This is a genomic window from Corynebacterium testudinoris (genome assembly GCF_001021045.1).
Classification (GTDB): Bacteria; Actinomycetota; Actinomycetes; order Mycobacteriales; family Mycobacteriaceae; genus Corynebacterium; species Corynebacterium testudinoris.
Genome location: NZ_CP011545.1, coordinates 400187 through 513054, shown reverse-complemented (window position 1 = coordinate 513054; position 112868 = coordinate 400187). Strand labels below are relative to the sequence as shown.

Genomic DNA, 112868 nt, shown 5'->3' with positions numbered 1-112868 from the left:
GCACGATTTTGTTCCCCGAGGGGATCGCGCCTGATGTCCTCGCCGCCTTGCAGGAGTGGCAGGCCGCCGGGCATCTCGCGGTGGCCGCCACCGGCAAGTCCCGTTCCGCGCTCGATCATGCGTTGCGCCCCTACGGCTTCCGCTTCGATTACGACATCATCTACACCGGCGCCGTCGTCACCGGCACCCCCTTCCGCGCCACGTTGCCGGCTGAGCTGGTGCGTCGGCTGATCGCCATGCTTATCGACGTCCCCGGGATCACCGTCTTTGCCACCATGCTCGGCGAGCGCGATGCGCTCTTCACGCAGCTGCCCGCCGGGACGGCGGACAGCACCATCCTCCGCGATTACACGCGAATGACCCTCGCCGATATCGCCGATGCCCACGAGTTCGTCGGCCTCCCGCTGTGGGTCACCGACGGCGACCTCCACGAGCTTGCCCAGCGCCTGGCGGAGCAATTCCCCGAGGTGGACGTGGTTACCAACCAGATGTTCGTGGACATCGTGCCCAAGGGCGCGTCCAAGGGCTCCGGGCTGATCAACCTCATGACCCATCTCGGGCTTGATCGCTCAGCAGTCACCCTCTATACCTTCGGCGATTCATGGAACGACCTCTCGATGCACGCCATCGCCGACCGTTCCTTCGCCTTCCCCTGGTCCCCCGCCGAAGTCATCGACACCGCCGATGAGGTCATTGAATCGGTAGCGGGGGCATTGCCTCAATTGCGCTAGCCACCCACACCGCAGAGGTCTTCGGGGCATCGCCGCAGGAGGAGATGACGCCAGCTACCTCTTTCTTCTCCAACTCCACCGCCCAGCGGCGACCATCGACGTGGGTGACCACCACGGGGTCCCCCTCCACGACGGTGAGGTCGCCGTAGCTGAGGTGATCCAGCATCCCCGCCACCGCAACTTCAGCGACCTGACCACGCGGACTATAGAGCCCACAGCCGCGGTTGCCGGGCTGGAACCACTCCCCCTTGATCGCGGCCGCCACCATCGCCGACGCCGCCTCCACGTTGAGCCGCCCGAAACTATATCCCCAGGGCATGAGCAGGATGGAGGGCGCGAAGCGGTGGCCTTTGGTGTGCGAGGTCTCCCACACCCCCGGGAACCGGTCAGCCAACTCCGCAGCGAGGGGCCGACCCTTGACCGCACAACACACATCGCGCTTGCCGTGCGTACACACCAAAATCAGCGGGTCTTCCACAAGCTGACCGCCATTGCGGCCAGGGCCGGACAGGTCGAGGTCCAGGATCGCTTCCGGCCCATCGACGGCCAGGAGCTCGGTACGGGCCTGCTCCACGAACACCAAGTAGAGGCGGTGCTTGTCTATCTGCCGCCCGTCCCGCCCGGGCTGGCGGATCAGTTGCAGGCTAGCGACCTTGCTCAGCTTCTTCTTCAGCTGCGCCGTCAGCTCATCGCCGAATACCCCGCCGTCAAGGACGTCGCGGCTCCACCCCTGCGGCCACTCCAAAATGACATACACCCGCTCCTTTTTGGCAGAACCAGGCAGGGGCTCGCCCCTCACATCGGAGCAACGCTGCACCTCGGCTGCTGATTCAGTCTCATCCATGCCACCACAATAACGTTGTCCGGAGGGGGTGCCCTTTTACAACGATTCGTTCACGATCACTCATCTATCCCGAATCTGACTTCACCCTTGTACCTTCCTGAGTCTACGGTGAATATATGACCGTGCTTGACCGCATTTACCGCCTTCCGTTGGCTGCCCTCGTGTGCGTGGGCTGCGTTGGCCTTGCCTCCTGCTCGACGGGTCAGCCCGCTGACCCCTCGGGTTCCTCCGCCACGCCGACGGACACCTTGGCGGCAGCCACCATGGGCACTGGCTCCGCCCCCTCCGCCGACGCCGGAATCACCCCGCTCGGCAACGCTGACACCACCATGAAAACCCTCCGCCCTGAGGCTCCGTCTCAGCTGATGGTCTCCGGGGTCCGCGTGGGCAGCCACGAAGGCTTCGATCGCGTTGTGTTTGACCTCGTCGGTGACGGCGAGCCCGGGTGGTTCATCGACTACACCACCACCCCCACCCAGCAGGGCTCCGGCAAGCCGATCACCTTCGATGGCCCCATCGCCCTCAACGTTAATATTGATGGCACGACGTACCCCTTTGAACTGGGCAAAGAAGACCCGAACATCGGCACGGTCTCAGGTTCTGGCAACGTCACCCAGGTCATCTCCGAGGGCACCTTCGAGGGCCGCTCCCAGTTCGTCGTCGGGCTGAACAAGAAGCAGCCCTACTCCGTCCAGGTTCTGCAGGATCCGCACCGCCTGGTCATTGACATTCAGCCGTAGGCTGCCTCGATCCGCCACTCCCCGCCCGCCCAGACGAGCAACCACGCACGCGGGTAATCCTCCTCGTCCGCCTGCCCCACCACCTGCAGGCGGGCGACTTTGTGTGGGTCACTTCCCCACCAGCCGGTATCCACCGGCCATGGTCCCGCCCAGGCGGCCACCCAATACCGGTGCCGCCCCCACCCCAGCGCGTGGGGTGGGGAGCTGAGCAACGCCTCGACGGTGACGCGGATGTCACGCGCCTCGGCGTCGATAAGCCGGACCCGGGACGCCGGGTGCGCCAGACGTGCTGGCAGGGGCCCGGGGATACGGCCCGGCCAGCTACCCTCCGGCACCGGGTCCCGGGTCTCCCCATAAGGGACCAGGTCGATGCGCTCCGCAACACCCCGGCCACCGACCAGCCGGGGCTGCAGAACAGCATCAATGCCCAAACTCGATTGCACCCGGTTAATCACCCGCTGGGCGTTCTTCTTCTCCTCCGGCGCATAGGAATCGGGGTAGGCCGTCTCCAGAGGTTCGAGGATGAGCGAGGCAATCGCCCCCGCCCCGCCCGCCGTCAGCCACCCATCCAGCTGCCAACGCACCCGGTCCGCAGTCGCCGATTCGTCGAGCGCCTCGCGGGTCCGCCAGACGCGTTCAAGGCGGGTGCCATCGCTGAGCTCGGCGATGACGCGCAGGCGCACACAGCTCAAGCCCGCATCCCGGAGCCGTTCGTGGAGAGTGGCGGCGAGCTGGCGCGCGGCGAAGGCAGCCGCGTCGACCCGTTCGATGGGATCCTCCGGGGTCACTGCCACCGAAAGATCCGCCGCCGGTAACTCCGGCGCCACCCGCCGGTCCGGGCGCGCCTGAGAGATCCGGTGGCAGCGCACACCGGCCGCGCCGAAGCGGGTGGATACCGCCGTCACGGGCAAAGCCGCCAGCTCGCCTACAGTACGCACACCGAGGTCCTGCAGCGCGGTAACAACCTGCTCCTCGGGCAGGACGTTGACGGGCAGCCCCGCAAGGAAATCCCGCGATCCCCCGACCGGCACTATCGCGCCAATGCGCGCGGCGATGAGCGCGGTGGCGATCTCGTCCGCGACACCGACGAAGGAGTCAATGCCGCGGCGCGCCGCGGCATCAATAAGCTTCTCTACAGCCGCCCCTTCCGAACCATGGAAACGCCCCGCCGCACCCACATCGACGATCACCAGCCCGGGGCGGAGCACCTCAACGGAGGAGGCAACATCATCCAGGCCAGCAGCAATGGACTCAAACATGCGCCCATCCCGGTCTGGGTCCGCCTCAAGGACCATGATTCCGGGGCACACTGCCTGCGCCTGACGCACCCGCATGCCCCGGCGCACCCCAGCCACCGAGCACACCTGCACACGGTGCTGAGCGGCGATGAGGATCTCCGCTGGCAGGCCCTCATCCTCGATCCGCGCCGCCTGCACCGGCCAATCCGGAAACCACAGGGCGGCAACCCGCATGCTCACACCGCCCGCAGCTCAGCGCGACGGCCCACCGTCATGGTCCCCTGCATCGGGCGGTGGCCTTTGGCCGCCACGTGGACGTGAATATCTAACCCCTGAATCCGGCCCCGACCGGGCCCAATGCCGCGAAAGGTGCTCACAGTGGCCCCGATCCGCGCCGCCGGGGACGCAATCTGGACGCCAACGAACACGAGCGCGGCGCTCCCCCCGCGAAGTTTGGCCAGCAGCGGCCGCGCCCGAACCGGGGAGAGCTGCCCCGTGGAACGCACGATGACCAGGTCCAGCCCCTCGACCAACACCGCAGCCACGCCCAGCGGGTCCACCCCTGGGTCCGGCACGACGATGACGCGATCCAGATTGCCCTGTTCGCTCACACCGGCGAGCGAGAGTTCTGGCCACCCCACCACCCCGACGTGTCCGCCCGCGGCGGTAGTATGCGAGATGAGCTCGACGATGAGCGCCGGGCAGTCCGCGATTTCGGTGACGGCCTGACGGGCAAGTCCCCCCTGCGGCAGGAGTTGTCCCAGCTCAGGCGGGGCTTGGAGAATGCTGGTCGTGCTGAGCTTGGGGGCGCCCATGCGGGAGCGCAGGAGCTCGATGCGTTCGCCGCGGCTCAGCCCGGCTAACTCCTCATCTCCCACCATCTTCCGAACAGGCGTTCCATTCATGGGAACAAGTATGCGCCCGATTCCCCCACGGCGTCAACTGGTAGCGTTGGCCAGCATGAACGCCTACTCCAACCTGCGCTCACACGTCACCCCCATCCCCACCCCGGCCATCGTTCGGCTGGGCACCTCGTTCCTCATCGGGCTGGGTGTGGCCGTCCTCTCCACGCAGCTGCCCCGCGGAATCCAGGTCGCGGTCATGATAGTGGCCATCGCCGCCGGCCTGCTCCTCATGTTCGGCCACCCCTACCGCCGGGAGATGAAAGAGTTCCTGGAACAACACAACGCCGTGGTCAAGCCGCGTCTCACGCAGGTCATGCCACTGTTTTTCGTCTGGCTCGCCCTCATGATCGTGCCGGTGTTCGCGCCGGTGCCCGTGTGGGGCACCGCGCTGATCTGGCTCGCCATCTTCGGGTGGATGTACTGGGTGTTCCCGCACGTCGACGGCTCACGTGCGCTGGCGTATGCCTAGGGATCTAGCCTAAAACTCCTGCCCGGCCTCGCGGGCGCGACGCCCCATGGCGTTGAGCTTGATGTTCGCCCAGTTGTAGAAGGCGTGCATGCCGGAGAAGATCACCACGATGAACAAGAAGGACGGCAACCACCAGGTCCAGGCGAGGTGCGCCTGCCAGATGACCAAGCCGGTGAAGATGAGCGCCGCGATGAGCACGCGGCCGGGTTGGAAGGTGTAGCGGCGGTCGTCGTCGCGGGCTAGTTTTTCGGTCATGTTAATCAAGGTCCCGGGAGTGAGCCCAGCGAGTCAGGGCGTGGCGGTTGGATTGCTGCGTCTTGCGCAGAATGTTCGAGGCGTGGGTTTCCACGGTTTTGACGGAGATGAACAGCTCCTTGCCAATCTCCCGGTAGGTGTAGCCGCGCGCTAGCAGCCGAAGAACTTCCAGCTCCCGGCGGGTGAGCGCGTCCACGACCGGGTCATCGATGCGTTCCGGCTCGTCCGCGGGGTCCTCCACGACCTCGCCACCGGCGAAGGCATCGAGCACGAATCCGGCGAGGCGAGGCGAGAAGTAGGCGTCGCCGCCATGGACCCGCTTGATGGCTTCGGCCAGCTCCGTGCCGGAAATGTTTTTGGTCACGTACCCGCGCGCCCCGGCGCGGATGAGGGAGATGACGTCCTCGGCGGCGTCGGACACGCTCAACGCCAAGAAGGTGGTGTCGGCGGTGACCCCGCGCACGACGGCGATGCCGCCGCCGTCTGGCATATGGACATCAAGAAGCACGACATCGGGGACAGTCGCATCGATTCCTTCGATGGCCTCCCCTACTGTGCCGGCATCGCCCACGATGTCGACCTTGCCGTTAAGCTCAGCGCGGACGCCGGAGCGGAACACGGAATGGTCATCGACCAGGAACACCTTCACCATGCCGTTCAGGATACCGGCAGGGCCAGGCTGAGGGAGACTTCCGTCCCCTCCCCGGCCGCGGAACGGATCGCGGCCGTCCCGCCGACCCGCTCCATGCGGGCATAAATGGACTCCCGGATACCGTGGCGATCCTCCGGGAAATCCTCCGGATCAAAGCCCGCCCCGCGGTCGCGCACGAAGATGGACAACTCGCCGCCGAGCAGCTCAGCGTAGACATCAAGCGTATCCACGCCCGCATGTTTCGCCGCATTAACCATCGCCTCCCGGGCGGCGAGGATCACCGTCTGCGACTCATCCGTGATCGCCTGGTCCGTGCCCACCGTCACGGGGGCGATGCGGATACCGAACAAATCCTCCACCTCACCGCACGCGGTTTCCACCGCCGCGAAGATGGATTGGGAGTTCTTTTCCTCCGCCTCGAACAGCCACTGGCGCAGCTCCCGCTCCTGCCCTCGTGCCAAGCGCAGGACCTCTTCCGAATCCTCGCTGCGCTTCTGGATGAGCGCCAAGGTCTGCAGCACCGAATCATGCAAACGGGAGGCGATCTCCGCCCGTTCCTCGCTCGCCGCCTTCAACGCGCGCTCCTCCGCCAGGTTGTTCCACAACCGCAGCAGGAGGGGCCCACCCAGGGCGAGGACGCCACCCAAAGTCAGCAGCACGGCCATGATCGCCGGGACAAAGCCCCCACCCTGCTCATCCAGGAACGACAAGATGAGCACGATGCCCGCGATCATCAACCCCACGCCCAGGATGATGCTGATGTAACTGCGCCCCGAATTAATCCCCCGGTCATAGGCCTGCCAGGCCAGGAAGGCACCCAACCCGGCGATGGCGAGGGGGATCAATGCCTGGCCGGGAATGCCCGAGGCAACCCTCGCGGTGAAGAAGAACCCCACGACGGCGACGATGACGAACGAGAAGTTGACCCAGCGGGGCACATTCATCCGGTGGGCCGGGGCGGGGACATCGGGAGAGGATTTACTCAGTAGCCAGATACCGGCGTAGGCGAACAGCCCCACCCCGGAGAGGAAGGCACCCACGAAAAACGCCAGCCGCACATAAAAGACGTCCACCTTGAGGTGAGCGGAGAGGCCCGCTGCCACTCCCGCAATGACCCGCCCCTCCTGAGAGCGGGCGTACACCGGGTACGCACCTGCCGAGGGGCGGTCCTGCGCATAAGGAACCGTGGCGGAAGAAGTCATGGTGTCGATCTTGGCATGAGGGCCACCCCGATACATCGGGGCAGACCCTGAAATCCACAAATCAGGGTGGCCCCCGATGTTTTTAGGCCAACACAACGCCCACAATGAAGTCATGAGCACCTCAACCGATACCCTCCGCCAGATGTGGGACACCCGCCCACCCCGTATCCCTTCGAGCCAAGGCGGCAACGCCAAGGTGGCCGGCGTCTGTGAGGGCATCGGCGTTCGTTACCAAATCGACCCGACTCTGGTGCGTATCGCTTTCGTCGCCGCCAGCCTGACCTTCGGTGGCGGCCTCGCCGCTTATGCCCTCGCGTGGCTGTGCATGCCCCGTTATGGCATGCACAACTCGCCCCTGGAGGCGGTTATCCGCTCCTCCGACCAGGTTCCGGAGGCGGAGAAGGGGGAAAAGACCACCGGTTTCGTCCTCCTCGCCGTGCTGCTGCTCATCCCCGGTCTCATCTGGGGGTCCAGCGGAGTCGGCTCCTCTGCCCTCTTCGCCATCGCGGTCATGCTCCTCGCCTGGTGGGCCTTGCATAACCGCACCCCGGTTCCCCCGGCTGGTCTGCTCGCGGACCCACCGGTGGAGACCATGCCCGTTAATCTCTCCTCCTATGAGCCCGCCGACGGCACCCCGTATCCTCCCGGGCGCACCACCCCTCCTGCTTGGGATCCGCTCGGGACTGCCCCCTTTGCCTGGGACCTGCCAGAGCCGGGCCCTGCTCCCCAGCGGAAGAAGGCACGCATCTGGCCGTGGGTCCTCGTTGGAATCGGCAGCGCCCTGGCTATCTCCGCGGCGGTCGTGATCGGCATCTTCGGCGCGGTCTTCTACGTCAACAACTCCGCCGATACCGTCGGGGACACCACTCATGTCCCGGCCAGCGAGACGGAGTTGGCCAGCCAGTACGAGGGCCACGTCGGGCGGACCACAGTCGACCTGCGCGAGCTCGCTCCGCTGCAGGAAGCCCGCGACCTCTCCATTGAGGCCGGCATCGGCCAGCTCAATGTCTACCTCCCCACGAACGTCCCGGTGGACCTCACGTGCGACGCCGGACTTGGCGAGATGGACTGCACGGACGGCGTGTACAACAAGGACGCAGAGGGTGAAACCTTGACGCTGACCGTCGAGGGTGCCATCGGCGAGGTGCTGGTGCACACCAGAAGCTAGTTAACGTGATGGGCTTCACATTCCCCCGCCTTCCCGCTAGGATTGAGAAAATTGTTCAACAATCCGCGCGGTGACAGTGCGGGGGAATGGAGCGCGTCATGGTGTTCATCGACCTTAATGCCGACCTGGGAGAAACAACCGCCGGCAACCCCGTCGCCGACGACGCCGCCATGCTGGAGCTCGTCTCCAGCGCCAACGTCGCCTGCGGCTTCCACGCCGGAGACCCCCACGACATCTCCACCACCCTCTCCTCCGCCGCCGCCCGAGGTGTCACCATCGGCGCCCACGTCGCCTACCGCGACATCCCCGGCTTCGGGCGCCGCTTCATCGACTACGCCCCCGCCGAGCTCAGCGCCGAAATCCTCTATCAGATCGGCGCACTCGACGCCCTCGCCCGGGCCCACGGCACCCGCGTCAGCTACGTCAAACCCCACGGCGCCCTCTACAACGCCATCGTCCACCACGATGCGCAGGCCAAGGCCGTCGTGGAGGGCATCAAGGCCTTCGGCGGCGACCTCCCCGTCATGCTACTCCCCGGCGGCGTCGCCATTGACCACGCCGAGCGCGCCGGGCTGCGGGTGATCCGGGAGGCCTTCGCTGACCGCAATTATCTCCCCGACGGCACGTTGGTCTCCCGCACGGAATCCCACGCGGTGCTCAGCGACCCCAAACAGGTAGCCAACCGCGTCATCGAGATCGCCCACACCGGGTCCCTCACCGCAGTTGATGGTTCCACCCTGCGCGTCGACGCGGAATCCGTGTGCATCCACGGTGATTCCCCCGGCTCAGTGCAGCTGGCCCGCGGCATCGTCTCCGCGCTCTCGGCAGCCGAGATCGATATCCGGAGCTTCCTGTGAGCGCGGTCGTGCACCGCGTGGGCACCCGCGCCGTCCTCGTCGAGCTACCAGAGCTTATCGACGTCATGGCCTGGCACGCCTCCCTCAGCGCGCAGCCGTTGCCCGGGCAAACGGAAGTCATCGCAGCCGCCACCACCGTCCTCGTCAAAACCTCCTCCCCCCGCTCCGCCCACCAGGCCGCTAAGGCCCTGCGGGACTACACCCCCACGGTCAGCGCGGAACAGGATGGAAAGACTGTGAGCATCGATGTGGTCTACGACGGCGAGGACCTCGCCGAGGTGGCCGCCATGCTGTCCATCTCCCCCGACGAGCTCATCGCCCGCCATACCTCTCAGACGTGGCTCGCCGCTTTCGGTGGTTTCGCCCCCGGCTTCACCTACTGCGTCCCCACCTCCGGGGAGTGGGAGATCGCCCGGCGCGACTCGCCCCGCACGCAGGTCCCCGCTGGGGCCGTTGGCCTGGCGGGCAATTTCTCCGCCGTCTACCCGCGCACCTCCCCCGGGGGGTGGCAGCTCATCGGGCACACCGATGCCCCCATGTGGGATGCCTCCGCCGATTCGCCTGCGTTGCTTTCGCCGGGCGATACCGTCACGTACCGGGCGGTGCGGGAACGAGTATCCGTGACCCCCACTCCCCAGCACGGGGAGGCGCCGTCCCCCGCCCAGCCCGCGCTCACCGTCCTCTCCTCTGGGATGCAGACCCTCTTCCAAGATCTCGGGCGGCCTGGCCACGGCGACATTGGCGTCAATTCCTCCGGTGCGGTTGATCGCGGAAGCGCGTGGACCGCCAATAGCCTCTTGGGCAATGATCGTCACGCAACGCTCCTGGAAAACATCGGCGGCCTGCGCCTTGAAGCACTGGTAGACACCGTCCTGGCCGTCACCGGCGCCCACGCCGAGGTCACCATCACCGATGCCAAGGACGTGTCGTCCTCCCGCCCTTTGGCCGCCCCGCTCCACCTCACCGCCGGTTCCACCCTCACGGTGTCCCCGCCGGACGAGGGCATGCGCAGCTACCTCGCCGTCCGGGGCGGGTTCGTTGCCCCGCAGACCCTGGGCTCCTCCTCCACCGACATTCTCTCCGGCCTTGGGCCGGCACCGGTGAGCGAGGGCGAGACGTTGAGTGTGGGTGAGGCGGCGAGATCTGCGGCCGTCGGCAAGCAATGCCCCAACCCTCTTCTCACCGGTGACATTCGCTGTGTCCGCGGGCCACGGGCGGACTGGTTTAGCCGGGAGGAGCAGCGCCGATTCACCACCATGGAATGGTCGGTGACCAGCCAATCCAATCGAGTAGGCGTGCGACTCGATGCCCCCGAACCACTCACCCGCACCCGCGACGGCGAGCTGGCCAGCGAGGGCATGATCTCCGGCTCGATCCAGGTCCCACCCAGCGGGCTGCCCGTCATCTTCCTCGCCGACCATCCCGTCACCGGCGGCTATCCGGTCATCGGCACCGTTGTCGCCGAGGACCTCGACATCGTCGCCCAGCTCTCTCCCGGCGCGACCGTCCGCTTCGTTTTCGTTGACCCCGACACCTTTGCTGAGGACCCCTCATGACCCAGCTTGCCTCCGTCCTCATTGCCAATCGCGGCGAGATCGCCGTGCGCATCGCCCGCACCGCCCGCGACCTCGGCATCCGCTCCATCGCCGTGTACACCCACGCCGATGCCGCATCCATGCACGCCGCCATCGCCGATGAGGCCTACGCCGTCCCCTCCTACCTCGACATACCCGCGCTTATCGACGTCGCCCTGCGCACCGGTGCCAGCTGCGTCCATCCCGGCTATGGGTTCCTGTCCGAGGACGCGGACTTCGCCCGCGCCGTCCAGGATGCCGGACTGGTGTGGGTGGGCCCCTCACCAGAGGCGATCGAGGCCCTGGGCAACAAGATCTCCGCCCGGGCGCTCGCCCGCGAGGTCAACGCCCCGCTCGCCCCCGGCACCGAGGAACCGATCAGCGACTGGCAGGACGCCCTCGCCTTCGCCGAAGAACACGGCCTGCCCATCGCCATCAAAGCAGCCTTCGGGCGCAGCCTCACCGTCGTCCGTGACACCGGCGACATCGAGCACGCCTTCGCCTCCGCCAGCCGCGAAGCCCACGCCGCATTCGGGCGCAGCGAATGCTACGTGGAGAAGTTCCTCCCCCGCCCCCGCCACGTCGAGGCACAAGTGCTTGCCGACGCCCTCGGCAACATCATCGTCCTCAGCACCCGCGACTGCTCGGTGCAGCGTCGCTTCCACAAACTCATCGAGGAAGCCCCCGCCCCTTTCCTCAGCGAACTGCACAACTCCGAGATCATCGAAGGCGCCCGAGCCATCTGCCGCGCCGCCGACTACACCGGTGCCGGCACCGTAGAATTCATCGTCGCCGCCGACGGCACGATCTCCTTCCTCGACTTCAACACCCGCATCCAGGTAGAACACCCCGTCACGGAGGCCATCACCGGCATCGACATCGTTGCCGAGCAATTCCGCATCGCCGCCGGACAACCCCTCTCCATTACCGAGGACCCCATCTCCACCGGCCACGCCTTCGAATTCCGCATCAACGCCGAAGACATTGCCCACGGCTTCGTCCCCAGCCCCGGCACCATCACCACCTTCGAGCCACCCACCGGCCCCGGCCTGCGCATCGACTCCGGCGTGCGCTCCGGTTCCCCCGTCACCGGGCATGAGGATTCCCTCCTGGCCAAGCTCATCGTCACCGGCCCCACCCGCGACATCGCGTTGCTCCGCGCCCGCGACGCCCTGAAAGAATTCACCATCCGCGGCGTCAGAACCACCCTTCCCTTCCACCGGGACATGGTGGAACACCCCGACTTTATTGGTTCAGACCTGGCCGTCTACACCGACTGGGTCGACCACAACTACCACCCAGGATTGTCCACCGGTGTGGACGATATTGCGTCAGTTCACGAGGAACGCGTGAGCTTCGCCGTCGAAGTCGACGGCCGCCTCCACCAGGTAACCATCCCCGCTAGCTCCCTGGTTCCTGAGGAGAATTAAACTCAAGGTCATGCGACCCCTCGTGGCCACAGAGCAGCTGCGGCACTCCATTTCCTCCGGGCAGTTCCCTCCCGGACAAAAGCTCAACGAAACGGATCTTGCCGCCACCCTGGGGATCTCACGCAACACCCTCCGCGAGAGCTTTGCCACGCTCACCTCCCAAGGCATCCTCACCTACATCCCCAACCGAGGCGTATTCATCAGCTCCCCCACCCTCAGCCAAATGCGCGATATCTACATCAGCCGCGCCCACCTCGAACCCGCCGCCCTCCTGTGGGGCGACCACCTCGACGCAGCCGCCTTAGACACCATCGTTTCCACTGCTGAGGCCGCCCTCGCCGCGGGCGACTTCCACGCCGTCGCCGACGCCAACCAGCTCTTCCACCGCCAAGTCGTCGATGCCTCCGGCTCCGACATCAGCAACGAATTCATGAGCCGCATCTTGGCCCTCATGCGACTCGCCTTCCTCGGAATCTCCGAGCACATGCCCGACTTCCACGCCGAGTTCGTCGCCCAGAACCGACACGTCGCCGACCTTGTAGCTGCCAACGACCGCCCCCGTGCCGCCGACACTCTGCGCTCCTACCTGCTGCAGACCCGCGAACGCCTCGCCTCATTCCTCACAGAGGACCCGGTGTACGGCGCCTAATGTCGGGGAACCCAAAACCCGCACTTCCTAACAACTCCGGGGTTAATCCCCCCTCCAAATCGGCCAAGTTGTTAGGAAGTGCGGGTTTCGTCAACTCAACGGGTTGGCTTCACTACGCCCAGAGGGCGCTGATTCCGCTGAGGGAATTCCAACCCAAGAACAGGGTAAGGAGCCATGCGACGACACCGATGATGAGGAGCCACGCCGGGTACTTGTAGCCGTTGAGGAGATCGCGGCGCATCCACGCAGCCCACAGGACGGCACCGAACCCGAAGGGCAGGATCAGCCCGTTGAAAGCACCAGCGAAAATGAGCAGGGTCTGGGGAGCCTGATTGAGGACCAAGTAGGCGACGGCGCACACCGCGATGAAGGCAACGGTAAGCCAAGAGCGCACGCGGGGTGCAGTCTTCTGCGAGGTGACGAAGGTGATCGAGGTGTAGGACGCGCCGATGACTGAGGTCAGGCCGGCAGCCCAGAGGACGACGCCGAAGACGCGGAGGCCGATTTCACCGGCGGCGGCCTGGAAGGCATCGGCCGCGATGTTGTTCCCCGACAGGGCCACTCCCCCGGCGACGACGCCGAGGATCGCCAGGAAGAGCAGGGTACGCATGATGCCGGTGACGATGATGCCCAGGACAGATACCTGGGTGATTGCCTTGATGTTCTCTGGGCCGGTGGTGCCGGAATCGATGAGGCGGTGGGCTCCAGCGAAGGTGATGTAACCACCGACGGTGCCGCCGATGAGGGTGGTGATGACGAGGAAGTCCACCTGCTCCGGAAGCACAGTGTTACGCAGTGCTTCTCCGACGGGCGGGGAAGAGACGACGGCGACATAGAGCATGAGCAAGATCATGATGGCGCCGAGGCCGATGACAATGCGGTCGAGCGCGAGGCCGGCCTTCTTGGACAGGAAGATGAAGATGGCGATGGCGGCGGAGATGGCGCCGCCGATCTTGGCGTCGAGGCCGAGCATGGCATTCATACCTAGGGCGGAGCCACCGATGTTGCCAATGTTGAAGACAAGGCCGCCGATGAACACGAGTCCGCCAATGAACCAACCCAGGCCCGGGAGGATGGAGTTGCCGAGCTCGTTGGCGCGGAGGCCGGAGACGCCGAGGACGCGCCACACATTGAGCTGGATGGCGATGTCAACGAGGATCGACGCGAGGATGGCGAAGGCAAAGGCGGCGCCCATCCTGACGGTGAAGACGCTGGTCTGGGTGATAAAACCGGGGCCGATGGCGCTGGTGGCCATGAGGAACATCGCGCCAATGGTGGCGCTGCGGGCAGCTCTCTTGCCTGCAGTGGGTGTGAGTGACATCCAGACACCTTTCCTTAAGTGATGCGAGTCACTTTAGGAGATTGTTCAACGATTTGCAATGCTTCAACGCCACGGGCCCCACACCAAGAGTTGGTGCGGGGCCCGTAACGGTAATGACGTGGGGTTTTACTCCCACTCAATGGTTCCCGGCGGCTTGGAGGTGACGTCGAGAACGACGCGGTTGACCTCAGCAACCTCGTTGGTAATGCGGGTGGAAATGCGCTCCAGGACGTCATAGGGAATGCGCGACCAATCGGCCGTCATCGCATCCTCGGAGGACACGGGGCGCAGGACGATCGGGTGGCCGTAGGTCCGGCCATCGCCCTGGACACCGACCGAACGAACATCAGCCAGCAGGACAACGGGGCACTGCCAGATCGAATCATCCAGACCAGCGGCGGTCAGCTCGGTGCGGGCGATGAGGTCCGCGGCCCGGAGGGTCTCCAAACGATCCTCGGTGACCTCACCGATGATGCGGATACCCAGGCCCGGCCCCGGGAACGGCTGGCGACCGACGATCGCTTCGGGCAAGCCGAGCTCGCGGCCCACGGCGCGGACCTCGTCCTTGAACAGCAGGCGCAGCGGCTCGACGAGCTCGAACTCAACATCATCGGGCAGGCCGCCGACGTTGTGGTGGCTCTTGATGTTCGCGGTGCCAGCGCCGCCGCCAGATTCGACAACATCCGGGTACAACGTGCCCTGCACCAGGAAGTCGACCTGCTCGCCTTCGAGGACACCGGCAACGGCCCGCTCGAAGGAACGAATGAACTCCGCACCAATAGCTTTACGCTTGGCCTCCGGCTCGGTCACCCCGGCGAGCTTGTCCAGGAAAGCGGCACGCTCATCGACAGTGACCAAGCGGGCACCTGTGGCGGCCACGAAATCGTTCTCCACCTGCTCGCGCTCGCCCGCGCGCAGCAGGCCGTGATCCACGAAGACACAGGTGAGGCGATCGCCGATCGCCCGCTGCACGAGTGCAGCGGCGACGGCGGAGTCCACTCCGCCGGAGAGACCACAGATAGCGTGGCCGTTGGGGCCAATCTGCTCCCGCACGCCGTCGATAAGCTGTTCTGCAATGTTGGCAGCGGTCCAATCAGCCTCCAAGCCAGCGACCTGGGTGAGGAAGCGGGTGAGCACCTGCTGGCCGTGCGGCGAATGCAGCACCTCCGGGTGGTACTGGACGCCAGCCATGCGCTTGTCCAGGGACTCGAAGGCCGCCACGGGAGCGCCCTCGGAGGTGGCCGTGACCTGGAACCCCGCCGGGGCCTCCGTCACGGAATCGCCGTGGCTCATCCACACCTTGTGGGTATCCGCCAGGCCGGCGTGCAGGACGCCCTCAGTTTCAACGGTGAGGTCGGTGCGGCCATACTCACGGGTACCGGTCTCAGCGACCGTGCCGCCCAAAGCAGCGGTCATCGCCTGGAAGCCGTAGCAGATACCGAAAACGGGAAGACCAAGATCGAGGATCTCCGGATCCAAGCTCGGAGCCCCCTCCGCGTACACGGAGGACGGGCCGCCGGAGAGGATGAGCGCGGCCGGGTTCTTGGCCTTGATCTCCTCAGCGGTAGCGGTGTGCGGAACAACCTCGGAATAGATGCGGGCCTCGCGGACGCGCCGAGCGATGAGCTGGGCGTACTGGGCGCCAAAGTCCACAACAAGGACGGGGCGGGGGGTAGCTGAAGTCACGAAACTGATCCTACTCGACCGACAGGTTGACCTTTTGGAAGGACTTCAAATCGGTGTATCCACACTTGGCCATAGACCGGCGCAACCCACCAATGATGTTCTGCACACCGAACGGCTCCGTCGTGGGGCCATGGAGGATGACCTCCAAGCTCGGCGGCTCTTTGTCCTCCACCTCGTAGGACTGCGGGGTCTGCACAATGCCACGCGGGAAACGCGGGTGGGCAGCCACCGCCGGCCAGAAGGTGCCACGCCCGGGAGCTTCCGCGGCCGGGGCCAGCGGAGTGCCCAGGACCACGGCGTCAGCACCGCAGGCAATAGCCTTGGCGACGTCGCCGGAGTTCTCGATCTCCCCATCGGCAATGATGTGCACGTAGCGCCCACCCGTCTCGTCCAAGTACTCCCGGCGGGCGGCGGCCACATCAGCAATAGCGGTGGCCATGGGGACCTCGATGCCCAAAGCGAACTCATTGGTGTTCGTGCCGCCGCCAACGATGACACCGGCGGCACCGGTGCGCATGAGGTGCATGGCGGTGGTGTAATCCGCCACGCCACCAGCGATGACGGGCACATCAAGGGAGCCAATGAACTCTTTGAGGTTGAGCGGCTCGCCGCCTGTGGCCACGTGCTCGGCGGAAATCATGGTGCCCTGGATAACCAGCAGTTCAGCGCCAGCCTTGATGACCATGGGTGCGAGCTCACGGGCGCGCTGCGGGCTGACGCGCACGGCTACGGTGGCCCCGGAGGCGCGGACCTCGCCGATGCGCTCGGCGAGCAAATCCTCATCGATCGGGGCGGCATGCAGCTTCTGGAGCAAAGCGATGGCCCGCGCACCGGTGAAATCAAGCTCATCGCCGGACATGACCGATTCGACGACCTGGGAAATCGCGCCCTCCAGGTCAGCCTGGCGGCCCCACAGCCCCTCGGCGTTGATCACACCGAGGCCGCCCTGGCGATCCATCTCAATGACGAACTCGGGGCTGGCTAAGGAGTCAGTCGGGTGGGACATAACCGGGATGCCGAAGGTGTAGGCGTCAATATGCCACGTGGTATCCACGTCCTGGGAGGAGCGGGTTCGGCGCGAGGGCACGATGGCAACATTGTGCAGGTGGTAGGTGCGGCGGGCCTCACGGCCAACCCCGATCTCAACATAGTCGCGCACGAGGCGCTCCCTTCTACGGGCGGGTATGACGGTTCCTTACCTTACTGCCCTCAGCGCGCGACGAAAATCCCTAGTGGTAGTTCGGAGCCTCCACCGTCTGGGTGATGTGGTGCGGGTGCGACTCCTTGAGGCCGGCTGAGGTGATCTGGACGAACTGCTTCGTCTGCAGCTCAGCGATTGTGCCGGACCCGGTGTAGCCCATAGCCGACCGCAGGCCGCCGATGAGCTGGTGGGTGATGGCGTCGATGGAGCCACGGAAGGGCACGCGCCCCTCAATGCCCTCGGGGACGAGCTTGTCCTCGCTGCGCACATCAGCCTGGAAGTAGCGGTCCTTGGAGTAGGAACGCTTCTCACCCGACAGGCCGCGGCCTTGCATGGCTCCCATCGAGCCCATGCCGCGGTAGCGCTTGTACTGCTTGCCGCCGGAGACAACGATGTCGCCGGGAGACTCAGTCGTGCCGGCGAGCATGGAGCCGAGCATGACAGTGCTGGCACCGGCGGCCAGAGCCTTAGCGATGTCGCCGGAGAACTGCATGCCACCGTCGGCGATAACCGGGACGCCTGCCTGGTGGGCGGGCACGCTGGCCTCCATGATGGCGGTGATCTGCGGGGCGCCGACACCGGCGACAACGCGGGTCGTGCAAATGGAGCCCGGGCCGATGCCGACCTTGATGGCGTCGGCTCCGGCGTCGATCATGGCCTGCGCTGCGGCGCGGGTGGCGAGGTTGCCGCCCACGACATCAATACGATCACCGAACTCGCGCTTGACGCGGGAGACCATCTCGAGCACGCGGTTGTTGTGGGCGTGGGCGGAGTCGACGACGAGGACGTCCACCCCGGCATCCACGAGCAAGCCCGCGCGCTCCCACGACTCATCGCCCGTACCGATACCGGCGGCGACAAGGAGGCGCCCAGCCGAATCCTTGGACGCATTGGGGTACTGCTCCGTCTTGACGAAGTCCTTGACGGTGATGAGGCCAACAAGCCGACTGTTGTCATCAACGATGGGGAGTTTTTCCACCTTGTTGGCGCTGAGCAGTTCCAGCGCTTCGTCCTTGGTCACGCCTTCCTTGGCGACGACCAGCGGCATCGGGGTCATGACCTCCGCCACGCGGCGGTCAAGGTCAGCCTCAAAGCGCATATCGCGGTTGGTGCAGATGCCCACGAGGGTGCCGTTGCTATCAACAACCGGCAGGCCGGAGATACGGAACCGAGCGCACAGCGCATCGACGTCCGCGATGGTCATGTCGGGGGAACACGTCACCGGATCGGTGACCATCCCGGACTCGGATCGCTTAACAATCTCAACCTGCTCGGCCTGCTCCTCGGCGGAGAGGTTGCGGTGGAGCACACCAAGGCCACCCTGGCGCGCCATGGCCACTGCCATCCGCGCTTCGGTCACCGTATCCATGGCCGCCGAGATGACCGGCACGCCCAGGCGGATGTTGCGGGTGAACTGAGTCGAGGTGTCTACTTCACTCGGGATGATGTTGGACTCTGCCGGGAGAAGCAGGACATCATCGAAGGTCAGACCCAACAGGGCCACCTTATTCGGATCGTCTCCCCCGGTGTGGACACGCTGATCAGTCATGTATGAATGCTCCTTTACGCACTGTCTGGCTTCCGCAATGCCTTCACTGTAGTGCTTTTTTCTTTTCCGGCGGTAGCCATGGGGAATTGCTCCGTGAAGCCCTCCGCAATAGTGTGGCCAGTGTGAACTACGACTCGCAAATGCCCCTGGACCCGTTCGCCGATGACCCCAACGACCCGGCGTCCTTCCTCGAGTCCGAAGAGCCGGTGATCCCACTCACCGACGAGGAACGCGCCCACATGCAGTCTGACCTAGAGATGCTTCGACGCGCCAAGGTCGTGCTCGCGCCGCGAGGAATCCTGGGAGTCTTTTACTTCTGCGAGGACTGCGAGGACCCGCACTATTACGACTGGAACATCATGGAGCAAAATCTCCTGGCCACGCTGGCTGGAGAGCTCCCGCCCGTTCATGAGCCGTCCGCCCGCCCCGACATCAATGCGTATGTGTCCTGGGACTACGCGGCCGGCTACCTCGACGGGATCAACGACCGCACGATTTAAGGCTGCTGCGTCTGCGGCGGGGAGAGCGTCCCGGCCGGAGCGGTCGTGGTGGGTGTGACCGTCGGCTCCGGGGTCGGGAGGGGATTCTCCGTGATCGGCGGGGGACCCTGCGTCACAGTGACCGTAGCCACGCTCGTCTCCGTCTCCACCTTGGTTTCCGTCACCGTCGTCGGTGCCGGGGCAGAAGCGTCAGACGACTTGGTGACGGTCTCCGTCACGGTAGCTTCACCCTTGGGCTGCTGCTCCGTCTCGCTCATCTCCCGGACCTGCTTGCGCGCCTCCGAGATCAGTTCACGCGCCCCATCCATGTCGCCCTGAGCGGCCCGGGAATCCACCTGCTCCAAGGTGCCAGCGAGTTCAATCACCGCGGCGCGGTCGCTGAACAAAGCACTGGAGATCCCCCACAGCGGGGAGCCAGGGGTGGCGTTAAAGATCGCCGTGCCGGAACCAGCAATAACCAAGGTGGCGGCGGCAGCGCCGATGAGTCCGGACAGCAGCGGCCGGGATCGACGGGCGGCCCGGCGCTCAGCCAGGGAGATGACCACGGGCTCTTCGTCTGCCCCCTCGATGAGGGGTGCCGGTGGCATCTGGCGTTCCACGTCTTCGCGCAACGCCAGGAACAGGGCGGCAAGTTCATCGTCGCCGCCCGAGGGGTCAATGCCGTGGGAGAGATCAGTGAGGAAGGCGTCATCATTGATCACCGGCTGTAGGTGGTCATTGATGTCGCCTGAGCTGGCGTCACGGTTGCGACGACTCATCACTCTTCTCCTCCATGGTCAAGATTCTTACGCAACGTGGCTAGCGCCCGGTGCTGTGCAACTCGCACGGCTCCCGGTGTGCTTCCTACAATCTCCGCGGTTTCTTCCGCAGAAAGCCCCACGAAGACTCGCAGGATCACAATGTCGCGAGCCTTATCACTTAATGAATCGAGAAGAAGGCGAACTCTGTTACTTCCATCCGCTACCAGTGCATACTCTTCGGGGGTGTCCCGCTCCGTAATGGAGTCTGGCACGTCATCGGTGGGGTGAGAATGGTCACGCGCCATGGCCCGGTGAGCGTCTGCGACCTTGTTAAATGCGATTCCGTAGACGAATGCCATGAAAGGTCGGCCCTTGTCTACAAAATTGCCAATGGAGGTGGCGACGGCGAGGCAAATTTCTTGGGCAATGTCCTCTGGGGTCGGGGTGCGGCCGCCGCCCACCCGGGCGCGCGCATAGCGCAGGACCATCGGGTGGATAATTTTCATGATTCGCTGGAGCGCCCGGCGATCACCATCGATAGCCAACGGGACTAAGCCCGCTAGTTCCTCTTCGGTGTCGCTCACTTAAGTAGCCCTCCACAACACGTCACTCATTGCTTTTGCATTCGGAAGTAGCCGAATGCACTCGGTAGTACTCGGATCCAACTTACCCCGTATCGGACGGACAAGAATTCACGAATCATTAACCTACACCATAATTGCTGGTTGTGGGCGTTTTCTTAACTTCGCCCCAGAAATAGCACTCGCTCGTCACATGTTGGCTACCGGTTGTTCATCAAGTGACTGAACACTGCCAAAGGGCCACTGATCCACAGTCGGCGCACGTGCACGTTCACTTTCATGAGGAGATACCACACCATGGCTCAGCCGCATCTGCTTCCCGGACCGAACGCAGACTTCTGGGACTGGCAGCTTCAAGGCGCCTGCCGGGGCGAAGATTCAGAGGTGTTTTACCACCCCGACGGCGAGCGGGGGCGCGCCCGCTCCCAGCGCGAGAGCCGAGCAAAACTCATTTGCCATTCCTGCCCCGTCATTGCTGCCTGCCGCGAGCACGCCCTCGAGATGGCTGAGCCCTATGGCATTTGGGGTGGATTGTCCGAGGTGGAGCGCCTCAACGTCCTACGCAACCGCAGTAAGCGCCTGCGCATCGAAGTGAAGGTCTAGCAACCCAAAGACACAAGCCCGGCAACACACGAGGTGCTGCCGGGCTTGAGCGTGTTGCCTTAGTGGTGGTGGTGACCCGCGTGGGCCTCCGCCTCCTCCGCAGGCTTGTTCACCACGGAGGCCTCAGTCGTGAGGACCATCCGGGCCACGGAAGCCGCGTTCACAACAGCCGAGTGGGTGACCTTCACCGGGTCGATGATGCCCTGCTCGATGAGGTTGCCGTATTCCAGGGTGGCGGCGTTGAAGCCTTCCCCGTTCGGCAGCTCTGCAATCTTGGACACGACTACTGCGCCGTCGACGCCAGCGTTGGCGGCGATCCAGTAGGCGGGGCGGGTCAGTGCTCGGGCGACCGACAGGATGCCGGTGCGGGCCTCACCCTCGAACTCCTCGGCGTAGGACTTGAGCTCCTGGGCAATCTGCACGAGCGCCGAGCCACCGCCGGCGATGACGCCTTCCTGCACGGCTGCGCGGGCAGCGTTGATGGCGTCCTCGACGCGGAGCTTACGCTCGTTGACCTCGGTCTCGGTGGGGGCGCCGACGCGGATGACGGCGATACCGCCGGACATCTTGGCCAGGCGTTCCTCCGACTTCTCGCGGTCCCAGGTGGAGTCGGTGGAGGCGATTTCGCGGCGGATCTGCTCGCGGCGGGCTTCCACCTCCTCGGCGGTGCCAGCGCCGTCGACGATGACGGTCTCGTCCTTGGTCACGGTCACGCGGCGGGCGCTACCGAAGACCTCGGCCCCAGCTTCGCTGAGGGTGACACCGACCTCGGGGTCGATGACGGTGGCGTTGGTCACCACTGCGAGGTCGTCCATGAATGCTTTACGACGCTCGCCGAAGTACGGGGACTTCACCGCCACAGCCTTGATGGTCTTCCGGATGGAGTTGACCACCAGGGCCTGCAGGGGCTCGCCTTCGATGTCCTCGGCCACGATGAGGACCGACTTGTTCGACTCGACGACCTTCTCCAGCAGGGGAAGGAAGTCGGGCAGGGAGGAAATCTTGTTGCGCACGAGCAGCACCAGGGGATCATCCAGCACGGCCTGCTGGGTGTCCATGTCGGTGATGAAGTACGGGGACAGGAATCCCTTGTCGAAGGTGATGCCCTCGGTCACATCGAGAGAAGACTCGATGGACTGGGACTCCTCCACGGTGAGGACGCCGTCTTTGCCGACCTTGTCCATCGCGCCAGCGACCATCTCGCCGACGAGGGGGTCGCGGGACGAGACGGTAGCAACGTTGGCGATCTCCGTGGAGGAGACGACCTCGGTGGCGCGGTCCTTGAGCAGTTCGACGGTCTTCTCCGCTGCGGCAGCGATACCGCGGTTGAGTTCGACGGGGTTGGCACCGGCGGCGATGTTGCGCAGGCCTTCAGCGATGAGGGCCTGAGCGAGCAGCGTTGCGGTGGTGGTGCCGTCGCCGGCGGAGTCGTTGGTCTGGATGGCGACGGACTTGACCAGCTGAGCGCCGAGGTTCTCGAAGGGATCCTCAACGTCGATCTCGCGGGCAATGGTGACGCCGTCGTTGGTGACCAACGGGCCGCCGAAGGCCTTGTCGAGGACAACGTTGCGTCCGCGCGGGCCGAGGGTGACCTTCACGGCGTCCGCGAGCGTATCCACGCCGCGCTGGATGCCCTGGCGGGCCTCCTGATTGAAAGCAATGAGCTTTGCCATATCGCGGTCTACTTCTCGACGATCGCGAGCAGGTCACGAGCGGACAGCAGCAGGAACTCTTCGCCGCCGTACTTCAGCTCGGTTCCGCCGTACTTGGAGAAGATGACGGTGTCACCCTCCTTGACGTCGACGGCGATGCGAGCACCCTTCTCATCCGTGCGACCCGGGCCGACGGCGATGACGGTGGCCTCTTGCGGCTTCTCCTTGGCGGAGTCCGGAAGGACGAGGCCGGAAGCGGTGGTGGTCTCGGCTTCGACGATCTGGACCAGGACCTTGTCTTCGAGCGGCTTGATGTTGACGTTTGCCACGATGATTCCTCCGTGTAGTGAAGTGAGTTGTATGTGCCGGTTGTGGTACGCAGCACAGCCGTCGTCGCGGGTGAACAACTGTGGGTCAAGACAACCTGACTGGCACTCTACCCTCGCGAGTGCCAGCCTTCAACAATCAGTCGTTGATATTGAGCTCACCGAGGTTGAGCACGGCTGCCCGCCACAGGGCGTACTCCTCGGGATTGTCATCGCGATAGTTCTTTACCGCCCGGATACCGTCTTTGACGCGGCGGATCTCCTCCAACCCAATATCGTCCCCTTCGGCGGCGACAAAGATGACGGTCCCGGAAATAGCGCGGGTGGGATCGGCGAGGAAGGAACCTGCACCGGTGGCGGCGGCCTGCCGCCCGAGGGAGGCCACCGGGTTCGGCTCTGCCCCGTTGGCCTTGGCGTCCGGGTTAAACAATGCGGCGTAGTCGGAGCCGTCCTCCTGGAAGGACACGGCGACACGGTCCTCATTGACCCCGCCGAGGAACTGGGCGGCCTGGTCGAGGTCGAATGTCACGGAGTTGTGGGTGAGGTCGGGGCGGACGAGAAAGCCGGTGATCATGGTGGGAAGGCTCCTAAGTTATGGGGCAGGGTCTCCTCCAGAAGTAGTCTCAGCACTGGCCCAACGCCCGCCGAAATCCAAGTGTTCACCTGCTGGTTAGGCGGCTGTCACTTCGTCGGGGACCTGGGAGAGCGTCAGGGTCGAAGTCGTCTCGCCGGTGAGCAGGTCAACGACGAAGAGTTCCTTGGTAGACGGGTCCGTGACGTAGGCGGTCTCCCCGTCGATGAGGAGGGTGGGGCGCGGGTCTTGCCACTCGAGGGATTCTTCCCATTCACCCAGTACCGGGATGGTGCGGGTAACGGTGCCGGCGGCGGCATCGAGGACGTGGAGGGAGCCGTCCGTGCCCAGCACGACGGGGGTGCCCGATTCGCTCATGCCGAGGGAGCGGAAGGTGTAGCTGGTGCCCAGGTCGACGAGCTTGAGGTCGCCGGTGGCGGTGTCAATGAGCGTGACGCGCGTGGGGCGCTCCAGGTCGGCGTCCTTGTCCACCTTGTAATCGCCCAGCACGATCGGGGAGCTGGGCACGCTGGCCTGGTTGCCAATCCGCCCGTAGGCATCCGGGGCGGCCACCTTGGTCGTCGCGCCGTTGTTCCAGATCAACGCGCCGTCGGTGCAGCCGAAGAGGACCGCATTGTGTGCTTCGGCGGCGCCGTGGGTGCCCGGACACTCGGGGAATGCCTGCAGTTGAGTGCCGTCCACGTCGACCACGGCAATGCCGGTGCGGGTCTTGCCGTCATCGCCGACGGTGGTGACCAGGTAGTCGTGGCCGGAGGGCACGGCGATGCCGTGGTGGGGCGTGAGGGTGAAGGTGCTGGTGGTGGGAAGCTCCGCTGCGGCGGTGTCGAGGGTGGTGACCTCGCCGGTGCCGTCGTCGAAAAGCACAACATGTCCTTCGCCGGCAACGACGTGACCGGGCTTGGAGGCCGTGATGAGGCGGTCGGTGAGGACGGGGTCTCCGGCGTAGTGGTGGGCGTGGTCATCGTGGGGCTCGGTCCAGGCTCCCAGGTCGAGGGCCCGGAAGCCTTCGCTGGTGGAGACGAACACGTGGCGGTCATCGCCGGCGGGGTTGAGGCGCAGGTAGCCGTCGGCCTCGATGGTGGCAAGCTCGCGGGGCTGCGTCCCCGGGGTGACGTCGACGACGGTGACGCCGCCATCGTGGGAGATGGCCAGGCGCTGCTGGGCAACGCGGACCTCGACGGGTTCTTTGGCAGCTGTTGCTACGGAGGGAGCCTCGGAGGTCGTCGGAGTTGATTGGCCCGAGGTGCATCCCACGAGGAGGGCGGACAGCGTCAGGGTGGCGGCCGGGAACAGGAGGCGGCGTCGCGCGCGCACGTTAGTCATGCACTGAGACTAAACCCTATTGCAACTAGTTTTCATAACCAACACCCCCAACGAGGGGAATGCTCACCTCCAGGGAAGGGTCGGTGCCCACCGTCCACTCGCTGGCATCCGCGCCCTCGTGGATCAGCTGCGCAGCCAACGCGGCGATCATGACCCCGTTGTCGGTGCACAGGGACAAGCGCGGCACGCGTAACTCGATCCCGGCGTCCGCGCACCGCTGCGCCGCCAGCTCCCGCAGCCGAGAGTTCGCCGCCACTCCCCCGCCCAGCAACAACACCCGAGCGCCAACATCCTGGCAGGCGCGCACCGCCTTGACGGTGAGTACGTCCACCACGGCCTCCTGGAAGGATGCGCAGACATCCTCGACGGAAATGACCCGGCCCTCCCGCTCAGCGGCCTCCACGTAGCGGGCCACGGCAGTTTTCAGCCCGGAGAAGGAGAAATCATAACGAGAATCCGACTTCTTCATCAGCCCGCGCGGGAAAGCAATGGCGTCGCCTTTGCCCTGGGCCGCCAGGCGATCGATGACGGGGCCACCGGGATAGCCCAGCCCGAGGAGGCGGGCGACCTTGTCGTAGGCCTCCCCCGCGGCATCGTCAAGCGTCGACCCCAGTTCGCGCATCGGCTTGCCCACCGCATCCACCTCCAGCAGCTGCGTGTGCCCCCCGGAGACGAGCAACGCCACCGAATGCGGCAGCACCTCGCCCTCCAGGTTGGCCACGGCGACGTGCCCGCCGAGGTGGTTGACGGCATAGAAGGGAACTCCCCAGGCAGCGGCGTAGGCCTTCGCCGCGGAGGCCCCCACGAGCAGAGCACCGGCGAGACCCGGACCCACCGTCGCGGCCACAGCATCGGGCTTACTCACGCCCGCCTCCGCCAGGGCCGCCCGCATGACCGGGCCCATTTCTTCCAAGTGCGCACGGGAGGCTATCTCGGGGACCACGCCACCGAACCGGGCATGCTGCTGCATCGACGAGGCCACCGAATCGGCGAGAATGCGCAGCGTGCCATCCTCAGCCAGGTCGACGATGCCCACTCCGGTCTCGTCACAACTGCTTTCCACTCCGAGGACGATCATCGGCGGCGGCTCCTTGAGTTTCTTAACATCGTGTAGGCATCGGCGCCCGAGGGTTGGTAGTAGTGGTGGCGGATGCCCTGCCGGGTGAAGTCATAGGCTTCATACAGGGCGATGGCGGGTTCGTTGTCCACCCTGACCTCGAGGAAGACGCGGCCATCGTGGTAGTCGGCGACGGACATCAACTCATCCATGAGCATCCGTGCTAGGCCCTGGCGCTGCCGGGCCGGGTCGACGCCGATGGTGTGAATCTCGAACTCAGGGTCATCGGCCGGTCCCAGCCGGGCCATTCCGGCGTAAGCCCACAGGCCAGCCTCGTCGCCGGCCCCCAGGTACAGGGTGTGGGGCGCGGCGATTTCACTGACAAAGGCGTGTGCTGGCCAGGGGTTATCTTCCGGGAAGAGGATTTCTTCGAGCTCGGCGCAGCGGGGTGCGTCGGCTGCGTCCAGCAGTCGCAGTTTCACAACTCGACCTGGGGAATTGCCGGGGATTGCGGACGCGGCTTCGGTTCTTTCGCGTCCGGTCGCCGCAGGTACAGCGGCACCAATGGTGCCGGGGCAGCAGTCAGATCGGCCACTGCGACCAGCGAGGTCGCGTCGGGCACGAGGTCATGCTTATCGACGTCCACGTCAACCGCCGCGGACAGCGCAGCTGGCACCGACATCACGTCCACCTCATGCGGCAAGACGAGCTGGGCAGGAGCCACCACATCGGGGCCGTGAGTGCGCCGGCCCTGGTCATAGGTGGCCCAGTAGATCTCCCGGCGCCGGGCATCAGTGACCACCAAGGAACGACCCGAGGGCAGACGCTGGGCAATGGCATCGAGAGAGCACACACCATGAACGGGGATGCCCAAAGCATCGCCGAAGGCCTGCGCGGAGGCCATGCCGACGCGCAGGCCGGTGAACGGGCCCGGACCACAGCCAACGACGATGGCATCGATGTCGGCGAAGGCCACGCCGGCGTCGATAAGCAATTCTTGAACAGTCGGCGTCAATTGCTCATTGTGGGCCCGGGTGCCCGGAAGGGTGCGGTCGACGGTGTCACCGGTTGTGGTGTTGACCAGACCCGTGACCAGGTCCGGTGTGGAGGTATCGATCGCAAGTACAAGCACAGGGTCTAACCTAGCAGCGTCCACACGCCCTCTTGGCTCGTCATCAGCGGCAGAAGGGACTCAGCGGCGAAGGTCGGCTGGGTGCGGATGGCGCACAGGTCCACCTCGTTGCGGCTCATCTGATCAAAAACGACCTCGCCCTCCCGGGTGCCCAGCATGAGGTAGTTGGTGTCCTCGGCCACGCCGTTGGGGCCGAGATTGAGCTCGGAAGCATCGACGCCGTACATCTGCATGAGGCCGTCCTCGGTGGAATACGGGCACACGACGGCGGCGACGACGTACTCCTCGCCGTAGAGGTCAGCCGGGGACAAACCCACCACGCTCAGGCCTTCCGCATCAGCGTTGGCCACCGCCTTCTCCAGGGCACCGGAAGTAGAAAACTGCGACTCCGCCTTGGCCGGGGCCGAGGCGATAGCGAAGGCGAGGAAACCGATCCACGCGACGAGGATGACGGTGATCAGATACAGACCAGTTTTGGGCAGGCGCATGATAGCTACTCTCCTAGGTGGGGCATGTGAGACGTTTCCTAGGCTACCCGCCACCTACAGCAACAGAAGCAGCAGCACCTGGCTGGCAATGATCTTTCCCACCATCGCCGTGGGATACACAGTGGCGTACCCGCGGGTTGCCAGCTCCGTTCCAGTCTGCCCGTTGAGGTAGGAGATGATCGCCGGGTTCGTCGTCGCACCGGCGGCCACGCCCATCGACTCATCCCACGTCAGGCGCAGCACGAGCATGCAGATGACGGCGCACAGCAGGGCGGAGATGAGCGTGATGGCAAAGCCAGCCGCCATGTAGTTGAGGGAGGCCGGGTCAGTGAGAGCCTTTTTAAAGCCCGCGCCCGCCGTCGTGCCCACACCCGCGAGGAAGAGCGCCAAGCCGAGGGTGCTCACCGTGTTGCTGGCGTGGTACGGCATGGTCCAGGTAATCGGGCCCGTGCGATGCAACGCACCAAGGATGAGACCGGCGACGATGGGGCCGCCACCGAAACCGAGGGTGAGCACGGAATCACCCGGCAACGGAATGGGGATCGACCCGATCAACAACCCCAGCAGCAACCCAAGGGCGAAGGGCAACAGGTCCGGGGCGGCGAGAGAGCGCTCCGAATCGCCGAGGTAGTTGCGGACCTCATTCATCCGGTTGGGCGGGGCCACGACGCGGACGCGGTCGGAATAGTTGAGCACATCATCTGCGCCAGGCACAACATCGGAGTCACCACGGCGGATGCGCGCGATGTGGAAACCGGCGTCGACGGTATTGAGCTCGGAGAGCTTACGGCCGACGATCCGCGGGTTCGACACCGTCAAACGACGGTAGACCAAGTCGGTGTCCTCGATGCGGACATCGACGGCCTCTCCGAGGGCGCTTTGAGCCTGGGCGATGGCTTCCTCGGTGCCGTTGATGACCAGCACCATGCCCTCGAACAGCTCATCCGTGGGCGAGGCGAGCGAATGATCATGCTCCCCGTGCACGATGCGCGTGGCAATGATGTCCGCACCGGCGAGGACCGGCAGCTGCGCGACGGTACCGCTGACACCCGGGCCGATGCGCACGCCCTGCCAATCCAGCGGCGCGATGATGAGACCCTCCTTGCGGGCCTCCTCGATGTGATCGACCTTGAGCACCTTCGCCCCGATCGCCGCCACCAAAATGGTGCCCAGCACCGCACCCGGGTACGCCAGCGAATAGCCAATGACCGGCTCGCCCGCGGCAGAAGGATCAATGTCCTCGAGCATGCCGACGATCGCAGCCATACCCGGCGTCGAGGTCAACGCTCCGGTGAACATACCCGCACCCGTGGTCGCCTTGAGGCCCAAAATCTTGATGAGGCCATAGGCGACAGCGACGAGCGACGTCAGCAGCACGATCATGAACACCGTCAGCCGCCAGCCGCGCGTGCGGAACTCGGCGAAGAATTGTACACCGGCGGTCAGGCCGATGGCGTAGACGAACATGGCCAGGCCCAGCTGGAAGACCAGGGGCGGGATCTGGATATTGGGGTCGATCGTCGAGAGGGCCAACGCGACGAACAGCACGGCAGCTGCTCCCAGCGAGAGGCCAAAAACGCGGACCTTTCCCAAGGCCAATCCCAACGCCAAGATGGCGACGAGGGCTATGAGGGGGTTAGCTGCAAGAAAACTGAGCACAATGCTGTCCCATTCTGTGTATGCAGTGTGACTTCTTCCTTGCCATTGAACTCCGATCCGGGCGAGTTCAGCAAGTACCTGAGACCTACACCCACCTCCAGCTGATGAGGCGCGCCTCTGATTCCGGGTCGCGCCGGACAGCAGTCTCGCGGTCGATGGTGATGTGGAGGTAAGAATCAGCGATCTGCTCCACCAGCCCCCCGCCCCACTCGGCGACGACGACCGCGTCCTCCAGATCGGTGTCCAGGTCCAGCGAGTCCAGCTCCCCGGTGCCGTCCTCGCCGAGGAGCCGGTACGCATCGACGTGGATGAGGGTGGGGCCGCCCACGGTCGAACGGTGCTCGCGGGCGATGACAAACGTCGGGGAGGTCACCCGGCCCTTCACCTGCAGGCCGCGCGCCAGGCCCTGAGTGAAAGTCGTCTTTCCGGCCCCCAGGGGTCCGTCGAGGATGACCACGTCGCCGGCGTGGAGGGTCCGGCCCAGGTCTTCGGCGAACGCCTGGGTGTCAGCGGCCGTGGCCAATTCGATGGTGCCTTCGCGGGGGAAGCTCACAGCTCAATACCGCCTTCGTAGACCCGGGTGGTGCGCCCGGTGGGCCGGCACACGATCTCGTAGTTGATGGTGTCGGTCGCGGCGGCCAGCTCGGTGGCGCTCATCCCGCCCTCGCCGAAAATCACTGCTTCGTCCCCGGCCTGAACCCCGAACTCGTTGGGGCCCAGGTGGACGACGATCTGGTCCATGCACACTCGACCCACCTGCGGGTAGAGCTTGCCGCCGATACCCACCTGCAGGGTCCCCTGCCAGGCGCGGGGCAGCCCGTCGGCGTAGCCCGCGGGAACCAGCGCCAGCCACCCTGCGTCCTCCGCGGTCCAGGTGTGGCCGTAGCTTACGGATTCCCCCGGTCGGATGGGCTTGACCGTGATTACCTCCGCCGACCACGTCATCGCCGGCTGGAGGTCATGGCTGAGCCCGTCGATGGGCTCCAGCCCGTAAAGCGCGACACCCACCCGCACCTGCTCATGGTGAAAATCCGGACGCGTCAGCGTCCCCGGCGAGTTGCACAAGTGATTGATCGGCAGGTCCAGCCCGAGGGAGCGTCCCAGCTCGATGGCGCGTACCAAGGCCGCCCCCTGGGCATCGTTGGCCGGGTTGAAGGGCTCGTCCCCGCACGCCAGGTGGGAAAACACTCCCGTGACGTCGAGGTGCTCGGCCTCGCGCAGCAGGGTGAACACCTCCTCCCAGTCCGCCTCATCCACCCCGGAACGATGGAGCCCGGTATCCACCTTGATGGCCACCCGCGCGGGAATCGCGGCCTCGACCAGGGCGCGGGCGTGCCGCAGGGAAGGCACCCCCAGCTCAATGGAGAGGGCGAGTGCCTCGGTGATGTCCTCGTCCGGGGACCAGATCCACGCCAAAATCGGCGTATCGATGCCCCCCTCCCGCAGCGCCACCGCTTCCGCCAGGGTGGCCACGCCGAAGGCTTCCGCCCCGTTCGCGCCCATCACCTTCGCTGCTTCCAGCGCGCCATGCCCGTAGCCATCGGCCTTCACCACGGCCATGAGGCGCACCTGTTCCCCAATGAGGGTCTTGATGGTGCGCGTGTTGTGGGCGATGGCGTCCAGATCAATGCGGGTGCTCAAAAGATCCATGGGTGACATTGTGCCACTGCTATCCGGCGGGCTCCGCCCCGACTAACGCCCTCGTGAGCAACTCGGTGAGGTTGTCGGCCGTCACCGGGCGCGGATTGGACGCCGGGACGGCGTCCAATGCCTGGCGGACGACCTCGGGGATACCGGCGGCGGTGAAGCCGACGTCGCGCAGGGCCCGCGGGGCGTCGATACGCTTTCTTAACTCTTGCAGGCCCGCGAGGCCACCGAAGGCCACCCCGAGGCGTTCTGCGGCGGCCGGTTCGTTGAAGGCCACGACGTAGGGCAAGACGATCGCGTGCGTGGGGGCGTGCGGCAGGTTGAAGGTACCGCCGAGGATGTGGCAGATCTTGTGATGCATTCCCGCCCCCGCCGAGGCAAACGCCACTGCGGCGAGGTAGGCGCCGTAGAGCAACTGATCACGCCCACCCAGGTCAACCGGGTTGTCATGGACTCGGGGCAGTCCGGTGGTTAAGGCCCGCGCCCCCTCCGTAGCGAGGGCCGCGTTGATCGGATCAGCACGAGGAGCCCACAGCGAGTCGACACAATGGGCCAGCGCATTAAGCCCCGAGGCCACCGACAGATCCACGGGCAGGGAAACCGTCAGCGTGGAATCGTAGATCACGGCCGTGGGCAGCACCCGCGGGTCCTGGCCCGTGGTTTTGCGGCCCTGCTCCGTCATCCCCCACACATCCGTCGCCTCAGAACCAGCGTAGGTGGTGGGCACGGCGATGAGCTCGATCCCCGTGCTCAGCGCTACGGCCTTCGCCGTTCCCACCGCCGAGCCGCCCCCGACCGCCACCAGCAGGTCAATGTCGTGCTGCTTTGCGACGCCCCGGGCACGGTCCGCCACCTCCACCGGCACGTGCATGGCCACATCCTCGTGCCACACCGCGATCTTCAGATCGGCAAAGAGCTCGCGCGCCCGCCGCATCTCGCGGGGGCTGGCCACCACCATCACCTTCCGGCCGTTGATCTCGGCGGCCACGTGCTCGGCCGCCTGATTCGCACCAAACAGCACCCGCTGCCCGAGGGTGTCGTGCCGGAAGGTGAGTGGCGTGGCAGTCATGGCGGGTTACTCCACCGTCACCGACTTGGCCAGGTTGCGCGGTTTATCAATGTCATCGTTACCGCAGGCCCGGGCGATATCCGCCGCCAGGTACTGCAACGGGATCGTGGCCAGCAGCGGCTGCATGATCGACGCGGACTCCGGGATGGTGATGAGCCAGTTGGCATAGGGCTCGACCGAGGTATCGCCCTCTTCGGCGATGACGATCGTCTTGGCGCCACGCGCCCGGATCTCCTGGATATTGGAGACGATCTTCGAATGCAGCAGCTTGACGCCCCGCGGGGACGGCACAACGACAACGACCGGCAGGTCATCCTCGATGAGCGCAATGGGGCCGTGCTTGAGCTCGCCCGCCGGGAAGCCCTCGGCGTGAATGTAGGCCAGCTCCTTGAGCTTGAGCGCACCCTCCAAGGCCACGGGGTAGCCGACGTTTCGGCCCAGGAAGAGCATGGTGCGGACCTGGCCAAGCGCATCCGAGATCTCCCGGATCGTGTCGCGGCAACCCAGCACCTCCTCCACCTTGCCCGGGATCTCCTCCAGCGCCTCCCAGATCTCCACGATCTCATCCGGGTACTTAGTGCCCTTGGCCTGCGCCAATGCCAGACCAACAATGTAGTTGGCGGCGACCTGCGCCAGGAACGCCTTCGTGGACGCCACACCGATTTCCGGCCCGGCATGGGTGTACAGCACCGCGTCAGACTCGCGCGGGATCTGCGAACCGTTGGTGTTGCACACCGCCAGGACCTTCGCGCCTTGGGTCTTCGCATGCCGCACGGCTTCCAAGGTGTCGGCGGTCTCGCCGGACTGGGAAATAGCGAGGACCAAGGTCCGCTCATCGAGGACCGGGTCCCGGTAACGGAACTCAGAAGCCACCTCGATCTGCACGGGCACGCGCACCCAGTGCTCAATGGCGTACTTGGCCAGCAATCCGGAGTGATACGCCGAACCACAGGCGACGACGAAGACCTGGTTGATGGACTTCAAATCGTTCTCGGAGATATTGGACTCATCCAACACGACCCGGCCATCCTGGAAGTGGCCCGCGAGGGTATCGCGGACGGCGGCGGGCTGCTCGTGGATCTCCTTCATCATGAAGGAATCAAAGCCACCCTTCTCAGCCGCAGCCAGGTCCCAGTCGATGGTGAAGGGCTTACCCTCGGCGGCGGAACCATCGAAGTTGAGCACCTCGTAGCCATCGGCGGTGATGATGACCACGTTGTCCTGATCCAATTCCACGGCATTCTTGGTGAACTCGATGAACGCCGCGACGTCCGAGCCGAGGAACATTTCATTCTCGCCCACGCCCACAATGAGCGGGGTGGAACGGCGAGCAGCGATAATCTCGTCCGGGTGATCGGCATGCATGAACAGCAAGGTAAAGGCACCCTCGAGGCGAGCCAGCACGGCCAGGGCCGACGCCCGGAAATCTCCCGCGGTCTCCCCCTCGTTGTAGGCGCGCGCCAGAAGATGCGCCGCTACCTCGGAGTCCGTCTCCGACTTCAGTTCAATGCCCGCGGCCTCCAGCTCTGCGCGCAGCGGCGCAAAGTTCTCGATGATGCCGTTGTGAACAATCGCGACCCGACCGTCATAGGACATATGGGGATGAGCATTGGCATCGGTGGGCCGGCCGTGCGTGGCCCAGCGAGTATGGCCAATAGCGGTGGTGCCCTCGAGGTTGTCCGCCCCGACTTCCGAGATCTTGTCTTCCAAATTGGCGAGCTTCCCCGCCCGCTTGACCATATTGATGACCTGGTCGCCGTCAGCGTCAACTCCCGCGACAGCAATGCCCGAGGAGTCGTACCCGCGGTATTCCATACGGCGCAGTGCTTCCAGCGCCAGGTTTAGTCCTTGTCGGTGACCGACATATCCAACAATTCCACACATGACGATGACTGTAGCGGAGATGGTCAAACCGGCGGAGTTTTGCGGTCCCACCGGTGATCTTCCACTATCGTGGTGGTCGTGTCTGCGAATCTGAAAAAGCACCTGGCCCAACTATCCAAGCGGGGCCCGCATCGCGTGCTCGTCGGTGACCTCAACTACGCCGGCCTGCCGGGTAAGGTCTATACCCCGGCGGAAGGTAAAGGTGTTCCGGCGATCGCTTTTGGCCACGACTGGACCAAGTCGGTGAAGAACTACCACGCCACCCTGCGCCACCTAGCCAGCTGGGGAATCGTCGTCACCGCCCCCGATACCGAGCGGGGGATCGCCCCTGATCATCGCGGCTTCTCCGCAGACTTGGAAACCTGCCTCCAGATCGCGGCTGGCGTGAAGCTCGGCCACGGCAAGGTCACCGTCTCCCCCGGCAAGCTCGGCGTCGCCGGGCACGGCATGGGAGCAGGCGCTGCGGTCCTCATGGCCGCCAATAATCCGACCGTCAAGGCCGTCGGTGCGCTCTACCCGGCCGTGACCACGCCCTCCTCGACGGAGGCCGCCCGCTACGTTCAGGCCCCCGGCCTGGTCATCGGCTCGGGCCGCAATGAGCTTTTCGACGCCGGTAATCCCCCCAAGGTCGCCCTCAACTGGGGCGGACCCGTCGCCTACCGCGAGATCACCAACGGCAATCAGGCCGGCTTCACCGAAGACGCCCTCTTCCAATTCAGCTTCGGCTTGGGCCTGCCGCAGTACTCCGCGCAGGACACGGCCCGCGGTCTGCTCACCGGCTTCCTCTTGCACGAGCTCGGCGGCGAGAAGAAGTACTCCGACTTTGCCGCCCCTCTTGCGGAGGCCAAGCACGTGCAGTCCTTCGATGGCGAGGAGCTCGCCGACAAGGCTGCGCTGTAGCGCACCGTTGTCAGCGCGCTAGTTCTTTCGCAGCACCCCCTGGACCCGGCCCCGAGCGGCTGGCTTTCGGGGGGTGTTGTGGTAGTTGGTGGCCGCTGGCTTTGGCGCCTCCACCGACTTTTCCACCCGTTTTTGTGCCTGCGCGAGAGCTTTTTCGAACTCCACCATCCGCTGTGCGGTGCGCTCCCGGAACTGACGCGAAAACTCTTCAAAGTCCATTACCACTGCCCTGCCTTTCTAGCCCCGCCCGCGACTGGTTCCTCTACCTGGATATTTTGCTTCGGCGGCGGTGGTGGTTCGGGGACTGCTGCGAGATCCGTCGGCAGGTTCTGTTTCGGCGGCGGCGGTGGTTCGGGCGCAGGTTCGGGTTCGGGCTCGGGTTCCGGCTCAGGGACAGCGGGCGGCTCGGGAAGAACGGGCTCCTGGAGGCAGTCGATGATCGCTTCCAGGCACAGCGCCAGAATGCCGATCCCGATCAGGCCAAGGATGCCCGTGAAATCGTCGCCGTTGTCCTCCTCTTCCGGCGGCTCGCACTCCTGGGTTTCGGCCGGAGGGCATTCCTCAACCGACTGAGGTGCCGTCGGTGGCGGCTCGATCGGGGGCACGGTGGGCGGTGCTGGTGGTGGTGTCTCCGGGGGAAGGTTAGGTGGAGTGGGCGGTGGCGGCGGGGTGGATTCCGTTGGCGGTGCCACCGACTGCGGTTGCGTTGGTGTCTCCGGTGCAGGCGGCGGTGCAGTTGGCGGAGCAGCGGCAGGCGGAGCGCTACTCGTCCCTCCCCCTCCTCCCCCACCGGACGACGGCGCTGGTGCAGTGGATACGTCGTCGCAGGTGGCCACATCCCTGTGGGCTGGCCCGCTGGCGGGCTTGTCGCAGACAGGCTCGCAGCGGGCTAGGAACTCATCGAAACACTGACATACCGCCTTGTCACGGTCGCGGCATTGCTCGAGGACGGTGGCCCCCGCGGCGTCGATAAGCTCTGAACCAGCGGAGACGCATTCGGAGAACTCCCGCGGGTAGGTGGAAGGGTCGATGCGGGAGAGAAACGAGCTCAACTGGGTGATCACGGCGGTCAGGGCACTGAGGATCTCCGAGACGCTCAAGTCCGACGTCGTCTGAATATCGGTGAGGGCATCGCTGGCCTGCTCCGCCGAGTCGCTCAACTCTGATGATTGTTGGCGGTTGCTCCACCATTCCTCGATCTTGTCGCCGAGCTTGTTGGCAATCGCACCCGCCGCGACCTGGAATAGCAGCTTTGCAATCTCGGGGAGGATCCCCAGCCGCATCGTCGAAGCATCACTACTTCCCACCGCCTGGCGCGTATGCCCCAGCAAGGCTGAGGGATCCAACCCCTCCGTGGCGGCGAGGGCCTCATTGAGCACCTCCTCCCCGATCCGTGGGCCCGCGTAGAGCCCGCGCGAGGACTGCTGCAGCTGCCGCACTGCGGCACCGTAGCCGCTCGCCCTCATTCCGTCGCCTCCAGCTGCGCGCCACCGAGCTTGTCCACGCCGCCGTACACCTGCACCTGCGCCACGCCCGCGTCGGCGGTAGCCCGAACAGCATCGATCCGCAGTGTTCCCGCGTTGTGCACCCGCTGCAACATGTGGGCAATTGCCTGCCCCCGGTCGGCGAAATCGCGACCAGCGGCAGCGATGGGGAAGGACGGCGATGTGGCGACGTGCCTGCGGTGCTGATCCTCCCCGTCTGCCTGCAGCCGGGCTAACACGGCCAACGCCTCGTGCAGGTCGAGATGTATCCCCGACATGATGAAACCCCCTCGTAGCATTCCTCAACTGATCCTCATCAGTATTGGACTGCCCGAGGGGGCCAAAGGTTCCCGCCCGCTTTAAACTGATGCCACCACGGCAGCCAAACGGCCTGCGACCCGGCGGGCCTGCTCGCTGCCGCCTGCCTCCACCATGACGCGGAACAGCGCCTCGGTGCCCGAGGGCCGCAGGAGAACTCGGCCGGACTCGCCCAGCTCTTCCTCGGCAACAGCAATGGCCGCGAGGACATCGGGGTGATCGGCGACAACGGACTTATCCGCGACAGGTACGTTGATGAGCACCTGCGGCAGGACCTTCATCACCGACGCCAACTCGCCAAGAGTGCTGCCCGTCTCCGCCATGCGGGCCATGAGCTTGAGACCGGTGAGGGTGCCATCGCCAGTGGTGCAATGATCCGGCAACACGATGTGGCCGGACTGCTCGCCGCCGAGGCTGTAGCCGCCGCGATTGAGCTCCTCCAGCACGTAGCGGTCACCGACCTGGGTCTCCAGCATCGGGATGCCCTGCTCCTTCATCGCGATCTTGAGCCCCAGGTTGCTCATGACGGTGGCCACGAGGGTGTTCTTGCGCAGTTCCGACTTTTCCTTCATACCGACCGCGAGAATCGCCATGATTTGATCGCCATCAACCACGTTGCCCTCCGCGTCAACCGCGAGACAACGATCAGCGTCACCGTCGTGGGCCAAGCCCAGGTGGGCTCCGTGCTCCAGGACAGCCTTCTGGGTCTGGTCGATGTGCGTCGAACCGGCATTGTCATTGATGTTGTACGCATTGGGCCGATTGTGGATGGCAATGACCTCAGCGCCCGCCGCCGCATACGCCAGCGGAGCAACCTCGGATGCAGCACCGTTGGCGCAGTCCACGACGACCTTGATGCCCGTCAGATCAGTCTCGGCCGAATCCCGCAGGTGCGCCAGGTAGCGATCTTGCGCATCCGGCGACTCCTCGATGACGCGGCCCACGCCCGTCCCGGTGGGCCCGGTCTCGGGGAGGTTCTCCATCATCGCCTCAATCTCGTCCTCGACGGAATCGGGCAACTTCTTGCCACCAGCGGAGAAGAACTTGATGCCGTTATCGGGCATCGGATTATGGGACGCCGAGATCATGACGCCGAGATCCGCACCGTAATCATCCGTGAGGAAAGCGACACCCGGGGTCGGGATCACACCAACGCGCAGCACATCCACGCCACACGATGCCAAGCCAGCCGAAAGAGCCGCGGCCAACATTTCGCCAGAGACGCGCGGGTCACGGCCCACAACAGCGATGGGCCGCAAGTCGCTGGACTTGCGGTCCGAGGTCAGGACGCGGGCAGCTGCCGCCCCCAACTTCAATGCCATCGTGACCGTGAGTTCCTTGTTCGCGAGACCGCGAACGCCATCAGTGCCGAAAAGTCTTGTCATGTCGTCCATTATGCACGCCCACCCTAACGGCGAACGCCGTCCCTTCCGCAAGAAGCGGTAGGGACGGCGTTGGCAGGCAACCAGCGAAATTAACGCTTGGAGTACTGCGGGGCACGACGTGCCTTGTGCAGACCAGCCTTCTTGCGCTCGACTGCACGAGCATCACGGGTGAGGTAACCGGCCTTCTTCAGGGCGGCACGATCAGCCGGGCTGTACAGGTTGAGGGCGCGGGCGATGGCCAGGCGCAGAGCGCCGGACTGGCCGGTCGGGCCGCCACCGGAGATGTTGGCCTTGATGTCGAACTGGCCCTCGCGCTCGAGGAGGGTCAGCGGACCAAGGATGTCCTGCTGGTGCAGCTTGTTCGGGAAGTACTCGTCCAGAGCACGGCCGTTGCAGGTGATCTCGCCGGTGCCGGCGACAACGCGGACGCGGGCAATGGCGCGCTTACGGCGACCAACGGTCTGGATCGGGCCTTCGAGAACGACCTCGGTGACAACCTCGGTCTCGTCGACGTCAGCCTCGGGGGCGACGGCGTCGGCGATGGTGTAGTTGAATTCCTCGGTGGCAGCGGTGGCGGCGTCGATGTCGCCGGCCTCAACCACGTTCAGGTCCTCGTTCTGATTCTGGTCGGTCACTGTGCCACCTGCTTGATTTCGTAGGACTCGGGCTTCTGGCCGGCGTAGGGGTGCTCGGAGCCGGTGAAAACGTGGAGCTTCTTAGCGGAGGAGCGGGAAAGCTTGTTGTGCGGCATCATGCCGACGATTGCTTCCTCAACCACGCGGTCCGGACGGGTGTCCAGAGCCTTACCCAGGGTCATGGACTTCAGTCCACCCGGGTAGCCGGAGTGGCGGTAACGCATCTCGCGCTCACGCTTGTTGGAGGAGATGTGAACCTTGTCGGCGTTGATGATGATGACGTGGTCACCGCAGTCAACGTTCGGTGCGAACTGGGGCTTACCCTTGCCGCGCAGCAGGTCTGCCACGTGGGAAGCAAGTCGACCCAGCACCACGTCGGTGGCGTCGATGACGTACCACTTACGGGTAATGTCACCGCTCTTCGGGTGGAAAGTAGACAAAATGACTCCTTGAAAGTCTGTCTGGGGCTGCCGGCCAGGTGCTGTGCGCGGGGATGAAGCCGCGGCGGCCGGTGGAGACCCGCGGAATGATCTGCTGCCCTGACTAGCTAGTCGAGGCAGCGCACACAGGGAATTAACTCTAGGCCACCGAGGGGTGGAACGCCAAAACGCCCACCGTGGGTGAACCCCAGGTGGGCGGCTGGACGATGGTGAGACAGAGAAAGTGCGGAGCAGTCAGCCCAACTGCTCCGGGCGCTGGATCCTTGATGCGTCTGCCGGGATGGGTAGATCCAGCGTTTCTTGGTTATCCCCAGCTAGCGGCGGCCCGGCGGTTGACGTCACTCATCCGCTCATTGCCCTGGGAAACGGTGCGGGAAATGGTGGCGAGGATGGTGTTGAGCTCCGCAGCTGACCGGTCCCAGCGGGCCTGAGCTTCCGCGTAAGCGGCAGCCGACTCGCCCTCCCAGGTCGCAGCCATCGGCTGGATCTGAGACTTGAGGTCATCGAGCAGCCCATTGATTCGGCCGGAGGTGGCATTAATGTCGCCGGCAGCGGCATCGATGGCACCGAACTGATACTTAATTGCGTCCATGATCTGTGTGCTCCTTCTAACCTAGAGAGCCAAGCCCTGACCGCCAACGTTGCTGAACGCCTGCGCGTTATCAGCTTCGGTGGAGTCAAAGGACTGGGCGTTGTGGCGGATGTTGTCTGAAATGCTGGTCAGTGCCTCACGCAGCTCACGGGCGGAGTTGTTCCACCGCTGCATCAACGAGTCAAAGCTGACCTGTGCGGAGCCGGCCCAGCTGCCGCGGATGCCATCCACGACACCCTGCAGGCGGCCTAGTTCTCCCTGTACCTCATTGTTGGTGCTGTCGACCCGGCCGGCGGTTGCCAGCATTACGTCGGATTCTGTCCTGAACATGCTGCTCATAGTGTGGTTCGCCCCTCCTCGAACGTGGGTTAATTCTTGAGTTATGGCGCCAGGCTGATCCCGGCGCTCCCCCGAAAGGCCCTCATGCGTTCCTTTCACTTTTGTTGGACTCCGAATTGCCCCCAGCGGTTCCCCGGAGCGAGGAAGTTTTTAGCCACCGGTGAGTTCGAGGCTGTCCAGCGCCATGCGACAGGCCGCTTCCTGGGGAATTGTTGCCTCGGCTCGGGAGTGGCAGCCCACGCTGAATTGGTGCCCGGAATCGACCCAGGTGTGCCACACCACGCCTGAGCCATCGCCGGGGTCCTCCCGATAGCGGGTCATCTCCTGCCCGTGTGCTCCTCGCTGCGGGTCGAGGGGATGCAGGCTGTCGTCGTGAGTGATGATCTCGTCCACTCGTGCCAGCACCGCCGCGGCGGGTACCGAATACACCGGGTCCGCGGCGAGGTGGATGCGCAGCGCGGGGTCCTCCCCCAGCGCCATCAACCCGCCATCCCGGTCTTCCAGGCGAAACCCTCCCGGCGCGCTCACGCGCAGGCCCGCATGTTCCAGGATGACCTGGGGAGGCGGTGGCATGCTTATCGACGTTGCCTGCTCCCCATCATGCGGCAAGGCTGGTGGCACAGCCTCCGCCACGGGCTCTGCCACGACCGGCACCGGCCCGCTGTCCAGGGCCCACCAACTTAAACACCCGATCGCGATGACCACGGCTGCCACGACACCATGGAAGGGGCTGATCACCGCCCCGCCGGGCAGGCGATGCCGTCCGCTATCACTCGTGGGGCGGATGACGGTGAGTTCTTCTTCCTCTTTGACCATCGGGAGTGGGGTTTCCCGCAGTGCCTCTGAGGGATAGGCCGCTACTCCTTTATTGAGGAAGCTGTGGGTGAGTACTTCCGTGGCGGATTCGTCGGCGTCGATGACGATTTCTACCTCGGGCCATTGCAGGTGGCATAGTTCCCGGGCCTGGTCGAGGACGGCGGGGAGCGCCCACCCGTCGACGATGCCGGTGCCGGGCAGGTCATAGCGGTAGACCGTATCGGGGCCTTCGAAGATGGTGGCGCTGTCAAGGACGGTGATGGTCAAGGTGACGGGGACAGCCGGGGCGCTCATGAATCTTCCTCCTCTACCGTCTCCTCCACTGTGGCGACGTGGGCAACGCCCACGGTGTCGCCCCTGACTTGCCACGTGCCCCGGCCGGGTGGCTGGGCGAGCGGCTTGATTCCGAAGATCGCACCTTCATCCCGGTCGGCGTCGAGAAGCATGACCGCCGGGGTTTGGTCGCGCACCGCGGAGAGGAAGGGCCCGAAGAGGGCCCGCCCGACGCCGCCGGATTTTCTCGCGATGACCAGGTGCAGACCGATGTCGCGGGAGTGCGGCAGCAACTCCACCAACGGGTGGAGGAGGTGATCGGCGACGAGATCGAGGTCGTCGATAAGCACGAAGATGTCGGGACCGGTCCACCAGGAACGGGCCGCCAGCGCCTGCGGGGTGATGTCTGGGCCGGGCAGGCGGGAACGCAACGTGGCCACGGTGTCGTCCAACGCGGATTTCGTCGCGGGCGAGGTCGCTGAATAGACAGCCACCATGTCTTCGTCGAGTGCGCCCAGGTGGGCGCGGCGATGATCGATGACCACGAGGCGAGCCTTCCCAGGCCCCCACTCGCTGATCCCCGCCGCCACCGTGCGCAGCAGTGTTGACTTCCCGGAACCCTGCCCACCGATGCACACCAGGTGGGGGCTGGATCCGGGGACCCAGGCCAACGTTTCCAGGCGGGGACCACCCACGGCCAGGGGAATCCCTCCACCCTCCGCGGGCTCTAGGTCCACCAGGCCGATGCGCTCGGGCAGGACTTTCAACGCCGGGACAGCCGCGCCGGAAATACTCGCGATGTGCGCGAGATCCTGCGAGGAGCTCAAGGCGATGAGCATATTCCGCGCATCATCGGTTAGCCCCCGGCCCGGCTTGGCCGGTAGCTTCTGTTGGGCCTTGCGATCAATGAGCGAATCCATCGATTCGCCCAGTTTCAGCTCGAGCCGGGTGGTGATGAGGTCGCGGATAGCCGGGCGCAGGATCGTCCAGCGCGGGGTAGAAATAATGAGGTGCACCCGGGCTGACGCCCCATCGGCGGCAATGCGGGTGATGGGCTCGACCAGGTCATCGACATCGCTGACCACGCTGTGCCAGCCATCCACCACGAGGAAGGTGTGCCGTTGTTCAGGGGCGTCGACGAAGCCGGTGACTTCGTCGACGATGCGCCGCACCCGTTCCGGATCGTGCCGGTCGGCCACGCCCGCCACATGCGGCAGCATCGAGAGGCTCCCCAGCGTCCCGCCGCCCAAGTCGAGGACATAGAAACGGATCTGGTCGGTTGCGTGCGTCGCCGCCAAGGAAGCCACGACCGAGCGCAGCGCCGTCGACTTCCCCGTTTGCGGCCCACCACACACCGCGAGATGCCCGCCCCCGGTGGAGAAATCCACCACCAAGGGATCCTGGCGTTGGTGGTAGGGCAGGTCAATGATGCCCATCGCGGCGGAAAGGAACCCCACGTCGTCGGCGACCCCGGCCAGTTCAATGGCCGGGGGCAGCGGCTCCAGCCAGATCCGCCGACCGCGCTGGCCGCGGGCGGCGGCGGTGGTGCGGGCCTTGTCCACGACGGCGTCGAGAAGCGTTGTTGATTCGTCGAGCACCGTCGGCGTCTCATCCTCCTCCGCGAATTGTTCCCACCCGGTGAACAGCGCGACGCGACGCTCGCGATTGCCCGGCAGGGCGGAGACATCGCGGCGCAGCAACGGCCCCGACACGTAGGCCGCCTGGAAGCGGGTGATGTCCTCGGCGTCATGTTTGAGAAAGCCCGCGCCGGGTGTGCCGGGCAGATGATGGGCATCCGTTATGCCGAGGACCTGGCGCGACTCCGCTGCCGAGAAGGTTTTCAGGCCGATGCGATAGGACAAGTGTGAATCCAGGCCGCGGAGGCGTCCCTCTTCGAGGCGCTGGCTGGCCAGCAGCAGGTGCACGTGCAGCGAACGCCCAAGGCGACCGACCGCGACGAAGAGATCAGCAAAATCGGGGTGCGCGGCCAGGAGTTCCGAAAACTCATCCACCACGATGAACAGGGCCGGGAGCGGGTCGAGATCATCGCGCCCGCCCAGCCGCGCCGCGGTGTAATCACTGACGTTGGCAAAGTTGCCCGCCGTGCGCAGGACCTCCTGGCGCCGATTGAGCTCACCGGAGATCGCGTCGTACATCCGCTCAACGAGAATCGCCTCGTCAGCAAGGTTGGTGATCACCGCCGAAGTATGCGGCAACGACTCGCACCCGAGAAAGGTCGCGCCGCCCTTGAAGTCAACGAGCACAAGGTTGAGCTCCTCCGGGCTGTGCGTCGCCGCCAGAGAAACGACGAGGGTCCTCAACAGCTCAGACTTTCCACTGCCCGTCGCCCCGATGCACAACCCATGCGGCCCCATCCCGCCCTGCGCGGATTCCTTGAGGTCCAAGCGCACCGGCACGCCTTGCTCCGTCGTCCCGATCGGCACGACCAGGCGCTGCCGCGACTGCAGCCGCCCCGGCCACATCGTCTCCGGGGTGAGCTGATCAATGTCGGCCAGCCCGATGAGAGAGGTCAAATCGCGCCCACTGCTCATCTGCGCCCCGTCCGGCCGCCGGTAGCGCGTCAACGCCCGCGCCACAATCGTGGCTTCCTCCACCCGCAGGCGATCAGGTACCCCGAGCACCTCCACGCCAGCGGCGGTATGCGCGCTGAGTTCGGTGGCCGAGGCCGCCAGGGAAAAGCCCTCCGCCTCCGCCCGCATCCCCAGCGCCGTCGTTGCCCGTGAACCCACGTCGATGATCGTGGTCCAGGTGGGATCATCCAAATAAGGCTCAGTGCCGGTGGTGGTGACGGCACTGACGATGAGAATTCGATGGGCGGCACTATCCGGCTCGCGGGTGTGCGGCAGCCACTTCACCCAATCCCAGCCCTCACCGATAACTTCAATGCCCACCCGTTCCGGCCCGTGCGCCGTCACCAGCTGCACGACGATGGCGCGCGCCAGCTCCTGCGCCGCCGGACCAGAAATCCCCAAGAATCGGAAGGCCTGCAGCTGCACCGCCACCGGCATGTCCGGGCACACGCTCACCGCCCGAACCGTCGAACGGAGGCTGACCGCACACACGGGATCGAGGTCCTCCGCCGCCCCGGAATCCGCCACCTGGATGGGAGTGCACAGGCTCGTATCCCCTGTGCCGATCCGCACTTCCAACTCATCGGCATCTCCGGCTCCCTTTTCCCACAGGCGGCGCGTGTCCACCCGCGCCCACAATTCGCTCGGCGCCGGATGCCGGTGGTACTCGTGGGCACGCTGCTGCTCCGCGTTGGCCAGTGCTTTATCCCGCAACGCCCCCAGATGGCGCAGATACGTGCGCCTGGTCTCATCCACGTCCTCGCCTTGGGGCGGGGCGAACATCATCACCATCGACATGCCCATCATCAGCGGAAAGAGCAACATCATGGGATTTGCTCCGGCCCCTCCCATGACCATGAGACCCACCATGAGCGCCATACCGGCGATCATCACGATGGGCATAAGAATCCGCACCAGCGGCAGCGGCCCCGGGCGATGCGCTGGCGGCACCGCCTCCGCCGACAACGTGCCCTGTGGCAAGGGCGGCGTCGGCTCCCGCTCCGCGAGCGTGAGCGGTTCCACGATGCGTTCCACATCAGTTCCCAGCATGGCTGTCCCCCTTTTTCCCGATGCCCTGGTCACCCCAACCAGGAACATTCACCGCCTCGCTCGACATGGGCGCGGCATGGCCGCGACATGGCCGCGACACAGCAAGGCTGATCCTAAAACACTTTTCCCCCACCCGCAGGATGAGGTGCTAGCGGTGGACAGCCCCGGCGCCGTGGGCGAAGATGGTGCCCATGCCGCGGGGCGCACGGGGGTGTGCGCACCAGCCGCGGCTTCCACCGATGTCCAGGGGGACCATTGTGAGCGTCGACCATATTCTGCGCCTGACCGTTCGTTTCCACGTCGGGGCCTATCGTCGGGAGGCGGATCTGGCTTTGCCGGCGGGTTCGGCCTTGGCCGATCTCATTCCCGAGATCGTCGCTTTGTGTGGCGCCCCGCGGATCTCTCGGCCGTGGCAGGCCACCACTGCCGCTGGCCTACCCATCGATCCGGCGCTGCCGCTGCATCAGACCTCGTTGGATCATGGTTCGGTGGTGGTGCTCAGTCCGCGCCATGAGACCCCGGCGCCGGTTATTCGCGACGCCGCTGAGTCGCTTGCCGCAGCACCTTCCGGATCCCGCCCAGAGGGCATGGCGGTGGCCGGAACCTTGGCCGGGTGCGCCGGCGCGGCCGTGCTGGTCGCGCAGTGGGAGCCGTTGTCCCACGCCCTGGCCACGGCAGCTCTCATCGCGCTGGTGATGTTGTTGTGGCGTCGAGGTTCCGTGGCCTTGTCCCTGGCGGCGATCGGTTGTGCCACCGCCGCAGCCGCCGTCTTCGTCGGCGAGGCCTCTGCTGATCCCTTCGATTACTCCACCCTCAGTTGGCAAGCGCTCTCCGCTGGGACCGCCCTCGTGCTCACGTTGCTGCTCACCGCCGTCATTGGTGGCCCCGGTCCGCGCATCGGCTCCGCTCTCATCGCGGTGACCGGCCTGGTGGCCATCGCGGCGCTCGCCGCACACTTGCCGTCCCCCGACGCCCCCGCCGCACTGGTCGTGGCAGCGGGAATGCTCGGGATGGCGATCATCCCCGGCAGTGCTGTCCGCGCGGCTGGCCTGAAGATCCCTCGCCTACCCACGGCTGGCCAAGACCTCCAGGTCGCCGATGCTGTGCAACCGGATGTCAACCGCCGGGCCCGGCGCGCACTGCGGATCCACGAGGGCCTCGCGGTGGGTACCGCACTCGGCGTCATTCCGGCGTTGCTCTACCTGGGTTACCAGGGTGGAGGTTTCATCCTCGGGCTTTGCGTTGCGGTTGCTGGGGCGACGATTGTGCACGCCGGACGGCATCACCAGGCTGCGACGGTGTGGGCCTGGCTCAGCGTCGGGCTCACCGCGTTGGTGGGTGTCTGCTTGGCGATGGGCGATCATCCTTTTCAGATCGTCGTCGCGCTCGGGGTCGTGTCAGCGGCCATCAGCGCCCCCATGTGGGCCGCCAAGGTCCCCGACCTCGAGCCCACTACCGTCGTGTGGTGGGAACGCGCGGAGTCGCTCGCCATCGCCGCGTCTCTTCCCTTGGCCGCCCACGTCGCGGGTTTGTTCTTGCTCATCAGGGGGCTGGGATGAGGTTCGTGCTCGTTGTTATTTTGCTTGCGCTTTCCACCCCGGCTCTCAGCGTTGCTCAAGCACCGACCACTCCCTGCGCTGTTCCCCTGTCGGCGGCCGATGCCGATCTGACGCCGCGGCCGGCCACTCATCGCATTGCCAGCGGCGAGGGTGTGGCCGTGGCCGTCATCGACACGGGCGTTGCCGCTCATCCGCAGCTCGGGGAGGTCGAAGCGGTCGCGGATCTCGTGGCTCGTGCCACTCCGGACCCGCTTTTCGATTGCGATGGGCACGGCACCATCGTCGCCGGGGTCATCCGCGACATCGCTCCCGGCGCGCGCTTACTCAGCATCCGCCAATCCAGCGCCCACTATCGCACTGATCGGGCGGACACGTCCGGCACGCTCGCCAATCTCGCCGAAGCGATCCATCTCGCCATTGATGCCCGCGCCCGCGTGATCAATGTTTCGGTCGTCTCCTGCGTGCCCGCCCATCAGGCCCCGCTTATCGACGCCCGCGTCCTCGACGATGCCCTCCATCGCGCCGAGTCCGAAGGGGTCATCGTCGTCGCCGCGGCGGGCAATAACGGTGGCAATTGCCACCCCGGCTCGGTGGTCTACCCCGCGCACTCCCCGACCGTGGTGGCCGTCAGCGCCACCCATTCCCGTGATCCTCATTCGTCTGCCGAGTATTCTCTCCCCGGCGAGTTCAGCGCCCCCGGCATCGTCGCCGCTGGTTTATCGCCCAGCGGGGAAGGACGTGCCTCTGGGATGACCACTGGGAACGGCGACGCGTCCGCTTTCGAGGGCACCAGCTTCGCTGCACCCGTGGTCAGCGGCACCGCCGCGTTGCTGCGGGAACGATACTCCGACGAGACCGCCGCCGAGATCCGGGAGCGACTGTGGCAGGCAGCCGAACCCGGACTCGGAGTGGTGGACCCCCACCGGGTGCTCACCTACGTGGCGGGCCCGCCGCTGTTGACTCCCTCGCGTGATCTCATGCTCGAGGTTCCTGCCCCACTCGCGGACCCCGCGCGTGAGCGTGCTCTGCTGCTGTTTGGGTTGTTCGCCGTGGTGCTCGTCATCGGCGTTCTCATCCGCCGCCTCACGGGCGGCCAGCCCGACAGTCCCGCCAGCTCGATGTGAGGAGACCGTTATGGGCAAAAGTGGGGTGCCGCGCTACCTATCGCCCGAAACCGATCTCCGCCATGAAGGAGTCGGCGACGTTGATCATGCCGTTGGACCAGGCGATCATGAACACGGTGATGAATACGACCCAGATGACGATGATGAGCGCGATAACCATGGTCACCCGCGACGTCGCCGATTGACGGTGGAACCACGCGAAGAAACGGTCGTAGAGATGGACGCCTTTACTGAGCAGGTTGTGCGCCCACTTCTGTTCGAGGGAGAGGATGCCCACGCCGACGAAAGTGGTCAACCAGCCCTGCCCGGGCAGCGGAATGGTGATGAGGCCGATGATGAGGATCGTCCAACCCAACACCAGCGTCAGGGGGCGAACGAGGTAGCCGTATTTTCCCTCTTTGGTGCGGGCGTGAGTGGCGGAGAGCTTCTCCACCCGCTCGGATACCATCTCTCGCATTGTTGCCATACTAAATAAACGGACAATCTGCGCTGAGAGTTCCCCGCTCAGTAGGTCGCGGTGAGAGCGTTCGCTTGGTCGAGGTCAGGGCCCTGGGGCAGCAGTCGCAGGATGGACCAGGGGGCGGGGCTGGGTTCCTCCCACCCGAGGGCGTGCAGCGTCGCTGCATCGGGGACCGCGTGCCGCAGGCCAGTGGCGTCGATGACGTGGAACCCGTGGCCGGAGTCGACGGCAATGGCGGCGCCGACCGTGCCGAAGAACCGATCCGCGATGCCTTCCCCAGAGAGCGCGACACCGCCCTCCTCGCCGGCAAGGCGGGTGTGGACGTGCCCATCGCCCGCGGCACACACGTCAACGTCGATGGGATCGACCCACACCGGGGCAATGCTCGGCAGGCCTTCGATCGCCGGGGCGTCCGCGTAGCCACCGAGGCTGCTGCGGGCGATAGCGGACGTGCGGATGCCCATGTCCCGCAGGATTCGGGCTTGGACATCCGTCAGCGGCGTGATTGCTTCCCCGAATCGCGCCCATGATTGATGCTCTGCGGTGAGGATGTCATCGGGCAGCGGCGAGGGCAGGCGCAGCGGCGTGAGCTCGGAAATTGCCCCCAACACCAGTGCTTCCGGTTCCCACCGCGGGGTATCAGAGGTGATGTCGAGGGCCCGCCGCATCACCCGCCCGTCGGGGCTATCAGGATGGGGCAACTCGGCTCGGCCGTCATTGGTCAGCAGCCAGTCTTTGCCCACCCCGGTGGCCAGGACGGCGCGGTGCCCACCCAGTGGGGCGGTGTCCACTCCGGCGAGGACGTCGACTCCCGACGAGCTGGTGCAGGCGGCCCAGGTGGGGGACACGGGGGCGTCGGCAAGCAGAAGGGGCGCGGGGTGGATGCCCAGGGGCGCGCCGCGGTCGTAGGAGGCGAGGATCTGCGCACCAACGCGGGCCGGCTGTGCCGGGGTGCCCGCGATGAGCCGCGCGGAGACGAGGTTGGCTACGGGGTGGACCGTGTCATCGACGCGGACGAAGAGCGCGCCGTCCGCAGTTTGGAGGATGGGTTCTTCCCCCGGATCGGCGGCGGGCCGCAGCCAGGCGAGCAGGCCCGCCCCGACGCTGATGAGGACCACCGCGACGAACCCAAACATGAGAGCCCGGCGGCGGGACCCCAGCGGGTCGTGGATCATCCGGATATCGCCCAGGACCAGCCCGTGTTCGACGCGGCGTTGCAGGAACTTATGCCCCGATACTTGTGCCCGAGTTGTGGGCACCACATGCGTTTTCACGCCACTTTCCCCCTTGGCGGATCCCCCCGGATCCTTCACAGGCGAAGCTTAAGGGCGGGTGGCCGGAATCTCAACCGGAGCGGCCCCATCGGGGACCTCCAGCGGGTTATCGCCGCCCAGGTCGGGTTTGGTCGGCCGGTGGAAAATGGGGTTGCCCAACTCATCAGTTTTCAGCGGGGGCAGCTGCCACGGGGAGTTGCCGGGCTGACGCATCTGCGTCAGTTGTTCATCGGTGAACTCCTGGTTGACGGCGAAGATGAACACGTTCTCGTCGTGGTAGACGGGTGTGACGCCGGGGGCGTGCCACAGGCCCTCAATGAGGTCGATGTTGGGCACTTGGAAGCCCCAGAAGCTGCCCGGGGAGATGAAGTAGTAGGTGAGCTTGAGGTTCTTGGCGGCGGTATCAACGTCGTTGGTTTGATCGGGATCATCGTGGTTGCCCACCCCGAGCAGGTTGCCGTGCCAAAACGCCATGGAGGTATCAGAGTCCGGGGCGGCATCGGGCCACTGGTAGTGGCGGTTGAGCGACGGCAAGGAGTTGTAGGCGTACATCCACCCGTGTCCGTCGGCGGGTTCACCCATGATGAGCCCGTCGTAGGCATGGGGTTGCTGTGCCAGCCAGTCGAAGGCACGGAGGTCGACGTCGGAGACCATGCGCTGGTCGGTGCGGGGGGCTTGCACGGCCCAGGCGGCGCCATCCATCACGCGGTCGGTGGTGGCCCAGGCGACGGTGCCGGCGCCCGCGCCGATACCCAGCACGATGGAGGCGATCGTCGAGCCGAGGGCGAACTTTCGGATGGGGCCCAAGGTGATGAGGCGGATCACCGCGGCGATGCCAATGCCAGCTGCCGCGAAGGTGAACATGGCCACCGGCATGACGAGGCGGTGCGGCGTGGCGTAGTGCAGGTTGCCGATGGAGCCGAGCAGGTCACCCCAGGGCTCATCGAAAGGCATGAGGGCGTTGGCGGTCATCCACACCGAGATGAGGTAGAAGGCCGGGGCCCAGAAGTTGCGGCGCCAGACCAGAAGAACCACCGCGCCGATGGCAGCTGCGATGAGCAACGTTCGGACGTCGAAGTCGGGGAACATGTCCGTGTGGCGGGTCTGCATGAGGAAGGAACGAGTCCATGATTCGCCGCGGGTGACGTCCTCGGTCGCGCTGAACGCTGCGACCTCTTCCGTGGAGTCCGAGCCGGACAGCAGCTGGGGCAGCAAGACGGCGCTGCCGACGCCTCCGGCCAGCGCGAGCCAGCCGATGTCACGCAGGCGGATGAGGATGCGACCGCGCAGCGTATCCCGGCGGTGGGAGGGAACCCAGACGAGGTAGAGCAGCCACCACAGCACGAGCGCCAGGATGACGATGGTGACGGCCGCGGGGTGCATCTGTACCATGCCGCCGAGCGCCAGCGCCGCGGCGAAAGCTGCCTGCGGCCGGTAGGGCACGTGCATGAACAAGGCGAGGACGATGCCGGAAGCGACGACGGCAGCCAGGTAGGGCCACGCGCCGACGTAGGTGCCAATCCAGTACAGCACCGGCGAGGCGAATACTCCCACGGCGGCGATACCGGCGCCGAGCTGCGCGGTGAGGCCGCGGTTGCCCACCATCTTCCACGCGATCATCGCCACCGACAGCGGCAGGAGGATGCCGGGGATGATGACGTTGGCGACGTTGAGCGCCGCGATCGGCGTGAGGTGTGCCAGCTCCCCGGCCAGCGCAGCACCCGCGTGCCAGCCCGAGGGGTAGTAGAGGTCAGCTCCGGTTTCCAGGTTGCGGAGCTCGCCCATCCGGGTGGGGTCTGCGATCCCATCGTTCATGATCCAGCGAATCATCGCCCCGTGCCAGTGGACGTCCCAGCCCTGCGGGATGTTTTCTAGTTGGTGGGGAACATCGTCGAAGAAATCGAATCCGCGCCGGAAGAACAGATACATCGCCGTGAGGGAGCCGGTCGCGGGCAGGATCCACCGAGGGTCCAGGATTCCGCCCTGCCGGCTGGATGCCAGCAGGCGATCCTTCATTGACTCGTCTGGCTCACGGGAACGCCGCTGCACGAGGAGGAAGCCCACGCGCCATACGGCGGCGAGGGCGAGGAAGCCGAAGAAGATGAGGAGGTACGAGCCGACCTCAAAGCGTTGGTCCCATTGGCCCAGCAGCCAGGCGGCCAGCCCGACGGTGCCGAAGGTGACGGGCACGGAGGAGGCCAGAGCCCACGGCAGCTTGAGGCCGGAAACCCAGCCCAGCAGGGCACCCGGCGCCGTGTAAAACACGAACGCGATGAGTACCACCTGGTACAGCTCCACCCTTGACCGCCTTTGCTCCCTGTTCTAGGCATGGCTTTGGCCATATGACACAACAGAGTGTAACGAACGGACCGGACATCACCTATCTGGCTCGCCTGTCAAAGGGCGTGGCGACGGTCGCGGGTCACCGCCGCCCGTGCCGCTAACTCCGCGTCATCGGGGTAGTCCACGCCCACCAGGCTCAGTCCCTTCGCCGCCGCTACCGGCACCCGGGAGGAGCGGGCCGTCTCGGCCAGCAGTTCGCTGGCAAAAGATGCTTCTCGACGCCCCTCCCCCACCGCCAGGCACGTCCCCACCAGGGAACGGACCATGGACCAGCAAAAGGCATCGGCCGTGACTTCGGCTTCGTAGAGTTGTGGTTCCAGACGGGTGGAGACGTCTCGCCAGCTGAACTCCTGCAGATCGCGAACCGTCGTCGCATTCGGCTTCGCCTTACAAAACGCCGCGAAGTCATGGAGCCCCACGAGGAAGTCCGCGGTGTCTTGCATAGTGTCCAGGCTCACGGGCTTGGGCCACGTGGCGGTGTCGCGCGAACGCGTGGGCAAGGCACCACGGGGATGAGTGGTAATCCGGTAGACGTAGTGGCGGCGCAGGGCGGAAAAACGTGCGTCGAAGCCGTCAGGGGCGATCTGACAATCATGGACGCGAACATCCTCGGGCAGAAGCCTGCCCAAGCGCCGCACTAACCGCCGCGGGTCGCCATCGATGGAGCGCTGGTCGAGGCTCGTTAACGGCACATCGAGGTGGGCCACCTGCCCGGCGGCGTGGACCCCGGCGTCGGTGCGGCCGGCGACGGTCAGAGCGACGTCGATACGCAAAATGCGCGATAGCGCATCCTCCAGCACCCCCTGCACCGTCCGCAGCTGCGCGCCACCCTGGGGCTGTTGCCGCGCCCAGCCGTGGAAATCGGTGCCGTCGTAGGCGAGGTCAAGGCGCAGGCGGGTGGTGGCGGTATCCATGGTGACCACGAGGATACCGCCCCGGTTTCTGGCCGCTAGTCTTGCAGGTGCTCAAGCCGAGGACTCAATACAGCGGGCAGAAACCGACGGCGGCGGTCACACCAAAGATAGCCGCCACTACCAGCACGATAATGCCAACTACTGAGCTGGGCTTGGTCATGGTAAAAGCGAGGATAACGGCGACGAGGGCGAGCGCGGCACGAATGCCACGATCGACGCCGGACTCGTTGCTCTTCATGGCGGCCTTCCTAGGGACTCGCGCCCACGATGGCCTGAGATGTGAGAAGCGCCCCTCCCGCCTGGTGGCGGAAAGGGCGCTGCACTGGGTTAAGAGAATTACTTCTCTTCGACCTCAGCCTCTTCGGTAGCTTCCTCGGCGACCTCTTCGGTGGTGGCCTCCTCGACGGGAGCCTCCTCCTCGGAAGCCTGCTTGGAAGCAGCCGCGCGGGTGGCGCGGGAAGCCTCGCTGCTCACGGTCTCCTCGAGAACGAGGGAGATCTGAGACATCGGGGCGTTGTCGCCGGTGCGGTTCTCCAGCTTGATGATGCGGGTGTAGCCACCCTCACGGTTCTCAAACTTCGGGGCCAGCTCATTGAAGAGGTAAGCCACGACGTCCTTCTGCGGGACATCAGCGAGCACCTGGCGGCGGGCGGCAACAGAGCCGTCCTTGGCCTTGGTGATCAGCTTCTCCACGTAGGGACGCAGGACCTTGGCCTTGGCGTCGGTGGTCTTGATTGCGCCGTGCTCGAACAGCTGAGCAGCGAGGTTAGACAGAATCTTCTTCTGGTGCTGCGCGGAGCCGCCGAGACGGGCGCCCTTCTTAGGGGTAGGCATGTGAGTACTCCTCGATTACGTATGTGGTGAGCGCGAACGGGCGCTTTACTCGGAATCTTCCGCGTCGTTGTCGACGAAATCGCCGGTCTCAGCGTCGTAGCCCTCCAGGGTGGAGGGATCGAAATCCTCAGGGGCATCCTTCAACGTCAGACCCAGGCCAGCGAGCTTGATCTTCACTTCGTTGATGGACTTCTGGCCAAAGTTGCGGATATCCAGCAGGTCCGACTCGGTGCACTCTGCGAGCTCACCGACGGTGTGGATCTCCTGACGCTTCAGGCAGTTGTACGAACGAACGGAGAAGTTCAAGTCCTCGATCGGCATGCCGTAAGCAGCGATGTACTCGGTCTCCTGCGGGGAGGGGCCGATCTCGATGCCTTCAGCGGCGGTGTTGAGCTCACGGGCAAGGCCGAAGAGCTCGACGAGGGTCTTACCTGCCGAAGCGACAGCGTCGCGGGCAGTGATGGAGTTCTTCGTCTCGACATCAATGACAAGCTTGTCAAAGTCGGTGCGCTGCTCAACACGAGTCGCCTCGACCTTGTAGCTGACCTTGAGCACCGGGGAGTAGATCTGGTCGACCGGGATGCGGCCGATGTCTCCTCCACCAGCGGTGGTGGCAGCCGGAACGTAGCCGCGGCCACGCTCCACGATGAGCTCGATGTCGAGCTTGGCATGCTCATTGAGAGTCGCGATGTGCAGATCCGGGTTGTGGATCTCCACACCAGCCGGCGGCTGAATGTCGCCAGCGGTGACGGCTCCCGGGCCTTCCTTGCTCAGGTACATGACCACCGGCTCGTCGGAGTCGGAGGACAGGACCAGACCCTTGATGTTGAGGATGATCTCAGAGACATCCTCCTTCACACCGTTGATCGTGGTGAACTCGTGGAGAACACCTTCGAACTTGACGGAGGTGACAGCTGCGCCCGGAATGGACGACAGCAGGGTACGACGCAGTGAGTTACCGAGGGTGTAACCGAAACCCGGCTCCAGCGGCTCGATGACGAACCGGGAACGTGCGGAGTCGATGAACTCCTCGGTGAGCGTAGGACGCTGGGAAATAAGCATGGAACTCTCCTTTGTCGACGTCCGCTATTTGACGCCGTTGGAAAAAGGGATGGTGATGAGGATGAAGACTCCCGCTGACCGGCCAGAAGCCGGTCGTGGGAAGTATTACTTCGAGTAAAGCTCGACGATGAGCTGCTCCTGCAGCGGAACGTCGATCTGAGCGCGCTCGGGCAACTGGTGCACGAGGATGCGCAGGGTGGTCGGAACGACCTGCAGCCAGGCCGGGACGATGGCGTCGATGAGGTTGTCCTGAGCCTCTTCGAACCAAATCATCTTGCGGGACTTCTCGCGAACGTCAATGATGTCGTACTGCGACACCTGGAAGGACGGGACGTTGACCTTCTTGCCGTTGACGGTGAAGTGACCGTGAGAAACCAGCTGGCGAGCCTGGCGGCGGGTGCGTGCCAGACCAGCGCGGTAGACCACGTTGTCAAGGCGGGACTCGAGGAGAACCAGCAGGTTCTCGCCGGTCTTGCCCGGACGACGGTTAGCCTCTGCGTAGTAACGGCGGAACTGCTTCTCCAGGACGCCGTAGGTGAAACGAGCCTTCTGCTTCTCCTGCAGCTGCAGGAGGTACTCAGACTCCTTGATGCGAGCGCGGCCAGCCTGCCCGGGCGGGTAGGGGCGACGCTCAAAGGCCATATCTCCGCCGACGAGGTCGACGCGGAGACGGCGGGACTTACGGGTTACGGGGCCGGTATAACGAGCCATAGTAAGTTACTGTTCCTTTCCCTGTTTAGACGCGGCGACGCTTCGGCGGACGGCAGCCGTTGTGCGGCTGGGGGGTCACGTCGGAGATCGAGGACACCTCGAGGCCGGCGGCCTGGAGGGAACGGATAGCGGTCTCGCGGCCCGAGCCCGGACCCTTGACGAAAACGTCAACCTTCTTCATGCCGTGATCCATTGCCTTGCGGGCGGCGGACTCAGCAGCCATCTGCGCAGCGAACGGGGTGGACTTACGGGAGCCCTTGAACCCGACGTGGCCGGAAGAGGCCCAGGAGATGACAGCACCGTGCGGGTCCGTGATGGACACGATGGTGTTGTTGAAGGTGGACTTGATGTACGCGTGGCCCTGGGCCACGTTCTTCTTTACGACGCGACGGCCAGTGCGGCGTGCGCCAGAGCGTGTCTTCGGAGGCATGTGTTACTTCTTCTTTCCGGCGATCGTCTTCTTCGGACCCTTACGCGTACGAGCGTTGGTCTTGGTGCGCTGGCCACGAACAGGCAGGCCACGACGGTGGCGCAGACCCTGGTAGGAGCCAATTTCAATCTTGCGACGGATGTCAGCCTGGACCTCGCGGCGGAGGTCACCCTCGACCTTCCAGGTGGCTTCGATGACGTCACGGAGAGCGGCAACCTGATCATCGGCCAGGTTGTCGGTGCGCAGATCGGGAGAGATTCCAGTCTCTTCGAGCAGCTTGGCGGCACGGGCGGGGCCGATGCCGTAAATGTAGGTGAGTGCGACTTCCATGCGCTTGTTGCGCGGGAGGTCAACACCAGCAAGACGTGCCATGTGGCAGTACCTTTCGGGTTGTTACGGTGGTTTTCTCCCCACCCGTCCCCGCCAAGCGATGCTTTGTCCGGACCGATGACCGGGCGATGGATCGTGATTCGCGAGGCTTCAGCCACCGTGGCCGAAGGTAAGTGAGCGCGCACGACCGCAGTGAAGCGGTCATTCGGGCACGCCGTGGGGTGAGAAGGCGATTAGTTCTTACTTGTAGCGGTAAACGATGCGACCGCGGGTCAAGTCGTACGGAGACAGCTCCACAACGACGCGATCCTCGGGGAGGATACGGATGTAGTGCTGGCGCATCTTCCCACTGATGTGAGCAAGAACCTTGTGTCCGTTGTCGAGCTCGACTCGGAACATTGCATTCGGCAGGGGCTCGACAATGCGACCCTCAACCTCGATGGCGCCTTCCTTAGCCATATCCTCCACATTCCTGGTGTCAATTCAGTGCGACACCTGCATATTTACATAACTACGAACGATGCATCGACGAGTGCCCATACACCAACTGGACACTGTACCTGTTTCCACGCGAAATACCAAACCCCGCCGGGCTAGTCAAAAAAGACTGTCGGCGGGGGATTTTCGGCGGGTGCGGCCGATGTTGACGACGATTAGTAGACGAAGACCTTGTCTCCGATGTTGAGATCGGCGAAGAACTTCGCGGCGTCACGCTCGTTGAGGCGAATGCAGCCGTGGGAGAGGATGTTGGGATCGCCCTGGTGGAATGCGATGCCGTTGTTGGTGAAGTACACGGCGTAGGGCATGGGAGCGTTGTTGAACTCCCAGGAAATCTCGTGGCGCACCTTGCGGTTGACGTAGAAGGTGCCACGCGGGGTTTCGTAGCCGACGCGGCCCGGGCCGTGGAAGACGTCACCGTAGTAGACCTGACCATCGCGCTGCAGCCAGGTGCGGCGACCGTTGAGGTCGATGCAGGCCTTGGCATCCTTCGGGCAGGGGCCGTAGTCGAAGGAGGGCACCGGTGCCGGGGCGGGGGTCGGAGCTGCGACTGGTGCCGGCGCCGTGCGCTCACTGACCAGGCCGGGGAAGACGCCGTTGACGGCATTGTCCACGCCGCCGCGGATGGCGTTGGCTGCCTCGGGCGGGAGGCCGTTCACCCCATCATGGATGGTGTTGCGCGTGTTCCACGCGGCATCTCGTGCGGCGTCGGTCGCTTGGGAGGAGCCGTCGCTCAGCGGTTGCTGAGCGGAGGCGATTCCCGGAGCGGCGACGAGCAGGACTGCGGCGGTGGCCAGGGAGGCGAAGGCGCCGACAATCCGGCGGTTGAGAGATGAACGCATGGGTGGAGTATATGACACGGGTATGTCGTTTCTCGACTCGCAGCGAACGTTGTTTCCCAATGTTTACCCAGCTAGTGCCCCATACGCACCCTTAGTCACACCAGTCACTTGCGTGGCGTGAGGATGCGCGGACCGCCCTCCGTTGCTGCCACCGTGTGTTCCCAATGGGAGGCATAGGATCCATCGAGAGTGACCACCGTCCAGTCATCCTCAAGCACCGCCGACTCGATGGTGCCAAGCGTCAACATCGGCTCGATCGCCAGGACCGAACCGGCCTGAATAAGCGGACCCCGGTTACCTCGGCCCTCATTGGCCAAGTATGGCTCCTCATGCAACTGCCGCCCGATGCCGTGACCACCGTAGCCATCGACGATGCCCAGCAAGACACCGAACTTCTTCTCCGCCTGCCGGGTCGCTACCTCAAGAGCATGGGAGACATCGGTGAGCCGATTGCCCGGCACCATTGCTTTCAGGCCCTCCATGAGGACCCACTCCGTGGCGCGATTGAGCTTGTCGACGTCCCCGTCTACCTCACCCACGGCGAAAGACCAGGCCGAGTCCCCGATCCAACCGTCGAGGGTGGCTCCGCAGTCGATGGAGACGAGGTCACCTTCTGCGAGGAGCTCGTCACTATTGGGGATTCCGTGAACGATGACCTCATTCCGGGAGGTGCAGATCGAACCAGTGAACCCGTTGTAGCCCAAGAAGGTGGGCACGGCACCGGCATCACGGATCGTTGCTTCCGCGACCTCATCCAATTCCAAGGTGCTAACGCCGGGCTTGGCCGCTGCCCGCACGGCCTGCAGCGTGGCGGCGACGATCTCACCGGCCGCCTGCATGGCATCAAGCTCACCGGCAGTGCGGGCCACAATGGCCTTTTTCTTCTTCCGAAATCCCATTGCCTGTCTCCTTCACAAAATTAACCCAATGGCTAAGGGGCCACTTTCCCTCCGGCGACGATGCACCGGGCGGAAAGCGGCCCCCACCTTGGGCTGCGAGTCTTAAGCTTACTTACCTAGGGCTTCCAGGGCGCGAGCGTTGATCTCCTCGACCTCCCCCTCAGCTTCGATGTTGATGATGTGCTCACCGTAGTGATCAATGAGCGGAGCCGTCTCGTCGCGGTAGACACCCAGGCGGGTACGAATCGTCTCCTCATTGTCATCGGCGCGGCCGCGGGAGAGCATGCGCTCGACGACAACGTCCTCCGCAATGTTGAAGTTCAGGACTCCGTCGAGCTGCTGGCCGTGACGCTCGAGCAGCTCCGCGAGGATGTCGGCCTGCTCGACCGTGCGGGGGAAACCGTCGAGGAGGAAACCGTTAGCGGCGTCAGCCTCCTCGAGACGGGACTCGACCATGCGGGCGGTGACGTCGGTCGGCACGAGCTTTCCGGCGTCCATGTAACCCTTGGCCTCAACCCCCAGGGGGGTACCTTCGCCGATGTTCGCGCGAAACAGATCACCGGTGGAGATGTGGGGCACGCCCAACTTCTCGGAGAGGAGGGCGGCCTGGGTGCCCTTGCCGGCACCGGGGGGACCGAGGAGTACGAGTCTCATTTGAGCAGTCCTTCGTAGTTGCTTTGGAGAAGCTGGGATTCAATCTGCTTCACTGTGGTCAGGGCGACCGACACCATAATCAAGATGGCCGTGCCGCCGAACGCCGTCATTCCTGCGCTGGCATTACCGACGCCGAGGTCGAGCGCAATGTTCGGCAACACGGCAATGATGCCCAGGTAGGCGGCACCGACGAAGAGCAGGCGGTTCATGACATAGCCAAGGTATTCAGCGGTGGGTCGGCCCGGACGGATGCCCGGGATAAATCCACCGTACTTCTTCATGTTCTCGGCCTGATCGTAGGGGTCATACTGCACGGAGACGTAGAAGTACGAGAAGAAGATGATGAGGATGAAGTACAAGAGGATGTACTGCCAGGACGACGGCGTCATCAGGTGGGCAATGACGTTGCGCTGCCACCAGTTATCCGCCGGGACAGCCGACCCGGAGTTGACGATCTCGGTGATGAGGACCGGCATGTAGATGAGCGACGAAGCGAAGATCACGGGGATAACGCCAGCCTGGTTCACCTTCAACGGAAGGTAGGTCGACGTGCCGCCGTATTGGCGGCGCCCCACCATGCGCTTGGCGTACTGCACCGGAATGCGGCGCTGGCCCTGCTCGACGAACACGACGCCGACGACTAGGAGGATGACTGCGGCGAGCACGAGGGCAAAGACCACGCCACCTGAGGTCTGCAGAATGTTGAGGCCATCGGTGGGCAGGCGGGTCGCAATACCGGCGAAGATGAGCAGGGACATGCCGTTGCCCACGCCCTTTTCGGTGATGAGCTCACCGATCCACATGACGAGCATGGCACCCGAGGTCATCACCGTCACGAGGATGATGAGGTCCCAGAGGCTGCGATCAGACACGAGCACCTGGATGCCCTGGCCGAGCAGCTGCTCACGATCAGCGAGGGCGACGATGCCCGCGGACTGCAGCAGCGCCAGCGCCAGCGTGAGGTAGCGGGTGTACTGCGTCATCTTCGTCTGGCCGGATTGGCCTTCCTTCTTCAATTCTTCGAAGTGAGGAATGACGACCGTGAGCAGCTGCACGATAATCGACGCGGTGATGTAGGGCATGATGCCGATGGCGAAGATCGACAGCTGCAGCAGCGCACCGCCCGAGAAGAGGTTGATCAGCGAGTAGACGCTGCCCTGCTCCTGGGTCAGTTCACGCAACCGCCCGCTAATGGATGCGTAATCCACTCCCGGGGAAGGGATCTGCGCACCGATGCGGTACAGGATGACCATCAGCACAGTGAAGATAATCTTCTTGCGCAGATCGATATCCTTGAATGCCTGGATAATGGCGGACACTAAGCCTCCTGGCCCCACATCCCTGACCACGAACGATCAGGGTACGCGAGGGTTTGACACAATTGACTTGATTAGCCTACCAGTGTGCTGGAGGCCAGTCGCGGACGTGTGGCGATTATAGGACCATTAGATCCGGAACAACCAACCGAACAGCCAACGCCACAGCGACGACAGCCAGCCGCCGATCGTTTCAAAGAAGCCCTTGCTGCCATTCGAGGCAGGCTTGTCGTTTCCTTCCGGCTGCTCGGGGTTCGCGGTGACCGAAGGAGTGGTCGAAGGAGTGGTCGACGGAGCGGTGGTGTCCTCACCCGTGGCACCGAGGCGCACAGTGACATCGGCCAGGCTATCGCCGGCGTTGTAGGCGAAGTAGACGTCTTCGGCGGCCGCCGGGACGGTGGCCTTCGCGGTGCCCCCGAAGCTGCCATCGGCCCCAACCTTGATGGGCTCGGCGAAGGTGAGCAGGGCGACGTCGATACGCTCGGTGAGCACGTTGGTGCGGTCGAGCTCCTTCTTGCCCTCGAGGATCGCGGTGAGGTCGGCGAAGGGGTAGTTGTAGCGTGACACCAGCATGGACAGGGTGGCGGTGTTGTCGCCGGTGACCTCGATTTCGGGGGCGGCGAACACGTGGTTCATGGCGCCCTCGTAGGAGGTGATGCGGACGGAGGCGTTGGGGTCATTGGCCACGAACTTGGTGGGGCTCTCGGCGCGCAGGTTCCATTCGAATTCCTCCGCGTCGGTGTAGCCGACGTTGTTGAGCTTCCAGCCGCCGAGGCCAAAGCCGTTCTTCTGCATGTGGTGGCGGAAGCTGTCGCGGATACCCCACGTCAGGGAGCCGGTGGTCGTCTCCACGGGAGTGGTTTCCGGGGCGGGCCAGGCCACAAAGACCTCGCGGTTGAGGATCTGCTCACCGACCTGGATCTGGAGGGTGGACAGGCCACTGTCATCCCCCTGGAGGGCCGGGGTGATCCCGGTGAGGGTGGCCACGCCATCGGCGTTGGCCGCGGCCGTTGCGACCTCGATGCCGCCAATGCTGGCGGTGACTGATTCGTTGGCCTTCAGGCCGTCGATAAGCATGGTTGTGTTGGCCCCCTGCCGGAACCCGTTGTCGTTGTCGTAGCCCAGGACGTGGAAAGTGACTTCGCGGTCGATGATCTGGTCTTCGGTGCGATCAGCGCTCGGGCGGGTGATCAGGAGCTTGTGGGCGCCGGTGCCCACGGACTGCGGGAGCGCCCCGGAGATGGTGACGGTGCCGGAGGCGTTGGCCCGCAGGCGCTGGTTTCCTGCGACGCGGTTGGCCTCGTCGACCGTGTCAACGTAGACGCGCACTTCCTGGTTGGGGCCCAGGTTGGAGGCCGTCATCGAGAGGTCGCCGCCGCGCCACACGTGGCCGAACACGGAGATGTCGGGCTTGGCGATCCCGGAGGTGCTCAGGCGCGGCAACTGGTGGTGCATGGTGTACTCGGTGCCGTCTTCTTCGTAGACAACTTCGAGGAGGTATCCACCGTAGACGAAGGGGGTATGCGCCGGGACTGAGAGGGTGGCGGTCAATTCACCGTTGGAATCGACCACGCCCTCCCCCACCGGGATGCGGTTCGTCGACAGCGCGCTGGCCAACAGGTTGAAGGAAACGGGCGTGCCTTCAGCAACCTTGGTATAGGTCAGGCCCCACTTCTGCTTATCTTCCGGGAATACCTCGTCGTTGAGGCGGACCTTGGCCACGAAGTCGCTGCCCACGCGCATGTCCCGCAGCGCGGTGGTGCCATCCGCCGCGAACACCCGCACCGGCTCCTTGATTTGGTAGAAGCGCATCGAGTTGACGGATTCGTTGGACTTCTCCGTGAACTTTGCCTGGATCGAGGTGCCCGGCATCGGCAGCTCGGTATCGCCCAAGTCAACGGCGTAGATCTTCTTCGTCTGCGGCCCCGGCTTATCCCAGTTGACCGTGTCGAAGCAGGTAGCGCGGTTGCCGGTGTTCGCGATGCAGCCGGTGCGGAACTCGGTGGCACTGGCAGCGGTCTTCACACCGACGGTGCGACCGATGGCGTAGTTATCCATGGTGAAGGCGTAGGGCGTATTCGCGATCGCCGGCACCATCGACGGAACGGCGCGCACGCTCGCCGGAGGCAGGCCGGTGGAGGCAGTGACGTTGATGAAGGCCTCGGCGTTGACGTCCTCGCTCCCGACCTTCTTCCCCCGCACAGACTGCAGGCCCAGCGGCATGGACTCCGGGATGGTGAGCACGGCGCGGCCCCGGCCGCTGGAATTTGCCGTGGCCCGGCCCAGTTCCACGTTGGGCAGATTCTCAGCGGTGAACGCGATGATGTCATCTCGCTCCACCCCGGAGAAGTTGACGATGGCGGTGCTGCCCTGCGCGACGTTCTGATTCTCGAAGGCGAACGTGGCGCCGATGTTGCCCTTCTCGCGGATACCACCCGTACCAGCCGGGAAGTAGACGCGCTCCTCCTCCGGCGCCCGGTCGCTCTTCGCCAGCCACACCCGACCGGTGTCGTAGTCCTTGCCGTGCGAGGGCACCTTGCTGACGGTGCAGCTACCCGTGCCGCTGCTGGAAATGTCCATGTAGCAAATGTCATGGGTAAACAGGTCACCGAAAACACCCACGCGCTCACCAGGTGTGAACCCCTTGCCCACGTAGGTCACGGGGTGGCCCACGATGGCGATCGGCGGCACGGAATACGCACTGCGTTCCTGTGCCTGCTCTGCCACCACCTGCTTATCGACGTCCGCTTCAGTCGGCGTCTCCGCCGCCGTCACGGCTTCAACCGCTTCTACGGTTTCTGTGGCTGTGGCACCTGTGGCATCTGTGGCATCTTCAGCTCGGACGGAGGGGATGAGCAGCAAGCTGACCGTGGTGGCAACGGCGACGGCGCTGAGACTTTTGCGCGCGTACGGCCGCCGGGATAGACGGGGGTTCACTATTGAAATACCTCGTGTGTCGATGGGCAAGTAATGTCAGGCCGCAGCATGACTAAGGTTAGCCTTGCCTTGGACTATACTGATATTACACACAGGGTTTTGGTAAACAAAGGTGACCCTAACAAAGACTACTGCCCCATCCCGCGATGCGGAATGGGGCAGTAGCTTCTGTCCGAAAAGAACAGGTCAACGAGGGCTTAAGCCTCGGTGACGGTGCCTCCGGCAGCCTCGATCTTCTCGACCGCAGACTTGGAGAACTTAGCAGCGGTGACGTTCAGCTTGACGCCGAGGTCGCCGTTGCCCAGAACCTTCACCGGCTGCTTCGGGCGCACGAGGCCCGCTGCAACGATGTCGGCCACAGTGACGTCGCCACCCTGCGGGAAAGCCTTCTCCAGGTCGGAAACGTTAACAACCTGGAAATAGACCTTGTTCGGGTTCTTGAAGCCCTTGAGCTTCGGCAGACGCATGTGCAGCGGCATCTGGCCACCCTCGAAAGCGGCCGAAACCTGCTTGCGAGCCTTGGTGCCCTTGGTGCCGCGACCAGCGGTCTTGCCCTTGGATGCCTCACCGCGGCCAACGCGGGTCTTCGGCGTGTTGGCGCCCTTTGCCGGGCGCAGGTCGTGGAGCTTAATAATTTCGCTCATGTGTTACTACTCCCCTGCCACTTCTTCGACGGTGACCAGGTGGCGCACGACGTGGATCATGCCACGCACCGCGGGGGTGTCGGGGCGGACCACGGAGTGGCGGATGCGGCGAAGTCCGAGAGCCTGCATGTTTTCACGCTGCTTCGGCTTGGTGCCAACCAGTCCCTTGATCTGGGTGATCTTCAGAGCCATAGTTTACGCCTCCTGACCTGCGCGGGCGCGCAGCATACGAGCCGGAGCGACCTCCTCGAGGGTCTTGCCGCGGCGTGCGGCGACCTCTTCGGGGCGAACCAGCTGCTTCAGGCCGTCCACGGTGGCGTGGACGACGTTGATGGCGTTGTCGGAGCCAAGCGACTTCGACAGGATGTCCTGGACACCGGCGCACTCAAGCACCGGACGGGCAGCGCCACCAGCGATAACACCGGTACCCGGTGCGGCCGGGCGGAGCATAACGATGCCCGCTGCAGCCTCACCCTGAACCGGGTGGGTGATGGTGCCGCCGACCATCGGGACGCGGAAGAAGTTCTTACGAGCCTCTTCAGCACCCTTCTGGATCGCAGCCGGAACTTCCTTGGCCTTGCCGTAACCGACGCCGACCATGCCCTGGCCGTCGCCCACGATCACGAGAGCGGTGAAGCTGAAGCGACGACCACCCTTAACGACCTTGGAGACGCGGTTGATGGTGACAACGCGCTCCAGGTACTGGCTGCGCTCGTCCTGCTGCTGGTTACGACGATCGTCGCGACGTCCGCCGCGGCGATCATTCTTGTTGTTGTTGCTGTTGTCGTCGGCGGAGCGTCCGCCGTCACGCCGTTCACGTCCCGGCATTACGCGATCCTTCCGTTGATGTTCATGGAGTCGGTGATCATTAGAACTTCAGACCACCTTCACGTGCGGCATCAGCCAGAGCGGCAATGCGGCCGTGGTACTTGTAACCCGCACGGTCGAAGACGACCGTCTCGATGCCAGCAGCCTTGGCGCGCTCAGCGATGAGCTGACCGACCTTGGCGCCCTTGGCCTTCTTGTCGCCCTCAACGGTGCGAACATCCGGCTCCATGGTGGAGGCGGCGACCAGGGTGTGACCGGCATTGTCGTCGATCACCTGCACATGCAGGTGACGGGAGGTGCGGTGCACGACCAGACGTGGCGCCTCGGGGGTGCCACGCAGGGTCTTGCGGATACGGAAGTGACGGCGTGCGCGGGCCTCGCGGCGACGGGACGAAATGTCCTTGCCAACCGGAGTGCGCTTGGAGTTCTCTGCAGTGTTGCTCATGCTTACTTACCCGTCTTTCCGACCTTGCGGCGGACCTGCTCGCCTTCGTAGCGGATGCCCTTGCCCTTGTAGGGGTCGTCCTTCCGCAGACGGCGAATGTTGGCGGCGATCTGCCCGACCTGCTGCTTGTCAATACCCGCGATAGAGAACTTGGTGGTGCCATCAACCGCAAAGGTGATGCCCTCCGGAGCCTCGATCAGAATCGGGTGGGAGTAGCCGAGGGCGAACTCAAGGTTCTTGCCCTTAGCCTGGACGCGGTAGCCCACGCCGAAGATCTCCATCTTGATGGTGTAGCCCTCAGTCACGCCGACAACGAGGTTGTTGACGAGAGAACGGGACAGACCGTGGAGAGCACGGTTCTTACGGTTGTCATCCGGACGGGTAACGAGGATCTCGTTTTCCTCAACGGCGACGGAGATCGGAGCCGGGACCTCGAAAGACAGGGTGCCCTTCGGGCCCTTGACCTCGATGTTCTGGCCGTCGATCGTCGTGGTGACGCCGGACGGGATGGCAATCGGGTTCTTACCGATACGCGACATTAGTCAATCCTCCCTTTACCAGACGTAGGCGAGGACTTCTCCGCCTACACCCTTCTCGGTTGCCTGACGGTCGGTCAGCAGACCCTGGGACGTGGAAATGATAGCCACGCCCAGGCCTCCGAGGACCTGCGGCAGATTGGTGGACTTGGCGTACACGCGCAGACCCGGCTTGGACACGCGGCGCAGGCCAGCGATGGAGCGCTCACGAGTCGGGCTGTACTTGAGCTCGAGGGAGAGGGTCTTGCCGACCCGAGCATCCTCGACAGAGTAGCCAGCGATGTAGCCCTCCTGCTTGAGGATCTCCGCGATGTTGATCTTCAGCTTGGAAGACGGCATCGACACAGTGTCGTGGTGCGCATGGTTTGCATTGCGCACGCGCGACAGCATGTCGGCGATAGGATCAGTCATGGTCATGGTTGGTGACCGGTACCTTTCTCGCTGCGGTTCCCTACCCACCGTGGTCGTTTGCCGGGTATTCCGTCGGGCCACTTCACGCTCCCCAAACTCAATAGTCTGGGGCGCTCGCTGCCACTTCCACCCGGTCGCCATGTTGGCGGGGGGCCTACAACAAAGTTGAATGTCTTAGTTCTTGGCGGTTACGTGCACCTTTCACAAGGCACACGAGTCCGACAAGCCAGGATACCCGTCCATGCCCCCAGCTCAAAATCCCTCCTAGAATGGTCAGAATGAACGCGCGCAAAGACGAAAATCTAGCCTCCGCCCACACGTGGCTCACAACGGCCGCCACGTCTCTCGACCTGGAGCCGAGCCTGGTCAACGACCTGATGCGCGATATCCTCGACCTCACCCGCGACGTCGCCCATGGCCCATCCCGGCCGGCGGCACCGGTCACCGCTTTTCTCCTCGGCCTGGCCGTGGGCAGGGAGACTTCTGACGCGGAAGAGACCGTTGCCTTAACCAAGTCCCAGGTTCACGCGCTCCAGGCGATGCTCAAGGAGATGTCCTAGTGGGTCGTCTCAATAGAACCTTCGCTGTCACTCGCGTCTCCGTCGAGCCGGAGGGCATCCATACGGATACCCGCTCCGATTACGTCACCGCCGAGGAGCCGCTGGAGCTCCGCGTCGGCGGACCCACCCTTAACACCACCATGCGCACGCCGGGCCACGACATCGAGATGGTGCACGGTTTCCTCTACGGAGAAGGCATCATCCGTTCCGCCGCCGACGTCACCACCGCCCGCTACTGCGCCGGAGCCACCGGCCCCGATGGCACCAACACCTATAACGTCATCGATGTTGATCTCGCCTCCAGCGTCCGCGCCCCCGGCCTCGAATCATTTCGCTTATCGACGACCACTTCTGCCTGCGGGGTCTGCGGATCCTCGTCCATCGAACAAATTTTGGGCAAGGTCGCCGCTCCCCCACGTCGCTTCCCCCTCGACCCCGCCGTCGTGGTCCAACTTCCCGATCGGTTACGGGATCAGCAGCAGCAATTCCGCCGTACCGGCGGTATCCATGCTGCAGGCGCATTCACCAGGGACGGCGAGTTGATTGTCGCTCGCGAGGACATCGGCCGGCACAACGCCGCTGACAAAGTCATTGGCCATCTCCTCCTCCAGGGAAGGTTGCCTGCCGATGACCTCATCCTGGTCATGAGCTCCCGCGCCTCCTTCGAACTAGCCCAAAAAGCCATCATGGCCGGATTCGGTGCGCTGGTTGCGGTCTCAGCCGCCAGCTCCCTCGCCGTCGACCTCGCCCGATCTGCGGGCCTAGCGCTAACCGGCTTTACCCGCGACAATCGATTCAACCTCTACGCGGGCGAACTCATCTCCGAGGCGTAGACAAGCACCTGCCCAACCACCACGGACCCCACGGCCGGCACTGGTTTCACCCCCTCCGGCAGCGCAACCGCAAGGGGCACCTTCGTATCGACGAGCAGATACCAAAAATTCTTCCCCGTCAGCGTATTGGTGCGAAGCTCGGCTTCACGGCACCGCCCGGATAGAAAAGCGATCGCGTTCGGCTGCTGAGCACTGCTCTGAAGCGAGATCAACCCAAGCGATATCAATTGCCCCACAGCCGCAGAATCCTCCTCTGCCACATACGCCTCTTCCGAGGGATACACCCGGATGCCTTCCACCCCCACCGCACTGAGACGGATCTCCCGCGCAGACTGCGGCTCATCGCTGGGGTAGTTCGCTGGCAATTCCACATTCGCCAAGACCATGGCATCGCCCAGATCCACCCGCGCGGTGGTATCGCTCAACCGCGTTACTTCGCCAGCACCACTGACTGGACCCGAAACACCCGCGTGCAGGTACGGCTTGCTATCCCGCAGGCCCACGCTGATTCGGACTCCCGAGGGATCGACGTAGGCCGCGCACAATTGGTAGCCGTCCCCGCAATCTTCTTCGCCAACCAGCTCTTGATCAAAAATCACGTCAGAGATCTCACCAGGTTGCTGATCAAATCCGACCGCCAGAAATTCGGGATACATGGCCGTCATCCTAGGTGATCCCGACCTCCTGATCTCGACCGGAACCTCACCCCGCTACCCAAAACCCAAGGTCGCGCCACTCCGCACGCCGCAAAATCAGCTAAAAGTCGCGATCACCCCTGATCCCGACCCCCTCCTCGCGACCGGAACCCCACCCCGCCACCAAAACCCCAGGACGCCCCTCGCCGAAATGCCTTCCGGTCGGGACCAGCCCGTCGCGATCACAGGGGAAGCAGCAAAAACGCCCCCACCGTCCCCCGACCGGGGAACAATGAGGGCGTTTCAGACCGAACTGCCTACTTCTTGAAGGGGAAGCCGAGCTCGCGGAGCAGGGCACGGCCTTCGTCGTTGTTGGAGGCGGTGGTGACGACAGTGATGTCCATGCCGCGGGGGCGATCGACCTTGTCGACATCGATCTCGTAGAACATGGTCTGCTCGTTGAGGCCGAAGGTGTAGTTGCCGTGGCCGTCGAACTGCTGGTCAGACAGGCCGCGGAAGTCGCGGATACGGGGGAGGGCGACGGTCAGCAGACGGTCGAGGAACTCCCACATGCGGTCGCCGCGGAGGGTGACGCGGGCGCCGATCGGCATGCCTTCGCGGAGCTTGAAGTTCGCGATGGACTTCTTGGCGCGACGCAGCTGCGGCTTCTGGCCGGTGATGAGGGTCAGGTCCTCGAGGGCACCGTTGATCAGCTTGGAGTCGCGAGCAGCCTCGCCGACACCCATGTTGACAACAACCTTGGTGACGCCGGGGATCTGCATGACGTTCTCGTAGGAGAATTCGTCATTGAGCTTGGTGCGGATTTCCTCGCGGTAGCGAGTCTTCAGACGCGGGGTGTAGTTCTCGCTCATGCTTAGATGTCCTTCCCGTTGCGACGCGAGATACGGACTTTCTTGCCGTTCTCGTCGAAGCGGTAACCGACGCGGGTCGGGTTGCCGTCGGAGTCCAGGACCATCACGTTGGAGACGTGGATCGGTGCCTCCTGGGTAACAATTCCGCCGGACTCAGCGCCGCGCTCCGGTGCGGAGTTAGCGACGTGCTTCTTGATGCGGTTGACGCCCTCAACGAGGACCTTTTCCTTCTTCGGGAAAGCCTGAATGACCTTGCCCTTGGCGCCCTTGTCGGGGCCAGAGATGACGAGGACCATATCGCCCTTGTGGATCTTCAACTAAATCACCTCCGGTGCAAGCGACACGATCTTCATGAACTTCTTCTCACGAAGTTCACGAGCAACTGGGCCGAAGATGCGGGTTCCGCGCGGCTCGTTGTCGGTCTTGATGATGACAGCCGCGTTCTCGTCGAAGCGGATGTAGGAACCGTCTGCGCGACGGGTTTCCTTCTTGGTGCGAACGATGACGGCCTTGACGATTTCGCCGGCCTTGACGTTGCCACCCGGAGTTGCCTCCTTGACGGTGGCGACGATGACGTCACCGATTCCGGCAAAGCGTCGGGTCGAGCCGCCGAGCACACGGATGCACAGGATTTCCCTGGCGCCGGTGTTATCGGCGATCTTCAGACGCGATTCCTGCTGAATCACTTTGGTCTCCTGACCTGGATTAATGTGCGCGAAGATTTCCGGCCTTGCGCGCACCTGGTCTATTGTCTTGCTGTTTTCCTTGCTTATCGACGAACGCACCCCACAGGGTGGTCGAAGGGTCTCGACGTCACATTCGGAAAAGCATGCAACGCCGACCAACACGGTCAACCCGAGTATTCAACCATATTCTCCGAGTTCGTTCCAAACCCGCCCATCAACCGCTCGGTTGAATTTAGGATAGCCTGACCTCCATAATGGACCGGTGCGCCGACCAACTCGCTTATCCCCACCCACACCACTGAGGGGTGGGCTCTTCTTTCTCGGCGTGATCTTCTCTCTGGCGGGCTTGTTTGTCCTGAGCCTGCTGGTTGGTGCTCGGGCGACCGATCCCGGCGAGGTCCTGCGGATCATGCCGCAGGCGGTTCGCCTGGCCTTCGATGCGGATTTTGCTGCTTCCCAGCCTTTTAATGATCTCCAGCTGCTTATCGCCGGCCGGGTGCCCCGGGCGGTGCTGGCCATATTTGCCGGCGGCGCCCTCGGCGCCGCGGGTGCGTTGATGCAGGGCTTTACCCGCAACCCGCTCGCCGACCCCGGTATTTTGGGCGTCAATGCGGGGGCGGCGGCGGCCATCGCCATTGCCTTAACCCTGGGCATCGTGAGCTCCCCCACCCAATTTTTGTGGCCCGCTCTGGTCGGCGCTTTAGCCACCACAGTGGTGGTGTTCCTGCTCGCCGCTCGGGGTCGCGGCGCAGGTAGTTACGGCCCGCTCGCCTACGTCTTGGCCGGCATGGCGCTGACGGCATTGTTGATGTCGGTGGTCAATGCCCTCATGCTGCAGAATGCAGCGGTGTTGGACATGCTGCGGGTGTGGTCGACCGGGTCGGTGGCGGGCCGGGATCTCGCCGTGGCGCGAAGCACGGTTGTTGTGCTGATTCTCGGATTGATCGCCTCGGTATTTTTGGGACGCACCCTTAACCTGTTGAGCTTGGGCGATGACATCGCGGCGTCGTTAGGCATCAACGTTGCCGGTGCCCAACTCATGGGTCTGCTCACCATCAGCGTGCTCGGCGCGGTCGCCGTGTCGTGCGCTGGACCGGTCATGTTCATTGGGCTGGCCGCCCCGCATATGGTGCGCTCCCTGACGGGACCGGACTATCGGCAGATCATTCCCCTCTCTATCTGTCTCGGCGCGGTTCTAGCGCTCGTCGCGGATATCCTAGGCCGCCTCCTCGCGCAGCCGGGCGAGCTTCCGATGGGGATTGTGTTGGCCCTGATGGGTGTCCCCCTGTTCATCACCCTTGTTCGCCGCGGCTTTGTCCGAGGTGGCGTATGAGGGTCTATTTCTGGCTGGCGCTGACGCTGGTCTCGACGTTTCTACTCATCTGCGTGGGTGCCACCGTGGGGGACTATCCCCTTGACCTGAGTACAGTGCTGTCGGTCATATGGGGAGGCGGCACACCCATCGAACGCGCGGTAGTCCTGGACCTTCGCCTCGGGCGAGGAATCGTCGGTGCTGCGGTGGGGGCATGCCTGGCATATTCGGGAGCCCTCACCCAGTCGGTGGCCCGCAATCCGCTGGCCAGCCCCGACATTCTTGGCATCACGAATGGGGCATCCCTGGCCGCCGCCTTGGTCATCGTCTTCGGCAGTTCGGGGTCGATTGTGTCCACGTCCATCGGTATCCCCTTGGCTGCGGTGTGTGGTTCCCTGGTCACGGCGCTGGTGATTTGGCTGATTGCCGGCCGGGCGCGGAGAGACCTCATGCGGCTGGTACTTATTGGCGTGGGCGTGTCGATTTTCCTTTCGGCTCTGACGACCTGGCTCCTGGCGTGGGCGGAGCTCGATCGCGCGATCGAGGCCAGAATGTGGCTCACCGGCAGCCTCAATGGCCGGGACTATTCCAACGCGTGGGCCCCGCTCCTCGTATTGTTCTTCGCCGTCGCGGCTGCTGGGTGGTTGGCATTCCAGCTGGCGGCGTTAAGCCTCGGGGAGACGACGGCGCACGTATTGGGCCATCACGTTCCCCTCGCCCAGGCTGCGCAGCTTCTCACCGCTGTCGCCCTGGCGGCGGTGGCGGTGTCTGCGGCTGGCCCTATTTCTTTCCTCGCCTTCGTGACTCCGCAGATCGCGCGCCGCTTGGCCGGGACCCCGACGCCTCCGTTGCTCCTGTCGGCATCCACCGGCGCGCTGCTGTTGGTAGGGGCGGACCTGTGCACGCGGGTTGTCGTCCCGTGGGAGCTTCCGGTGGGCGTTCTTACTGCTTTCTTGGGGGCTCCAGTGCTCCTGTATCTCCTGCTTACTGGCAATCGAAAGGCCCGCGCATGAGCCGCTTTTCTCTTCACAATGTCACCGTTGGGTACGGGGACCAGCCGGTGGTGCGCAACGCCACGGTGGAACTCCCGGACAATCGCGTCAGCACCTTCATCGGCCCGAATGGGTGCGGTAAATCGACCCTGCTGAAGACGATGTGCTCGTTGTTGGATTATTCGGGCTCGGTCATGCTGGGCGGTCGGGAAATCAAGTCCATTCCTCGTCGTGAGCGGGCGCGATCGTTGACCTTGCTCCCCCAGTCCCCGACTGCCCCTGATGGGTTGAGCGTTTACCAATTGATTTCTCGCGGCCGCCATCCGTACCAAGGCTTGTTGGGGCGTTGGTCGACGTCGGACGAAGAAGCGGTCCAGCATGCGATTGCTACGACCCAGTTGGAGGAGCTGCAGGATCGGCCAGTGGGGGATCTTTCCGGAGGGCAGCGCCAGCGAGTGTGGATCGCCATGACTTTGGCACAGGATGCGTCGACGATGCTGTTGGATGAGCCGACCACCTATCTGGATCTTGCCCACAGTCTCGAGGTCCTGCGACTCGTGCGCGCCATGCAGGTGGAGGAGAATCGCACGGTCATCATGGTCTTGCATGATCTCAATTTGGCGGCGCGGTTCTCCGACCACATCGTAGCGATCGGTCGGGATGGGCAGATTGCGGCGACGGGCACCCCCGCAGAGGTACTTACCGAGGAAACTCTCGCCGCTACCTTCGGCCTATCCGCCCTTGTCACGACCGATCCTGTGAGCGGCGGGCCCCTCATCGTTCCTCGCTAACTGCGCCTACCCCCACCGTCACACAATCCTGCAATAGGTTAGCCTAACCTGTGCAACTATTCGCAGAGTTTTGGAGTTTCCTTTGACCACTCGGAACCGCATTCTGACCACCTCGTGCGCCGCGCTCTTGGCCCTTTCGCTCGGCGGGCTCAGCGCCTGCACCAGCGCCAATGACACCTCCGCAGCACCGAGCAGCAGCACCGCCGCCGACGCGGCGTCGACCAGCTGGCCCCGTGAGATCACTACCGTCGACGGCTCAGGCGCCAGCACTGAAGTGACCCTCGAGTCTCAGCCCCAGCGCATTGTCTCCGCTTCCGTCACGCTCACCGGCTCCCTCCTGGCGTTGGATGCGCCCGTGGTCGGTTCGGGCGGCGGCCAAGCTGCCTCCCCGATCTTCTCGGATGAGGAGGGTTTTGGTGAGCAGTGGGTCGACATTGCTCGCGAGGAAAACGTCGCGCCGCTTTATCAAATCGAGCCGAATGTTGAGGCGATCCTCGCGCAGAACCCGGACCTGGTGGTGATGTCGAACGTCGGGCAGGATTCCGCGGTGTCTGTTTATGATCAGCTCGCGGCGGTTGTTCCCGTCATTGTCATCGACTACTCCAACCAGAGCTGGGAGGAGATCACCACGTACTTGGGTGAGGTCACCGGGCGAGAAGACAAAGCTACGGAGCTGATCACCGGGTTTGAAGATTCGGTAGAAAAGGCCGCCGCTGCCATCACGTTGCCGCCGCAGCCGGTCAACATCATCTCCTTGAGCCGCGATGGCGGAGTGAACTTCTTCACCCCTGAGTCTGCTCAGGGCACGCTGTTTAGCGAGCTTGGTTTCGACGTCGCGGTTCCCGCCGAGGAGTTGATTGGCACCACTGCCCAGGGTGGAAACCGCAGTGACATCAAGGGAGTCAATCAGGAAAATGTTGCTCCGGCACTGCAGGGTGAGACCGTGTTCGTCATGAACCTTGATCCCGGCACTCCCGCGGAGGACATCGTGCGCACCAACCCGGCCCTAGTGGAGAACCCGGCCGTTGCGGCGAACCGAGTCGTCGGGTTGTTCCCGGAGAGCTTCCGCTTAGATTACTTCAGCGCCACCATGCTGGTGGACTTCCTGCAGAAGGAATACTCCTAGGTTGCGTCCGCCACTTCCCGGAGCCAGCCCAGAGGCGCGCGAGCACTTCTGGGCTGCACTGGCGCGCACCGGTACCCCAGTCTGGAATAAGCAAGGTACTGAGGCGACCTTTTATTGGCGCAACCCGGGAATCATTGCCCCTGAGGCCCGGCCGGTTCACCTCTCCATCAACCGGGTGACCGACAAGGCGAACGTCTCGCGCGGGACCATGCACGCCATTCCCGGAACCGACGTGTGGACCCTGACGCTCCGGTTGTCACCGGCCCTTCGCGCTTCCTATGGGTTCTTCGTCGATGGCCCACCGCCAGCCGGTCCCCCACCACACAACGCGTTCTTCAGCTTCTACGATCCCTTCAACCGCTCCCGTCCGCTGGCGAGGGACGGCGACCGCGGCTTGTCGGTTCTCGCTGGGCCGCGGGCACACCTCCAACACGAATGGGAGTCGAACCACCGGGCGCCGTTACAAGGTTTCCTGCACACCGACACCGTCGGTGGGCGCCCACACTGGTTGTACCTGCCGCCGCAGCCGCCTGAACAGTTGCTCATCATCCATGATGCGGAACAGTGGTTCGAGCGGCTGGGTCTTCCCTTCGCCATCGAGCACGCTGTTACCCGGGGGCGGCTGAGGCCGACAGCAGTGTTGGGTATCAGCAATAACAGTGCCGCCGATCGGCGAACACTTCTGGGCGGGAGTCTCGACTTTATTGCCACAGCCCGGGCGTGGGCGTCCGACGTTGCTGGGAGGCAGCCCGGCGGCGCCGATCTTTCTAGCATTCCGCATTGTGTTTTCGCCGGCTTCAGCCTGGGCGGGGCGGTGGGAATCCGGCTGGCGTTGGAACAACCCGATGCAGTGGATGCGGTGTTGGCAATGTCGCCGTCCATGTGGTGGCAACCTGACAACACGGGTTCACCCCGTGATCTGGATCAACAGGAGCGCTCGTGGCTGGTGGATGCCGTATCACCAGCCACGGCATATTCCCCTCGAATTCGATTGAGTGTGGGGAGTAATGAAACTTCGTCAGTCCCCTGGGTGAAACAGTTAGGTCACGCCTTGCAGTCCCAGCAATGGAACTCCGACCTCAGTATTTATGAAGGCGGGCACGACGTGGCATGTTGGCGGGGTTTACTCATTGATCAGCTCACGGATGTCGGAGTTTCTGCCACAATGAATGAGTGAACAACTCATCGTTGGATTCCGTAGTCCACCTGCGTGAGACGGTGGCGGACGCGACGTTCGCCGTCGATGACTCAGCTCAGGCCGAGGCGAGGGCGGTCGTCGATCAGATCGATGATTACATTCTGCCTCGCCTGGCCAACATTGATGCGCCGTTGTTGGCGGTGGTGGGCGGCTCGACCGGGAGCGGGAAGTCGACGTTGGTGAACGCGATCGTCGGCAAGCAGGTGAGCCAGGCGGGCGTTATTCGCCCGACGACGCGGCAGCCGGTGTTGGTGGCCAATCCGGCGGATTCCGCCTGGTTCAACTCGAATCGAGTGCTCCCCGGCTTGGCGCGTGAGCAGGGCGAACCGGGGGCCAATCCGACGGCGACGTCACTGCGGACGGTGTCCACCGACAGCATCAGCCCGGGGCTAGCACTTCTTGATGCCCCCGATTTCGATTCCATCGATGATCGCAATCGGGCGCTCGCGTCGCAGCTGCTCGCCGCGGCGGACCTGTGGGTATTCGTGACCACGCCTTCGCGTTATGCGGATCAGTTGGTGTGGAATTTCCTGCACGAGGCGGCGGGACGCGACATCGAGGTCATTGTGATTCTCAATCGCGTGGACGAAGATTCCGTGCCCGCGGATCTGCGCCGCATGATGAGCGAAGCCGGGCTGGGCCACGCCACCTTATTCACCGTGCCGGACGCGGGACCGCTGGAAGGCCTGCTACCGGGGGAAGTGGTGGCGGAGATAGCCGCGCACCTTGAGGGGTTGGCGGCGGATGCGGCCGCCCGGCGCGCCATGGCCGGCAAGACCGTCCTCGGGGCGGTCAATCGCGTGGTGGAGCGGGTGGAGGATTTAGCCGCAAAGCGGGCGCGGCAGGAGGAGTTTGGGTCACAGCTGGCGGGGGCGTTTGATACGAACTATCAGCGCGCGGTGGAGCAGGTTATCGATGCGACCAGTGATGGCAACCTGTTGCGCCAGGAGGTGGTGCAGCGGTGGCAGGATTTCGTGGGCACCTCCGATGCGTTCCGCACGATCGAGCGGTGGTATTCGGTGGCGGTGGATCGGATCGGGAGTTTCTTCACGGGCCGGCCCGCGCCCATCCGCGAGGTGGAGAAGGAGATCGAGGCGGGATTGCACGCTGTCGTGGTCGATTCGGCGGACACCGCCGCGGTGCGGTCGTGGTCTCACTTGGGGTCCGTGGCGCCGGAGCTGCGGGCGGCCTCTTCGTCCACGTTGGCGGCGGCCAGCCCGGACATCGGCGAGCAGGCTGCTGAGCTGGTGCGGGAATGGCAGGCCGGGCTGGTCAGCTACATCCAGGACAACGCGGGGGATAAGCGCATGAAGGCGCGGATCATGTCGTTGAGCCTCAATGTGGTCACCGTCGCGCTGATGCTGGTGGTTTTCGCGTCGACGGCGGGCCTGACGGGCGGGGAGATCGCCATCGCGGGCGGCTCGGCGGTCGTGGGCCAAAAGCTCCTGGAGACCATCTTCGGTGAGGATAACGTGCGGCGGATGGCCAAGCGGGCCCGCGAGGATCTCAATGCGCGCATCGAGGTGCTCATGGCCGCTGAGCGGAGTCGCTACGACGAGGTCACTGCGCAGCTGACGGCTGGTACGACGTCCCAGGAGCTTGTCCAGTCCGCCCTCAGCGCCCAGCGCGATGTCCGCCGGCAGACGGAGGTCTAGAGCGTGTTCACGAAGAAGAAAAGCCTCAGCGAGCGTCTCGACGCCCTCGCTACCGCCGCCGAGCTCGGCGAGCCCTACCTCTCCCCCGCTGAGCATGCCTCTCTCACGCGCGTGTCCGCTGCGGCCGCCGAACGGCGCGCTCTCTCCGGCGAGCACACGGTGGTGGGCTTTTTCGGCGCGACCGGTTCCGGCAAGACATCCCTGTTCAATGCTGTCGTGGGCGAGGATCTGGGCGTCACCGCCGCGCGCCGCCCCACCACCTCGTCTCCCCTGGCTGCGGTGTGGCAGCCGGAAGGTGCGGAGGAACTCCTCGACTGGCTCGGGGTGGAGGATCGCCGCAACCGGCCCGGCGAGTTCAGCGCGGGAGCGGGCGGTCTCATCCTGCTGGATCTGCCCGATTTTGATTCGGTCGAGCCGCGGCACCGCGAGATAGCCACGCGCCTGGCGGGGCAGGTCGATGTCCTCGTGTGGGTGACCGATCCGGAGAAGTACGCCGATTCGGTCATCCATGACCAGTTCATTCGCCCGCACGCCTCCCACAGCTCCGTCACGCTGGCGGTGTTGAACAAGGCGGACAAACTCACTGCCGACGACCGCCGCAGTGTCGCCGCCTCATTGCAGCAGTTGCTTAACGACGATGGCTTGAGAAAGGTTTCCGTCATTGCCACGTCCGCCCGCACGGGCCTCGGCGTCGATGACCTGCGGCAGGCGATCGCCCGCGTGGCTGCCCGGCGCAGCGCGCAACAGGCGCGCATTGAGGCGGACATCACGACGTCGATAAGCAGGTGGACCGATTCACCGGGGGTGAGGAAGGTGCCGGATTCCGCGAAGCGGGAGATGGATGGTTTGCTTTCCGACGCCGTGGGCACCGATCAGCTCGCCGGCGTCACCGCCGCCGCCTACCGCAAGCGGCTGGGCCAAAAGACCGGGTGGCTGCTCACCTCGTGGCTGCTGCGTCTGCGCCCCGATCCGCTGCGGCGGCTGGGCCTGCGCGAGGAAGCAGACGATACCGGGGTGCACCGCACGTCCCTGCCCAGCTTGGATGCGTCCGGCCGGGCCATCGCGCATCGTGGGGTACGCGGCTACGCAGCTGCCGTGGCAGAAGGCCTGCCGGAGCGCTGGGGTGGGGCGATCGTCGACCGCACGGAAGCGATCGCAGACAAGCTCCCCGAAACACTCGACCGCGCTGCCGCCCGCACGAAACTGCCCGCCCAACCCTCACGGGCCTGGGGCATTGTCACCGTCCTCCAGTGGCTGGCCCTCCTCGGGGCACTGGTGGGGGTGGGCTGGTACCTCCTGGCTGCGTTCCTGCCCGGCGCGCTCTATCCGCTCATGGATGACATCATCCCGCAGATCGAAGGCTGGCCCATCCCCACCCTGCTCATCCTCGGAGGAGTGTTGCTGGGGATCCTGCTGGGACTATTTACTTCGGTGTTTGGTGTCGCGATCAGCGGCGGGGTTAAGCGCCGCACTCGCAAGGCCCTGCGCCGAGAGGTAGCGACGATCTCCGCGCAGGAAGTCCAGGCCCCGTTGTTGGAGATCCGCCAGCGCTACGCCGAGTTCCTCGCCGCGATCAAGGCGGCCAGTTACTCGTAGCGCAATGCCTCGATCGGGTCGAGCTTCGCCGCCTTATTCGCCGGGTAGTAGCCGAAGAACAATCCGATGGCCAGGGCGAAGAACAAGGAGATGAATACGCCGCTGATTGGCGGGTAGACGAACGTGCCCAACAGCTTCGCTCCAACCATGCCGAACGTGCCGCCGAGGATGATGCCAATCAAACCACCGATGAGGCAGACGATCATGGACTCAACGACGAACTGGGTGCGGATGTGGCGTCGGGTAGCACCCAGGGCCTTGCGCACGCCGATCTCCCTCGTGCGCTCGGTGACGGTGATGAGCATGATGTTCATGACTCCGATGCCGCCGACCAGCAACGAGATACCCGCGATGGCGGACAGCGCGATGCTCATGGTGCTGAGCATGGTGTTGAACTGCTCCAGCTCCTTTTTCATATCCGTCACCTTGGCCTGATAGGCGGTGTTGTCCGCATACCAGCGATCGACGAAGGTCTGCAGATCCTGCTTGATGGTCTCGGCACCAGCGGTGGCGTTGACGCGCACGCTGAGGCTGTCCCAGGTGCCGTTGAAATCAGACACTCTTTCTTCCGCTAAGTACGGCACGTACAGGCTTGACGTGTTGGACCCGAGCGAGACCACGCCACCGCTCTTGGGTTCCTCATACACCCCCACCACCACGAAGGAGGCGAAACCCTTATCCGTCTCGAAGTCAAACATCTGGCCCAGCGCCGCCTGCGCATCGTCCTGGAACAAGTCCTTGACCATGGTGGGAGAAATGATCGCGACGGGGCGATCGCCCGTAATGTCTTCCTCCCGGAGCAGCCGACCCTGGCTCAGTTTCACATTCTTAATCGTCTGATAGTCAGTATTGATGCCTTTAAGGGTGGTCCTGGAGGTTCGGCCCTCAACGCTGGCGTCACCGGCGTGAGAAGACGTATCACCGATGGACACGCCTTTGATCCGGTCCTGGAAAGTGACCTTGAGCTGCTCGACCATCTCCGCATTGATGCGGTCATCGGCGTCTTGGATCGTCGGCCCGAAGTACATGCCGGTCTCTTCTTGCTCAGGCTCCCCCGCCGCGGGGCGCGGCTGCACCTGTATAGTGAAGTCATTGGCGCCAGCCTGATCCAGGCTCGACAGCGTCTGGGCCCGTAGTGATTGGCCCAGGGTGAGGATGGTGATCACCGAGGCGATACCAATGATGACACCCAACAACGTCAGCAGCGAGCGCATCTTGTTGGAGCGCAGGCTGGTCATGGCCAGCCCGATGGATTCCCACAAGCTCATGTCAGTGCCCCCCCGTCCTCATCAACAATGACACCGTCGCGCATGGTGACCACCCGGCTCGTTTCCTTCGCCAACTCCGGGTTGTGAGTAATGAAGACGATGGTCTTGCCGTGCTCCTGATTTAGTTCGTGGAACAGGTCCATGACCATGCGGCCCGTGGCGGAGTCCAGGGCGCCGGTCGGTTCATCCGCCAAGATGAGATCAGGGTTGTTCGCCAACGCCCGGGCGATGGCAACGCGCTGCTTTTGACCACCGGAGAGCTCGTTGGGCAAGTGGTTCATGCGGTCCTTCATGCCCACCATTTCCAACAGCTCTTCCGCCCGGTTGTTTCTTTCCCGCCCGGACATCCCGGCGTACATCATGGGCATGGCGACGTTGCGAATGGCATCGATGCGGCCAATGAGGTTGAAGTTCTGGAACACGAAGCCGATGTTCTGGCTGCGGTAGCGGGCCAATCGGTCCTCATCGGCCTCGAGCACGTCGGTACCGCTGAAGACGTAGGAGCCTGCGGTGGGTCGGTCAAGGAGGCCGATGATGTTCATCAGCGTCGACTTACCGGAGCCGGAGGTACCCACGACGGAGACGAACTCCCCGGGGTCGGTGTAGAAATCGCAGCCGTGCAAAACGGTGAGCTCGGCCGGGGTCCCAATGTTGAAGGTTTTGACAATGCCCCGCATGTCGATGACACGCTCGGGCGCGATGACGCTACTGAGTTGCGTCATTGACCGCGACCTTCTGGCCTTCGTGTTCGAGGTAGGTGGAGGGCTGGTTGAGCACGCGCTCCCCCTCCTTCAACGCCCCACCGGTGATGGCGGTATCAATCTCGTTGGAGGCACCCACGGTGACCTCCCGGCGCTCCACGACGTAGTCCCCGGAATCCTCGGCGAGGACGAGAACGTACTTTTTGCCCGATTCCTCAAAAATGGCGTCGCGGGGAACCGCGAGCTTGCCGGCTTCCCGCTCGGTGATGATCTGAGCCTTGGCCGATCCACCGATGCGAAGCCCCTCGGGCTGGCCGGTGACCTCAATTTCCACCGGGAAGGCGGCCTTGCGGTTAGCGGTGTCCTTGACCGCCTCGGCAGCACCGGCGGGCGGGGCGGCCGCCACCGGGGACACGAAGCGGACCTTGCCTTGGAACTCCTTCGTCCCGGTCGTGGGAGTGGTGAAGGTGACAGGTGCTCCGACAGTCACCTGCGGGACGTCGACTTCCTTCACCTCGGTTTTGATGATCAAGGAGCCCTCATCGGCCACCGTGAGCAATGTCCCGGCGGCGGGCTTGCCCTTCTCGGCGACCACCGAGGTAACAATGCCGCCCATCGGCGTGCGAACATCCCGGTTGGAAATGTCCACCAACAACTGGTTGCTGCCCTGGGAGGACGCGGCCTTTGCTGCCTGCGCCCCGCGCCACGCCTGATCAACCGCGGAGGCGTGGGTATCCAACTGCTGCTGCGCCCCCAGTCGGGCGGACTCGAGGGCGATGGCTGCTTCCTTCTTAGCTTCGAAGGCCTGGCCCACTGCGCGCTGCGAGGTGGCCAGGTCCGTATCGACGTTGCCCAACGTCACCTCATAGGCGCGCTGGTTTTGATCGAGGTTCTGCGCGGCACCGTGGAGGCGGTTGACGGAATCGACCGCCGTCACCACGGATCCGATGGCCGCTCCGGTGTTATCGGTGGGCGTCGTCGCCGTTCCGCCCGGCTGAGAGCCCGCGAGGGTGTCGGCGGCGGTGACACCGCTGCGGACGGCATCAAGAGCCGCCGAGATGAGCTGGGTGCGGGAATTTTCCACTGCATTGCCCTGCTCCCGAATGGCGGTGTCGGTGCCATCGGCGCGGTGCTTGGCCTTGGCATCGAAGGCGGCAACGGAGTCGACATACTGGCCATCCGCGGCGCGGAGTGCAGCCTCGGCGGAGATGATCTGTTGGTTGAGCCCCTCATCCAGCCCGGTTCGATACTGCTGGTATTGCTGCTGTGCCTGCTCTACCTGGGAGAGTGCCGCCGCATCGCTGGTGGCCTGCTGGGCGCGTTGGGTGTCCAGCTCGCGTTGTTGGGCCGAGACGTCAATCTGCGCGAGGATCTGCTCCGCATTGACGCGATCACCCACCTTGACGTCGAGTTTTTCCACTGGGCCGCTGAGGTGGGTGGACAGCACGACGCTGCGCAACGGGTCAACAACACCGCTGACCATGACACGGCTGACCACATCTTCTTTCTTGGCCACGCGATAGTCCTGCGAGGTCAGTGTCACCGCAGGGCCTTTGGGGAGGAAAAAGAAGATCAGGCCGGCGATCAGGATGATCCCGATCACGATGGATGGGATAAGAACACGGCGGCTCATAAATCTAACTCCAGGTCTGTGCGGGCTTGGTGCGGGCTCGGTGCGGATTCACGGTGTGCCCTCTGCGTATGACGATGCTGAACATCGTTTTCTTCTCTTTGACGGACATAACCTAACACGGACTTATTGAGTACGGCCGCATGTTTTCCTGAGCAAACGCTAGGAATAATTCACCGCTCCTATCGCTACTCATAAGTTGAACGCCATCCGTCCCTCAACTTGTCAACAATAGGCTCACACTTATGTATATGTTTGCCACCCCAACGACAGTGGGCCGAGGGCCCATCGGGTAACTTTCACAGCAAGGAAGTTGTATACACTCACCCAGCTTCCGTCGTGAGAGGAGTCAAACCCATGGAGATGTCGCAGACCTTTGCTCTGGGCGGTGCCCAGAAAGAAACCTCCCCTGGGGCCACTCGCCGACCATCAAGCCACGTCCCGGCTCTCACCCTGTTTCTCGGCGATACCCTCGCTATCGTCATCGCCCTCCTGCTCACCTCCCCGGCGTTTTTCCAGGAGCATGGAGCCGGCGCATCTCCAACCACTCCGTGGGCACACATGGCACTGATCCTCGTGGCCTGGCTATTCGCCCTGGCCATTACCGGTTCCTATGCCACGCGGGTGGTGTGGACGATGTCGAAGCCCTTCCAACGGGTCGCGTGCACCTCGCTTCTTACCCTGGGGGCGTTCGCGATCGTCGACGTGGTGTTCCTCGATGCGCTCCCACCTGCGCTGTTCTATGTCACGCTGCCCGTGGCAATCCTGCTCATCTTTGGCCTACGGCTGATCGTGCACCGAATCAGCAGCACAAAGCAGGCGACGGAGGAGTCCTACGTTGTTCTGGGCGAGAACGGCGAAGACGACCCTGCCCTGGACATTCTGGCGGGATCGTTCCACAACGAAGTGGCCATCGCTGGGCATATCTACACACCTTCGGCGCTGGACTCCCCCTCGCCCACCGAATACATCCTGCAAGAGGTGCTCAAGCGCAACGCTAGCGGGCTGCTCCTCTCCCCCTACTCGGGCCTGTCCACTGCGCAGGTGCAGTCGCTCCGCTGGGGCCTAGAAGCTGCCAATAAGAAGATGTCCTTCCTCGTGCCCATCCATGGGGTGTCGGCGCAGCGGATGCAGGTCCAGGCCGGTATTCGCCCGAGCATCATCGACATCGCACCCGCTGAATACAGCGGATGGTATTTCCACGCCAAACGATTCGGAGACATCGTCTTGTCGGGCCTGGGATTGATTGCTCTGTCCCCGTTGCTCCTGCTCATCGCCGTGATGATCAAGATTGGTGATGGCGGACCGGTCTTTTTCAGTCAGGTCCGCGTGGGTTTGAACGGGCGACAGTTCACCATGCTCAAGTTCCGCACCATGAAGATCGACGCCGAGGAAGCGTTGAAGGACATGCTCGCCAAAATGGAGCTGCCGCAGGATTCCGGGAATGAGGTCCTGTTCAAGCTCAAGGATGATCCCCGGATCACCAAGGTTGGCGGGTTCCTCCGCCAGTACAGCCTTGATGAATTACCGCAGCTCATCAATGCCCTTCGCGGCGATATGACCTTGATCGGCCCCCGCCCGCCCCTGCCGAAGGAAGTGGCTGGCTACGAAAAGCATGTCATCCGCAAGTTCCTGGTCAAGCCCGGGCTGACCGGGCTCTGGCAGACCATGGGGCGCTCTAACCTGTCCTGGGAAGATTCGGTGTACCTGGATCTCTACTATGCCGAGAACTGCAGCCCCCGCCTCGACCTGCGGATCCTGCTGCGGACCTTCAAGGCTGTGCTGTCCAAGGACGGTGCGTACTAGCTAGGTGCGGGGCTGGACTTCCAGGCAGATCGGGGTCGGCTCCACCTGCATCTGCTGCAGTGTGCCCAGGTAATCGCGCTGTTTGAGCACAATGGTCACGGCGTCGATAGTGTAGCGACGCAGCAGGCGGCGGGGCTCGTGGAGGATCCTCCACAGCCACCCGAGGCGGAACCTATGCACCCACGCCGGGAAGTATTGCTCCTTGCGGGAAAACTGGTCGATCCAGCCGCCCGAGGTACAGATGACCGCCGCCGGGAAGTGGGCGTGGAACTCCACGGCCACCTCATCCTGTAGGCCCGCCCCGAGCCCGAGGACGATGATATCGGGGGCGAATTCCTGCAGCTCATGGGGATCGGAGCGCAAAGCGCTGAGCTGCCCGTACCCATCCCACGCCCGCACGCGGTGGCGGTTACCCAGGCGGGCGGCAGCCTTCTGCGCCACACCCGGCGCGGCACCGATGAGCGCGATGGCGCTGTTGGCGGGAAGTACATCGCGGAAGAGGATGGGGAGGACGAGGTCCGCGGAGGTCCGCCCGAGGTCGTAGCCCGCCCTCCGCATGAGCAGCTGTAAGAGCGTCCCGTCGATGCCGATGCAGCTGACCTGGCGAAGCGCCGTCCAGTCAGCATGTTGGATGGACCAGTGGTTTAACCAGGTGGCAACCGTTCCGGGCCGGGCAACGCGGTGCGCCATGGCGGTGGCGTCTGAGCTCACGCCCCAATCACCTCCGCCGACAGCTCGAAGGTGACGGACGGGGTGGACCGGTAGTTCAGGTGCGTCTCCACCGCGATCCGGTTGCGTCCCGGCTGAAGCTCCGAGATCGGGATTCGGATGATCAGCGGATCGGCGATGGCTGTTGCCGTGTTCACGGCTCCACTAGCAAAGGTGTTGTGCGTGACTGAGCCCTCCATCAAGCGTTTGCGCCCCACCTCTTTTCCGTTGATGCGCACAAGCACGCCGTCGTCGGCCCGGACGCTGATTTCTAGATACCCTCCCGCGGGGAGGGCGGCGGTGTCGATGTCGACATCCCGCACGAAGTAGGCGGTGGCTGCGCGCTGTGCCACGGGGACGTCGATAGGCGTGGCGACGCCCGCGTGTCCCCAACCGATCGGGGCAGGTCCCTGCGTCCAGGCGGTCACATCGGCATCCGTGTCCCAGCCGACGGGGGGTTCTTCCAGGTCATAGCGGTAGTACCACTCCGAGCCTTCCGCGATGCGGAAGGCGGCCGGCGTCGGAACCTCTGGTTCGACGGGGGTCGGGGTTTCGGGAGCCGGGGCGAAGTCCGTGATGAGGAGATTCGCGTCGAAGGACATGTTGGGGCTGGTCCGATAATTGAGGTGGGTCTCGGCGGCAAGGACATTCTTTCCCGGCTTGAGCAGGGAAGACGGTATCGCGATCCGGACCCGCGTTGCCTGAGCCGCGCTCGTCGAAATCGCCGCATTGGCGCGCGTATCCGCATTAACGGGGCCGTCGGCGAGGCGGGTCCGATGAATTTCCTGGCCGTTGAGGTAAACAACCGCACCATCATCAGCCACGTATTCCAAGGTCGCCGTGGTGAAAGCTCTCGGGTTAGCCACTTCAAACTCGCGGGCAAACCAGGTCGTGATGGGGCGGGTCGCACCGGCGGGAGGAGTCAGGGAGGTGCCCAGGCCCCCGGCACCGTAGCCGATGGGAACAGTACCTTCCGGCCAGGTGGCAAAGCCCGACTCCATGTTCCAGCCAGCGGCGGGTGTCCCCTGATCGTAGGAATAGTGCCACGTCGCACGCTGATCGATGAGGATCGGATTGTTCGGGTCGACCTCACCGGCATCGGGCGCCTTAAACACGCTTGTCGACGCCGAGCGGTTCCCGGCGGCATCCACCGCCCGGACGAAGAAGCGGTTCTCACCGCCACGGGGCACGGTGGCCGATCCACTTGCAATGCTGCCATTGCTCGGAATGGTGGCGATGACGCGGTCGTCGCGAAGCACCTCGTAGCTGGTGCTATCGCTGACTCCGCTCCAGCGAATGGTGACTGTGTCGGCGTTTCCGCCATCAGACCACACTCGAGACGGGGTATCAGGTGCCACGACATCCCGGCCCGGGTAGCGCACCCAGCCACCATTCCACTGGGACCTATCCAGCGCCGTGTTCGATCCCACGAAGTCGCCGCCTACCCACAGCGCGCCGTCCGAGGCAACGAAGAGACTCCAGGCCCCCGCATTGTTGGAAATCAGACGATATGGGGAGAACCCGCCAAGCTGCTTGCCGGTCTGAGCATCCCAGGCGCCAACCCACTGAATGTTGTCTACCCGGGACCAATCCCGATTCATGGTCGGCCAATAATAGGCATCCTGATAGGTGTTCTGCGAGCAGTGGCAACCCGCATAAGTGACGCTTCCGTCGGAGGCGATCGCCTGGAAATCGCCACCAATCTGCTTGGTGATCGACCCCGACACCCTATCGAGGGTGGCGGTGTTGTAGCCGAAGAGAGCATGCTCCGACCCGCCGATAAAGAGCAGCTGGCCGGTATCATCGATCGCCTGCTGGTAATTAGAGCGATCGGCGGCGCTACCCCGGAAAACCCAGTTGGTAGCCGGTTGGGCCCCCGGCTCGGTAGACAGCACAGCCGCCTTCATGGCGTCGTTGTTCACCGATTTGGTGAAATAGCCCGCCGCGTAGAAACGATCCCCTCCGGACGAGGTATCGATGTCGACCACGGTGCCGTTGAACTCGGGGTTCCACGAGCGATCAGGAGTGCCGTCGAGACGCACGCGCGCCGCTGCCCGCGAATAGGAATTGGCCACATTGGCGGACGACAGGTGGGTGAAGTTTCCCCCGATGTAAACGAACTCCCCGCCCAGCGCAAAAGAGGTCACGCTCACGATTCCCGAGCTCAGGCGGCTGGTGATTTCCAGAGTCCAACTTTGATCGATCGCGCCGGTAGTGGGGTCCACGACCACCGTGCCGCTGTGGCTTTGGCCATTGACATTTTTGAAGTCACCACCGACCAACAAACGCCCGTCCGGCAAGACTTGGAGAGCCTTGACCTGATTATCAAACTCGACGTTGAATCCCTCACGCAGATCACCCGTGGTGGCATCGAAGGCCGCAAGCGCTGTGCGCGGCACCTGCCGACTGGCATTACGTTGCTCAGCGTGAGTGAAATTTCCGCCCACGAACATCGTGCCGTTGATCTCCGCAAACGCCTGAACCGGAGCATTTCCCTCGGTCGTGCGCCCATTGAGGTTGCCGCTCACGCCCCAACTGGTGGGTGAAGCAAAGTTGGCCGCCATGGCCCGCTGCTCGGAGGCTGGCGTGCCGCCATCATCGATCCTGGTGAAATTCTCGTCGGAAGAGATCCTCGGTCGTACATACAGCTCCGCGAACGGCAGCGGCGAGTACCCGTTTCGGGACCACAGGAAGTTGTTTGCACTTGTGTTTCCGCCGTAGGCGTTGACGCCATAGCCGAAGCCCCAGTTGTAACCCCGGTTCGCGGTCACCGAAAGATCAACTCGGTTCCACGCATTGTCTAAGCCAAAGCTCGTCTGGAACTGACCGCCAGCACGCCAAATTCCATTGTTGATTCGGAAGGCGGCCACGGTATCTTCCGTGGGCAAGGCCCACGACCAGGTGGTCATCCTCGTCGGGCGGAGATCAAGTGCCTGCCATCGGCTACCCGAGCTATCGGTTGCCCGCACCACTCGCATCCCTTCCGGGAGCTGGTTGACGTCCGTGCCGGACAGCAACCCATCGATGGTCGCGGAGGGCAACTGAACCGGGGAGAAATCCTCCGGGCTACGACCCCTGGCGAGGAGCCGTTCTGGGTTGCCTTTTCCGTCCGCGAACTTCTCCCAGCCTTCGCGCCCCTGGCCGATGAGGACCCACCCGCCGCCGTCCATGTCCTGATCGCAATAGAACTGCTGCGGAGCCTGCATGGTCGGGGTCAACAGCCAGTAAGAACCACTTGGCTGGCTGGGGAACTTTTGCTTGATCTCCCAGCACGACCCAGCGGCCGTGTCCATCGTGCGCCCATCACGCTTGGCCGCTTCGACCGTTCTCGCCTGAGGAACATTGGGGGCCACGACCTCCTGCGACCGGGCAGGGGCGGCAAAGCTGGAAGCAACGAGGGCGATGAGCACAACGCAGACTGCGAGGAGGCGAAACATGCGCAGCGAGGAGGAGATATTCATGTGTAGATGAGGTCGCCTTTGCGAAAAAATTGCACCATCTCAGATGGGGCAAATGTGTCGGTCATTCTTGTACTGACATTTTGACGCATGAAGCCAGAAAACACGCACTTTCCGCGCTGCGATGTCACCCCCGGAAAAGGACCCCGCACGGCTAGCCACGCGACCGAAGCATGGACATCAGGTTCTCTAACCGCAAAGAACGCCGCGCGAACCAACAGGCACACAAAAACAGCACCGCCCCCACCGCCGCCGCCAGCAGCAAGGTGCCCACCGAGCTCCCCCAGAGGCCGAGAATGATCAGGGCAGGCACCGCGCACGTGGCCAGTACCAACACCAGCGGTCGAGTTACTTCCCACAACGGGGCACGAATGCCGAGGAAGTAGTGGACCTCCCAGGCAGCCAGGCAGGCGTCGAAAAGCATGCTGAAGGCCCACACTGCCGCTGCACCCTCGATCCCCCACTCGGGCACCACGATGAGGTTTCCCACGACATTGATGGCCAAGACGATGACCTTGTTGATCGCCGCCCACCCACTTCGGCCGCTCATGATGAGCAACGAGTGAATGTTGCCCGCGAGGAATGTCACCATGATGCCGACAGCGAGGATGGTCAACGCCGTTGACCCTTGGGGGAAATCAGGGCCCAACAGTCCCAAGAACACGGGGGAAAAGACCGCCAGAAGGACGTAGATGGGTGAGGCGATGAGGACAAGCCAGATCGTCGCGGTGACGTAGAGGTCGCGCGTCGCGCCCGTTTTGCCCTGGTGCAGGAGGGAAGAAAAGCGTGGGGACACCACAACCCGCAGCGCCGCATCCACGATCAGCCCGGCCTGGATGAACCGGGCCGCGCCGCCGTAGATCCCGGCTGCCTCGTCGCTGAGCAGCCAACCGATAATGAGAACATCCACCCAGATGATGGCCTGCTCCAAGCCAGCAGACGCCGTCCGGGGAGCCGCGAAGCCGACGATCTGCCGCAACTGATCCCGGGAAGGGAGAACCCGGCCCGGGGTGCCGCTCTCTTCGCGCCGCACGTGTCCGGCGATCATCACCGCAACCACAAGGACCATGAGGGCGAGCGGCAGGGCCCACGCCACCGACACCACCACGACTGAACCCGTGGCCACGGCGGCGATGGCCACCAAAGGCGGGCGCAAGGCCGGGATAGCAATGTTGCTCACCAGCACGTATTCCTTGACCGATCCCAACGCTCGTAAGATCGCCGCCGCAATGATGACGACCGCTCCGAAGGGGATGAACACCGCCAAGGCCCGCACCGACGCCGAAACCGGGTTGTCGGACCCAGGCCATAAGACCGGCGCCACCAGCTGGAGCGCCACGGCAAAGGACACACTGATCACTCCGGCGATGAGGAGGAAGGCCATGATGGTCGAACGGATCCGGCCAACATCATCAAGCCGCACCCGGGGAAGCAGGTAAATGGCCGTGGAATCCAGCCCCACCTTGGCGAATGCGAGGACGACCGCGAACACACCCGTGGCCTGGAAGATGACTCCGGCGCCTTCCGCGCCCATGAGCTGCGTGATGACGATGGTGAGCACAAAACCCAGCAGCGCACTGCACGCCGAGCCGACAAAACTCAGGCTTCCGCCCCGGGCAAGCTCCCGTCGGTTCTCGCGGCTCGCCGCATCCGAGCGAACATCATCGCTTCCCTGATCAGACATGTGTCACCCTGCTACCCCTGGCATGTTGTTCAGCATCCCCGGGTGACAATACAATCAACTCACCAATGGAACTGACCGGGTTCCACTCACAACTTGGAGTCTTCATGCTTCCACCACGCTTGTCTGCGGCCCTTGTCGCGGGAATTGTCACCGTCACCGCCTTCAGCCTGAGCGCATGTGATGACAACTTGAGTTCCGCGCTGTCCTCCTCCGGTTCCACCTCCGAATCAAGCGCAGCGGTCGAGACTCCCGGTGACCCGGTGGAGACGCCCACCAGCGCTGTGGAGACCTCAATCCTGGTGGCCCCAACTCCGACGACGCCGGACGGCATCGACCGAGAACTGGTGGAAAAGACCTTGCAGACCTCGTGGTCCAGCTTGGAGGATCCCGAGGCGGCGCTAGACATGTCGGCGTTGCTCACCGGAGTGGCCTTGGAGGATTTTGAGAACCAGCGCCAAGAATGGGCCGTCACCAAGCTGCACCAGGTTGGCAAGGCGAAGATCGTATCCACTGTCATCGAACCGATCGATGATCCCACGGCCGTGGTCGCCCGCGTCTGCGTGGATTCCTCCGCCGTCGAGGTGCGGGACGAAAACGACGCCGTGGTCAACTCGGACATCCCGCGGGACGAGCAACGTTCCCTCATGCTGACCACCTTCCGCCTTGAGGACGGAACGTGGAAGCTGGCTGAACGGTCATTCCCGGACGATCCCCACTGCTAATCACCGTATCCGAGCGCATCGCCAGCGCCACCACAACCAGCGAGACCATGATCCCAGTCATCATCCCGTAAAACACCGTCTCGACGGCCGTCGCCAAGATGATTCCGCCTAAAACCGCACCGACAACGTCACGACGTCGAAGGACGACAACACATGCGGCGAGGAGGAACCCGACGAACAATGCCGCACCGACGAAGCCGTGGGAGTAGAGCACCGTCCACAGCTGCCCCTGGGTGCCAAGCGACGGCAGCCACGACTGATCTGCTGGCCGCGGCGAGCCGTATCCGAACAGTGGGGATGTCAGCACCGCATCGAAGGTTTCAACGTACAGAGACTCACGATCCACAAGGGAATACGTGGTTGCCACTCGATTAAACAATGCCGCCCCGAGCGGAGACACGAACCACACGAGGCCCGCTAACGCCATCGCGAACACCGCGAGGGCGGCGGTAAAGAACTGTCCACGGCGCACGGTTTGCGACAACACCCACAGAGCAACGACGCCCAGGCCGACGAACATTCCGCGGTTGAGGGTGCTCAGCGCAGGGATAATGCTGGCGAGGATCACGATGAGGGTGATCCAGCGGTAGCGTGTGTGCCACATGAGCCATAGGTGCAGCACCGCCAGCGGCAGGACGAGCGAGTAGACGTTGCCCCACGTGTTGGCATAGAGGAACGGTGCCACAGGCCGGACGGCTTGGTCGATCCACGCCGAGGGGTTCCAATGCGACATGCGGCGAATGATCATCTGCTCGACGAGTTCGTTGCGGGCCAAAGCCTCCGGCATGATCCACGACATGGGGGTGCGGATGATGGCTTGAGGGAAGGCGAGCGCTGCGTAGCCTACGGCGCTCATCCCGCCGAGGAACCACACCAGCGCCCCGGTGACCTTCTGCAGCGGCAACGATTGCCGCGCGTTAAAGGTGTGGATAGCTAGGAGGCCAGCCGAGGCGTAGAGCAGCAGACGATACACCGCACCAGCAAAGCGTCCCACGTTGTCATTCATGACGAGGGTGACTGCCACCCAGGCGGTGAAAAGGACCCACAGGAACAGCAGCGGAGGAACCTTGATGCCTCTGATTCCAATCCACGACAGGCAAATGATAAACCCAGCGAAAATCCAGATGAAGTCGCCGATACCGAGGGCCCACCACAGGATATAGGCGGCAAACGGCAGGATGACGGGCGCCGCCGGCAAGGTCTGGGTTGTTCTTACTCTCATCGCCGGATCCCCACCTGTGCCAGAGCGCGACGGCCGCGTGCTTGGAGGTAAAGGGGAATCCCTACGAGAAATCCCTTTACCTCTTTGCGGCTAAGCACCGAAGGGACATCGTCCTCGCTGCCGCTCATGCGATCTGTCCCCGGCTTCACCCGGGCCAGGATGGCGGGGATGCGTCGGAGCAGTGCGGAAAGCTCTGTCGGGTGATGGAGGAGGGACTTAAACAACAGCGCGACCATGCCGGTGCCGTCGCCAAACGTCTGTTTTTCTAGCCCTGCGAGATCTCGCCGGTGCACGTGATGGACGACGGCATCGGGCGTGTACACAATGGCAAAACCAGCCCGCATGACCCGCGCGAAGGCGTCCAGGTCCTCGCCGCCCCGGGTGGGCGATCCGGCACCCAGGCACTCATCGAAACTGCCCAGTGCCTGGAGGGCAGCGCGGCTCAATGCCATGGACACCCCCGCGCCAACCCGGGCAGTCGCCAGCGGGTACAGGGGTCCTCCGTCGCCGGGCTGGCCCAGGCGGGCGCACTCGGGTGAAATCGGCTGCACGAACCACACGACGGGTTCGAGCCCGTGGGGAAATCCCCCACGAGATTCGAAAAATCGCTGCGATGGGCTCTGCAGCTCGGCGGCAAACGCGGGTCCTGTCACAGCCCCCACCTCGCCCGCTGGTGCGGAGGCGAAGACATCGAGCATGGATGACAACCAGTTCGGGCTCACCAGGGCATCGTCGTCGGTGAAAGCCACGACGTCACTCCCCTCGGCAGCGCGCAGCCCGCGATTGCGGGCGGCGGAGAGACCTCGGCGTGGTTCGTCCACGATCCGAAGTCGATGATCGTCGATGCCGCTTAAGAGTCGGCGTACATCACCCGAGGCTGGATCATTGTCAACGACGATGACCTCCAAAGCATCGTGCGTCTGCCCCAGCACCGCCTTGATAGCCAAGGGGAGCACAGGGTTTTTCCCCATCGTGCACACCACCGCACTCGCGTGGGTGTCTTTCCCAGCTCCGAGAGTCCATCCACGGTGGGGCAGGCCGTCAGGGGTCTGCGCCAGAGCCCGTTCGACGAACTCGCCCGCCCCGTTGAGGTGGACGTGCGCCAGCGTCACGCCTTGTTCACGGACGAGGATCTCGGCCCGAGGATCCGCCTCATCACCGGAGAGCACCGTCACGGCCCGGGTATCGCGTTCCACGACCGCCACGAGGCTGCGCCGCGGATCCACCGGGTCCGCGCCTGCGGTGTCCCCGAGAATCGAGGGTGAGTTGTCCATCACTACCTCGTGGCTGCTGTAGTACGCCCGGCGCGTTCGTCGACGACGATGGCACCAACCAAGTGGGTTCCCATGCCGTCCAGGTCATCGACGAGGCCAAGAAGTTCGGTCTTCTTCCACGTCGGCGGCACGACGAGCACCGCTTGAGTCTCGCCACCTAGCTCACGCAGGAGAGTTGCCCGGTCGACTCGGAGGTCGAGCTGCCGGGTCTCGCCCGCTGCCGCCAGTGCCTGGGCCGCGGCTTCGGCATCAGAGTTGTCTTCGTCGACGAGCACCAACAACGGTGCGGAATCGTCATTGCCGTGATGAGCAATGGTGGCTGCCGCATCCCATCGCTTGACTTCGCCGTAGGGGGCCTGCGGACGCAGCAATCGGACGTTGAGGAGACTGCGGATGTCGTCCGCGTGGGACGCGCCTCCGTCGAAGGCGTGGCGCAGCGCAGCCATGACGAAGCCGAGGAACAGGCCGGCGAGGAGACCAAGGGCGATGACGCGCCAGATCACTGGCGATGTTTTCACCTCGTTACTTGACGCTGGGGTGATCACCTCACCAGGCCAAGTGTTGATGTCGCTCCACGTTGCGCGCTGCTGCTGGAGGGCGGCGATAGTGGCGTCGATAGTCGAGATGCGCACGCTGGGCGCGACGCCGGTCGTGACCTCGCCCAAGGCGATCTTGTTCTTCTCCGCGACGTTCGATGCGATCTTCTCATCGATGTTCTCGACCATGGCTTGGGCCCGGTCGGTGACCTGGTTGCTTCGGGTGACGAGGAAGGCGCGTGCCAACGCGTCAGCGCCCTCGATGGCTCGTGGGCGATCGTTGGCGGAATAGGACAGGTCGAGCACCGTGCTGTCCGGATCTCCCGACAAGCTAAGCCCGGAGCGCAGCTCGGAGGCCCGCCATCCCTCGCCGAGCTCCTCCAGCGCGCCTTCCGTCGTCAGCGCGGACGACGCCAGTTGACGTTCCGTTGGCATGTCCACCAGGTTGGCGGCCGAACGCCCCTGCGCGACTGGTTCACTTCCCAGCGCCGCAACGCTGACCCGGGCGGTCGCCGTGTACGTCGTCGGCGTGATCAGGAGGTAAGCAATGCACACCACCAGCCCGATGACCGTGCCGAGAAGAATCCACTTCTTCCGCCGACGAAGGATCGTCGACACGATGTTGAAGTCCATTGATCCGTCGTACTGTCCTGGACTGGGGTGCCTGTCAAGAGTTGTCATGGTGGTTTTTCCTTTGCCGCGGTGGGGTGTCAAATGTTGGGCGAATACTGTCGGGCCCAGTCGATCCTGCGATTGAGCCGCCTTCGCACAAGTGGTTGCGATGTTCGGGGGAGTTTCGCGATGGCGGCGCCAACGAGCTGCTCGAACTGCTGGAGCTGGGGTTGTCGCTCTTCCGGTGGCAGCTGAGCAATAGCCACTAGCCGTTTCAGGCGAACTCCGGTGAGCACCTCACTCAGATCCGCAAAGGCCTCCGCTTGAAGGGGGTCTGACCAGGATTTCTTGTACCAGTCCGGATTGGCGGTGATCTGTTGTGGATGGAAACGGTAGACGTAGGAATTCAGCGCCAGTCGGCGCATTGTCACGCCGTTGGCTGCCATCCGCAGCCACAGGTCGTAGTCTTCAGCTGGCACGTCGCGGTATCCGCCACTCACCGCAAGTGCTTCTCGACGCCCCACCAAGGTCGGATGCGTCACCGGATTCCTGAGCAACAGATGCACCGGAAACGCCTGGGGGCTAATGGCGATCGGCAGCATGGGTATCGTGGTTTTCCCCTTGCCCTGCAGGATCTGGGAAAACACGACATCGACGCCACGGGTGAGTGCCTGAACGGAGGTGGAAAACCTCCACGGCAAGTTGATGTCATCGGCATCCATCCGAGCGACAAGCGCCGAGTCAGTGTTCTCGAGCATCCAGTTGAGCGCCTTGCCCAGCCCGCCGGAGGGCGGACGACTCACCACTTTCAGCCGCGGGTCCATGACCCCTCGCCGGGTACCGGCTTTCACCGCTACCTCAGCCGTGTTGTCGGTCGAGCCATCATCGAGCACGAGCAGTTCGGCGTCGCGGGGCAATCCGCGCAGCGTGGAGCGAACGGCAGTTCCGACGTGCTCCGATGCATTGAGTGCGGGGAGCAGGACAGTCATGTGGGGCACGGCTTACCCCTGACTCGATGCGTTATCGAGGGCGGAGAGGTCGCGGAAACGGCGCCGCAATGACACTGCCGAATGCGCAGCGGCGATGGCTGCGAGCAGGGTATACACCACCGCGAACAAGGGCGAGACGCCCCAGAGAATGAAGGACCAGCACAACGTCCCCGGATCGGTGGGCAACAGAATCCACGAGCGTTTGTCGCCGCCGCGAGTCTGTGGTCGGCCAGCCTTTTTCACGAAGGCCTCCGCCAGGATCTGGCTGAGGAACTGCCCGCTGGTAATGAGCGAATAGCCGAGGGCAACAAGGGCCAGCCACCAGCTGTCCGGGCGGTAGATCATGATCGCGACGGCTGTGACGAGGTGGATCGCCGGGGAGCGGAAGGCGTCGACGACGTGGTCGATCCACTCCCCCGTCTTGGAGGAACGCCCCGACAGCCGAGCCAGCTGGCCGTCCGCCGAGTCGAAGAGGTAGCCCGCGGCCAATAGTGCGGCGACCGGCACGCCCAGCCACGCGGCCGGGGGGAAGATCAGGAGAAGGATCATTCCCGCCAGGGAGAGCAGCGCGGACATGGCGGTGACCATGTTGGGTGTCCAGCCGCAGGCGTAACCGACGGCCGCGACGACGCGGGCTCCTCGTCGGTTGACCCAGCGCGTGTAGGCGGGGACACCTTGGCCGGTTTTCTGGGCTCCGTCGAGCGATGTCCGGGCCCAGCGGTAGCGTTCTCGCCAGCTATCTTGAGGTAACTCGGTCATCGAACCCCCTCCGCATGGGCTTCCTCGACGTGGTCTTTCAGCAGGAAGTTCCGCAGGATCGAGGAAGACGTAGAGGGGGTGTAGGGCAAGTACACGACGTGGGCGCCGACCTCTGCCAGCTCGCGTTCGAGGCGCTCGCCCTTCTCGGTGTCTTTCCAGTCATCGCCTTTGAACAGGACGTCGAAGGGACGGCGCCGCCACGCCAGTCGTTTGTCCTGGTCGAGGTCTTCCACGACCTCGTCCACAAAGCGCAGGCTCCCGACGAGCTTCATCCTCTCGGCGTGAGGGATGACCGGCAGCCGTCCCTTCATCCTGCGCAGGGACTCGTCGGTGGCTACCCCGACAACAAGGTGCGTGCAGCGATCGCGCGCGGCGGTGAGGATGTTGATGTGCCCGACGTGCAGCATGTCGAAGCCTCCCGGGACGTACCCAACCACGGTGCGCCCTTCTGCTTGCTGTCCTTTCGACATGAAAAGACTCCCTAACTAATTTTCGGCGAAACTAACTCTCAAAGGTGCATAAGTAGAGCCATCTGTGGGTGAATATGGCCCAAGCGGAGGCTAAAAGCTGAATGAAATTACGCCCCAGACATCGATAAAAGGTCACTGGCCAGCCAGAAAGAGCTTATCGACGTCCGCTCACTACATGTGCATACTTCTGCCATCCTAGCGGGAAGTAGGTCAGAGAACTAAAAAAGCCCTGCGGCCTCCCAGGAACTGGGAGGCCGCAGGGCGTGGTGTGAAGAGGTGCTACATGAACAGACCGGCCGCCTTCACCGCGGTCTGGAACAGGCCGTAGATGAGAGAGGCGCCGATGAACAAGGCGAGAATCATGGAGATCGTGGTGTGCAGCGGGCCGGAGTTACCGCCGGTGCGCCCGGCCTCCTTGGCCTCTGCTTCGGCCTCGATGACGGCCTGGCGGTCGGCATCGATCTTGGCCTGCACCACGGCCTCGTCTTCGAAGTGCTCCTTGCTCACGGGGCGGACGAGCGCGTTGGCGATGAAGCCCACGGCCAGCACACCAGCCATGATGTAGAGGCTGAGCTGATAGAGGTCCGGGCCCTCGAGGCCCTTGGAGGCCTGGGACTCAACCACCATGTTGACGATCAGCGGTCCGGCGATACCAGCAGCCGACCAGGCGGTGAGCAAGCGTCCGTGGATGGCGCCGACCTGGTACACGCCGAACATGTCGCGCAGGTATGCCGGGATAGTGGCAAAGCCACCGCCGTAGAAGGAGAGGATGATCAGCGCGGCCACGACGAACAAGAAGATGGACGTGGAGCCCAGCGTCGCGATGAGCAGGTACATGAGCAGGCCCACGCCGAGGTAGACCATGTAGATGTTCTTGCGGCCGATCCAGTCGGAGACCGTCGACCAGACGAAGCGGCCACCCATGTTGGTCAGTGAGAGCAGGCCAACGAAGCCTGCGGCGGCACCCGCGGCGATGTGCGGGAAGTAGTCACTGATCATCGGGGCGGCATTTTCCAGGATGCCGATGCCCGCCGTGACGTTGGTAAACAGCACGATCCACAGCAGCCAGAACTGACGGGTGCGGATGGCGTTGTTGGCCGAGACGCTGCCCTTGGTCTGCATGGCCTTGGGCTTGGCGGTGGACTTGTTAAAGCCCTTCGGGGACCAGTCCGGGTGCGGCAGGCGAATGGCGTAGGCACCGAGGGAAATGACGACCAGGTAGAGCACCGCCAGGGTGAGGAAGGTCTGGGAGAGACCATCCGCAAGCTGGGAGGTCTCGTTGCCGCCACCGAAGTAGGACATGAGCATGTTGGAGGTGGGGCTGGCGATGAGCGCTCCGCCACCGAAGCCCATGATGGCCAAGCCGGTGGCCAGGCCCGGGCGGTCCGGGAACCACTTCATCAGCGTGGACACCGGGGAGATATAGCCAATACCGAGGCCGATGCCACCAATGAGCCCGTAGCCGACATACACCAGCCATAAGTGACCGGTGGAAATACCGATCGTCGCGACGAAGAAGCCCGTCACCCAGAAGGCGCCGGAGGTAGCCATCGACACCCGGGGGCCGACGCGCTCCACCCAGGTTCCCGCAATGGCGGAAGACAAACCGAGCATTCCAATCGCGAGGGAGAAGATCCACCCGACGGCGACCTCACGGACCTGGAAGTGATCCATGAGCGGGAGCTTGAACACGCTGAACGCGTACACCTGACCGATGGACAGGTGAATGGCGAGCGCGGCTGGAGGAATCAGCCACCGGTTAAACTCCTTGGGCGCGATGATCGCGCTGCGGGACATAAAAGACATAGATGTAGCCTCACGGTAAAAGGGGCATTAAGAATGTGGTCCCGGTCATATTAGCCGGAAACATATCCTTATGTACAACTTTTTGCACGTCACCCCTAGAATCGCGCCAGCCCCACGCTCAACCGGAACGGTTGAGGTGGGGCTGGGGACGAAACTTAGCCGTCGATAAGCAAAAGGTGCTTACTTGGCCTTCTCGACGATCTCCAGGAGGCGGAAGTGCTTGTCCTTGGAGAGCGGGCGGGTCTCCTCGATGCGGACGCGGTCGCCGATGCCGGCTTCCTCGTTCTCATCGTGGGCCTTGACCTTGGAGTTGGAGCGGATGGTCTTGCCGTAGAGGGCGTGCTGCTTGCGGTCCTCCAGCTCGACGACGATCGTCTTCTGCATCTTGTCAGAGACGACGTAGCCGGTGCGGACCTTGCGGATGCCCTTTTCCTTCTTATCGTTCACAGTTGCCTCACTCATGATTAAGCCTCAGCTCCCGGGACGACGGACAGGCCCAGCTCACGCTCGCGGATAACAGTGTAAATGCGGGCGATGTCGCGCTTGACCGTGCGAAGGCGGCGGTTGTTGGTCAGCTGACCGGTGGCAAGCTGGAAGCGCAGGTTAAACAGCTCTTCCTTGGCCTCGGTCAGGCGAGTCTCGAGCTCAGTGGCGTCGAGCTCGCGGTACTCGAAAGCAGGGGTACCGGTTGCCATTAGAACTGGTCCTCCTTCTTGATGATGCGAACCTTGCAGGGCAGCTTCTGGCCAGCGCGGCGCAGAGCCTCGAGGGCGGTTGCCTCGTCAGGGTAGCTCATCTCGAAGAGAACGCGACCCGGCTTGACGTTGGCGACCCACTTCTCGACGGGGCCCTTACCGGAGCCCATACGCACGCCGAGCGGCTTCTGGGTCAACGGACGGTCCGGGAAAATGTTGATCCAGACCTTGCCACCACGCTTGACGTGGCGGTTGATGGCGATACGAGCGGACTCGATCTGACGGTTGGTGACGTAGGCCGGCTCAAGAGCCTGGATGCCGTAGTCGCCGAAAGTGATGCGGTTGCCACCCTTGGAGATGCCCGTACGGTGCGGACGGTGCTGGCGGCGGTACTTCACGCGCTTGGGGATAAGCATTCTTAGCCCTCCTGCTTCTGCTCGGCGCGCTGGCGACGCTGGCCGCCACGGCGCGGACGGCCGCCACGCTCGTTGCGGTCACCGCGGCCACGGCGCTCAGCCGGGGCGTTGATCTCAGACTCGCGACGACCACCGACGACGTCACCCTTGTAGATCCACACCTTGACGCCAATGCGTCCGAAGGTGGTGTGGGCCTCGTGGGTGCCGTAATCGATCTCAGCGCGCAGGGTGTGCAGCGGAACGCGACCCTCGTGGTAGCGCTCGGTGCGGGACATCTCGGCACCGCCGAGACGACCGGAACACACAACCTTGATGCCCTTGACCTGCGGCTGGCGCATGGCGGACTGGATGGCCTTACGCATGGCGCGACGGAACGCGACACGGTTGACCAGCTGCTCGGCGATGGACTGAGCCACCAGAGCTGCGTTGGCGTCGATGTTCTTGACCTCGAGGATGTTGAGGGCGACCATCTTGCCGGTGAGCTTTTCCAGCTCGCGGCGAATACGATCAGCCTCAGCGCCGCGGCGGCCAATCACGATGCCCGGGCGAGCGGTGTGAATGTCGACGCGGACCCGGTCGCGGGTGCGCTCGATGACGACGTCGGCGATGCCGGCGCGGTCGAGGCCCTTGGACAGGAACTCGCGGATCTTGATGTCCTCGGCGAGGTAATCAGCGTACTGCTTCTCGGCGAACCAGTGGGACTTCCAGTCGGAAGTGATGCCCAGCCGGAGGCCGTGAGGATGAATCTTCTGGCCCACTACTTGGCCCCTTCCTTCTGGCTCTCAACCACAACGGTGATGTGGCTGGAACGCTTACGGATTTGGAAAGCACGGCCCTGTGCGCGCGGCTGGAAACGACGCATGGTCGGTCCCTCGTTGGCGTAAGCCTCCGAGATGACCAGGGTGCGCGGGTCCAGGCCGAAGTTGTTCTCAGCGTTGGCGGCCGCGGAAGCGACAACCTTGGCCACCGGCTTAGCGGCGTCCTGCGGAGCGTACTTCAAAATGGCAAGAGCCTCGGCGACGGACTTGCCGCGAACCAGATCGAGAACGCGGCGTGCCTTCATCGGGGAGGTACGGACGTACTTGGCCGTCGCGCGTGCGGAGGTGATGGTGTCACTCATCGCTATCGACGTCCCTTCTTGTCGTCCTTGATGTGACCCTTAAAGGTCTTGGTGGGTGCGAATTCACCGAGCTTGTGGCCGACCATGGAGTCGTCCACGAACACCGGCACGTGCTTGCGACCGTCGTGAACGGCGAAAGTGTGACCGATGAAGTCCGGCAGAATGGTGGAACGGCGGGACCAGGTCTTGATGACCTGCTTCGTGCCGGCCTCGTTCTGAGCATCGACCTTGTTGAGGAGGTGCTCATCGACGAACGGGCCCTTCTTAAGGCTGCGTGGCATATCGTTTTACCTCCTCTTAGCGCTTCTTGTTGGACCGGCGGCGACGCACGATCATGTTGTTGGAGTAGCGGTTCGGGTTGCGGGTGCGGCCTTCCTTCTGGCCCCACGGCGACACCGGGTGGCGGCCACCCGACGTCTTGCCCTCGCCACCGCCGTGCGGGTGATCGACCGGGTTCATGACGACACCACGGACGGTCGGGCGAACGCCCTTCCAACGCATACGGCCGGCCTTGCCCCAGCGGATGTTGATCTGATCGGCGTTGCCGACCTCACCAACGGTCGCCCGGCAGCGGATGTCCACGCGGCGGATCTCGGTGGAGGGCATACGCAGAACAGCGTAGGTGCCTTCCTTACCCAGAAGCTGGATGGACGAACCAGCAGAACGAGCGAGCTTAGCGCCGGCGCCCGGCTTCAGCTCGACGTTGTGGATGGTCGTACCGGTCGGGATGTTGCGCAGCGGCAGGTTGTTGCCGACCTTGATGTCGGCGTTGGCGCCGGACTCAATGATCGTGCCCTGCTTCAGGCCCTTCGGAGCGATGATGTAGCGCTTCTCGCCATCGAAGTAGTGCAGCAGCGCGATGTTGGCGGTGCGGTTCGGGTCGTACTCGATGTGAGCGACCTTGGCCAGCACGCCGTCCTTGTCATTGCGACGGAAGTCGATGACGCGGTAGCGACGCTTGTGTCCGCCACCCTTGTGGCGGGTGGTGATATGACCGTGGGAGTTACGTCCACCGGTCTTGTGGATCGGGCGCAGCAGAGACTTTTCCGGAGTCGAGCGAGTGATCTCCTCGAACTGGGAAACGGAGCTCTGACGGCGACCCGGAGTTGTCGGCTTGTATTTACGAATAGCCATAATGTGTCCTTTTCTCTCGACGCCTTAAGCGGCGGAGCCGCCGAAGATGTCGATGGAGTCGCTGCCCTCACGGAGGGTCACGTAGGCGCGCTTGGTTGCCTTGCGCTGGCCGTAACCGGTGCGGGTGCGCTTGCGCTTGCCCTCGCGGTTGACGGTGTTGACGGAAGCAACCTTGACGCCGAAGATCTGCTCGACAGCAATCTTGATCTGGGTCTTGTTGGAAGTCGGGTTGACCAGGAACGTGTACACGTCCTGCTCCATCAACCGGTAGGACTTCTCGGACAGAACCGGAGCGACGATGATGTCACGCGGGTTGGCGATCTTAGCCATTAGTTCTCCTCCTTGTCCGCAACCTGGTTGCGGTTGATGAGGGCATGCAGAGCCTCAACGGAGAACACAACGTCGTCGGAGTACAGCACGTCGTAGGTGTTCAGCTGGCTAGCGTCCAGGATGTGGACGTTCGGCAGGTTGTTGGCGCTGCGACGGGCATTGAGGTCCTCGCGACCAACCACGAACAGGATGTTGCGGCGATCGGTGAGACGAGCGAAGAAGGCACGAGCCGACTTAGTCGACGGGGTCTGGCCGGGAACGAGCTCGGTGATCACATGAATGCGATCGTTGCGGGCGCGGTCGGACAGGGCGCCGCAGAGTGCAGCAGCCTTCATCTTCTTGGGGGTGCGCTGGCTGTAGTCGCGCGGCTTGGGGCCGTGCGAGATGCCGCCGCCGGTGAAGTGCGGTGCGCGGATCGAACCCTGGCGGGCGCGACCGGTACCCTTCTGGCGGAACGGCTTGCGGCCACCGCCACGGACCTCTGCACGGGTCTTCGTGGAGTGGGTGCCCTGACGGGCGCCAGCGAGCTGGGCGTTGACGACCTGGTGCATCAGAGCGATGGACACCTCGCGGTCGAAGATCTCGGCCGGCAGCTCCACCTGGCCATCAGTCTTACCTTCAGCGGTGTGGACGTCGAGCTTCAGATTGGTCATGCGTGTGCACCGCCCTTCACTGCGGTCTTAACGGTAACGATGCCGCCGCGGACACCCGGGATAGCACCCTTGATGAGCAGCAGGTTGGCATCGGCGTCAATCTTTTGAACCTTGAGGTTCTGGGTGGTGACGCGGTCATTACCCATGCGGCCAGCCATACGCTTGCCCTTGAAAATACGGCCCGGGGTCGCGGCAGCACCGATGCCACCCACACGACGGTGAGCAGCCTGGTTACCGTGAGCGGCACCCTGACCGGCAAAGCCGTGGCGCTTCATGCCGCCGGCGAAGCCCTTACCCTTGGAGGTGCCGGTGACGTCGACGAAGGTAACACCCTCGAAGATGTCAACGGTGACGTCCTGTCCAACCTCGTAGCCAGAGACATCGTCCATACGAATCTCAGCCACGTGGCGGCGGGGGGTAACGCCAGCCTTCTTGAAGTGACCTGCGGCAGGCTTGTTTGCCTTGCGCGGGTCGATCTCGCCGAAAGCAATCTGGATGGCGGTGTAGCCATCAGTTTCCTTGGTGCGAATCTGGGTCACAACGCACGGCCCAGCTTCAACGACAGTAACCGGGATAACGCGGTTCTCCTCGTCGAAGACCTGGGTCATTCCGAGCTTGGTGCCCAGGATTCCCTTGATCTCGTTTTCACTCATTATTTATTCTCCGCTGCCAAGTTTGTCGTCGATCACTGAATATTCACGTCGACGCTGGCCGGAAGGTCGATGCGCATGAGGGCATCAACAGTCTTCGGCGTCGGGTCGAGGATGTCGATCAGGCGCTTGTGAGTGCGCATCTCGAAGTGCTCGCGAGAATCCTTGTACTTGTGGGGAGAACGAATAACGGCGTACACGTTCTTTTCGGTGGGCAACGGCACCGGGCCAACGACGCGGGCACCCGTACGGGTGACAGTCTCGACGATCTTCTTCGCCGATGCGTCAATTGCCTCATGGTCGTAGGCCTTAAGCCGAATGCGGATCTTTTGTCCGGCCACGCTTATCCTCTTCCTCGCTAGTCCCACATCACATTAAGGAGCGGTGGGAATTCGCTTCTCGATTTCTCTATAACGTTGTCCGGGCTTAGGGCCTGGGCGCAACGCCAGTTTCTTGATTGCCATGACTAGCCGGGAGGGTTCCAGGACGTGAACAAATCAACGCGTGGAAGTGCTCCTGACGGGGTACAAGACCCGTGATCAAGAAGGAAGGGATCTCATCGCGATAAGCGTGGGGCCCTTGCGTACTGCCGCTGTTTATTTGCCATGCCCCTTCTCCGGTCCTCGCGCTCGGGTGTGCCAGACCTTGACGGTGACTTTGACCCGATTGCGAAGCCTTCCCAGCCAGTCGGTTCAAGACTGTCTGACGAAGGTGTCATGTTTGCCCTACCAGCAGTGATGCGATCCAGGCCGGGGCCTGAAGACAGCACTGTGTTAAAGCAACCCATGTATTAAAGCACGGTCCCGGTGGGAAACACAATCCGTCTACTATGGGGATCACGCCTTGATACCTACTGTTGCAGGAGTCACATCATGTCAGAGAACAGCCCGCAGGATCCCTTCGTGTCAGCTACGGACACAACGGTCGCAGCAGAAGCGGCGGAGGTGTTGGGATCCGTCGGGGACACCAGCCGCGGCGTCACCCGGATCGATGACGTTGTCGTGAGCAAGATCGCGGGGTTGGCCGCTCGGGAAGTGTCCGGTGTGTATGCCCTCGGTGGCGGCGCAGCCCGCATGGTCGGCGCGATCCGCGAGTCTTTCGCCGGGTCTGCGTCGACTGTCCAGCAGGGTGTGTCCGTTGAGGTGGGTGAGCGCCAGGCAGCTGTCGATGTCGCCATCGTCGCCGAGTACGGTGTGGCCATCCACGAGCTCGCGGAGGCTATTCGCCGGAACATCATCAATGCTGTGGAGCGCATGACCGGCCTGGAGGTCACGGAGGTCAACGTGACGGTCCATGATGTGCACCTTGACCTCGGTGAGGACGAGGAGCCTCATTCCCCCGCCCCGACCGAGCTCGCACCGCGGGTCCAGTAGGACCGCGCGAGACATGCCTCTCCCTGATCCCATTCCCCAGGACGTCGCTGATGCTTTGGCTCAGCAGCTGGTGGCGGTCCCCGGTGTGGCGGGCCTCCATCCGGGCCAGTTCGGCGAGGTTGCTTTGCTGTACCCGCGGCACCGGGTCCCAGGTTTGCAGGTGAAGGGGGCCACGTTGTCCATCCATCTCATCCTCGATCTCACGGCCGGGCGGCCCCTCGCGGAGATCGCCGATGAGGTCCGCGGATTGACGGCTGCAGTTCTTCCTGGTTTGACCGCCGATGTCCACTTCTCTGACGCGCAGGAGTCATCATGAACAATCACACTTTCACTGGCCTGGTCCTTGGCATCGCACTCGCCTTCGCGGTGATCTTCGGCGGCTGGCTTGGCCTGATCTATGTGCTGGTGTTCGGTGCTGTCGGCACGATCATTGGGGCGCAGTTGGATGGCCGCATTGATCTGTCCGCCATTTTCACTCGCGGGAGCCGGGGCTGAGGATGACGTTGACCATCACCGACCGGGCGGTCTCCCGCATCGTCGCCATGGCCGCCGCGTCCGTCCCGGGCACGACGACCCTCGGTCGTGGCCTCGATCGCATGGCCGGGCGCACCTATCCGCGTTATGACGTTGAGGTGGATCATTACGCCAACGCTTGCAGCATCGAGGCATTCATCGCTGTCACGTGGCCGTCGCCAGTCACCCGCGTCGCCGAGGCCGTCCGCACCACCATCACGGAATGGGTGCAGTCCCTCACGGGACTGGCTGTCACGCGGGTCAATGTCGTTGTCGGCCCGGTCGTTCCGGGGGCACGGGTGACATCGTTGCTTATCGACGCCCACCCGGCGCACCCCACCCCCCGCCCCATCACCGTCGCCACGCCCGCCCCACTGCGGCCCATCACGGTGACGCCCGTGGTCGAGGAAAGGCGCCCTCGTGTCAGCTGATACTCCCCGCGCCACTCCCCTCGCCCGCTACGTCGCGGTCGTCATCGGGCTAGCCCTCGTCGCCGTGGCTGTGGTCTGCGGGCGGGAGCTTTACCTGCGCACGGCGGACAATGCCCACGGCGAGAGCTGGGTGGAGCCCCTGGTGATGACAGTGGGCAACGCCACCTTCCAACCGTGGATGCTCCCCGTCGGGATCATCACCCTCGTGGTGGGCCTGGCCCTGCTGTGGATTTCCGTGCGCCCCCGCACGCGGACCCATCTGGCCATCGACCCGGACACTGGCATTTGGCTGCGCCCCGTCGATATCGCCCGCTACGTTAGTGCCGCGGCCCGCTCAGTCCCTGGAGTCGGAAGCGCACACACTCGCGTTGATCGTTCAAAAGTCCACGTCACCTACAGCGCCCACCCCGGTACTCACCCTGACGTGCACGCTGCCGCCCAGGCAGCCCTGGACAAGGCGGGGCTGGACTTTGGCCTGCGGGTTCACCAGAACACCGCCCAATATGAGGGAGCTAAGCGCCGATGAACGGACGAATCGCCCTCCTCGACCGAGCCCTCGTCTTCCTGCTCGGCGCTCTCGCCGTTCTAGGTGGCCTGTGGACCGTGGGGCTCTTTTTTAACTGGCCCCTCGCGCAGTCCTTGGCAGACAACATTCACTTCGCGGCCTGGCGCTCCGCCCCTGACCAAGGCTGGTTCAACGCCGTCTTGTCGCTCATCATGGTGGCGTCCGCGGCCTTCGGCATCTGGCTCATCGCCGTCAATGTCCGCCGGTACCGAATCTCCCGGGTGTACTCACCGTCATCCTCAACCGCCGGCGATATCGAGATCAACCTCGCCACGCTGGCGTCCGCCGTCGCCCGACAGTTGGAAGAGGATTCCCGCATCGACTCCGTCGACCACGTCGTGGCCAGGAGCTTCGGCCATAACATCATGACCTTGACGCTGTGGGCGGAACCGACCGTCGCCTTGCCCGACTTGTGCAGCCACCTCCGCGAGACCGAGCGTGACCTCAGGGCCGCCCTTCCCGGCATTGACGTCACCACTCGTTACCGAGTTCACCTTCGCCCACCCCGCTGACCGATCCCGGCGGATCGCACCACCGTGCGTTGGCCTCGCGATCAGCGCGTCACGATCACGCGGGAGGTGCTTGCAGGATATGAACCTCAGCAACGTCACCGATGAGGACGGGCGCACCCCCGCCAGGGCGCCGCGCGGAGAGTGTTGACCCGTCGAGCATGAGGGACTCCCAGGTCAGTTCTTCGCGGTGAAGCTCCCGCCGGCCGGAGGAAAACAGTCTCAACCGATGGTCGATGACAACGGTATCGCCATTGCTCAAGACAACCAGGTAGGACGCGTCGCCTAGTCTGCGGCGAGACAACCCATCAAGAGACAGGGGAATGTCGGCGAGCAGGGTGCAGGACGTGACCACGCCCAGGCGGTGGTCGATGCCCTCTGCATCGGTGATCACGAGTGGGTGGCCCACGAAGGCAGGACGGATGGCCGAATAGGTCCACAGCCCGAGCTGGGAATCCCGGGCGGCGCGGCGAGTGATGACGCGACGGGGGTCGACGGTGATGCGATAGTCGGGCGATTCGGTGACCAACAGGTAGGTGGCGGTGACGCGGGCGTCGATAAGCGGCAGCCTTCCAGGCTGCACCCTCTCCATCTCCTGCAAGACGGTGAGCAACTGCTCATCGGTGCTGCCCCAGCCGATGCCGTCGTTGGCCAGGCGGGCGAACAGGGTCGGCAGGGAGAGGTCGGGTTGACCTTCCCAGGTGCGACGCAGGGCGTCGAGGACTGCGGGGATGCGCGAGGGATCCTGCACGAGGCTTAAGAGATGAGCGCGTCGCGGGAGCTGAGCGTGCCGGAGCCGGGAACGGGCTCGGCGAGATCATCGCCCAGGGCCACGATGCGGTTGCGGGCATCAACGTGGACGATGCGGGGAGTGTAGGCGCGGGCCTGCTCCGTGGTCGCGTGCAGGTAGGAGATGAGGATGACCAGGTCACCAGGGTGCACGAGGTGTGCCGCGGCGCCGTTGATGCAGATCTCGCCGGTCCCCCGCGGGCCGGTAATGACGTAGGTGTCCAGGCGGGCGCCGTTGGTGACGTCGACGACGGAGACCTTCTCCCCTTCGATGAGATCGGCGGCGTCGAGAAGGTCGGCGTCGACGGTAATGGACCCCACGTAGTTGAGGTCGGCCTGCGTGACCGTGGCGCGGTGGATCTTCGACCCAAGGATTGTTCGCAGCATGGCTAAGAAGATACCGCTTAGCTGTAGAAAACCGAAAAGGGGCCCGAAGGAAAATCCTCCAGGCCCCTCTCAGGGTTTTAGATCACAAAGTAATTACTTGATGATCTTGGTGACGCGGCCAGCGCCGACGGTGCGGGAGCCCTCGCGGATAGCGAAGCGCAGGCCCTCGTCCATAGCGACCGGCTGGATCAGGGTGACGGTCATGTCGACGTTGTCGCCGGGCATAACCATCTCGGTGCCCTCCGGCAGCTTCACGACGCCGGTGACGTCGGTGGTGCGGAAGTAGAACTGCGGGCGGTAGTTATCGAAGAACGGGGTGTGGCGGCCGCCCTCGTCCTTGGACAGGACGTAGACGGAACCCTCGAACTCGGTGTGGGGGGTGTAAGCGCCCGGCTTGATGATGACCTGGCCACGCTCAACGTCCTCGCGCTTGATGCCACGAAGCAGCAGACCACAGTTGTCGCCAGCCTCGGTGTAGTCGAGGAGCTTACGGAACATCTCGATACCGGTGACGGTGGTGGTGGTGGACTTCTCCTTGATGCCGATGATCTCGACATCCTCGTTGACGCGCAGGGAGCCACGCTCAACACGGCCGGTCACGACGGTGCCGCGGCCGGTGATGGTGAAGATGTCCTCGATCGGCATCAGGAACGGCTTGTCGGTCTCGCGGACCGGATCCGGGATGGAATCGTCCACAGCCTGCATGAGCTCCAGGATCTGCTTGGTCCACTTCTCGTCGCCTTCCAGAGCCTTCAGAGCGGAGATCTGGATGATGGGGGCGTCCTCATCGTAATCCTGCTCAGCCAGAAGCTCGCGGACCTCCATCTCGACGAGTTCAATCATGTCTTCGTCAACGTCAGGAGAGTCGCACTTGTTCAGGGCAACGAGGATGTAAGGAACGCCAACCTGGCGAGCCAGCAGCACGTGCTCGCGGGTCTGCGGCATCGGGCCGTCGGTTGCGGCGACGACGAGGATAGCGCCGTCCATCTGAGCAGCGCCGGTGATCATGTTCTTGATGTAGTCGGCGTGGCCCGGAGCATCGACGTGCGCGTAGTGGCGCTTCTCGGTCTGGTACTCAACGTGGGAGATGTTGATCGTGATGCCACGCTCCTTCTCCTCCGGTGCCTTATCAATAGCGTCGAAGGCGAAGGCCTCGTTGAGGTCCGGGTATGCGTCAGCCAGAACCTTGGTGATGGCGGCGGTGGTGGTGGTCTTGCCGTGGTCAACGTGACCAATGGTGCCGATGTTGACGTGGGGCTTCGTACGCTCGAATTTCGCCTTTGCCACTGTATGTCCTCCTGGACTTCATGGTGGCTACGACCTTCGCAGCCACGTTGGTTGACAGTCTCCATCAGGCGCAACGCTAATTCGGCGCTGCGCACAATGGTCTCACAATGTGCCAGTTACACGATCCTAGGTTTAGGCGGCTGTTTTTTCAAACTGCAGCCGGTTTACCCGAGGATCTCACGCGGGGTAACGGCCGACTCAATGTTCACTGTGATCGAACAAGCCCAGTGAGCATTCAGCCCGACCGCTACCCACACCGTGGGTGTCGGGGCCACCGTGACTGCTAATCTGCGCCGCGGCACGGCGGAGCAGATAAGCGAAAAGCCAGTCACGGCCTCCCGACTAGCGGCAACTGTTAGTTGCCGGTGCGCTCGGAGATGATGGCCTCAGAGACGCTGTTGGGGACCTCGGCGTAAGAGTCGAAGACCATGGTGTAGTTCGCACGACCCTGGGTCTTGGAACGCAGGTCGCCGACGTAGCCGAACATCTCGGACAGCGGAACCTTAGCCTTGACGACCTTGGCGCCGGAACGATCGTCCATGGAGTTGACCTGGCCACGGCGGGAGTTGATGTCGCCGATGACCTCGCCCATGTACTCCTCCGGGGTGACAACCTCGACGGCCATCAGCGGCTCAAGCAGGACCGGCTTAGCCTTGGCCACAGCCTCCTTGAGTGCCTGGGAACCGGCGACCTTGAAGGCCATTTCCGAGGAGTCAACCTCGTGGTACTGGCCGTCGAGCAGGGTGGCCTTGATGTTGACCAGCGGGAAGCCAGCGAGGTAGCCGTACTGCATGGCGTCCTGGATGCCGGCGTCAACGGAAGGAATGTACTCGCGCGGAACGCGACCACCGGTGACGGCATTTTCGAACTTGTACAGAGCTGACTCGCCCTCTGCCAGCTCGTCCTCGGACGGAGCGTAGGGCTCCAGGGAGATGATGACCTTAGCGAACTGGCCGGAGCCACCCGTCTGCTTCTTGTGGGTGTACTCAAGCTTCTCGACGGGCTTGCGGATCGTCTCGCGGTAAGCAACCTGCGGGGCGCCGACGTTAGCCTCAACCTTGTACTCGCGCTTCATGCGGTCGACGAGGACGTCGAGGTGGAGCTCGCCCATGCCGCCGATGACGGTCTGGCCGGACTCGTCGTCCAGCTCGACGGTGAAGGTCGGGTCCTCTTCAGAGAGCTTCTGAATGGCGACGCCGAGCTTCTCCTGGTCGGACTTGGTCTTCGGCTCGATGGAGACCTTGATCACCGGGTCCGGGAAGTCCATGGACTCGAGGATGATCGGGGCATCCTGTGCGGACAGGGTGTCACCGGTGGTGGTGTCCTTGAGGCCGATGAAGGCGTAGATGTTGCCAGCCAGAGCCTCGTCGACCGGGTTCTCCTTGTTGGCGTGCATCTGGAAGAGCTTGCCGATGCGCTCCTTCTTGTCCTTGGTGGAGTTGAGCACCTGGTTACCCGGCTCAACGCGACCCGAGTAGACACGGACGAAGGTCAGCTTGCCGAAGAACGGGTGAGCTGCAATCTTGAACGCCAGAGCCGAGAAAGGCTCGTCGACGGACGGCTTGCGGGTGATGATCTCAGCGTCATCGCCGAGTGCATGGCCCTCAACCTCGCCCACGTCAAGCGGGTTCGGCAGGTAGGCAACGACGGCGTCGAGCAGCGGCTGGATGCCCTTGTTGCGGTAGGCGGTGCCACAGAAGACCGGGTAGATGTCGGAGTTAACGACCATCTTGCGGATAGCGCCCTGGATCTCTTCCTTGGTCAGCTCTTCGCCGCCAAAGTACTTCTCCATGAGAGCGTCATCGGACTCAGCGACCGTCTCGAGCAGCTTCTCGCGGTACTCTGCAGCGCGCTCCTGCAGGTCAGCCGGGATCTCCTCGATGGTGGCTTCGGTTCCGATCTCAGTAACGCCACGCCAGGTCAGAGCCTGCATGTCGATGAGGTCAACGACGCCGTCGAAGTCATCCTCAGCGCCGATCGGCAGCTGCATGACCAGCGGCTTAGCGCCGAGGCGATCGACGATGGTGTCAACCGTGTAGTAGAAGTCTGCGCCCAGCTTGTCCATCTTGTTGACAAAGCAGATACGCGGGACGTCGTACTTAGCAGCCTGACGCCAGACCTGCTCGGACTGCGGCTCAACGCCTTCCTTGCCGTCGAAGACAGCGACAGCGCCGTCGAGGACACGGAGGGAACGCTCAACCTCGACGGTGAAGTCGACGTGACCGGGGGTGTCAATGATGTTGATCTGGTTGTTCTTCCAGAAACAGGTGACGGCGGCGGAGGTGATCGTGATGCCACGCTCCTTCTCCTGCTCCATCCAGTCAGTGGTGGAGGCACCGTCGTGGGTCTCGCCAACCTTGCGGTTGATACCCGTGTAGAACAGGATGCGCTCGGTGGTGGTGGTCTTACCGGCATCGATGTGGGCCATGATGCCGATGTTGCGGACCTTGTTTAGGTCCTTAAGCACTTCTTGTGCCACGTTCTTACCCCAACTTGTAAATATGGACGCCCTTGGCTGTTACGCCAATAACGCCGTCGGTGGATAGTTCTCGTTTAATACTGCCACTAAATGGCTGCCTAGGCAGCCCTAGAAGGTCATACACCGAAGGCCCAGGCGATTGCTTGCTTTTCGACGCCCCGCCTGCCGCACATAGTGCGGCACGGTTCGGCGCGAACAAGCACGGTCGCGTGGGCCATGAGTGAGGGACTCTACTACCAGCGGTAGTGGGCGAAGGCGCGGTTGGCCTCGGCCATCTTGTGGGTGTCCTCGCGACGCTTCACGGAAGCACCGAGACCGTTGGACGCATCCAGGATCTCGTTGGCCAGGCGATCCACCATGGTGTTCTCGCGGCGCTGACGGGTGAAGGTGACCAGCCAACGCAGTGCCAGGGTGTTGGAGCGGCCCGGGCGGACCTCAACGGGAACCTGGTAGGTGGCGCCACCGACGCGGCGGGAGCGAACCTCGAGGTCCGGGCGGATGTTGCCCAGAGCCTTCTCCAGGGTGCCAACCGGATCGGTGCCGGTCTTCTCGCGGCAAGCCTCGAGAGCACCGTAGACGATGCGCTCAGCGGTGGACTTCTTGCCGTCCAGCAGAACCTTGTTCACGAGCTGGGTGACAACCTCGGACTTGTAAACCGGGTCCTTAACGACGGGGCGCTTCGGAGCTGCATTCTTACGCATTGTTTACTTCTCCTTCTTGGCGCCGTAGCGGGAACGGGCCTGCTTGCGGTCCTTGACACCCTGGGTGTCGAGGGTGCCGCGGACGATCTTGTAGCGCACACCCGGGAGGTCCTTCACACGACCGCCGCGAACGAGCACCATGGAGTGCTCCTGCAGGTTGTGGCCCTCGCCCGGGATGTAGGCGGAAACCTCGATGCCGGTGGTCAGGCGCACACGGGCGACCTTACGCAGAGCGGAGTTCGGCTTCTTAGGAGTGGTGGTGTACACGCGGGTGCACACGCCACGACGCTGGGGGGAACCCTTCAGAGCTGCGGTCGAAACCTTGCTCGTCTTATCGTGGCGGCCCTTGCGGACCAGCTGCTGAATAGTAGGCATGAACCGTCTTTCTTTGATGATCGAAGTGATGTCCGGCCGGACATCACCGACCGCGAAAACTCTAAAAGATCTGAACTAGCCCAAGTTTTCCGCTTCCCGCCGCTTCCCGCACCCGATGATCCAGGTGCCGTAAACGTGCGAAAACCAGTCAGCCGCTCTCGCTGGCTTACTGGGAGGAATTCTCAAGCTCCCACAGTGGAGACGTGGGACTGATCGCTAACCCTACCTGAGGGAGCTGCCATGACCCAAATCCGAGCTTTTGGCAGACTGGGAGCCATGAAGACGGCCGGAAAAATACTCGGCGCACTCCTCGTGTTTGCTCTCGTTCTTGGGCTGACCCTCTGGGGCGTCCGCGCTTACAACCTCCACCGCTACGCCATACCATCGGGGGATGGTAATTCAATGACCACGCATCTGGAAGCTACTCTTCGCGCTCACGGTGGCGAAGAGGTCAGAGGTGACTACCTGCGCGGCATCTATTACGCCCCCTCGGCGCCTCAACATGCCGGCACCATCATTACCTTCGGCGGTTCTGAGGGTAGCGCGGCGGATTTCCAGGCCCGCGCCTTGAGCGAGCAGGGCTACCACGCCGTAGCCCTGTACTTCTTTGGCCAGGACGGCCAACAGCGCACTCTGTCTCAGGTCCCGCTCGACTTCTTCGATGAGGCACTCGCTTGGATTGACGCCCGGGAGGAGCTGGCCGGCGGGCCGCTGACTGTCATCGGGACGTCGAAAGGCGCGGAACTGACGGCGAACCTGGCCGCTCGCTATCCCGAGATCGACAACATCGTCCTCTACACCCCCGGCGACCACACGTATTCCGGCCTCAGCTTTGATAGCCGGGAACAAGCCAGTAGTTTCACCTGGCGCGGCGCCGAGGTGCCGTTCGCCGCGTTCCCTTCCGACTTCCGGATCATGGGGCCGATGATGTTCCGCATGGCCCTTGGCCTTCCCGTGTCCTA

Annotated in this window: 122 protein-coding genes (2 of these 122 running past the window's edge); 31 read left to right on the top strand and 91 right to left on the bottom strand. The window is 63.9% G+C overall.

The window, feature by feature from the left end; genetic code table 11:
- Nucleotides 1-731 carry the 3' portion of an HAD hydrolase family protein gene (locus tag CTEST_RS02535; protein ID WP_047252401.1) on the top strand. It extends 28 nt beyond the left edge of the window, so 731 of the gene's 759 nt are visible here — the last part of the coding sequence; its start codon lies off the left edge, out of view; the stop codon is at nt 729-731.
- On the opposite strand, the gene CTEST_RS02530 is transcribed toward CTEST_RS02535, so the two are convergent.
- Complete coding sequence (locus tag CTEST_RS02530; protein WP_047252400.1) at nt 691-1575, bottom strand: sucrase ferredoxin; 885 nt, start codon at nt 1573-1575, stop codon at nt 691-693. The genes CTEST_RS02535 and CTEST_RS02530 overlap by 41 nt on opposite strands.
- Nucleotides 1576-1709: 134 nt before the next feature.
- Between CTEST_RS02530 and CTEST_RS02525 the strand changes: the two genes are divergently transcribed.
- Entirely contained in the window at nt 1710-2315 is a 606-nt protein-coding gene (locus CTEST_RS02525) for an AMIN-like domain-containing (lipo)protein (RefSeq protein WP_456236238.1), read from the top strand.
- Here the strand turns inward: CTEST_RS02525 and CTEST_RS02520 are convergent.
- Both CTEST_RS02520 and CTEST_RS02515 read right to left on the bottom strand, forming a co-directional pair.
- Nucleotides 2306-3787 (bottom strand): DNA polymerase Y family protein, encoded by a 1482-nt coding sequence (locus CTEST_RS02520; protein WP_047252398.1) that lies wholly within the window; start codon nt 3785-3787, stop codon nt 2306-2308. The genes CTEST_RS02525 and CTEST_RS02520 overlap by 10 nt on opposite strands.
- A 2-nt stretch (nt 3788-3789) precedes the next feature.
- Nucleotides 3790-4458, bottom strand: coding sequence for a hypothetical protein (locus CTEST_RS02515; RefSeq protein WP_047252397.1), 669 nt, complete (start codon nt 4456-4458; stop codon nt 3790-3792).
- A gap of 55 nt (nt 4459-4513) precedes the next feature.
- Between CTEST_RS02515 and CTEST_RS02510 the strand changes: the two genes are divergently transcribed.
- Nucleotides 4514-4927 (top strand): hypothetical protein, encoded by a 414-nt coding sequence (locus CTEST_RS02510; RefSeq protein ID WP_047252396.1) that lies wholly within the window; start codon nt 4514-4516, stop codon nt 4925-4927.
- Nucleotides 4928-4936: 9 nt separating this feature from the next.
- Here the strand turns inward: CTEST_RS02510 and CTEST_RS02505 are convergent, their stop codons facing one another.
- From CTEST_RS02505 to CTEST_RS02495, 3 genes are read right to left on the bottom strand one after another with little or no spacing between them, the layout of a single operon-like run.
- Entirely contained in the window at nt 4937-5182 is a 246-nt protein-coding gene (locus tag CTEST_RS02505; protein ID WP_047252395.1) for a hypothetical protein, read from the bottom strand.
- Between the two features lies 1 nt (nt 5183).
- The gene (locus CTEST_RS02500) at nt 5184-5834 is read right to left on the bottom strand and encodes a LuxR C-terminal-related transcriptional regulator (protein ID WP_047252394.1); all 651 of its coding nucleotides are present in this window, start codon (nt 5832-5834) and stop codon (nt 5184-5186) included.
- Between the two features lie 5 nt (nt 5835-5839).
- A complete protein-coding gene (locus CTEST_RS02495) occupies nt 5840-7036 on the bottom strand; it encodes an ATP-binding protein (RefSeq protein WP_047254168.1) in 1197 nt (398 codons plus the stop codon).
- Nucleotides 7037-7148: 112 nt separating this feature from the next.
- Here CTEST_RS02495 and CTEST_RS02490 point away from each other — a divergent pair, with 112 nt between their 5' ends.
- The 5 genes from CTEST_RS02490 (at nt 7149) to CTEST_RS02470 (ending at nt 12714) form a co-directional block, all read left to right on the top strand.
- Nucleotides 7149-8204, top strand: coding sequence for a PspC domain-containing protein (locus tag CTEST_RS02490; protein ID WP_047252393.1), 1056 nt, complete (start codon nt 7149-7151; stop codon nt 8202-8204).
- An 86-nt stretch (nt 8205-8290) separates the two neighbouring features.
- Nucleotides 8291-9061 carry a LamB/YcsF family protein gene (locus tag CTEST_RS02485; RefSeq protein ID WP_236686121.1) on the top strand — a complete coding sequence of 257 codons (771 nt, stop codon included), beginning with the start codon at nt 8291-8293 and terminating at the stop codon, nt 9059-9061.
- Complete coding sequence (locus CTEST_RS02480; RefSeq protein ID WP_047252391.1) at nt 9058-10617, top strand: 5-oxoprolinase subunit B/C family protein; 1560 nt, start codon at nt 9058-9060, stop codon at nt 10615-10617. Before CTEST_RS02485 ends, CTEST_RS02480 begins: the two co-directional genes overlap by 4 nt.
- Nucleotides 10614-12065, top strand: a complete 1452-nt coding sequence (locus CTEST_RS02475) for an acetyl-CoA carboxylase biotin carboxylase subunit (protein WP_052844279.1) — start codon at nt 10614-10616, stop codon at nt 12063-12065. The genes CTEST_RS02480 and CTEST_RS02475 overlap by 4 nt, the downstream gene beginning before the upstream one ends.
- A gap of 10 nt (nt 12066-12075) precedes the next feature.
- Complete coding sequence (locus CTEST_RS02470; protein WP_047252390.1) at nt 12076-12714, top strand: GntR family transcriptional regulator; 639 nt, start codon at nt 12076-12078, stop codon at nt 12712-12714.
- A gap of 112 nt (nt 12715-12826) precedes the next feature.
- Here CTEST_RS02470 and CTEST_RS02465 read toward each other — a convergent pair whose 3' ends face one another.
- The 4 genes from CTEST_RS02465 to guaB all read right to left on the bottom strand — a co-directional run bounded on the left by CTEST_RS02465 (nt 12827) and on the right by guaB (nt 18471).
- Complete coding sequence (locus tag CTEST_RS02465; protein WP_047252389.1) at nt 12827-14035, bottom strand: NRAMP family divalent metal transporter; 1209 nt, start codon at nt 14033-14035, stop codon at nt 12827-12829.
- A 126-nt stretch (nt 14036-14161) separates the two neighbouring features.
- Nucleotides 14162-15721, bottom strand: a complete 1560-nt coding sequence (gene guaA, locus CTEST_RS02460) for a glutamine-hydrolyzing GMP synthase (RefSeq protein WP_144413200.1) — start codon at nt 15719-15721, stop codon at nt 14162-14164.
- Between the two features lie 10 nt (nt 15722-15731).
- Complete coding sequence (locus tag CTEST_RS02455; RefSeq protein ID WP_047252387.1) at nt 15732-16880, bottom strand: GuaB3 family IMP dehydrogenase-related protein; 1149 nt, start codon at nt 16878-16880, stop codon at nt 15732-15734.
- Between the two features lie 70 nt (nt 16881-16950).
- On the bottom strand, nt 16951-18471 hold the full coding sequence (guaB, locus tag CTEST_RS02450) for an IMP dehydrogenase (protein WP_047252386.1): 1521 nt from the start codon (nt 18469-18471) through the stop codon (nt 16951-16953).
- Nucleotides 18472-18593: 122 nt separating this feature from the next.
- Here guaB and CTEST_RS02445 point away from each other — a divergent pair, with 122 nt between their 5' ends.
- Entirely contained in the window at nt 18594-18971 is a 378-nt protein-coding gene (locus CTEST_RS02445; protein ID WP_047252385.1) for a DUF5319 domain-containing protein, read from the top strand.
- On the opposite strand, the gene CTEST_RS02440 is transcribed toward CTEST_RS02445, so the two are convergent.
- The gene (locus CTEST_RS02440; RefSeq protein ID WP_047252384.1) at nt 18968-19729 is read right to left on the bottom strand and encodes a hypothetical protein; all 762 of its coding nucleotides are present in this window, start codon (nt 19727-19729) and stop codon (nt 18968-18970) included. The genes CTEST_RS02445 and CTEST_RS02440 overlap by 4 nt on opposite strands.
- Complete coding sequence (locus tag CTEST_RS02435) at nt 19729-20295, bottom strand: sigma-70 family RNA polymerase sigma factor (protein WP_047252383.1); 567 nt, start codon at nt 20293-20295, stop codon at nt 19729-19731. Before CTEST_RS02435 ends, CTEST_RS02440 begins: the two co-directional genes overlap by 1 nt.
- Nucleotides 20296-20589: 294 nt before the next feature.
- Here CTEST_RS02435 and CTEST_RS02430 point away from each other — a divergent pair, with 294 nt between their 5' ends.
- The gene (locus tag CTEST_RS02430) at nt 20590-20895 is read left to right on the top strand and encodes a WhiB family transcriptional regulator (RefSeq protein WP_047252382.1); all 306 of its coding nucleotides are present in this window, start codon (nt 20590-20592) and stop codon (nt 20893-20895) included.
- A 59-nt stretch (nt 20896-20954) separates the two neighbouring features.
- Here CTEST_RS02430 and groL read toward each other — a convergent pair whose 3' ends face one another.
- The 13 genes from groL to glmS all read right to left on the bottom strand — a co-directional run bounded on the left by groL (nt 20955) and on the right by glmS (nt 33724).
- Complete coding sequence (gene groL / locus CTEST_RS02425; RefSeq protein WP_047252381.1) at nt 20955-22568, bottom strand: chaperonin GroEL; 1614 nt, start codon at nt 22566-22568, stop codon at nt 20955-20957.
- Between the two features lie 8 nt (nt 22569-22576).
- A complete protein-coding gene (gene groES / locus CTEST_RS02420; RefSeq protein WP_047252380.1) occupies nt 22577-22876 on the bottom strand; it encodes a co-chaperone GroES in 300 nt (99 codons plus the stop codon).
- A 136-nt stretch (nt 22877-23012) separates the two neighbouring features.
- On the bottom strand, nt 23013-23447 hold the full coding sequence (locus tag CTEST_RS02415; RefSeq protein ID WP_047252379.1) for a hypothetical protein: 435 nt from the start codon (nt 23445-23447) through the stop codon (nt 23013-23015).
- Nucleotides 23448-23543: 96 nt separating this feature from the next.
- Nucleotides 23544-24788: a hypothetical protein gene (locus CTEST_RS02410; protein ID WP_047252378.1), complete on the bottom strand. Its 1245-nt coding sequence runs from the start codon at nt 24786-24788 to the stop codon at nt 23544-23546.
- A gap of 25 nt (nt 24789-24813) precedes the next feature.
- The gene (gene tsaD, locus CTEST_RS02405) at nt 24814-25866 is read right to left on the bottom strand and encodes a tRNA (adenosine(37)-N6)-threonylcarbamoyltransferase complex transferase subunit TsaD (RefSeq protein ID WP_047252377.1); all 1053 of its coding nucleotides are present in this window, start codon (nt 25864-25866) and stop codon (nt 24814-24816) included.
- On the bottom strand, nt 25863-26327 hold the full coding sequence (rimI, locus tag CTEST_RS02400) for a ribosomal protein S18-alanine N-acetyltransferase (protein ID WP_047252376.1): 465 nt from the start codon (nt 26325-26327) through the stop codon (nt 25863-25865). The genes tsaD and rimI overlap by 4 nt, the downstream gene beginning before the upstream one ends.
- Nucleotides 26324-26977 carry a tRNA (adenosine(37)-N6)-threonylcarbamoyltransferase complex dimerization subunit type 1 TsaB gene (gene tsaB, locus CTEST_RS02395; protein ID WP_047252375.1) on the bottom strand — a complete coding sequence of 218 codons (654 nt, stop codon included), beginning with the start codon at nt 26975-26977 and terminating at the stop codon, nt 26324-26326. The genes rimI and tsaB overlap by 4 nt, the downstream gene beginning before the upstream one ends.
- Nucleotides 26978-26982: 5 nt before the next feature.
- Nucleotides 26983-27465 (bottom strand): hypothetical protein, encoded by a 483-nt coding sequence (locus tag CTEST_RS02390; RefSeq protein WP_047252374.1) that lies wholly within the window; start codon nt 27463-27465, stop codon nt 26983-26985.
- A gap of 54 nt (nt 27466-27519) precedes the next feature.
- A complete protein-coding gene (locus CTEST_RS02385; RefSeq protein ID WP_047252373.1) occupies nt 27520-29124 on the bottom strand; it encodes an aspartate:alanine exchanger family transporter in 1605 nt (534 codons plus the stop codon).
- Between the two features lie 85 nt (nt 29125-29209).
- A complete protein-coding gene (gene tsaE / locus CTEST_RS02380; protein ID WP_047252372.1) occupies nt 29210-29677 on the bottom strand; it encodes a tRNA (adenosine(37)-N6)-threonylcarbamoyltransferase complex ATPase subunit type 1 TsaE in 468 nt (155 codons plus the stop codon).
- Nucleotides 29674-30774, bottom strand: a complete 1101-nt coding sequence (gene alr, locus CTEST_RS02375; RefSeq protein WP_047252371.1) for an alanine racemase — start codon at nt 30772-30774, stop codon at nt 29674-29676. The genes tsaE and alr overlap by 4 nt, the downstream gene beginning before the upstream one ends.
- 19 nt (nt 30775-30793) lie before the next feature.
- Nucleotides 30794-31840, bottom strand: a complete 1047-nt coding sequence (locus CTEST_RS02370; RefSeq protein WP_047252370.1) for a maleylacetate reductase — start codon at nt 31838-31840, stop codon at nt 30794-30796.
- 6 nt (nt 31841-31846) lie between these two features.
- Nucleotides 31847-33724, bottom strand: a complete 1878-nt coding sequence (gene glmS, locus CTEST_RS02365) for a glutamine--fructose-6-phosphate transaminase (isomerizing) (protein WP_083985659.1) — start codon at nt 33722-33724, stop codon at nt 31847-31849.
- 78 nt (nt 33725-33802) lie between these two features.
- On the opposite strand from glmS, the gene CTEST_RS02360 reads away from it, so the two are divergent.
- Nucleotides 33803-34624: a poly(ethylene terephthalate) hydrolase family protein gene (locus CTEST_RS02360; RefSeq protein ID WP_047254166.1), complete on the top strand. Its 822-nt coding sequence runs from the start codon at nt 33803-33805 to the stop codon at nt 34622-34624.
- An 18-nt stretch (nt 34625-34642) separates the two neighbouring features.
- On the opposite strand, the gene CTEST_RS02355 is transcribed toward CTEST_RS02360, so the two are convergent.
- The 10 genes from CTEST_RS02355 to eccCa all read right to left on the bottom strand — a co-directional run bounded on the left by CTEST_RS02355 (nt 34643) and on the right by eccCa (nt 44547).
- Entirely contained in the window at nt 34643-34843 is a 201-nt protein-coding gene (locus tag CTEST_RS02355; RefSeq protein WP_047252368.1) for a hypothetical protein, read from the bottom strand.
- Nucleotides 34843-36090 (bottom strand): hypothetical protein, encoded by a 1248-nt coding sequence (locus CTEST_RS02350; protein WP_047252367.1) that lies wholly within the window; start codon nt 36088-36090, stop codon nt 34843-34845. Before CTEST_RS02350 ends, CTEST_RS02355 begins: the two co-directional genes overlap by 1 nt.
- Nucleotides 36087-36386 (bottom strand): hypothetical protein, encoded by a 300-nt coding sequence (locus CTEST_RS02345; RefSeq protein ID WP_047254165.1) that lies wholly within the window; start codon nt 36384-36386, stop codon nt 36087-36089. The genes CTEST_RS02350 and CTEST_RS02345 overlap by 4 nt, the downstream gene beginning before the upstream one ends.
- Nucleotides 36387-36467: 81 nt before the next feature.
- Nucleotides 36468-37811 (bottom strand): phosphoglucosamine mutase, encoded by a 1344-nt coding sequence (glmM, locus tag CTEST_RS02340; RefSeq protein WP_047254164.1) that lies wholly within the window; start codon nt 37809-37811, stop codon nt 36468-36470.
- Between the two features lie 89 nt (nt 37812-37900).
- Nucleotides 37901-38446: a 30S ribosomal protein S9 gene (rpsI, locus tag CTEST_RS02335; RefSeq protein WP_047252366.1), complete on the bottom strand. Its 546-nt coding sequence runs from the start codon at nt 38444-38446 to the stop codon at nt 37901-37903.
- Nucleotides 38443-38886: a 50S ribosomal protein L13 gene (rplM, locus tag CTEST_RS02330; RefSeq protein WP_047252365.1), complete on the bottom strand. Its 444-nt coding sequence runs from the start codon at nt 38884-38886 to the stop codon at nt 38443-38445. Before rplM ends, rpsI begins: the two co-directional genes overlap by 4 nt.
- Before the next feature lie 304 nt (nt 38887-39190).
- The gene (locus CTEST_RS02325) at nt 39191-39478 is read right to left on the bottom strand and encodes a WXG100 family type VII secretion target (RefSeq protein ID WP_047252364.1); all 288 of its coding nucleotides are present in this window, start codon (nt 39476-39478) and stop codon (nt 39191-39193) included.
- A 21-nt stretch (nt 39479-39499) separates the two neighbouring features.
- Complete coding sequence (locus tag CTEST_RS02320; RefSeq protein ID WP_047252363.1) at nt 39500-39817, bottom strand: WXG100 family type VII secretion target; 318 nt, start codon at nt 39815-39817, stop codon at nt 39500-39502.
- A 150-nt stretch (nt 39818-39967) separates the two neighbouring features.
- Nucleotides 39968-40927, bottom strand: a complete 960-nt coding sequence (locus CTEST_RS02315; protein WP_047252362.1) for a type VII secretion-associated protein — start codon at nt 40925-40927, stop codon at nt 39968-39970.
- On the bottom strand, nt 40924-44547 hold the full coding sequence (eccCa, locus tag CTEST_RS02310; RefSeq protein WP_047252361.1) for a type VII secretion protein EccCa: 3624 nt from the start codon (nt 44545-44547) through the stop codon (nt 40924-40926). Before eccCa ends, CTEST_RS02315 begins: the two co-directional genes overlap by 4 nt.
- Nucleotides 44548-44804: 257 nt before the next feature.
- Here eccCa and eccD point away from each other — a divergent pair, with 257 nt between their 5' ends.
- Both eccD and CTEST_RS02300 read left to right on the top strand, forming a co-directional pair.
- Entirely contained in the window at nt 44805-46106 is a 1302-nt protein-coding gene (eccD, locus tag CTEST_RS02305) for a type VII secretion integral membrane protein EccD (protein WP_052844277.1), read from the top strand.
- A gap of 5 nt (nt 46107-46111) precedes the next feature.
- Nucleotides 46112-47230: a S8 family serine peptidase gene (locus CTEST_RS02300; protein WP_376701790.1), complete on the top strand. Its 1119-nt coding sequence runs from the start codon at nt 46112-46114 to the stop codon at nt 47228-47230.
- A 37-nt stretch (nt 47231-47267) separates the two neighbouring features.
- Here the strand turns inward: CTEST_RS02300 and CTEST_RS02295 are convergent, their stop codons facing one another.
- The 22 genes from CTEST_RS02295 to rpsH all read right to left on the bottom strand — a co-directional run bounded on the left by CTEST_RS02295 (nt 47268) and on the right by rpsH (nt 65604).
- Entirely contained in the window at nt 47268-47696 is a 429-nt protein-coding gene (locus tag CTEST_RS02295; protein WP_047252358.1) for a TIGR02611 family protein, read from the bottom strand.
- 38 nt (nt 47697-47734) lie between these two features.
- Complete coding sequence (gene eccB / locus CTEST_RS02290; protein ID WP_052844276.1) at nt 47735-48964, bottom strand: type VII secretion protein EccB; 1230 nt, start codon at nt 48962-48964, stop codon at nt 47735-47737.
- A gap of 48 nt (nt 48965-49012) precedes the next feature.
- Nucleotides 49013-51262 carry a DUF6541 family protein gene (locus CTEST_RS02285; RefSeq protein WP_052844275.1) on the bottom strand — a complete coding sequence of 750 codons (2250 nt, stop codon included), beginning with the start codon at nt 51260-51262 and terminating at the stop codon, nt 49013-49015.
- A gap of 98 nt (nt 51263-51360) precedes the next feature.
- Nucleotides 51361-52221, bottom strand: coding sequence for a tRNA pseudouridine(38-40) synthase TruA (truA, locus tag CTEST_RS02280; RefSeq protein WP_047254161.1), 861 nt, complete (start codon nt 52219-52221; stop codon nt 51361-51363).
- Between the two features lie 64 nt (nt 52222-52285).
- Nucleotides 52286-52459: a YgaP family membrane protein gene (locus CTEST_RS13225; protein WP_083985395.1), complete on the bottom strand. Its 174-nt coding sequence runs from the start codon at nt 52457-52459 to the stop codon at nt 52286-52288.
- A gap of 98 nt (nt 52460-52557) precedes the next feature.
- The gene (gene rplQ / locus CTEST_RS02275; protein ID WP_047252357.1) at nt 52558-53055 is read right to left on the bottom strand and encodes a 50S ribosomal protein L17; all 498 of its coding nucleotides are present in this window, start codon (nt 53053-53055) and stop codon (nt 52558-52560) included.
- Nucleotides 53056-53100: 45 nt separating this feature from the next.
- Nucleotides 53101-54117: a DNA-directed RNA polymerase subunit alpha gene (locus CTEST_RS02270; protein WP_047252356.1), complete on the bottom strand. Its 1017-nt coding sequence runs from the start codon at nt 54115-54117 to the stop codon at nt 53101-53103.
- A 105-nt stretch (nt 54118-54222) separates the two neighbouring features.
- The gene (gene rpsD / locus CTEST_RS02265) at nt 54223-54828 is read right to left on the bottom strand and encodes a 30S ribosomal protein S4 (RefSeq protein ID WP_047252355.1); all 606 of its coding nucleotides are present in this window, start codon (nt 54826-54828) and stop codon (nt 54223-54225) included.
- A gap of 25 nt (nt 54829-54853) precedes the next feature.
- Nucleotides 54854-55258: a 30S ribosomal protein S11 gene (gene rpsK / locus CTEST_RS02260; RefSeq protein WP_047252354.1), complete on the bottom strand. Its 405-nt coding sequence runs from the start codon at nt 55256-55258 to the stop codon at nt 54854-54856.
- Between the two features lie 3 nt (nt 55259-55261).
- Nucleotides 55262-55630, bottom strand: coding sequence for a 30S ribosomal protein S13 (gene rpsM / locus CTEST_RS02255; protein ID WP_047252353.1), 369 nt, complete (start codon nt 55628-55630; stop codon nt 55262-55264).
- Nucleotides 55631-55828: 198 nt separating this feature from the next.
- Complete coding sequence (infA, locus tag CTEST_RS02250; protein ID WP_003854422.1) at nt 55829-56047, bottom strand: translation initiation factor IF-1; 219 nt, start codon at nt 56045-56047, stop codon at nt 55829-55831.
- A 194-nt stretch (nt 56048-56241) separates the two neighbouring features.
- The gene (locus tag CTEST_RS02245; protein WP_083985394.1) at nt 56242-56928 is read right to left on the bottom strand and encodes a L,D-transpeptidase; all 687 of its coding nucleotides are present in this window, start codon (nt 56926-56928) and stop codon (nt 56242-56244) included.
- Nucleotides 56929-57032: 104 nt separating this feature from the next.
- The gene (gene map / locus CTEST_RS02240) at nt 57033-57827 is read right to left on the bottom strand and encodes a type I methionyl aminopeptidase (protein ID WP_047252351.1); all 795 of its coding nucleotides are present in this window, start codon (nt 57825-57827) and stop codon (nt 57033-57035) included.
- 108 nt (nt 57828-57935) lie between these two features.
- Nucleotides 57936-58481, bottom strand: coding sequence for an adenylate kinase (locus CTEST_RS02235; RefSeq protein WP_047252350.1), 546 nt, complete (start codon nt 58479-58481; stop codon nt 57936-57938).
- Nucleotides 58478-59800, bottom strand: coding sequence for a preprotein translocase subunit SecY (gene secY / locus CTEST_RS02230; RefSeq protein WP_047252349.1), 1323 nt, complete (start codon nt 59798-59800; stop codon nt 58478-58480). The genes CTEST_RS02235 and secY overlap by 4 nt, the downstream gene beginning before the upstream one ends.
- Before the next feature lie 126 nt (nt 59801-59926).
- Nucleotides 59927-62734 carry an HtaA domain-containing protein gene (locus tag CTEST_RS02225; protein WP_047252348.1) on the bottom strand — a complete coding sequence of 936 codons (2808 nt, stop codon included), beginning with the start codon at nt 62732-62734 and terminating at the stop codon, nt 59927-59929.
- 197 nt (nt 62735-62931) lie between these two features.
- Nucleotides 62932-63378: a 50S ribosomal protein L15 gene (rplO, locus tag CTEST_RS02220; protein WP_047252347.1), complete on the bottom strand. Its 447-nt coding sequence runs from the start codon at nt 63376-63378 to the stop codon at nt 62932-62934.
- 6 nt (nt 63379-63384) lie between these two features.
- Nucleotides 63385-63570 carry a 50S ribosomal protein L30 gene (gene rpmD / locus CTEST_RS02215; protein WP_047252346.1) on the bottom strand — a complete coding sequence of 62 codons (186 nt, stop codon included), beginning with the start codon at nt 63568-63570 and terminating at the stop codon, nt 63385-63387.
- 3 nt (nt 63571-63573) lie between these two features.
- The gene (rpsE, locus tag CTEST_RS02210) at nt 63574-64206 is read right to left on the bottom strand and encodes a 30S ribosomal protein S5 (RefSeq protein ID WP_047252345.1); all 633 of its coding nucleotides are present in this window, start codon (nt 64204-64206) and stop codon (nt 63574-63576) included.
- A gap of 40 nt (nt 64207-64246) precedes the next feature.
- The gene (gene rplR / locus CTEST_RS02205) at nt 64247-64651 is read right to left on the bottom strand and encodes a 50S ribosomal protein L18 (RefSeq protein ID WP_047252344.1); all 405 of its coding nucleotides are present in this window, start codon (nt 64649-64651) and stop codon (nt 64247-64249) included.
- A 2-nt stretch (nt 64652-64653) separates the two neighbouring features.
- The gene (rplF, locus tag CTEST_RS02200) at nt 64654-65190 is read right to left on the bottom strand and encodes a 50S ribosomal protein L6 (RefSeq protein WP_047252343.1); all 537 of its coding nucleotides are present in this window, start codon (nt 65188-65190) and stop codon (nt 64654-64656) included.
- Between the two features lie 15 nt (nt 65191-65205).
- Complete coding sequence (gene rpsH, locus CTEST_RS02195; RefSeq protein WP_047252342.1) at nt 65206-65604, bottom strand: 30S ribosomal protein S8; 399 nt, start codon at nt 65602-65604, stop codon at nt 65206-65208.
- Between the two features lie 272 nt (nt 65605-65876).
- Here rpsH and CTEST_RS02190 point away from each other — a divergent pair, with 272 nt between their 5' ends.
- Together CTEST_RS02190 and fdhD are read left to right on the top strand one after the other, a co-directional pair.
- On the top strand, nt 65877-66158 hold the full coding sequence (locus tag CTEST_RS02190) for a DUF6457 domain-containing protein (protein ID WP_047252341.1): 282 nt from the start codon (nt 65877-65879) through the stop codon (nt 66156-66158).
- Nucleotides 66158-66991, top strand: coding sequence for a formate dehydrogenase accessory sulfurtransferase FdhD (gene fdhD, locus CTEST_RS02185; RefSeq protein ID WP_047252340.1), 834 nt, complete (start codon nt 66158-66160; stop codon nt 66989-66991). Before CTEST_RS02190 ends, fdhD begins: the two co-directional genes overlap by 1 nt.
- Here the strand turns inward: fdhD and CTEST_RS02180 are convergent.
- From CTEST_RS02180 to rplN, 4 genes are all read right to left on the bottom strand, one after another.
- Nucleotides 66961-67656 (bottom strand): hypothetical protein, encoded by a 696-nt coding sequence (locus tag CTEST_RS02180; RefSeq protein WP_047252339.1) that lies wholly within the window; start codon nt 67654-67656, stop codon nt 66961-66963. The two genes, fdhD and CTEST_RS02180, sit on opposite strands and share 31 nt — an antisense overlap.
- Nucleotides 67657-67943: 287 nt before the next feature.
- On the bottom strand, nt 67944-68498 hold the full coding sequence (rplE, locus tag CTEST_RS02175; RefSeq protein ID WP_047252338.1) for a 50S ribosomal protein L5: 555 nt from the start codon (nt 68496-68498) through the stop codon (nt 67944-67946).
- A 2-nt stretch (nt 68499-68500) separates the two neighbouring features.
- Nucleotides 68501-68815 (bottom strand): 50S ribosomal protein L24, encoded by a 315-nt coding sequence (gene rplX, locus CTEST_RS02170; protein WP_047252337.1) that lies wholly within the window; start codon nt 68813-68815, stop codon nt 68501-68503.
- The gene (gene rplN / locus CTEST_RS02165; protein WP_047252336.1) at nt 68816-69184 is read right to left on the bottom strand and encodes a 50S ribosomal protein L14; all 369 of its coding nucleotides are present in this window, start codon (nt 69182-69184) and stop codon (nt 68816-68818) included.
- A gap of 325 nt (nt 69185-69509) precedes the next feature.
- Here rplN and CTEST_RS02160 point away from each other — a divergent pair, with 325 nt between their 5' ends.
- The 7 genes from CTEST_RS02160 (at nt 69510) to CTEST_RS02130 (ending at nt 77854) form a co-directional block, all read left to right on the top strand.
- Nucleotides 69510-70517 carry a FecCD family ABC transporter permease gene (locus CTEST_RS02160; protein WP_052844274.1) on the top strand — a complete coding sequence of 336 codons (1008 nt, stop codon included), beginning with the start codon at nt 69510-69512 and terminating at the stop codon, nt 70515-70517.
- Complete coding sequence (locus CTEST_RS02155; protein WP_047252335.1) at nt 70514-71509, top strand: FecCD family ABC transporter permease; 996 nt, start codon at nt 70514-70516, stop codon at nt 71507-71509. The genes CTEST_RS02160 and CTEST_RS02155 overlap by 4 nt, the downstream gene beginning before the upstream one ends.
- Nucleotides 71506-72279, top strand: a complete 774-nt coding sequence (locus CTEST_RS02150) for an ABC transporter ATP-binding protein (RefSeq protein ID WP_047252334.1) — start codon at nt 71506-71508, stop codon at nt 72277-72279. Before CTEST_RS02155 ends, CTEST_RS02150 begins: the two co-directional genes overlap by 4 nt.
- Nucleotides 72280-72361: 82 nt before the next feature.
- Entirely contained in the window at nt 72362-73405 is a 1044-nt protein-coding gene (gene fepB / locus CTEST_RS02145; protein WP_047252333.1) for a Fe2+-enterobactin ABC transporter substrate-binding protein, read from the top strand.
- A gap of 1 nt (nt 73406) precedes the next feature.
- Complete coding sequence (locus tag CTEST_RS02140) at nt 73407-74582, top strand: enterochelin esterase domain-containing protein (protein ID WP_047252332.1); 1176 nt, start codon at nt 73407-73409, stop codon at nt 74580-74582.
- On the top strand, nt 74579-76258 hold the full coding sequence (locus CTEST_RS02135; RefSeq protein ID WP_047252331.1) for a GTPase: 1680 nt from the start codon (nt 74579-74581) through the stop codon (nt 76256-76258). The genes CTEST_RS02140 and CTEST_RS02135 overlap by 4 nt, the downstream gene beginning before the upstream one ends.
- Nucleotides 76259-76261: 3 nt before the next feature.
- The gene (locus tag CTEST_RS02130) at nt 76262-77854 is read left to right on the top strand and encodes a GTPase family protein (RefSeq protein WP_047252330.1); all 1593 of its coding nucleotides are present in this window, start codon (nt 76262-76264) and stop codon (nt 77852-77854) included.
- Here CTEST_RS02130 and CTEST_RS02125 read toward each other — a convergent pair.
- The 3 genes from CTEST_RS02125 to CTEST_RS02115 are packed head-to-tail and all read right to left on the bottom strand — an operon-like array spanning nt 77845 to nt 81426.
- A complete protein-coding gene (locus CTEST_RS02125) occupies nt 77845-79122 on the bottom strand; it encodes an ABC transporter permease (protein WP_047252329.1) in 1278 nt (425 codons plus the stop codon). The two genes, CTEST_RS02130 and CTEST_RS02125, sit on opposite strands and share 10 nt — an antisense overlap.
- Complete coding sequence (locus CTEST_RS02120; RefSeq protein WP_047252328.1) at nt 79119-79844, bottom strand: ABC transporter ATP-binding protein; 726 nt, start codon at nt 79842-79844, stop codon at nt 79119-79121. Before CTEST_RS02120 ends, CTEST_RS02125 begins: the two co-directional genes overlap by 4 nt.
- The gene (locus tag CTEST_RS02115; RefSeq protein WP_158408142.1) at nt 79828-81426 is read right to left on the bottom strand and encodes an efflux RND transporter periplasmic adaptor subunit; all 1599 of its coding nucleotides are present in this window, start codon (nt 81424-81426) and stop codon (nt 79828-79830) included. Before CTEST_RS02115 ends, CTEST_RS02120 begins: the two co-directional genes overlap by 17 nt.
- A gap of 384 nt (nt 81427-81810) precedes the next feature.
- On the opposite strand from CTEST_RS02115, the gene CTEST_RS13000 reads away from it, so the two are divergent.
- Nucleotides 81811-83259 carry a sugar transferase gene (locus CTEST_RS13000; protein WP_052844273.1) on the top strand — a complete coding sequence of 483 codons (1449 nt, stop codon included), beginning with the start codon at nt 81811-81813 and terminating at the stop codon, nt 83257-83259.
- Here the strand turns inward: CTEST_RS13000 and CTEST_RS02105 are convergent, their stop codons facing one another.
- From CTEST_RS02105 to CTEST_RS02095, 3 genes are all read right to left on the bottom strand, one after another.
- A complete protein-coding gene (locus CTEST_RS02105) occupies nt 83260-83970 on the bottom strand; it encodes a WecB/TagA/CpsF family glycosyltransferase (RefSeq protein WP_236686119.1) in 711 nt (236 codons plus the stop codon).
- Nucleotides 83967-87428 carry a fibrinogen-like YCDxxxxGGGW domain-containing protein gene (locus tag CTEST_RS02100; RefSeq protein ID WP_052844272.1) on the bottom strand — a complete coding sequence of 1154 codons (3462 nt, stop codon included), beginning with the start codon at nt 87426-87428 and terminating at the stop codon, nt 83967-83969. Before CTEST_RS02100 ends, CTEST_RS02105 begins: the two co-directional genes overlap by 4 nt.
- 151 nt (nt 87429-87579) lie before the next feature.
- Entirely contained in the window at nt 87580-89109 is a 1530-nt protein-coding gene (locus tag CTEST_RS02095; RefSeq protein WP_047252326.1) for a flippase, read from the bottom strand.
- A 104-nt stretch (nt 89110-89213) separates the two neighbouring features.
- On the opposite strand from CTEST_RS02095, the gene CTEST_RS12995 reads away from it, so the two are divergent.
- On the top strand, nt 89214-89831 hold the full coding sequence (locus CTEST_RS12995; protein ID WP_052844271.1) for a hypothetical protein: 618 nt from the start codon (nt 89214-89216) through the stop codon (nt 89829-89831).
- On the opposite strand, the gene CTEST_RS02085 is transcribed toward CTEST_RS12995, so the two are convergent.
- The 18 genes from CTEST_RS02085 to rpsJ all read right to left on the bottom strand — a co-directional run bounded on the left by CTEST_RS02085 (nt 89752) and on the right by rpsJ (nt 102838).
- Nucleotides 89752-91053: an O-antigen ligase family protein gene (locus CTEST_RS02085; protein WP_047252325.1), complete on the bottom strand. Its 1302-nt coding sequence runs from the start codon at nt 91051-91053 to the stop codon at nt 89752-89754. The two genes, CTEST_RS12995 and CTEST_RS02085, sit on opposite strands and share 80 nt — an antisense overlap.
- Nucleotides 91050-92327 carry a glycosyltransferase family 2 protein gene (locus CTEST_RS02080; RefSeq protein ID WP_052844270.1) on the bottom strand — a complete coding sequence of 426 codons (1278 nt, stop codon included), beginning with the start codon at nt 92325-92327 and terminating at the stop codon, nt 91050-91052. Before CTEST_RS02080 ends, CTEST_RS02085 begins: the two co-directional genes overlap by 4 nt.
- Nucleotides 92328-92329: 2 nt before the next feature.
- Complete coding sequence (locus tag CTEST_RS02075) at nt 92330-93544, bottom strand: Wzz/FepE/Etk N-terminal domain-containing protein (RefSeq protein WP_083985392.1); 1215 nt, start codon at nt 93542-93544, stop codon at nt 92330-92332.
- A 29-nt stretch (nt 93545-93573) separates the two neighbouring features.
- Nucleotides 93574-94464: a glycosyltransferase family 2 protein gene (locus tag CTEST_RS02070; RefSeq protein ID WP_052844269.1), complete on the bottom strand. Its 891-nt coding sequence runs from the start codon at nt 94462-94464 to the stop codon at nt 93574-93576.
- 12 nt (nt 94465-94476) lie between these two features.
- Entirely contained in the window at nt 94477-95223 is a 747-nt protein-coding gene (locus CTEST_RS02065; protein ID WP_047252322.1) for a CDP-alcohol phosphatidyltransferase family protein, read from the bottom strand.
- Nucleotides 95220-95693, bottom strand: a complete 474-nt coding sequence (locus CTEST_RS02060; RefSeq protein ID WP_047252321.1) for an adenylyltransferase/cytidyltransferase family protein — start codon at nt 95691-95693, stop codon at nt 95220-95222. The genes CTEST_RS02065 and CTEST_RS02060 overlap by 4 nt, the downstream gene beginning before the upstream one ends.
- 279 nt (nt 95694-95972) lie before the next feature.
- On the bottom strand, nt 95973-97499 hold the full coding sequence (locus CTEST_RS02055) for an OFA family MFS transporter (RefSeq protein WP_047252320.1): 1527 nt from the start codon (nt 97497-97499) through the stop codon (nt 95973-95975).
- Between the two features lie 180 nt (nt 97500-97679).
- The gene (gene rpsQ / locus CTEST_RS02050; RefSeq protein WP_047252319.1) at nt 97680-97961 is read right to left on the bottom strand and encodes a 30S ribosomal protein S17; all 282 of its coding nucleotides are present in this window, start codon (nt 97959-97961) and stop codon (nt 97680-97682) included.
- A 2-nt stretch (nt 97962-97963) separates the two neighbouring features.
- Entirely contained in the window at nt 97964-98194 is a 231-nt protein-coding gene (gene rpmC, locus CTEST_RS02045; RefSeq protein ID WP_047252318.1) for a 50S ribosomal protein L29, read from the bottom strand.
- On the bottom strand, nt 98194-98610 hold the full coding sequence (gene rplP, locus CTEST_RS02040) for a 50S ribosomal protein L16 (RefSeq protein ID WP_047252317.1): 417 nt from the start codon (nt 98608-98610) through the stop codon (nt 98194-98196). The genes rpmC and rplP overlap by 1 nt, the downstream gene beginning before the upstream one ends.
- A gap of 2 nt (nt 98611-98612) precedes the next feature.
- Nucleotides 98613-99368: a 30S ribosomal protein S3 gene (gene rpsC / locus CTEST_RS02035; RefSeq protein ID WP_047252316.1), complete on the bottom strand. Its 756-nt coding sequence runs from the start codon at nt 99366-99368 to the stop codon at nt 98613-98615.
- Complete coding sequence (gene rplV / locus CTEST_RS02030; RefSeq protein ID WP_047252315.1) at nt 99368-99730, bottom strand: 50S ribosomal protein L22; 363 nt, start codon at nt 99728-99730, stop codon at nt 99368-99370. The genes rpsC and rplV overlap by 1 nt, the downstream gene beginning before the upstream one ends.
- 2 nt (nt 99731-99732) lie before the next feature.
- Nucleotides 99733-100011 (bottom strand): 30S ribosomal protein S19, encoded by a 279-nt coding sequence (gene rpsS / locus CTEST_RS02025; RefSeq protein ID WP_047252314.1) that lies wholly within the window; start codon nt 100009-100011, stop codon nt 99733-99735.
- Nucleotides 100012-100027: 16 nt separating this feature from the next.
- A complete protein-coding gene (gene rplB, locus CTEST_RS02020) occupies nt 100028-100864 on the bottom strand; it encodes a 50S ribosomal protein L2 (RefSeq protein ID WP_047252313.1) in 837 nt (278 codons plus the stop codon).
- A gap of 24 nt (nt 100865-100888) precedes the next feature.
- Nucleotides 100889-101194, bottom strand: coding sequence for a 50S ribosomal protein L23 (gene rplW, locus CTEST_RS02015; protein WP_047252312.1), 306 nt, complete (start codon nt 101192-101194; stop codon nt 100889-100891).
- Entirely contained in the window at nt 101194-101847 is a 654-nt protein-coding gene (gene rplD, locus CTEST_RS02010) for a 50S ribosomal protein L4 (RefSeq protein ID WP_047252311.1), read from the bottom strand. Before rplD ends, rplW begins: the two co-directional genes overlap by 1 nt.
- Complete coding sequence (rplC, locus tag CTEST_RS02005; RefSeq protein WP_047252310.1) at nt 101844-102500, bottom strand: 50S ribosomal protein L3; 657 nt, start codon at nt 102498-102500, stop codon at nt 101844-101846. Before rplC ends, rplD begins: the two co-directional genes overlap by 4 nt.
- A gap of 32 nt (nt 102501-102532) precedes the next feature.
- Nucleotides 102533-102838: a 30S ribosomal protein S10 gene (gene rpsJ, locus CTEST_RS02000; RefSeq protein ID WP_003848085.1), complete on the bottom strand. Its 306-nt coding sequence runs from the start codon at nt 102836-102838 to the stop codon at nt 102533-102535.
- A 531-nt stretch (nt 102839-103369) separates the two neighbouring features.
- On the opposite strand from rpsJ, the gene CTEST_RS01995 reads away from it, so the two are divergent.
- Genes CTEST_RS01995 through CTEST_RS01970 form a run of 6 tightly spaced genes read left to right on the top strand, consistent with a single transcriptional unit; the run spans nt 103370 to nt 105891 of the window.
- Complete coding sequence (locus CTEST_RS01995; protein ID WP_047252309.1) at nt 103370-103870, top strand: Asp23/Gls24 family envelope stress response protein; 501 nt, start codon at nt 103370-103372, stop codon at nt 103868-103870.
- A gap of 13 nt (nt 103871-103883) precedes the next feature.
- Nucleotides 103884-104186: a hypothetical protein gene (locus CTEST_RS01990; protein ID WP_047252308.1), complete on the top strand. Its 303-nt coding sequence runs from the start codon at nt 103884-103886 to the stop codon at nt 104184-104186.
- Nucleotides 104183-104365: a hypothetical protein gene (locus CTEST_RS01985; RefSeq protein WP_047252307.1), complete on the top strand. Its 183-nt coding sequence runs from the start codon at nt 104183-104185 to the stop codon at nt 104363-104365. The genes CTEST_RS01990 and CTEST_RS01985 overlap by 4 nt, the downstream gene beginning before the upstream one ends.
- 2 nt (nt 104366-104367) lie before the next feature.
- A complete protein-coding gene (locus tag CTEST_RS01980) occupies nt 104368-104814 on the top strand; it encodes an Asp23/Gls24 family envelope stress response protein (RefSeq protein WP_047252306.1) in 447 nt (148 codons plus the stop codon).
- The gene (locus CTEST_RS01975) at nt 104804-105340 is read left to right on the top strand and encodes a DUF6286 domain-containing protein (protein ID WP_052844268.1); all 537 of its coding nucleotides are present in this window, start codon (nt 104804-104806) and stop codon (nt 105338-105340) included. Before CTEST_RS01980 ends, CTEST_RS01975 begins: the two co-directional genes overlap by 11 nt.
- A complete protein-coding gene (locus tag CTEST_RS01970) occupies nt 105337-105891 on the top strand; it encodes an Asp23/Gls24 family envelope stress response protein (protein ID WP_047252305.1) in 555 nt (184 codons plus the stop codon). The genes CTEST_RS01975 and CTEST_RS01970 overlap by 4 nt, the downstream gene beginning before the upstream one ends.
- Nucleotides 105892-105946: 55 nt before the next feature.
- Here the strand turns inward: CTEST_RS01970 and CTEST_RS01965 are convergent, their stop codons facing one another.
- The 6 genes from CTEST_RS01965 to rpsL all read right to left on the bottom strand — a co-directional run bounded on the left by CTEST_RS01965 (nt 105947) and on the right by rpsL (nt 111906).
- Entirely contained in the window at nt 105947-106639 is a 693-nt protein-coding gene (locus CTEST_RS01965) for a hypothetical protein (RefSeq protein WP_047252304.1), read from the bottom strand.
- Between the two features lie 5 nt (nt 106640-106644).
- The gene (panD, locus tag CTEST_RS01960; RefSeq protein ID WP_047252303.1) at nt 106645-107064 is read right to left on the bottom strand and encodes an aspartate 1-decarboxylase; all 420 of its coding nucleotides are present in this window, start codon (nt 107062-107064) and stop codon (nt 106645-106647) included.
- 93 nt (nt 107065-107157) lie between these two features.
- A complete protein-coding gene (gene tuf / locus CTEST_RS01955; RefSeq protein WP_047252302.1) occupies nt 107158-108351 on the bottom strand; it encodes an elongation factor Tu in 1194 nt (397 codons plus the stop codon).
- A gap of 355 nt (nt 108352-108706) precedes the next feature.
- The gene (gene fusA, locus CTEST_RS01950; RefSeq protein WP_047252301.1) at nt 108707-110830 is read right to left on the bottom strand and encodes an elongation factor G; all 2124 of its coding nucleotides are present in this window, start codon (nt 110828-110830) and stop codon (nt 108707-108709) included.
- 233 nt (nt 110831-111063) lie between these two features.
- Complete coding sequence (gene rpsG / locus CTEST_RS01945) at nt 111064-111531, bottom strand: 30S ribosomal protein S7 (protein ID WP_047252300.1); 468 nt, start codon at nt 111529-111531, stop codon at nt 111064-111066.
- 3 nt (nt 111532-111534) lie between these two features.
- Nucleotides 111535-111906 (bottom strand): 30S ribosomal protein S12, encoded by a 372-nt coding sequence (gene rpsL / locus CTEST_RS01940; RefSeq protein WP_047252299.1) that lies wholly within the window; start codon nt 111904-111906, stop codon nt 111535-111537.
- A gap of 240 nt (nt 111907-112146) precedes the next feature.
- Between rpsL and CTEST_RS01935 the strand changes: the two genes are divergently transcribed.
- Nucleotides 112147-112868 carry the 5' portion of an alpha/beta fold hydrolase gene (locus CTEST_RS01935; RefSeq protein ID WP_236686118.1) on the top strand. 343 nt of this gene lie beyond the right edge of the window, so the window shows 722 of its 1065 coding nt (coding positions 1-722); it begins with the start codon at nt 112147-112149; the stop codon falls past the right edge of the window.

Bases quoted from the DNA above. Each gene is read 5' to 3' on its own strand.
- CTEST_RS02120 (WP_047252328.1), bottom strand. From the start codon at position 79,844: ATGACGCAACTCAGTAGCGTCATCGCGCCCGAGCGTGTCATCGACATG.
- CTEST_RS02155 (WP_047252335.1), top strand. From the start codon at position 70,514: ATGAGGGTCTATTTCTGGCTGGCGCTGACGCTGGTCTCGACGTTTCTA.
- CTEST_RS01990 (WP_047252308.1), top strand. From the start codon at position 103,884: ATGCCTCTCCCTGATCCCATTCCCCAGGACGTCGCTGATGCTTTGGCT.
- CTEST_RS02150 (WP_047252334.1), top strand. From the start codon at position 71,506: ATGAGCCGCTTTTCTCTTCACAATGTCACCGTTGGGTACGGGGACCAG.
- CTEST_RS01985 (WP_047252307.1), top strand. From the start codon at position 104,183: ATGAACAATCACACTTTCACTGGCCTGGTCCTTGGCATCGCACTCGCC.
- CTEST_RS02350 (WP_047252367.1), bottom strand. From the start codon at position 36,090: ATGAGGGCGAGCGGCTACGGTGCCGCAGTGCGGCAGCTGCAGCAGTCC.
- CTEST_RS02085 (WP_047252325.1), bottom strand. From the start codon at position 91,053: ATGAGAGTAAGAACAACCCAGACCTTGCCGGCGGCGCCCGTCATCCTG.
- rpsL (WP_047252299.1), bottom strand. From the start codon at position 111,906: ATGCCTACTATTCAGCAGCTGGTCCGCAAGGGCCGCCACGATAAGACG.
- CTEST_RS02315 (WP_047252362.1), bottom strand. From the start codon at position 40,927: ATGAGCGCCCCGGCTGTCCCCGTCACCTTGACCATCACCGTCCTTGAC.
- rpsQ (WP_047252319.1), bottom strand. From the start codon at position 97,961: ATGAGTGAGGCAACTGTGAACGATAAGAAGGAAAAGGGCATCCGCAAG.
- rpmC (WP_047252318.1), bottom strand. From the start codon at position 98,194: ATGGCAACCGGTACCCCTGCTTTCGAGTACCGCGAGCTCGACGCCACT.
- CTEST_RS02505 (WP_047252395.1), bottom strand. From the start codon at position 5,182: ATGACCGAAAAACTAGCCCGCGACGACGACCGCCGCTACACCTTCCAA.
- rplD (WP_047252311.1), bottom strand. From the start codon at position 101,847: ATGACCAATCTGAAGCTCGACGTCCACACCGCTGAAGGTAAGACTGAT.
- CTEST_RS02515 (WP_047252397.1), bottom strand. From the start codon at position 4,458: ATGAATGGAACGCCTGTTCGGAAGATGGTGGGAGATGAGGAGTTAGCC.
- CTEST_RS02510 (WP_047252396.1), top strand. From the start codon at position 4,514: ATGAACGCCTACTCCAACCTGCGCTCACACGTCACCCCCATCCCCACC.
- CTEST_RS02355 (WP_047252368.1), bottom strand. From the start codon at position 34,843: ATGGACTTTGAAGAGTTTTCGCGTCAGTTCCGGGAGCGCACCGCACAG.
- glmS (WP_083985659.1), bottom strand. From the start codon at position 33,724: ATGTGTGGAATTGTTGGATATGTCGGTCACCGACAAGGACTAAACCTG.
- alr (WP_047252371.1), bottom strand. From the start codon at position 30,774: ATGGATCTTTTGAGCACCCGCATTGATCTGGACGCCATCGCCCACAAC.
- CTEST_RS02370 (WP_047252370.1), bottom strand. From the start codon at position 31,840: ATGACTGCCACGCCACTCACCTTCCGGCACGACACCCTCGGGCAGCGG.
- CTEST_RS02485 (WP_236686121.1), top strand. From the start codon at position 8,291: ATGGAGCGCGTCATGGTGTTCATCGACCTTAATGCCGACCTGGGAGAA.
- CTEST_RS02245 (WP_083985394.1), bottom strand. From the start codon at position 56,928: ATGCGTTCATCTCTCAACCGCCGGATTGTCGGCGCCTTCGCCTCCCTG.
- CTEST_RS02490 (WP_047252393.1), top strand. From the start codon at position 7,149: ATGAGCACCTCAACCGATACCCTCCGCCAGATGTGGGACACCCGCCCA.
- CTEST_RS02470 (WP_047252390.1), top strand. From the start codon at position 12,076: ATGCGACCCCTCGTGGCCACAGAGCAGCTGCGGCACTCCATTTCCTCC.
- CTEST_RS02530 (WP_047252400.1), bottom strand. From the start codon at position 1,575: ATGGATGAGACTGAATCAGCAGCCGAGGTGCAGCGTTGCTCCGATGTG.
- map (WP_047252351.1), bottom strand. From the start codon at position 57,827: ATGGGATTTCGGAAGAAGAAAAAGGCCATTGTGGCCCGCACTGCCGGT.
- CTEST_RS02075 (WP_083985392.1), bottom strand. From the start codon at position 93,544: ATGACAACTCTTGACAGGCACCCCAGTCCAGGACAGTACGACGGATCA.
- rpsM (WP_047252353.1), bottom strand. From the start codon at position 55,630: ATGGCACGTCTTGCTGGTGTTGACCTCCCGCGCAACAAGCGCATGGAA.
- rplC (WP_047252310.1), bottom strand. From the start codon at position 102,500: ATGAGTGAAAACGAGATCAAGGGAATCCTGGGCACCAAGCTCGGAATG.
- rplB (WP_047252313.1), bottom strand. From the start codon at position 100,864: ATGGCTATTCGTAAATACAAGCCGACAACTCCGGGTCGCCGTCAGAGC.
- rplR (WP_047252344.1), bottom strand. From the start codon at position 64,651: ATGAGCAACACTGCAGAGAACTCCAAGCGCACTCCGGTTGGCAAGGAC.
- rpsH (WP_047252342.1), bottom strand. From the start codon at position 65,604: ATGACCATGACTGATCCTATCGCCGACATGCTGTCGCGCGTGCGCAAT.
- CTEST_RS02345 (WP_047254165.1), bottom strand. From the start codon at position 36,386: ATGTCGGGGATACATCTCGACCTGCACGAGGCGTTGGCCGTGTTAGCC.
- CTEST_RS02190 (WP_047252341.1), top strand. From the start codon at position 65,877: ATGAACGCGCGCAAAGACGAAAATCTAGCCTCCGCCCACACGTGGCTC.
- rpsS (WP_047252314.1), bottom strand. From the start codon at position 100,011: ATGCCACGCAGCCTTAAGAAGGGCCCGTTCGTCGATGAGCACCTCCTC.
- rplP (WP_047252317.1), bottom strand. From the start codon at position 98,610: ATGCTTATCCCCAAGCGCGTGAAGTACCGCCGCCAGCACCGTCCGCAC.
- rplF (WP_047252343.1), bottom strand. From the start codon at position 65,190: ATGTCGCGTATCGGTAAGAACCCGATTGCCATCCCGTCCGGCGTCACC.
- guaB (WP_047252386.1), bottom strand. From the start codon at position 18,471: ATGACTGATCAGCGTGTCCACACCGGGGGAGACGATCCGAATAAGGTG.
- eccCa (WP_047252361.1), bottom strand. From the start codon at position 44,547: ATGCTGGGAACTGATGTGGAACGCATCGTGGAACCGCTCACGCTCGCG.
- CTEST_RS02320 (WP_047252363.1), bottom strand. From the start codon at position 39,817: ATGAGCAGCATGTTCAGGACAGAATCCGACGTAATGCTGGCAACCGCC.
- rpmD (WP_047252346.1), bottom strand. From the start codon at position 63,570: ATGGCTCTGAAGATCACCCAGATCAAGGGACTGGTTGGCACCAAGCCG.
- CTEST_RS02465 (WP_047252389.1), bottom strand. From the start codon at position 14,035: ATGTCACTCACACCCACTGCAGGCAAGAGAGCTGCCCGCAGCGCCACC.
- CTEST_RS01970 (WP_047252305.1), top strand. From the start codon at position 105,337: ATGAACGGACGAATCGCCCTCCTCGACCGAGCCCTCGTCTTCCTGCTC.
- CTEST_RS02060 (WP_047252321.1), bottom strand. From the start codon at position 95,693: ATGTCGAAAGGACAGCAAGCAGAAGGGCGCACCGTGGTTGGGTACGTC.
- CTEST_RS02295 (WP_047252358.1), bottom strand. From the start codon at position 47,696: ATGGCAACAATGCGAGAGATGGTATCCGAGCGGGTGGAGAAGCTCTCC.
- CTEST_RS13225 (WP_083985395.1), bottom strand. From the start codon at position 52,459: ATGAAGAGCAACGAGTCCGGCGTCGATCGTGGCATTCGTGCCGCGCTC.
- CTEST_RS02180 (WP_047252339.1), bottom strand. From the start codon at position 67,656: ATGACGGCCATGTATCCCGAATTTCTGGCGGTCGGATTTGATCAGCAA.
- CTEST_RS02500 (WP_047252394.1), bottom strand. From the start codon at position 5,834: ATGGTGAAGGTGTTCCTGGTCGATGACCATTCCGTGTTCCGCTCCGGC.
- rpsE (WP_047252345.1), bottom strand. From the start codon at position 64,206: ATGCCGGGACGTGAACGGCGTGACGGCGGACGCTCCGCCGACGACAAC.
- groL (WP_047252381.1), bottom strand. From the start codon at position 22,568: ATGGCAAAGCTCATTGCTTTCAATCAGGAGGCCCGCCAGGGCATCCAG.
- CTEST_RS02475 (WP_052844279.1), top strand. From the start codon at position 10,614: ATGACCCAGCTTGCCTCCGTCCTCATTGCCAATCGCGGCGAGATCGCC.
- panD (WP_047252303.1), bottom strand. From the start codon at position 107,064: ATGCTGCGAACAATCCTTGGGTCGAAGATCCACCGCGCCACGGTCACG.
- CTEST_RS02415 (WP_047252379.1), bottom strand. From the start codon at position 23,447: ATGATCACCGGCTTTCTCGTCCGCCCCGACCTCACCCACAACTCCGTG.
- rplE (WP_047252338.1), bottom strand. From the start codon at position 68,498: ATGAGCGAGAACTACACCCCGCGTCTGAAGACTCGCTACCGCGAGGAA.
- CTEST_RS02070 (WP_052844269.1), bottom strand. From the start codon at position 94,464: ATGACTGTCCTGCTCCCCGCACTCAATGCATCGGAGCACGTCGGAACT.
- CTEST_RS02055 (WP_047252320.1), bottom strand. From the start codon at position 97,499: ATGTCTTTTATGTCCCGCAGCGCGATCATCGCGCCCAAGGAGTTTAAC.
- CTEST_RS01995 (WP_047252309.1), top strand. From the start codon at position 103,370: ATGTCAGAGAACAGCCCGCAGGATCCCTTCGTGTCAGCTACGGACACA.
- rplQ (WP_047252357.1), bottom strand. From the start codon at position 53,055: ATGCCTACCCCTAAGAAGGGCGCCCGTCTCGGCGGCTCCGCGCAGCAC.
- CTEST_RS02430 (WP_047252382.1), top strand. From the start codon at position 20,590: ATGGCTCAGCCGCATCTGCTTCCCGGACCGAACGCAGACTTCTGGGAC.
- rplO (WP_047252347.1), bottom strand. From the start codon at position 63,378: ATGAGCGAAATTATTAAGCTCCACGACCTGCGCCCGGCAAAGGGCGCC.
- rpsG (WP_047252300.1), bottom strand. From the start codon at position 111,531: ATGCGTAAGAATGCAGCTCCGAAGCGCCCCGTCGTTAAGGACCCGGTT.
- CTEST_RS02410 (WP_047252378.1), bottom strand. From the start codon at position 24,788: ATGACTAACGTGCGCGCGCGACGCCGCCTCCTGTTCCCGGCCGCCACC.
- tsaD (WP_047252377.1), bottom strand. From the start codon at position 25,866: ATGATCGTCCTCGGAGTGGAAAGCAGTTGTGACGAGACCGGAGTGGGC.
- glmM (WP_047254164.1), bottom strand. From the start codon at position 37,811: ATGACAAGACTTTTCGGCACTGATGGCGTTCGCGGTCTCGCGAACAAG.
- CTEST_RS13000 (WP_052844273.1), top strand. From the start codon at position 81,811: ATGGAGATGTCGCAGACCTTTGCTCTGGGCGGTGCCCAGAAAGAAACC.
- CTEST_RS02125 (WP_047252329.1), bottom strand. From the start codon at position 79,122: ATGAGCTTGTGGGAATCCATCGGGCTGGCCATGACCAGCCTGCGCTCC.
- CTEST_RS02440 (WP_047252384.1), bottom strand. From the start codon at position 19,729: ATGAGTCGTCGCAACCGTGACGCCAGCTCAGGCGACATCAATGACCAC.
- CTEST_RS02100 (WP_052844272.1), bottom strand. From the start codon at position 87,428: ATGAATATCTCCTCCTCGCTGCGCATGTTTCGCCTCCTCGCAGTCTGC.
- CTEST_RS02235 (WP_047252350.1), bottom strand. From the start codon at position 58,481: ATGAGACTCGTACTCCTCGGTCCCCCCGGTGCCGGCAAGGGCACCCAG.
- CTEST_RS02065 (WP_047252322.1), bottom strand. From the start codon at position 95,223: ATGACCGAGTTACCTCAAGATAGCTGGCGAGAACGCTACCGCTGGGCC.
- CTEST_RS02390 (WP_047252374.1), bottom strand. From the start codon at position 27,465: ATGCGCCTGCCCAAAACTGGTCTGTATCTGATCACCGTCATCCTCGTC.
- infA (WP_003854422.1), bottom strand. From the start codon at position 56,047: ATGGCTAAGGAAGGCGCCATCGAGGTTGAGGGTCGCATTGTCGAGCCC.
- CTEST_RS02080 (WP_052844270.1), bottom strand. From the start codon at position 92,327: ATGGACAACTCACCCTCGATTCTCGGGGACACCGCAGGCGCGGACCCG.
- rplV (WP_047252315.1), bottom strand. From the start codon at position 99,730: ATGAGTGACACCATCACCTCCGCACGCGCGACGGCCAAGTACGTCCGT.
- CTEST_RS02270 (WP_047252356.1), bottom strand. From the start codon at position 54,117: ATGCTTATTTCCCAGCGTCCTACGCTCACCGAGGAGTTCATCGACTCC.
- CTEST_RS12995 (WP_052844271.1), top strand. From the start codon at position 89,214: ATGCTTCCACCACGCTTGTCTGCGGCCCTTGTCGCGGGAATTGTCACC.
- CTEST_RS02325 (WP_047252364.1), bottom strand. From the start codon at position 39,478: ATGGACGCAATTAAGTATCAGTTCGGTGCCATCGATGCCGCTGCCGGC.
- CTEST_RS01980 (WP_047252306.1), top strand. From the start codon at position 104,368: ATGACGTTGACCATCACCGACCGGGCGGTCTCCCGCATCGTCGCCATG.
- rpsD (WP_047252355.1), bottom strand. From the start codon at position 54,828: ATGGCTCGTTATACCGGCCCCGTAACCCGTAAGTCCCGCCGTCTCCGC.
- rpsK (WP_047252354.1), bottom strand. From the start codon at position 55,258: ATGCCTCCGAAGACACGCTCTGGCGCACGCCGCACTGGCCGTCGCGTC.
- rplW (WP_047252312.1), bottom strand. From the start codon at position 101,194: ATGGCTAAGATCGCCAACCCGCGTGACATCATCGTCGCTCCGGTTCTG.
- truA (WP_047254161.1), bottom strand. From the start codon at position 52,221: ATGGATACCGCCACCACCCGCCTGCGCCTTGACCTCGCCTACGACGGC.
- CTEST_RS02520 (WP_047252398.1), bottom strand. From the start codon at position 3,787: ATGCGGGTTGCCGCCCTGTGGTTTCCGGATTGGCCGGTGCAGGCGGCG.
- CTEST_RS02495 (WP_047254168.1), bottom strand. From the start codon at position 7,036: ATGACTTCTTCCGCCACGGTTCCTTATGCGCAGGACCGCCCCTCGGCA.
- CTEST_RS02095 (WP_047252326.1), bottom strand. From the start codon at position 89,109: ATGTCTGATCAGGGAAGCGATGATGTTCGCTCGGATGCGGCGAGCCGC.